Origin of the sequence: Nonomuraea bangladeshensis (genome assembly GCF_039529455.1) — a bacterium.
GTDB classification, from domain to species: Bacteria; Actinomycetota; Actinomycetes; order Streptosporangiales; family Streptosporangiaceae; genus Nonomuraea; species Nonomuraea bangladeshensis.
The window spans coordinates 564,141-660,799 of record NZ_BAAAMV010000008.1; the positions used below are offsets into that span (position 1 = coordinate 564,141).

Sequence of the window (96,659 nt, forward strand, 5' to 3'; positions counted from 1 at the left end):
CCAGGCACCGGCGTCCGCTTACGACAACCCAGAGCGCGACAACATCTTCAGGCACGACAAGCCGATCACCGGGCACGAGATCGTCCGTGCCGAGATCACTCTGCGCCCTAACAGTCTGGTCAGCGGAGAAGTCAGATGCCCTGCAGGGAAGAAGGTTCTCGGCGGAGGCTACCACCTGCCTGGGATCCTCCCGAATCCTGAGGTGGTAGACGATCACGCCACAGATGACGGGAGGGGGTGGCTGGTCTCGATCTTCAGCCCTCTCGGGTCCTCCGGGGGCACCGCCATCATTTCCGCCCAGTGCGCCTTCGCGCGATAGACCTGTTCGACTCCGAACGACGAAGGCCGTCCCGGTCACCGAATCGGGACGGCCTCGCTGAGATCCGACGTCAGGAACAGCACCCGGTACGCCAGTGACGGTGTGTCTGCCCTTGGGCATTCCGGTGCCGTCACCCGGACCCACCGCACCGCCGCTCGAAGCCCCGCTGGCTCCTTCGACAGGCGCCCGTCCTCCTTCGTGGACGGCGGGCGCTTCCTCGCGTCATGACGTCCCCATCGAGGACACTCTTTCTGCTGGTGGGCGGTACTGGGTTCGAACCAGTGACCCCTCGCTTGTAAGGCGAGTGCTCTACCGCTGAGCTAACCGCCCCTGATCGGCACTACACCTTACGACACCAAGGGGCCCGACCGCACATCCACGTCCCACCCGGGCCCCAGCTCCGGCCGACCCGCGGCGCGCCAGCCCAGGAGGGCGGCGCCGAGCATGCCGGCGTCGACGCCCAGCGCGGCCGGGATCAGGGGCGGGGCGTCGCGGAAGGCGAGGCGCTTGAGCAGGCGCGTGCGTACGGGGTCGAACAGGGCCGGGCCGGCCTCGGCGAGGCCGCCCCCGAGGACGATGGCCGAGGGGTCCAGCAGCAGCGTGTACGTGGCCAGGGCGAGCGACAGCGCCTCCACGGCCTCGTCCCAGATCTCGATGGCGATCGGGTCGTCGGAGGTGACGACCTGTTCGGCCCTGACGCCTTCGAGGCCGGCCCGCTGGCTGTAGCGGCGGCCCACGGAAGCGGCCGACGCGTACGTCTCCAGGCAGCCGAACTGGCCGCAGGCGCACTGTTCGCCGTCAGGGAAGACCGGGGTGTGGCCGATCTCGCCGGCCCAGCCGGAGGAGCCGCCGTACGGCTCGCCGCGGATGACGGTGGCGCCCGCGATGCCGGTGCCGATGGGGAGGAAGAGGAAGTCGGCCACGTCGCGGCCGGCGCCGAGCACGCTCTCGGCGAGGCCGCCCGTACGGACGTCGTGACCCAGCATGACCGGGATGTCCAGCGTGGTGAACGCCGAGGCGGGGACGTCCCGCCAGCCGAGGTTGGTCGCGTAGACGGCGGCGTGCTCGGTGACCAGGCCGGGCACGGCGAGGCCCACGCCGGCCGGCTCCCCGTCGCCCGCGGCGGCGAGGTGGCCGATGAAGTCGGAGATGGCGGCCACGACCGCGTCCCCGCCCTCGGTGCGCGGGGTGGGGCGCCGCTCGCTCAGCAGCACCTTGCCTGAGTCGCTGACCAGGCCGCCCTTCATGGACGTGCCACCCACGTCGAGCGCGACGACGAACGACGAGCTACTCGACGTACTACTCAATGCGGACACGGTAGGAGACGATAGCGCAGCTCATCCGACGGCGGTGAAGCCCCCCGGCGGGAGGTCAGGCGCGGCCGAGCACGCGGTTGAGCGCGGCCTCCACCTCCGCCGACAGCCCCGGCGGCGTCTCCATCGCGGGCGGCCGGCCCGGCGTGCCGCCGGAGCGGGCCATCCAGACGGCTCCGCAGGACCGGCACTCCACCTCGCCGAGCCGGCAGATGAGCGCCGTGGACCGGCAGGTGCCGCAGTGGTCCAGGTCGAGGTCGTGCAGGCGTTGACAGTCCGGGCAGATCAGCACCTGGGACTCCGCGCGCACCCCGCGCTGCCACGGGCTGGAGCCGCGGACCGGGTCCGTCTGCCGGGCCCCGCAGCGGTAGCAGGGCATCGTTGCCTCCGAAGTGAGTGCCGGGGTCGGGATCAGTGTCGGTGTCAGTGTCGATGTCAGGGTCAGTGGATGTCGGCGAGCGCCTTGACGTAGTCGGCGACGTCGCGCGCGGCGGAGATCGGGTTGATCACCGACCAGCGGATCACGCCCTCGCCGTCGATGATGAAGGTGCCCCTGCGTGCGAGCCCCTTCGCATCGTCGAACACACCGTACGCCTGCGCGACCTGTCCGTGTGGCCAGAAATCGGAGAGCAGCGAGAAGGGATAACCCTCGCGATCCGCCCAGGCGCGGAGGGTGAAGACGGAGTCGACCGAGACCGTCAGCACCCGTACGTCGTCGCCGAACGCCGTGTCGCGCAGCGCGTCCAGCTCGCTGCCGCAGATGCCGCTGAAGGCAAGCGGATAGAAGACCAGCACGACCTTGCGGCCCCTGAGCCGGGACAGGCGCACCGGAGCGCCGTGCTGGTCCTGCAGCTCGAAGTCCGGAGCCGGGGCGCCGACCTCGACAGGATGTGCGTTCACGCCCATATCCTGCCGCATGGCGGACGCCGTGACTCCCTGGGTGGTCGAAGCTCTCTGCGGGTCCTTACCTCCGGCCCTTGGGCGTCACGAGCCGGGTGCCGGACCAGTCGGGTGCTGCCGAGATGCTGCTGGTCTGCGACAGGCCCGCGGTGGCGGCGTCCTCTCCGATGTCGCTCGGCTCCACATGGCCCTCGCGTCCGGACTTAGGGGTGAGCAGCCAGATCTGGCCGCCCTCGGCGAGTGCACGCATGGCGTTGGTCAGCGTGTCGAACAGATCGCCGTCGCCGTCGCGCCACCACAGCAGCACCACGTCCACGACCTCGTCGCTTTCCTCGTCCAGCAGCTCGGTGCCGGTCAGGTTCTCGATGGAGTCGCGAAGATCGTCGTCGACGTCCTCGTCCCAGCCGATCTCCTGCACCACCTGACCCGGCTTGAGGCCGAGTCGTTCGGCCAGGCCGCGCTCGCCCTGCGCCTGACCCGCGGTCGCGCTCACGTTTATCCCTCCTGCTTGAGTGGCCCCGCTTATGCGGTTTATCGCTTCGGGACAGTCCACACGCTGTGACCCTCAGTCGTCAACGGTCGCCACGGGTACGGCCGTACTCGGCCAGATTCAATGCGACAAAAACGACAGGCGAACCTGGCGTTGCGCGTTGTCGACGTTCAGGTCCACGACGGCGATGGACTGCCATGTGCCGAGCGCCAACTGCCCGCCGAGCACCGGTACGGTCGCGTACGGCGGGATCAGCGCGGGCATGACGTGCGACCTGCCGTGACCGCGTGAGCCGTGCCGATGACGCCATCGGTCGTCGGCCGGCAGCAGCTCCCGCAGCGCCGCGAGCAGGTCGTCGTCGCTGCCGGAGCCCAGCTCCAGCAGGGCGACCCCCGCGGTGGCGTGCGGCACGAATATGTGCAACAGGCCGTCTTCGCCCTGACCGCGTACGAATTCGGCGCACTGGCCGGTGATGTCGTGCACGGTCTCTCGCGAACCTGTGGCCACAGAGATGATTTCTGATCTCACGAGCTGATCTTACGTAGGCACATCGACGGCATCAGGGCCGGCGAACACCGGCCCGCCGTGCCCGTCGCCGGAGCGCGCCACGCGGTGCGGCTCTCCGTACGAGCCCTGAACCTCCCTGATGACGCGACTCCTGTCCTTTTCCTCCACGCCGTCGGCGTGGGCCAGGAGACGGTCTCCTGCCGTTGCCTTCATACCTCCCACACTGGGCCCCGGAAAGCCGGACGAAAAGACCATTTCCCTAGAACGAACGATTTTTACCTCCCTCTCCTGGGGGAGGACCCGGGCCTGACCCGGGCGTTACGCTGCGAAAGGTGTGGGGTTCCGGGCTGCGCGGGCGGATGGCGGCCTCGTACGTGCTGGTCACGACCACCGCCGTGTTCCTGGTCGAGGCCGTGATCGCGGCGACGTTCCTGATCCCGCAGGCCAACGCCTCCGACCTCGCGGAGGTGCTGCGGGAGCAGGCGTCGAGCGACGCGCAGGCGATCGGCCTGGAGGTGACGCGGCTGAGCGGCCCCGCCCCCGTCCGCGGGGAGATCGCCATTCCCGATCTTCCCGATATTCCGGATGTCCCGGGCGAGGCCGTGAGAAGAGCCGGCGCGGACGGCCGCGAGCTGCTGCGGGCGGCCGTGGCGGCGGCCGGGGGACGTACGGTCGCGGGCGGCGCCCGGCCGCACACCGAGCCGGGCCTCGCCATGCTGGAGACCGTCGTGGACGTGAACGGCGTGATCCTGGCGGCCAGCGCCCCCGGCATCCACCGCCTCGGCGCCACGCTGGACGTGCCGCTGCCGCCGCTCGGCCGGGAGAACGCGGGCGACGGCCGCACCGTGACGGGGCGGACGGTCTGGCACGTCAGCCCCGTCCTGCGCAAGGAGCCGGTGGGGCCGCACGGGTTCGAGGTGATCGGGTACGTGCACGTCCAGGCCCCCGCCGACGCCGAGGTCGCGTCCGTGCCGAGCCTCACGCCCATGATCGTCCCGACGCTGCTGGTGCTGGGCCTGGTGCTTCCGGTGGGGCTGGTGTTCGGGCTGCTGAGCACCCGGCGGCTGATCGGCCGCCTGCGCCGGCTGGCCGCGGTCACGACGGCGGTGGCGGCGGGCGACTTCCGGCCCCGGGTCGAGGTCTCGGGCTCGGACGAGGTGAGCACGCTGGAGCAGTCGTTCAACGTCATGACCGACCGGCTCGGCGCGGCGGTCGAGTCGGCCAGCATCACCGCGCGCACCGAGGCCAGGCAGGCCGAGCGCGGCAGGATCGCGCGGGAGCTGCACGACTCCATCTCCCAGGACCTGTTCTCGCTGAGCCTGCTGGCCGCGGGCATGCGCAGGGCGGCTCCCGAGGGGCTGCGCGGTCAGGCGGAGGCGATGGAGCGGACCTCCGCCCGCGCGATGCGCGAGATGCAGGCGCTGCTGCTGGAGCTGCGGCCGGTGGCGCTGGAGGACGCCGGGCTGGTGCCCGCACTGGAGGAGCTGTGCCGGGCGTACGAGACCAGGCTCGGCGTACGGGTCGAGGCGGTCCTGGAGGAGGTCGCGCTGGAGGCGGCGGCCGAGCACGCGGTGCTGCGGCTGGTCCAGGAGGCGCTCGGCAACGCGGTCAAGCACGCGGCCCCCTCTCGGGTGGAGGTGCGGCTGGGCCGGGGCGCGGACGGCGCGGTCACCGTCTCGGTGTCGGACGACGGCTCGGGCTTCGACCCGGCGGACGTGGCCGGGCGGCACGGGATGGGGCTGACGCTGATGCGTGAGCGGGTGACGGAGCTCGGCGGCCGTCTCGACGTCCGCAGCGACGGCGACGGGACGACGGTGACGGCGACGATTGCCGGGGCGGTGAGCCACGCGTGAGCGTCCGGGTGCTGATCGTGGACGACCACGAGGTGGTCAGGCAGGGCCTGCGCTTCGTCCTGGAGCAGGAGGACGGGATCGAGGTCGTGGGCGAGGCGGGCGACGGCGAGGCCGCCCTGCGGGCCGTACGCGCCCTGCGGCCGGACGTGATGCTCCTCGACCTCGTCATGCCCGGCATGGACGGCCTGCGGGCGCTGGAGGCCCTCAGGGAGGCCGGCGACGGACCGGCGCCCGCGGTCATCGTGCTGACGTCCTTCCAGGAGGAGGACCGGGTGGTGGAGGCGGTGCGGCTCGGTGCGCTGTCGTACCTGTCGAAGACGAGCGCGGTGGACCGGGTCGTCGAGGCGGTCCGGGCGGCGGCGCGCGGCGGCAGCGTGCTGGAGCCGGGCATCGCGGCGCTGCTGGTCCGCCAGGTGCGGCGCGCCGAGCGTCCCCGCCCGCTCGACACGCTCACGCCGAGGGAGCGGGACGTGCTGGCCGCGCTGGCCCGCGGCCGCTCGAACGCCGAGATCGCCCGCGACCTGCGCATGGGAAGGGAGACGGTCAAGTCGCATGTCAGCAGCATCCTCGCCAAGCTCGGCGTGTCGGACCGCACCCAGGCCGCCATTTACGCCCTCCAGCAGGGGCTCGTGCCGCTCGACGAGGCTCTTTGACGGCCCGGCGAGGAGCCCGGCGGCGGCCTGCGGGAGGCGTGACCGCTAGACTCGGCCGGCCGCCCGGTGACGGCCCTGTCCTCTGAGGGAAGGGCGGGCGCGGCGGGCAGGGCCCCGTGGAGCAGGACCGGGACACGCGAGCGAAATTTCGTTCATTTTGCTGTCTTGTTAAAATGCTCCTGGGATGTAACCTTTGACTGCGAATCGTCCTACCATCGGTGGTCTAGGCCATCGGAGAGGTCCCTGCCAGCAGGGACACGCTGGTTACCGGCCAGTAGAGATGCGTTTTCTACGGCTAGAGACCAGGATGGAAGACGACCAGACCAGACATCAGTCATTCTCGGAAGGCGAGACCCAGTGGCTTCCGGACGCCAGCGATTCTCGATCATCAGCGACGGCCTACCCAGCCAGCTGCCTGATGTCGACCCCAGTGAGACCAACGAGTGGCTCGAGTCTCTCGACAACGTCGTCAAGACCGAAGGCCGCACCAGAGCCCGCTACCTGATGCTGCGCATGCTGGAGCGGGCCCGCGAGCACCAGGTCGGCGTGCCGGGCCTGCGGAGCACCGACTACATCAACACCATCCCGCCGGAGCGCGAGCCCTGGTTCCCGGGTGACGAGCACGTCGAGCGCCGCATCCGCGCCTACATCCGCTGGAACGCGGCGGTCATGGTGTCCCGGGCCAACGCCCGCACCAACGTCGGCGGTCACATCGCGACCTACGCCTCCGCCGCGTCGCTCTACGAGGTGGGCTTCAACCACTTCTTCCGCGGCAAGGACCACGGCGAGTCGGGCGACCAGGTCTTCTTCCAGGGCCACGCCGCGCCGGGCATCTACGCCCGCGCCTACCTGGAGGGCCGGCTCAACGAGGCGCAGCTCGACGCGTTCCGTCAGGAGCTCTCGCACGGTTTCCACGGGCTGCCCTCCTACCCGCACCCGCGGCTCATGCCCGACTTCTGGGAGTTCCCGACCGTCTCCATGGGGCTCGGCCCGATCGGCGCGATCTACCAGGCGCGGTTCAACCGCTACCTGCTCAACCGCCAGATCAAGGACACCAGCCGCAGCCACGTGTGGGCCTTCCTCGGCGACGGCGAGATGGACGAGCCCGAGTCGCTCGGCGCCATCGGCGTGGCCGCCCGCGAGGAGCTGGACAACCTCACGTTCGTCATCAACTGCAACCTGCAGCGGCTCGACGGCCCCGTACGCGGCAACGGCAAGATCATCCAGGAGCTGGAGTCCTACTTCCGCGGCGCCGGCTGGAACGTCATCAAGGTCGTCTGGGGCCGCGACTGGGACCCGCTGCTCGCCGCCGACGTCGACGGCGTGCTGGTCAACCAGATGAACACCACGCCCGACGGACAGTTCCAGACCTACTCGGTCGAGTCGGGCGCCTACATCCGCGACAACTTCTTCGGCTCCGACCCGCGCCTGCGCAAGATGGTCGAGCACCTGTCCGACGACGACATCCGCAAGCTGTCGCGCGGCGGCCACGACTACCGCAAGGTCTACGCGGCCTTCAAGGCGGCCCGCGAGCACGTCGGCCAGCCGACCGTGATCCTCGCCCAGACCATCAAGGGCTGGACCCTCGGCAAGGACTTCGAGGCGCGCAACGCCACGCACCAGATGAAGAAGCTCACCAAGGCCGAGCTCAAGGAGTTCAGGGACCGGCTCTACCTGCCGATCCCCGACTCGGCGCTGGAAGGCGACCTGCCGCCCTACTTCCACCCGGGCGAGAACGACGAAGAGATCCAGTACATGAAGGAGCGCCGGGCGGCGCTCGGCGGCGTGCTGCCCAAGCGGGTCCAGCGGGCCAAGCCGATCAAGCTGCCGGGCGACGAGGTCTACAAGAGCTTCGGCAAGGGCTCGGGCAAGCAGCAGGTGGCCACCACCATGGCCTTCGTCCGGCTGCTCAAGGACCTCATGCGCGACAAGGAGATCGGCCACCGGTTCGTGCCGATCATCCCCGACGAGGCGCGCACGTTCGGCATGGACGCCATGTTCCCGTCGGCGAAGATCTACTCGCCGCACGGCCAGACGTACGAGGCCGTCGACAGGGAGCTGCTGCTGTCGTACAAGGAGGCCGTGCAGGGCCAGATCCTGCACGAGGGCATCAGCGAGTCGGGCTCGATGGCCTCGGCGATCGCCGCCGGCACCTCCTACGCCACGCACGGCGAGCACATGATCCCGATCTACATCTTCTACTCGATGTTCGGCTGGCAGCGGACCGGCGACCAGATGTGGCAGATGGCCGACCAGATGACGCGCGGCTTCCTGCTGGGCGCCACGGCCGGCCGCACCACGCTCAACGGTGAGGGCCTGCAGCACGAGGACGGCCACACGCCGCTCATCGCCTCCACCAACCCGGCCGCGATCTCCTACGACCCGTCCTGGGCGTTCGAGGTGGCCCACATCGTCAAGGATGGCCTGCGCCGCATGTACGGCGACCAGCCGGAGGACGTCTTCTACTACCTGACCGTCTACAACGAGCCCTACCTGCAGCCCGCCGAGCCGGCCAACCTCGACGTGCAGGGCCTGCTCAAGGGCCTCTACAAGTTCGCCGACGGGCCGCAGACGCAGGGCCCGAAGGCCAACATCCTGTGCTCGGGCGTGGCGGGCCCGTGGGCGATGGAGGCGCAGCGCCTGCTCGCCGAGGACTGGGGCGTCTCCGCCGACGTGTGGTCGGCCACGTCCTGGTCGGAGCTGCGCCGCGAGGCGCTGGCCTGCGAGGAGCACAACCTGCTCAACCCGGAGGCCGAGCAGCGCGTCCCCTACGTCACCCAGGCGCTGTCCGGCGCCCAGGGGCCGTTCGTGGGCGTCAGCGACTACATGAAGGCCGTCCAGGACCAGATCGCGCAGTGGGTGCCGGGTGACTGGTCCTCGCTGGGCACCGACGGGTTCGGCCTGTCCGACACGCGCTCGGCGCTGCGCCGCCACTTCCACGTGGACGCGGCCTCGATCACGCTGGCGGTGCTGACCCAGCTCGTACGCCGCAAGGAGCTCGACGGCGAGGTGCTGCGCGAGGCCATCGCCCGCTACCACCTCAAGAACGGCGTCACCGAGGCCGGCGGCGCGGAGAGCAACGACACCCAGTCGATGGGCGTCTGACACATCCATCAGGGACGCTCCCGCGAATGTCCTCGCGGGGGCGTCCCCGTGTTCGGGGGACGGACGGGTGAGGCGGCACGTTAGGAGGGGTACGGGCCGCCTCACCCACGTTTGGTGCGAGGTCGCGTATTGTGGGCACTCTTCCCCCGAGTAGACGAGGGGAAGTTTGTGCCATGCGAGGTGTCCTAGCCGTCGCCCTGCTCGTCGGGGCAGTCGGTTGCTCCGCCGTTCCGGCCGAGCCCGCCGCACAGTCCGTCCCAGGGCTCCAGAGCAGCGCCGACCAGGTCGAATGGGGCCCGTGCACCGACATCAAGCGCCCTGACGGCGCGCCGCCGGCCCGTCAGGACAGCTCGGTGCGGTGCGGCAAGCTCGCGGTGCCGCTCGACTACGACAAGCCGGACGGCGAGAAGATCCAGCTGGCGCTGATCAAGATGCCGGCCACCGGGCAGCGGCTCGGCTCGATGGTGTTCAACTTCGGCGGCCCGGGAGCCTCCGGGGTGGACACGCTGGACCAGGCGGGCAAGGCGCTCGCCCCGCTGCGCACCCGCTACGACCTGGTCAGCTTCGACCCGCGCGGGGTCGAGCGCAGCTCCGGCGTGCGGTGCGGCAACGGCGCCGAGATGGACCGGTTCACCGCCCTCGACACGCTGCCACCCAACGACCAGACGCACCGCGAGGGCGAGCAGATGAACAAGCAGTTCGCCGCGCTGTGCCAGAAGAACTCCGGCAAGATCCTGCCCTACGTCGGCACCGTGAACGCCGCCCGCGACATGGACCGCATCCGCGCCGCCGTCGGCGACCCGAAGCTCAACTACGTCGGCATGTCGTACGGCACCCAGCTCGGCGCCGTCTACGCCACCCTGTTCCCCAAGAACGTCGGCCGCATGGTGCTGGACGCGCCGCTCGACCCGACGATCACCTTCGAGCAGCGCACGGTCGCCCAGACGCGCGGCTTCCAGCACGCCTACGACAGCTTCCTGAAGGCGTGCGTGAAGGACGGCTCGTGCGCGGTCGGCAAGGACGTCGCGACGGCCAACACCAACGTCGAGAACCTCATGAACGAGCTGACCGCCAAGCCCATCAAGGTCAGGGACCGCGAGCTCACCCAGGGGCTCGCCTCGACGGGCGTGGCGGCCGCGCTGTACTCCGAGCTGACCTGGCCGTTCCTGGAGCAGGCGCTCGGCGAGGCGCTCCAGGGCCACGGCGAGGCGCTGCTCTACCTGGCCGACACCTACACCGGGCGGTCCACGGACGGCAGCTACTCGACGCAGATGACCAGCTTCCCCGCCATCACCTGCGTGGACACCGCCGAACGGCCGAGCGAGGCCGACCTGCGGCGCACCGAGCAGCAGGCGCTGCAGATCTCGCCGCTGTTCGGGAGCGAGGGCTCCGGCGGGCTGTGCCGGGTGTGGCCGGTCAAGGGCAGCGACCAGGCGCGGCACGTGGACGCGACCGGCTCGGCGCCGATCGTGGTGGTCGGCGGCAAGGGCGACCCTGCCACGCCGTACGAGTGGGCGCCCAAGCTGACGGCCCAGCTCAAGACCGCGACGCTGGTGACGTACGAGGGCGAGGGGCACGGCGCCTACCTGTCGGGCAGCAAGTGCATCCGGGCGCTCGTCGACAGTTACCTCATCAACGGAAAAGTGCCACAGAAGGGCGCCACCTGCCCGGCGGCCTAGTCTGGTGCGGGTGAACTACGAGCCGCTGATCGAGCAGGAGACCGAACGCCTGGCGGAGCTCACGGAGCTCGCCGGTGACCTGTCCGCGCCCGTGCCCTCCTGCCCGGGGTGGACGATGGCCGAGCTGGTCACGCACGTCGGCCAGACGCACCGCTGGGCGGCGCACGTGCTGCGCGACCGGGTGCAGGAGCGCATCTGGTCGCGCCAGGTGCCGAGCGGGCTGCCCGAGGGGCGTAACGGGGACGCCGGATGGCTGCGGGCCGGTGCGACCGAGCTGGTGCGCACGCTGCGCGAGACGGACCCGGACACGCCGGTCTGGACCTGGGGCCCGGACCGGCGGGCGGCCTGGTGGCCGCGGCGGATGGCCTACGAGCTGGTCGTGCACCGGGTCGACGCCGAGCTCGCGCTCGGCGTCGACCCGGTGGTCCCGCCGGCGACCGCCGCGGACGGCATCGAGGAGTTCCTGCACAACCTGCCGGCCGCGGTGTGGGTCACCCGGCGGCTGGCTGAGCTCGGCGTGGAGGGGGCCACGATCCACCTCCACGCCACCGACACCTCTGACGCCGCACCCGTCCCCGGGGGCGTCCGGGGCGAGTGGACGATCACACAGGGCCCCGGCGGGCGCATCGAGTGGACGCGCGGCCACGCCAAGGGCGACGTCGGCGTCCGGGGCCCGGCCGCGGACCTGTTCCTGCTGCTCTACGGCCGCCGCTCACCGGACGCGCTCACGGTCCACGGTGACCACGCCCTCCTGACCCGCTGGCTCGCCACCGCAGCCTTCTGACCCGCCGGCTGGCCGCCGCGGCCTCCTGGCCCCCGCCCAGCCGCCCGGGGCCGTCACGGCCGGGTCGGGGCCGTCACGGCGGACTCAGGGCCGTCACGGCCGGGTCAGGGCCCTGGACGCGCCGCCGCTCGGCGATCGGCGGCGTGTCCAGGGCGCGGGGTGACTCCGCGCCGCCCGCGAACCCCTCGTCGTGAGCCCTGAGGGGTAGGGCGGGCGCGCGCGGCCCCGTGGCGGCCGGGATCGGCGGGGAAGGTGCTTCCCCCGGCCCGCGCACGGGTCGTCACCTGCGGTGAAAGATCCCGAAGAGGCTGCCCGAGGTGTCCTGGAGATAGGCGAAGTCGGTGCCCGCGCCCTCGCCGACGACCTTGGTGATCACCTTGCCGCCGAGCGCCTCGGTCCGCGCGCAGGTCTCCTCGACGTCGGCCACCTGGACGTGGAAGACCGCGTGGTCGGGGAACTCTCCCTTGGTGTTGAAGAGCCCGCCCGCCGGCTCCCCGCCGCCCGCATAGCCGATCATGCGGTAGTCCATCGGCCCGCCGCCGTCGCCGGCGGCGAACGTCCAGCCGAACAGACCGCCGTAGAACCGCTGGGCGCCTTCGGGGTCGCCGGTCGCGACCTCGAACCAGGTCACCGTGTTGTCCATCGCCATCTCCCTCTTTCTCGAACAAGACAACGATGCATCCGTTGAGCGACAACCCTATGTCGGTGTTTCCTCTTGACTTTTCGAACATCTGAATCACCTAGTCGAGGAGCGTGCCGTGCACGATCAGCTCCGGGACGTCGGTGGCGAAGCCCTCCAGCGGCCGCTCGGGGCAGCGCTCGGCGGTGACGGTGGCGGCCGCGATGCGGTCGAGCCTGAAGACGCGCACGTCGTCGCGGAGCCGGCACCAGGCCACGAGATACCAGAACCCGCCGCGCCCGCCGAGGAAGACGCCCGGCTCGACGTCGCGCGAGGTGAGCGCGCCCTTGGCGTCGGCGTAGTCGAGGCGCAGCACCCGCCGCCGCAGCAGCGCCTCCTCTATGGCGCGCGAGACGTGCTCGGGGCCGAGCGGCCGGGACTCCTCGCCGTCCTCGCCGGGACGGCGGACGAGCTGCACCCGGCGGGCCAGCTCGCGGGCCAGCTCACCCTCCTGACCCGGCATGGCGGCGACGACCTTGCGTAAGGCGCTGTGGGCGTGCCGGCCGAAGGGCTGGTCGCCCGCCTGGCTGAGCGCCACCGCGATGGCCACGGCCTCGGCCGGGCTGAAGTTGAGCGGGGGCAGGGACATCTTCTTGTCGATGGCGTAGCCGCCCTTGCGGCCGGGCTCGGCGTAGATGGGGACGCCCGACTCCTGGAGCGCGGTGATGTCGCGCTCGATCGTGCGTACGCTGACCTCGAACCGCTCGGCGAGCGCGCGGGCGGAGCGGCAGCGGGGCGCGATGGCGCGCAGGTCCTCGACGAGCGCGTAGAGCCGGTCGGTACGATTCACAGCCGTGACGCTACGTGCCGCCACCGACAATCGCGGCCCGCGACGCTCCCCCGCCACAGCCTCCTGTCCGCCCGGCCACGCTATTGTCACCCCGCCGGCCACCGTTTCCCGCCTTCGGAGCTGCTTCCCGAGGCGCCTGGCTTTCCGATCGAGCAAAATCGCGCGAACCTGACCATCCTTCCCTCCCTACCGAAGGGTGACATCTCGATAACGCGGAGTTATCACCCGGCCGCGAGAAGGAGTAGCGTCCAGCCATGCGCCTGAGAACGATTTTCATCACTGTCCTGGCCGGCTGCGCCACGCTCGTCCCCGCGGTTCCCTCCGCCGCCGCGGCGGCCCGCGGCACCGCTCCCTCCTGCGTCGCCCGCATCGCCGACGAGCAGCCGCACGGCCTGATCGTGTGGGTGCGCAACGGCTGCGACAGCACCATGCGGGTCAAGGTCATCATGGACTGGGCCCGCGACACGCCCTGCGTCACGCTGGCCGTCGGGCGCTCGCGGGAGTGGACGTACAAGGTCGGGTCCTACAACCGCACGGTCACCTGCTGAGGCGTCCGGGGCGGACGCGGGTCCAGTCGAGCAGCCGCTCCAGCGGCCAGGTGTTCACGATCCGGTCGGCCTCGATCCCGCATCTGGCCGCCCGCTCGCAGCCGTACCGCTGCCAGTCGAGCTGGCCGGGCGCGTGCGCGTCGGAGTCGATCGCGAACAGGCAGCCCATCTCGTACGCCAGCCGCATCAGCCGCTTGGGCGGGTCGAGCCGGTCGGGCCGGGAGTTGATCTCGACCGCCACCCCGAACCTGCGGCACGCCTCGAAGACCAGCTCCGCCTCGAACTCCGACTCCGGCCGCTTCACGCCCCGCTCGCCGCCGCCCCGCACCACCCGCCCGGTGCAGTGCCCGAGCACGTCCACCCGCGGGTCGGCGACGGCGGTCACCATGCGGCGGGTCATCTCCTCGCCGTTCATGCGCAGCTTGGAGTGCACGCTGGCGACCACCACGTCGAGCCGGTCCAGCAGCTCGGGCTCCTGGTCGAGCGAGCCGTCGAGGTTGACGTCCACCTCGATGCCGGTGAGGATCCTGAACGGCGCGAGCCGTTCGTTGAGCGCGGCCACCACGTCGAGCTGGCGCTCCAGCCGCTCGGCCGACAATCCCTTGGCGACGGTGAGGCGCGGCGAGTGGTCGGTCAGCGCCCAGTACTCGTGCCCGAGTGAGCGCGCCGCCTCGGCCATCTCCTCGATCGGCGACCCGCCGTCGGACCAGTCGGAGTGGCTGTGCAGGTCGCCCTTGAGCGCGGCCCGCAGCGCGGCGGTCTCGGCGTCCAGCTCCTCGCCCTCGGTGGCCCGCATCCGCCGCAAATATGTCGGAACCTGGCCGTCGAGGCTTTCGTTGATCACCAGTGCGGCGACCTTCCCGATGCCGGGCAGGTCGCCGAGCCCGCCGTCGCGGGCCAGCCGCAGCAGCTCCTCCTCGGGCAGCTCGGCGACGACCGCGGCGGCACGACGGAAGGCCCGCACGCGGTACGTCGGCTCACCGGCGCGTTCGAGCAGGAAGGCGATCTCGCGCAACGCCTCGACGGGGTTCATGTGTCCCTTCTACCCCACGGTTTCGGACGGGCCGTGTTCGCCGATTGAACGCGGCCGAGAGCCACCGGTAGGCTGATCGGCCACTGAAAGCAGGAGCTACATGGCAAAACCGCCGCAAAACAGATCGAAGCCGCCGCAGGACCGGAAATCCTCAAAAGTCGTCCAGCTCACCATCCTGGGCGTCATCTCCGTGGTCCTCGTCGGCTACTGCGCCGCCACCGCGGACGACGACGAGGTCACCGCCGACTGCGTGGTGCAGCTCGCCGACGGCACGTACGAGGTCGTGGACGACGACTACTGCGACGACGACGACGGCCACGCGCACTACTACGGCGGATCGCGCGGGGCGTACATGTGGTACTACGGCGGCACCCGCACCGGCAACAAGATCCGGGGCGGCACCACCTACCGGCCCACCGACGTGGACATCTCCTCCCGCAGCGGCAAGTCCATCCAGCGTGGCGGCTTCGGCAAGAGCTGGAGCGGCGGGAGCTGAGGCATGCGTCGCGAGCACAGCACTCCCAGGGACGGCTGGGAGAAGACGATCGAGGGGCAGGGCCTGGCCTACCACCGCGCCGCCCACCCCACGGGCCTCACCCGGCCCTACTGGGACGAGTCGGTGCACTACGTCTTCTCGATGGAGGAGATCGAGGCGCTGGAGGAGCAGGTCGAGGAGCTGCACGGCATGTGCCTGCGCGCCGTCGAGCACGTGGTGAGCACCGGCCGCTTCGCCGACTTCGCCGTGCCCGAGTGGGCCTGGGAGGAGGTCGCCCGCTCCTGGGAGCGGCGTGACCCGCACCTGTACGGCCGCTTCGACCTGCGCTACGACGGCACCGGCCCGGCCAAGCTGCTGGAGTACAACGCCGACACGCCCACCTCGCTGGTGGAGGCGTCGGTCGTGCAGTGGTTCTGGCTGCAGGACGTGCACCCCGACGACGACCAGTGGAACTCCCTGCACGAGCGGCTCATCGACCGCTGGCGCGCGCTGCGGCTGCCGCCCGGCCCGGTGCACTTCGCCTTCACCAACGCCGACGAGACCGGCGAGGAGGCCATGACGGTCGCCTACCTGCAGGAGACCGCCGAGCAGGCGGGGCACGCGACGATCTCGGTCGCGATGGAGGACATCGGCTGGGACGACCGCGAACGCCGCTTCGTGGACGCCGGCGACCAGGTGCTCCGCTCGGCGTTCAAGCTCTATCCGTGGGAGTGGATGCTCTCGGACGACTTCGGCCGCCACGCCGTGCGCCACGCCACCTGGATCGAGCCGCTGTGGAAGGCGCTGCTGTCCAACAAGGCGCTGCTCGCCGTGCTGTGGGAGCTCTATCCCGGGCACCCCTCGCTGCTGCCCGCCTATCTCGACGGGCCGCGCGAGCTCACCTCGTACATCTCCAAGCCGCTGCTCGGCAGGGAGGGCGCCTCCATGAGGATCGTCACCCCCGGGGGCACGCAGGAGACGCCCGGCCGCTACGGCCGCGAGGGCTACGTCCATCAGGGCTTCGAGGCGCTGCCGGAGTTCGGCGGCCAGCGCCCGGTGCTCGGCGCCTGGGTGGTCGCCGACGAGGCCGCCGGGCTCGGCATCAGGGAGAGCACGGGCCTGATCACCGACGACACCTCCTCCTTCGTCCCGCACCGCATCGCCGACTGACATCCCCCCTTAGAACGAACCAAGGAACAGACGTGACCCTTCTGGAAACCCTCGCCCGCGGCTCCGGTGCCGTCGCCTCGTACGCCGCCGTGGGCGTGCTGCTCATGATCGTGGGCTTCTACGTGATCGACTGGGCCACGCCGGGCAAGCTGAGCGAGATCATCCGCAGCGGGCGCAACCCCAACGCCACCCTGCTGGCCTCCTCCGCCATGGCGGCGGTCGGCCTGATCGTGGCCGCCTCCATCTGGGCCTCCGGCGGACGGCTCGCCGAGGGACTGGCGGGCACGGCGGTGTTCGGCCTGGTCGGCATCGTGGTGCAGACCGTGGCGATGCTGGTCTTCGACCGGATCGTCGGCATCTCCGTACGCGACCTGGTCCAGGAGCCCGAGCTGCAGCCGGGCGCGCGGCTGCTGGCGGTGACGCACGTGGCGATCGGCCTGATCACCGCGGTCGCGGTGATCTGAGCACGGGTTCGGTCAGTCGCGCAGGCCGAGTGGCGTCGCGTTCATCGCGAGCCACCTGGCACTCTAGAGTGCGTGACAGACCGGACCCGGGAGGACACCACACGCAGGCTCGAGCGGGCCATGGGCTCGCTCGGCACCGCGGCGCTGGCCCGCATGGACGAGCAGCTTCCCTGGTTCCGCGCGCTCAGCGCCGAGGACCGCTCCTGGGTGGGGCTCGTCGCGCAGGCCGGCATCGCGGCGTTCGTCGAGTGGTTCTCCAGCGCCGGCGAGGACCGGCCGACGCCCAGCATCGAGTTCTTCGGCACCGCTCCGCGCGAGCTCAAGCGCTCGATCTCGCTGCAGCAGACCGTCGACATCGTGCGCGTCGTGGTCGAGGTCGTCGAGGCGCAGACCCACGAGCTGGCCGCGCCCGGCGGCGAGGACCAGCTCCAGCAGGCCATGCTGCGCTACACCCGCGACGTGGCCTTCGCGGCCGCGCACGTCTACGCCCGCGAGGCCGAGGCGCGCGGCTCCTGGGACGCCCGGCTGGAGGCGCTGATCGTGGACGCCCTGGTCCGGGGCGAGGTCGACGACGGGCTCCACTCCTGGGCCGCGGCGCTCGGCTGGACCTCCTCCCCCGTGGTCGTCATCGCCGGCCACGCGCCCGAGGGCGACCCCCGCGCGGTCATCGACGGGCTGCGCGAACGCGGCCGCCGCATCGGCATGGACCTGCTGGCCGGCGTACAGGCCGACCGGCTCGTCGTGATCGTCGGCGGGGCCGACGACGTCGACGTCGCGGCCAAGCAGGTCGTGTCCCGCTTCGGCATGGGGCCCATCGTCATCGGCCCCGAGGTGCCCGACCTGCACGCCGCCCCCCGCTCCGCGCGGGCGGCGCTGGCCGGGCTGAAGGCCTCCGCGGGCTGGCCCGACGCGCCCCGTCCCGCCCACGCCGAGGACCTGCTGGCCGAGCGGGCGCTCGACGGCGACGAGGACGCCAGGGAGCAGCTCATCGAGAACGTCTACCTGCCGCTGGCCGGCACGCCGCTGCTCGACACGCTGGCGACCTATCTGGAGCAGGGCACGTCGCTGGAGGCGACCGCGCGGCTGCTGTTCGTCCATCCCAACACCGTGCGCTACCGGCTGAAGAAGATCACCGAGCTGACCGGCTACCAGCCCACGGAGGGCCGCTCGGCCTTCACGCTCCAGGTCGGCCTGATCCTCGGCAGGCTCGCGGAAGCCGCCGTTACATGGCGACCCCTAACGTAATCGGGCCGAAATCATCACTGTGGGGTTCCTACAAATAAGCCTGGACAAGGTTCGTATGGATCTCCAGCCGCGTGTCGAACCTCTACAGGGCATGGTGGAATGCGTGCTTGTACTCGTCGCTCCGGGCCAAGGTGCCCAAACTCCAGGCTTCCTCACTCCCTGGCTCGAGCTGCCCGGTCTCGCCGACCGGCTCGGCGCCTGGTCCGAGGTCGCCGGGATCGACCTGATCGCCTATGGCACGACCGCCGGCGCCGACGAGATCCGTGACACGGCCGTCGCCCAGCCGCTGCTCGTGGCCGCCGCGCTCGCCTCGGCCGAGGCCCTGGGCGTGCAGCCCGACGTGCTCGCCGGACACAGCGTGGGCGAGTTCGCCGCGGCCGCGCTGGCCGGGGTGCTCACGGCCGAGCAGGCGCTCTCCCTCGTCCGCGAGCGGGCCCAGGCCATGGCCAAGGCCGCGGCGATCACCGAGACCGGCATGACCGCCGTGCTCGGCGGCGCCGAGGACGAGGTGCTGGCCGCCATCGACAGGCACGGGCTCACTCCCGCCAACATCAACGGCGCCGGCCAGATCGTCGCCGGGGGCACGCTGGAGCAGCTCGCGGCCTTCGCCGACGACGCCCCGGCCCGCGCCCGGCTGCGCCCCCTGTCCGTGGCGGGCGCCTTCCACACCCGGCACATGGCGACGGCCGTGGAGAGCCTGCGCGCCGCCGCCGAGGCCCTCACGCCCGCCGACCCGCGGGTGACACTGCTCTCCAACGCCGACGGCCGATCGGTCGCCGGCGGCGCCGAGTTCGTCGAACGCCTGGTCAAGCAGGTCAGCAGCCCCGTCCGGTGGGACGCCTGCATGGAGACCATGGCCGGGCTCGGCGTCACCCGGATGATCGAGTTGCTGCCCGGCGGCACGCTGACCGGCCTCGCCAAGCGCGGGCTGCGCGGCGTCGAGACCGTGGCGCTGAAGACACCAGACGACCTCGAAGCGGCCAGGGAGCTGATCAAGTGAGGATTCCCGACATCGCCCCCGGCGCCCGGGTGCTGGCGCTCGGCCATTACCAGCCGGCCAACGTCGTCACCAACGACGACCTCGCCAAGACCATGGACACCAACGACGAGTGGATCCAGTCGCGCGTCGGCATCAAGGAGCGCAGGGTCGCCGCCGCGGGCGAGTCGGTCGAGGACATGGCCGCCATCGCGGGCGGCAAGGCGCTCGCCGCGAGCGGGCTGTCGCCCGACGACGTCGACCTGGTGATCGTCGCCACCTGCACGCTGGAGACGCAGATCCCCAACGCCGCGGCCATCGTGGCGCACCGCCTCGGCATCAAGTCGCCTGGCGCGTTCGACGTCAACGCCGCCTGCGCGGGCTTCTGCTACGCGCTCGCCACCGCCAGCGCCGCCGTACGCGGTGGTTCGGCCAGGAACGTCCTGGTCATCGGGAGCGAGAAGCTGTCGCAGTGGGTCGACTGGACCGACCGCTCCACCGCCGTGATCTTCGCGGACGGCGCGGGCGCCGCGGTCGTCGGCCCCGCCGAGACCCCCGGCATCGGCCCCGTGGTCTGGGGCAGCGCCGGCGACAAGTCCGACGCGATCGCGATCCAGGACCGCACGACCTTCCTCCACCAGGAGGGGCAGACGGTCTTCCGCTGGGCCACCACCGCGCTGCACCCGGTGGCCCTGGAGGCCTGCGAGCGGGCGGGCGTCGACCCGTCCGAGCTGTCGGCCTTCGTCCCCCATCAGGCCAACCTGCGCATCATCGAGGCGATCGCCCGTAAGCTGGGCGCCGACAAGGCCGCGGTGGCGCGCGACATCGTCACCGCGGGAAACACCTCCGCCGCCTCCATCCCGCTCGCGCTCTCGCGCATGCTGGAGCGCGGCGAGGTGCAATCCGGCGGGCTGGCGCTCGTGCTGGGCTTCGGCGCGGGGCTCACGTACGCGGGCCAAGTGATCGAGATCCCGTAGGATCCCGCCCGCACCACTCGCTTGCGCGGTCCTCGGGCCGCGCGGATCCAAGAAAAACTAAAGGAGAACAACGACATGGCTGCCACCGAGCAGGACATCCTTGCGGGCCTCGGCAAGATCATCAACGAGATCACCGGCATTCCGGCCTCCGAGGTGACCCCCGAGAAGAGCTTCGTGGACGACCTCGACATCGACTCCCTGTCCATGGTCGAGATCGCCGTGGCCGCCCAGGACGAGTTCGGCGTCGAGATCCCCGACGACCAGCTCAAGAACCTGAAGACGGTCAAGGACGTCCTCAACTTCATCCAGGGCTGAAAACCACCGCAGCACACAACTGATCACCAGCAAGGAGCGCGAAACGTGAGTGCGAACCGGGTACGTGTCGTCGTCACCGGGCTTGGCGCGACGACGCCCGTCGGTGGAGACGTCACCTCGACCTGGGCGGCGCTCCTCGCCGGTCAGTCGGGTGTCGAGACCCTCGCCGCGGACTGGATCGACACCGTCCCCGTGAAGTTCGCGGGGACGGCCGCCGTCGATCCGGCCGAGGTGCTGCCCCGGCCCGAGGCCCGCAGGCTCGACCGCAGCGAGCAGTTCGCGCTGGTGGCCGCACGGGAGGCCTGGCAGGACGCCGGCGCCCCCGAAGTGGCTCCCGAGCGGCTGGGCGTGGTGGTCTCCAGCGGCATCGGCGGCATCACCACCACGCTGAACGCCTACGACACCTACCGTGAGCGGGGCTGGAACCGCCTGTCGCCGTTCACCGTGCCCATGCTCATGCCCAACGGCCCGGCCGCCTGGATCGGCCTCGACCTGGGCGCTCAGGCGGGCGTGCACGCCACCGTGTCGGCGTGCGCCTCCGGCGCCGAGGCCATCGGCAGCGCCATGGACATGATCAGGGCCGGCCGCGCCGACGTCGTGGTGGCCGGCGGCACCGAGGCCGCCATCCACGGGCTCAACATCGCCGCCTTCGCCGCCGCGCGGGCCATGTCCACCCGCAACGACGACCCGGCCGGCGCGTCCCGCCCGTGGGACCGCGACCGCGACGGGTTCGTGCTCGGCGAGGGCGCCGGCATCATCGTGCTGGAGTCCGAGGAGCACGCCAAGGCGCGCGGCGCGCGCATCTACGCCTACTGCGCGGGCGTCGGCTACTCCGCCGACGCGCACCACATCACCCAGCCCGAGCCCGAGGGCCGGGGCATCATCATGGCCATGACCCAGGCGCTCAACAACGCCGGCGTCTCCGGCCAGGACATCAAGCACGTCAACGCGCACGCCACCTCGACCCCCGCGGGCGACGTCGGCGAGGTCCGGGCGATCGCCAAGGCCATCGGCACGCACCCGCTGGTCACCTCGACCAAGTCCATGACCGGGCACCTGCTCGGCGGCGCGGGCGGCATCGAGTCCGTCTTCACCATCAAGGCGCTGCAGGACCGGATCGTCCCCGCCACCATCAACCTGCACGACCTCGACGACGGCATCGAGGTGGATCTCGTCCACGGCGAGAATCGCAAGCTGCCCGAAGGCGACATCGCCGCAGTGAACAACTCGTTCGGCTTCGGCGGGCACAACGTGTCCGTCGTGTTCAAGGGGGCTTAAATGACCGTGCTCGACAACGGGGTGGTGAGGCCCGGCTCCGATCAGGAGCCCGCCGATCCCCGTGACCCACTCGTCCGCCTGTCGGCCCTGCTCGACGAGGGCTCGCTGCGGCTGATCACCCCGGAGGACAAGAGCGGCGTCCTCGCCGCCATGGGCCGCGTCGAAGGCGTGCCCGTCGTCTCCTTCTGCAGTGACGCCCGCTTCCAGGGCGGTGCGATGGGCAGCGAAGGCTGCGAGCACATCGTCCACGCCTACGACGTCGCCGTACGCGAGCGGGTGCCGGTCATCGGCATCTGGCACTCCGGCGGCGCCCGCCTCACCGAGGGCGTCGAGTCGCTGCACGCGGTCGGCAGGGTCTTCGCCGCCATGACCAAGGCGTCCGGTGTCGTCCCGCAGATCTCCGTGGTCGTCGGCCCTGCCGCGGGCGGCGCCGCCTACGGGCCGGCGCTCACCGACCTGGTCATCCTGGCCGACACCGGCCGCATCTTCGTCACCGGCCCCGACGTCGTCCGCAGCGTCACCGGCGAGAGCGTCGACGCCGCCGCGCTCGGCGGCCCCGAGCCGCACAGCAAGCGCAGCGGCGTCGTGCACGTCGTCACCAAGACCGAGACCGACGCCTACGTCAGGGCGCGCCAGCTCGCCACGCTCCTCGGCCACCAGGGGCGGGTGCGCGCGGGAGAAATCGAGGAAGTGGACTTCTCCACGCTGCTGCCGGAGTCCGCGCGGCGGGCCTACGACGTCAAGCCGCTCGTCAACGGCCTGCTCGACGAGCCCGGCATCGAGCTGCACCCCAAGTGGGCGCCGAACATCGTCACCTCGCTCGGCCGCCTCGGGGGCCGGACCGTCGGCGTCATCGCCAACAACCCGATGCGGCTCGGCGGCTGCCTCGACGCCACGTCCGCCGAGAAGGCCGCCCGGTTCGTACGCATGTGTGACGCGTTCGGCGTGCCGTTGGTTGTCCTGGTGGACGTTCCCGGTTACCTGCCGGGCGTCGGGCAGGAGCACGACGGCGTCGTACGGCGCGGCGCCAAGCTCCTGCACGCCTTCGCCGAGGCCTCGGTGCCGCGCGTCACGCTCGTCACGCGCAAGGCGTACGGCGGGGCGTACATCGCCATGAACTCCCGCGCCCTCGGCGCCACCAAGGTCTTCGCCTGGCCCACGACCGAGGTCGCGGTCATGGGTCCCGTGGCGGCGGTGCGCATCCTCAAGCGGCGCGAGCTGGCCGCCGCGGCCGAGGAGGATCGGGCGGCGCTGGAGGAGCGGCTGGCCGAGGAGCACCAGAAGCTGGCCGGCGGGCTCGAACGCGCTCAGGAGCTCGGGGTCATCGACGAGGTGATCAGCCCCGGGGAGACGCGCGGCGCCATCGCCAAGGTCCTCACCCAGGCCACCCCCGCCCGGGGCGCCCACGGCAACATCCCCCTGTAACACCGGCTTTCTCCGAAAGGCCCCGCACTCGCCCTCTTCCGGCGGCGAGCGCGGGGCTTTTCTGCTGCGTCAGGAACGGCGGGCGCCGCACACAGCCCAAAAGGCCCCGCACCGGCGATCGGTGGGGGCCTTTTCAGGGGGAGGTCGGGTGGGCGCCGGTCAGACGGCGGCGTGCAGCCAGCGGACGGGAGCGCCGTCCCCGGCGTACCGGAAGGGCTCGAGCTCCTCGTCCCACGGCCGGCCGAGCAGCTTGTCGAGCTCTTCCTCAAGCACACAGCGCCCCTGGGCGGCCAGCATCATCGCGGCCCGGAGCCGGTCCTCGGGGACCATGATGTCGCCGTTGACCCCGATGACCGCCGTGAAGGCGCCCAGGGTCGGCGTATAGCAGTGCCGGGAGCCGTCAACGCCCGGCGAGGCGTCCTCGGTGATCTCGAACCTGAGCCGCTGCCAGCCCATGAGCGAGGAGGCGATGGCGGCCGCGATGCCGGGCCTGCCCTCCCACTCGGCCTGCGCCCGTACGACGTTGGGCGCGGCGGGCTGCGGCGTCCACGTCAGGTCTACGGGCACGCCAAGGACACCCGCGACCGCCCATTCGATATGAGGGCACAGCGCGGGCTGAGCCGAGTGGACGTAAAGGACGCCACGTGCAGACACCGGACCTCCCGTTCGGTACGAGGTGCGCCTTCCCCAACGGCCTCGTACATAGGGATGATCACAAGTGACTAGGGAGAGACTACCGTCGGTCGCCACCCGGCACCAGTGGGGGGCCATACCAAGTTGGTGCGGGAGTGTCGCGTGACACCTGGTGCGGGCGGGAAACATACGTCGCCATGAACTTCCAATCTGTCGGCGAGGCGCTCATCCGTCCAGGTCAGCTGCTGGGCGACCGGAGCACCTTGTCCGCCGTCGCCCGGTGGACCCAGGCCGTCTCCGAGGCGGACGGGGTCTGCGTCGCGCACCTGTCGCCCGGGGTGGACCCCTGCGAGCTCGCCTCCGAGCTGCACGCCAGGGGCCTGCGGGCCTCACCCAACCACGTGTTCCGCGGCCAGCCGCTGTTCTTCGGCGGCCCGGCGTCGCGGCCGTTCCCGGTGGAGCCGATCCCGTACCGGCCGGTCAGGAACCGTTCCGCGGCGACGGTGGCGGTGCTCGACACGGGCGTGGCCAAGCATCCGTGGTGGTCGGGCACGGAGTGGTTCGCCCGCGTGGGCCCGGAGGACGCCGACGCGGCCGAGGGACAGCAGGCGGGGCACGGGACGTTCATCGCGGGCCTGCTGGCGCGCCTGGCGCCCGGCGTGTCGCTGCGGGTGCGGCGGGTGCTGGACGGCGACGGCGTCGGCGACGAGGCGAGCGTGATCCGCGCGCTGCACCGCCTGCGCGAGGACCCGCCCGACGTGATCAACCTGTCCTTCGGCGGCCACACCTTCGACGACCGGCCGCCGCCCCTGCTGAACGACGCGATCGCGGCGCTGAGCGACACCGTGACCGTGGCCTGCGCCGGCAACACCGCCTCCGACCGCCCGTTCTGGCCGGCGGCGCTGCCCGCCGTGGTCGGCGTGGCGGCGCTGGAGGCGACGGGGCGGCGGCGCGCCGCCTACTCCGGCTACGGCACTTGGGTGGACGCCTGCGCACGCGGCGACTGGCTGGAGAGCAGCTATCCGGACCTCGGCGAGTTCGGCGGGTTCGCGACGTGGAGCGGCACGTCGTTCGCCGCGGCGCTGGTGTCGGGGACGATCGCGGCCGCGGCCGTCGCCGAGCCGGCCAAGGAGGTGGTGCGGCGGATGCTCGACGGGGATGGCGCCCGGCAAATTCCCGATCTGGGAGTTGTCGTTCCGGCGAGTCTGTAGAGTTTACGCTCAGTCCACGTTCGATCACGGGGAGGAATGATCGCCTCCCCGTCCCTGACGTGAAGGAGTCCTCGTGCACCCCCAGCGCGCCCCAGCGGAGCTGCTGCGAGCCGCCGCCGACGGCGATCGGTCGGCGTGGGACGCGCTCGAGGCCGAGTTCGGCCCGCTCATGTGGGCGGTGGCCCGCGCGAGCGGGCTCGGCGCCGCCGACGCGGCCGACGTGGTGCAGGGCGGCTGGCTGCGGCTGCTGCAGCGCCTGGAGGACATCAGGGAGCCCGAGCGGCTGGGCGCGTGGCTGGCCACGGTCGTGCGCCGCGAGGCGCTGCAGATCCTGCGCGAGGGCCGCCGTTCCGGCGTCCACGTCCTGGCGGCGGTCGAGGAGCCCGAGCCGGGCGCGGCCGTCCTCCGCGACGACGACCGGCAGTTGCTCTGGAAGGCGGTCTCCACCATGCACGAGCCCTGCCGCACGCTGCTGCAGCTGGTCGCGATCGACCTCGGGAGCCGGCAGACCGCTGCCCGGCTCGGGATGCCCATCGGCAGCGTCGGCCCCACCCGGGCCCGCTGCCTGGAAAAACTGCGCACTCTGATCTCATCTCAGGAGATGGCGCAATGATGGACGACGAGTATTTCCTGGCGGCGCTCCGGCTGGCCGCGGGGACCGACCCGCCCCCGGCCCACGTGACCACCGCCGCGCGCGAGGTCTACGGCCTGCGCGTCGCGGGCTCGCTCACCGCCGCCCCGGTCGCCGAGGCCATGCTCGCCGGCGCGGGGGCGCGGGGCGAGGACGGCTCGCACCTGGTGCGGTTCGTCGCCGACGGGCTGACGTTCGACCTGGAGGTGACGGTCGGCGACGGGCTCATCGACGTGGCCGGGCAGGTGCTCCCCTATCCCGGGGAGGACACGCTGGTCGACGTACGCACCCCGCATCTGACGTTGTCCCGGCGGATCAGCCGCAACGGCTGTTTCGCGGCCACCGGGCTGCCTCCGGGCTGGCTCAGCGTGGTCTGCCATCGGCCGGGGCACGCGCCCGTACAGACCCGCTGGGTGCGCATCCGACCGTGATCCGCCCGGCCACCTGGACCCGCGGCCCCGACGGGAGGGGCATGTCCTCAGCCGACCGTTCCCCTCGGGGCCGGCCATGAGCGACGCCCCCTGTCTGCTCGTCGAGGCGGCCGAGGCGGCCATGCTGCGTTCGCTGGTCGATCCCGAGCACGCCCTGCGCGCCGCCGGCACGGTGCTCGCCGCCGCCCGCCGGTCCGGCGCCCACGAGGCCGAGGCCGTGGCGCTGCGGGCCATGGCACTCGCCGACCGCGAGCTGGGCGACCTCGACAGCGCCGAGCGCCACCTGCGGGCCGCGATCGCCGTGCCGGGCGCGCCGCGCGAGCGGGTGGCGCAGGCGCGGCTGTCGCTGGTCACCGTACGCACCGAGCTCGGCCACCCCCTCCAGGCCCTCCGCGTGGCCGCCCTGGCCTGGGCCTACCTGCGCCCGCTCGACCGGGCCAAGCTCGACACCCAGCGCGCGGTCGCGCTCGCCCACCTGGGCCGCCACCAGGAGGCCATCGCCTCCTGCGACCGGGCGCTGCGCGCCCTCGTGCATGCCCCCGGCACCGTGGACGACCGCAGGTTCCTCGCCGGCGGGCTGCTCAACCGGGGCCTGGTCCGCTGCTGGCGGGGCGAGTGGGAGGCCGCCATGCGCGACCTCACCGCGTGCCTGGAGATCTCCCAGCACGCGGGCCTGCGCCACCTCGCCCGGCTCTCGGCCGCCAACCTGCCCTTCCTCTCCGTACGCAGGGGCGACATCGCCGGCGCCTTCCACTACTACCGGGAGGCCGAGGACACGCTGTTCGGCTATCCGGAGCGGCTCGCGACCATGCGGGCCGACTTCGCCGGCGCCCTGCTGGCCGCTCACCTGCCCGGCGAGGCCAGGGCGATGCTCGAGCTGGCCGTGCCGGACCTGGAGGCGTGCGGGGCGCGGGTGACGCTCGCCGAGGCGCGGCTGAAGCTGGCCCAGGTCGAGCTGCTCACCGGCGACCCGCACCGGGCGCTTCAGGTCGGCGAGCAGGCGGCGGAGGAGCTGGCCGGGCAGGAACGCACCTCGTGGCTGCCGCTGGCCAGAGAGGTCGTGCTGCGCTCGCGCCTCGCCCTCGGGCCCGTCACGCCCGAGCTGGTGTCCGGCCTGATCGCCTGCGCCGACGAGCTGGAGGACGGCCTCGCCCAGCTCCCGGGAGCGGCGGCGCTGCGGCTCACGGCGGCCGAGGCGGCGCTCGCGGTCGACGACCATCCGGCGGCCTCGGCGCAGCTCGCCCGGCTCACCCGGCACGCGGCCGTGGACGAGCGGCCCGACGAGCCGTACTCCGGCGGGCGGCTGGCCGGCGAGTGGCAGGTGCCCGCGCCGGTGCGGCAGCACGCGCTGGCGCTGGAGGCGGCGCTGCGCGAGGACGTGCCGGGCGCCTTCCGCGCGGTACGCGAAGGGCTGACCGAGATCGGCGAGGGCGTGGAGTGCTTCGACGACCCGTCGCTGCGGGCCCACGCGGCGCGGGCCGGGGAGCGGCTGGCGGCGTTCGGGCTCTCGCTGGCGGTGCGGGAGGGCCGGCCGGACGACGTGTTCGAGTGGGCCGAGCGGTGGCGGGCCGTCACGGCGCCCGCGCACGGCTCACCGGCGACCGATCCCGAGCGGGTGCGCGCGGAGCTGGGCCCGGGCGCCCTGGTGGAGTTCGTGATCGACGGGGAGTCGCTGCTCGCGGTGCTGGTCGGCGGGGAGCGGGTGCTGCTGCGCTGGCTGGGCGGGGTGCGGGCGGTCGAGGAGGCGGTCGTACGGCTGCGCTACGCGCTGCGGCGGCACGGCGAGCGGCGCGACTGGTCCGGATCCGCGGGCCCGGACGGCGGGAACGATCTGGAGGTCGCGGCGCAGGAGGTGGACCGGCTGCTGTTCGGGCCGCTCGACGCCGAGCTGGGCGGCGGGCCGCTGGTGGTGGTGCCGGTCGGAGCCCTGCACACGCTGCCCTGGAGCGCGCTGCCCAGCCTGCGCGAACGTCCGGTCGGCGTGGCGGCCAGCGCCGCAGGCTGGCTGCGGGCACGGGCGCGGCACGACCGGCGCGGCGCGGACGCGCCCCGGGTCGCCGCGGCGGCCGGGCCCGGCCTGACGCACGCGCACGCCGAGGTGGCGCACGTCCTGGCCTGCCATCGCGTCGCCGCCGAGATCCCCGCGCGCGGCGGCCGCGTCCTCGACGCCCTTGGCGAGGTGGACGTGCTGCACCTGGCCGCGCACGGCGTCTTCCACGCCCGCAGCCCCCTGATGTCCGGCATCACCCTGGACGACGGGCTGCTGATGGCCTACGACCTGCTGACGCTGGACCGGGCGCCGGAGCTGGTGGTGCTGTCGGCGTGCAACTCCGGCATGTCGCGCGCGCCGGTCGAGGGGGCGCCGCTGGGGCTGCCGGGGACGTTCCTGGCGCAGGGGACGTCGTGCGTGATCGCCGGGATGGTGCCGGTGCAGGACGAGGCGGCGCGGGCGGTGATGAGCGCCTTCCACGAGCTCGTCGCGGTCGGGCAGCCGCCGGACGCGGCCCTCGCCGCCGCCGCGGCCAAGACCGGCGTGTACGAGTTCACCTGCTTCGGCGCGGGCGACCGGCCGCTCTACCGACTCAGCCCTTGACGGCCTCCGCGATCCGCAGGGCGACCTGGGCGGGAGTGAGGTGCGTGGTGTCGACGACCTCGGCCTCGGCGTGCAGCCACGTACGGGCCGCTTCGGCGTAGGGCTCTAGGTGGTGGAGACGGAACGGGGAGGGGACGGGGCCGAGGAGCTTGTCCCCCTCGATGCGCCCGCGGAGGGTGTCCTGGTCGGCGTGGAGGACGAAGTGGCGTACCGGGATGTCATGGCGCGCGAGGCCCGTGCTGATCTCGCGCCAGTACTCCTCGACCAGGACGGTCATGGGCATCACCAGAGTGCCGCCGGTGTAGTCGAGCACGCGGCGGGCGGTCTCGACCACGAGCGGCCGCCACGGCGGCCAGTGCTGAAAGTTGCCCATCGCGGGCAGCCCCGGCGTGATGTCCATGAGCGCCTCGCCGACCTTCTCGGCGTTGAACACCCGTGAGTCCGGGATCAGCCGCTGCACGAGTGCACTGGTCGTCGTCTTGCCCGCGCCGTGGGTGCCGTTGATCCAGATGATCATGAGGTCCGATGCCAGCACCGCGCGGCTAACGCCCGCGGTTCCCGGCGCTAACCGCCGGTCGCGACCGGGCGGGCGGGGTCGGTCACCCAGTGGGACCAGGAGCCGACGTAGAGGGCGGCGGGCAGCCCGGCCAGCTCCAACGCCAGCACCTCGTGCGCCGCCGTCACGCCGGAGCCGCAGTAGGCGCCGGTCGGCACGCCCTCCCCCGCCCCGAGCGCGGCGAAGCGGGCCCGGAGCGCCGTGGGGTCGAGGAACCTGCCGTCGGGGCCGACGTTCTCGGTGGTGGGGGCGCTCACCGCGCCAGGGATGTGCCCGGCCACCGGATCGACCGGCTCGACCTCGCCCCGGAACCGCTCCCCCGCCCTCGCGTCGAGCAGCACGCCTTCCGTGGCGATCGCGCCGGCCTCGTCAGCGGTCAGGACCGGCATGCCGCCCGGCCGGGCGGTGAAGTCGCCCTCGGCGACGCCGGGGGTCTCCTTGGTCAGCGGCAGGCCCGCGGCCGTCCAGGCGGGCAGGCCGCCGTCGAGCACGCGTACGTCCTGGTAGCCGAAGTAGCGCAGCGCCCACCAGGCGCGGGCGGCGGAGGTGGAGCCGGCGTCGTCGTAGACGACGACCGGCCGCCCGTCGCGCACCCCGAGCCGGCGCATCGCGGCCTGGAACGCCTCCGCATCGGGCAGCGGGTGGCGGCCGCCACCGCCGGGGGGCGCGGCGAGGTCGTGGTCGAGGTCGCAGAAGACCGCGCCCGGCAGGTGGCCCTCGCGGTAGAGCTCGACGCCAGGGGGGCCGCCGAGCCGCCAGCGGACGTCCAGCAGCGTCACGTCGGGGCCGAGCGCGGCGAGGTCGGCGGCGGTGATCAGCGGGCCCGTCACGGGCGTACCTCCAGGAGCGGGACGTTCTGCTCGGCGGCGGTCATCGAGCCGTGGTAGCCGGTGAACAGCGCCTCGACGGGGTGGCGGGAAGGGGCGACGATGGCCAGGCCGTCGTGCGGGACCGCCACGACGTCGCCGATGCGCCCCAGCCACTCCTCGCGTACGCGGGGCCCGAACCAGCCGGAGTCCACAGCCTCCTGGCGCGAGACCACCCACGCCTTGCCGTGGAAGGTCTCGGCCCACGCCTCCAGCACGTGGCGGGCGGCGCCCGGCTCGGCGTAGACGTGCCTGGCCCGCGCCTCGCCGCCGAGCAGCGCGACGCCCTCCATCAGCTCGGGGACCTGCTCGGCGTCGACCTTCTCGGTGGCGTTGACCATGCCGTGGTCGGCGGTGACGTAGAGGGCGGAGCCGGGCGGCAGGCCCTCGGCCAGCCGGGCGGCCATGTCGTCCACGACGGCGAGCTGACGCAGCCATTCGTCACTGCCCCAGCCCACCATGTGGCCGGCGGCGTCGAGGTCGCCGTAGTAGACGGTGACGTGGGCGTGGGGCTCGCGCAGGGCCTCGTGCACGCGGGCGATGCGCTCGTCCACGGTGTCGGCCGCGAGGTAGCGGACGCCGCGGTAGACGGCCCTGGTCAGGCCGGTGCCCTCGAACTCGGCGGGGGCCACGTAGCTCGGCCGGACGCCGGCCTCGGCGGCCCGCTGGTAGACGGTCTTGGCGGGCTGCCACTGCTCGGGGTCCATGCTCAGGCCGCCGGGAAGGCTCCAGCGCAGGCAGTTGAACAGGTGACCGGTGCCGGGGACGGCGAGGGTCAGGCCCAGCATGCCGTGCTCGCCTGGGGTCATGCCGGTGCCGAGCGAGCACAGGCTCGTGACGGTGGTGGCGGGGAACCCGGCCGTGAGCGTGCGGGCGGTCAGGGAGGACAGGAACGGGGCGGCCTCGGGGTGAGCGCGCAGCAGGTCGGCGCCCAGGCCGTCGACGAGGAACAGGCAGACGCTGTCGGCGGGCGCCAGAGTCAGGCCGGCGTTCTCATGACGGGCGGGCTCGGGCACTCCCAAGGCGGCCAGCAGAGCGCCGGGCAGGTCGGCCAGCGACCCCCCGCCGTAGCCTGGCAGCAGCATGTCCACATCCTAGCCGTACGGGGGGAGACGGCCGGAGCCCACGCCACGGGCAGGCCGGGACCACGTGCGGCGGCTTTCCGCGGCGCACGGCGTAGCGGGACATCGGACGCGGCGGCGTTCCACTACGCAAGACGTAGCGGGACATCGGACGCGGCGGCGTTCCACAGCGCATGGCATAGCAGGCCACCGAGCGCGGCGGTGTGTCGCGACGGGCAGCGGAGCGCCCTTGGTCGCGGCGCTTTCGCGACGCGCGGCGGAGCCGGCCCTCGGCCGCGACCGGCCGGCGTGTCGCGACGGACGGCGGAGCGGGCCTCGGTCGCCGGGTGGGTGGGTCAGGCGCCGGCGGCGCGGGCGGTGGCCTCGGACAGGGCCTTGGCGAAGGCCAGGACGTGCGTGACCGCCTCCGGCCCGTCGGCCGCCTCGCTGACCCGGAGGGACAGGTCGTCGGCGGTGATGGCGCCGGTGTAGCCGTGGTCGGCCTCGCAGTTCTCGTCGCCGCAGGTGGCGGGTTCGAGATCGACGTGGGAGATGGCCCCCCAGCCGATGGTGAGCGTGACCTCGGTGGGCGGGACGCCCGGGACGTAGGAGGCGGGGTCGGGGACCACGCGGGTGACGGCGACCGACTGGACGCGGCTCAGCCGGACGGCCTCCGTGGTGGTGGAGGCGTGCGAGGTCGAGACGCCCTCGACCGCCGGGTGCTCGTCGGTGTGGCAGACCAGCAGCCGCGTGCCCGTCAGCACCAGGACCGTGACGTGCCTGCGCACCTCCATCGCAGGATCGAACGTGGCCTCGTGGTGCACCACGAACGCGGTCACTGCCTCCTTGCCCAGCGCGGATTCGACCGCATCGGTGACGAGGTCGGGATAGTAGCCGCTGCGCTCGATCGCTTCACGCAGGCCCGCGGCTGAGACTCGGGTTTCCCTCATGGCTCCATCCTGCCAGGGGTCGGCCGTGCACTCACCCGCCGGATATAACGCTCTATAACGTCTTTCGGACAGGCAGCAAGGGGCACACCGGCCACCTGTTTCGCGGCAAGCCGAAGACGCCCGCGTCCATAGCGGCCCTGGACGGCCCTGGTCACGACAACCTGCGCGGGCCCCCGTCGAGCCGTGGCCCCGCCGGCGTGCGCAGGGTCGCGCGGGCGCCGAGGATCATCACGCTCGACTCGCCGACGAGCACCTGGTCGAGGTCCAGACGGGCCACCTCGGGCAGGTCGTTGGCCAGGCGGCCGACCCGTACGAGCAGCTCCTCCAGGGCGTCGACGGCGACGGGCGGGTAGCCGTACTGGCCGAAGAGCAGCGGGGCGGCGCGTACCGACCGGACCAGGGCGGCGGCGTCCTCCGCCGTGAGCGGCGCCAGGCGGTAGCCCTGGTCCTGCAGGAGCCGCGCGGTCACCTCCCCCAGCCCGAACGACACCACCGGCCCGAACGCCGGGTCCTCGACCACCCCCACCACCGTGGGGACCGCGGGCTGCGGCGCCATCCGCTGGACGGCCAGCACCTTCTCGCCGAGCTGGTCGGCGAACTCGGCGTAGGCGTGGCGGACCATCTCGGGGCCGGTCAGGCCGAGGCGTACGGTGCCGGCCCGGCGCGAGGCTCCGGGGTCGGCCACCTTGAGCACCACCGGCCAGCCGAGGCGTTCGGCGGCGGCCACGGCTTCCTCGGGCGAGCGGACCATCTCGGCGGGCCACACGGTCAGGCCGTAGCAGGAGAGCAACTCGGCCGCGTCGATCTCGACCGGCGGCCCGGGCTCGGCGAACGCCGCCGAACGCACCCCGCGCCGCGTCCCGGCGGTCTCCGCAGCAGGCCCGGGCGTGGGCTCGGGGGCGGACAGGAGGTTGTGGACCAGGGTGCGGGCGCGGGCCGGGTCGAGGTCGTCGAGGGCGGGTGGCGGGGTGGCGGGCTGGGCGCGCCAGGCCGCGTACCTGGCCGCCTGGGCGAGGGCGCGGACCGCCTCCTCCGGAGCCGCGTACGAGGGAATGGACCCCCGCGCCGGCGCCGGCCGCTCCCGCGAGGCCCCCGGCTCGGTCACCTGGAGCGCGGGATGCATCCCCAGATGCCCCTCGAACGTCGTCAGCACCGGCTTCCCCGAGCCCTGGGACACCCGCAGCAGCTCGGCGGCCACGGCCTCGGCGTCGCCCGGCAGCGGCGGCATGTAGATCACGACGGCGGCGTCCACGCCGGCGGAGGCGAGCTCCCCCTCCAGCGCCGCGCCGAACTCGGCGGCTCCCGCCGCGGGCCCCAGGTTGACCGGGGGACGCGGTTCGAGGCCGGCCGCGAGGCAGGCGTCGGCGGCGAGCAGGCCGAGCGCGTCGGAGTTGGTGACCAGCGCGACCTTGGGCCCGGCGGGCAGCGGCTGGTAGGCCAGGAGCTGCCCCACGTCGAAGAGCTGGATGAGGTCGTCCACCCGGATCAGGCCCGCCTGGGCGAACAGCGAGCTGATCGCCGAGTCGGGCAGCCCCAGCTCCTCGGCCGAGTGCCCCGAGGGCGTGCCGCCGCTCTTGACCACCACGACCGGCTTGCGCCGGCTGATGCGCCGGGCCAGGCGGGTGAACTTGCGCGGGTTGCCCAGCGACTCCAGGTAGAGCAGGATCACCTCGGTCGCGTCGTCCTCCTCCCAGTACTGCAGGAGGTCGTTGCCGGACACGTCGGCCCGGTTGCCGGCCGAGACGAACGACGAGATGCCCATGCCGCGCTGCGCCACGCGCTGCAGCAGCGCGGTGCCGAGGGCGCCCGACTGGCTGAAGAAGCCGACCTTCCCCCGGCCGGGGACCGTGGCGGCGAGCGTGGCGTTGAGCCGTACGGAACGGTCGGTGTTGGCGATGCCGAGGCAGTTGGGGCCGACCACGCGCAGCCCGTACGAGCGGGCGGTGCGCGCCAGCTCGTCCTGCCGCTCGCGGCCCTCCGCGCCCGTCTCGCCGAACCCCGACGACACCACGACCAGCCCGTGCACGCCCTTCTGGGCGCACTCCTCGACCACGTCGAGCACGCTCTCGGCGGGCACGGCCACCACGGCGAGGTCGACGTCGCCGTCGATCGCGGTGACGCTCGGATAGGCGCGTACGCCCGCCACCGCCCGCACCTCGCGGTGCACCGGATAGACGGGGCCGGTGAAGTCGGCGGCCAGCAGGTTGCGCAGCACGGTCTGGCCGACGCCGCCCGGCTCGCGGGAGGCGCCGATGACCGCCACCGAGCCGGGCGTGAGCAGCCGGGCGATGGAACGGGACTCGGCGCGGTGCTCGCGGGAGGTGGTCACCTCGGCGGAGGTCTCGGTGGGGGTCAGGTCGAGCGTCATGCGGACGACGCCGTCGGCGAACCGGCTCTGCGCGGTGTAGCCCGCCTGGCGCAGCACGCCCATCATGCGCATGTTGGCGGGCAGCACGTCGGCGACGAAGGTCTCGATGCCCTGCTCGCGGGCGGTCGCGGCCAGGTGCTCGAGGAGCACGGACGCGACGCCGCGGCCCTGGTGGGCGTCCTCGACGAGGAAGGCCACCTCGGCCTCGCCTGGACCGGTCTTGTCGTAGCGGATGACCGCCACCATCTCGGTGCCGATCGTGGCGATCAGCGCGACGCGGTCGACGTAGTCGACGTTGGTGAAGCGCTCCACGTCGCGGTCCGACAGGCGCGGCCGCGGTCCGAAGAACCGGAAGTAGATCGACTCGTCGGACAGGCGTGAGTAGAAGGAGCGAAGGCGGTCCGCGTCGGCGGGCCTGATGGGGCGTACGTGAGCGGTGCCGCCGTCCGCCAGGACGACGTCGGCCTCCCAGTGGGCCGGATACTGTGCCTCCACAGCAACGAGCGTAGACCCGCATCCCAAATGCCAAGACCAGAGGCCGTTTTGGGCAACGCTTGTGCATCGACTCCCACCTCGTGTCGCCGGTCAGCCCCACGGTCGGCCCGGAAGCTGTTAGTTTTGCCGTGGCCAGGGTCGTTCTGAAGGCAGCAAGGTGGTGGCATCATGACGCGGGTCGTCGTGGTGGGCGATCTCATGACCGACGCGGTGGCGCGCGCCCGTTATGCGCTCGCCCGAGCGAGCGACACCCCGGCGGTCGTCACCATGCACGGCGGCGGGTCCGGGGCCAACATCTCCTCCTGGCTGGCCGTCGAGGGCGCCGAGGTCGCCTTCATCGGCCGCAGGGGCGCCGACATCACCGGTCGCAACCGCGACATGGAGCTGATGGGCTACGGCGTCGACGCGCGCCTGGTCATGGATCCGGAGCGGCCCACCGGCACCTGCGTGGTGCTCGTGACGCACAAGGGCGAGCGCACCATGCTCTCCGATCCCGGCGCCAACGCCGCGCTGTCCCCCGAGGACCTGCCGCGCGACCTGTTCACCTCGGGCGCCCACCTGCACCTGTCCGGCTACACGCTGATGAACGAGGGCTCGCGCGAGGCGGGCTTCGCCGCGCTCGACATGGCCAGGCGCTCCGGGATGTCGATCTCCGTCGACTGCGCCTCGTCGGCGCCGCTGGAGCGCACCGGGGCCGAGCCGTTCCTGGAGTGGACCAACGGCGCCAAGCTGCTGTTCGCCAACATCGACCAGGCCAAGGTGCTGACCGGCCGCGACGACGCCGAGGCGGCGGCCAAGGTGCTGACCGCGTGGTTCCCGCAGGTCGTGATCAAGATGAACAAGGAGGGCGCGCTGTGGTACAGCAACGGCCGCCCCGACCCCGTACGCGCCGCCGCCGAGCCGGTCGAGAAGATCGTGGACGGCACGGGCGCGGGTGACGCGTTCTGCGCCGGGTTCCTGCCGCCGTGGCTGGAGGGCAAGCCACCGGCCGAGTCACTGGCCTCGGGCTGCCGCCTGGCCGCCAAGGCCATCATGCACCTGGGCGCCCGCCCGCCCTTCTAGCCCGAGCCGTACGGGCCCACCCGCCCTTCCGGCCCCCGCCCGGGGGCCGGTGGGCGTCAGCTGACCGTGGCGAGGGCCAGCGGCAGCACCGCGGGCGCCCCCGCGTGCCGGACCAGGGCCGTGGCGAGCGTCATCGTCCAGCCGGTGTCGACCCGGTCGTCCACGAGCAGCACCGGCCCGCCGCACTCCGCGACGCGCCCCGCGAGGTCCTTGGGCATGGCGAGCGTGGCCCGGATCGCCTGCACCCGCTTGGCGCTGTTGAACTGCTGCCCCGGCGAGCCCGCCCGGTAGCCCAGCTCGCCCAGGTAGGTCAGCCGGCCGATCTGCGCCAGGCGTTCGGCGAAGGAGCGTACGAGCTGCGGCCGCGACGCCGACGGCAGATTGACCACGGCCACCGGCCGATCGCGCCAGTCCCAGGCGGCCAGCACCTGGATCACGGCCCGCAGCAGGTCGTCCGGCACCGGGCCGTCGCCGCCGTGGAACAGCTCGCGCAGCCGGTTGCCCCATCCGATGTCGGTGAGCCGGCCGAGCGCGCGGCCGGGCTCGGCGCCCAGCTCGGGCTTGATCCGGCCGGACAGGTCGGACAGGCCGGTCGGCCACTGCCGGCGGGCCTCCAGCTCGACGCCGGGGCGGCTCAGCCGTTCGCGGGCCTGCTCGACGGCCTGGGGGGCGATGTCGGGCGAGCGGTGCCTGCCGGTGCAGTTGTCGCACCGGCCGCAGGGGTGGGCCGCGTCGTCGTCGAGGTGCCGGCGGAGGTAGTGCTCGCGGCACTCGGTGGTGGTGAGGTAGCCGAGCATGGCCTCCTGCTCGGCGCGGCGCTCGGCGGCGATGCGGGTGTAGCGCTCGGTGTCGTACGACCACTCCTCGCCGGTCGCCTCCCAGCCGCCCTTGACCCGGCGGACGGCACCGTCGACGTCGAGCACCTTGAGCATCATCTCCAGCCGGCTCCTGCTGAGGTCGACGGCGGTCTCCAGGGCCGGGGTGGACATGAGGCCGCGCTCCTCCAGCGCCGCCAGGGTGGCGCGGACGACGGGTTCGGGCGGGAAGGCCAGCGAGGCGAAGTAGGCCCAGATGTCGCGGTCCTCGGCGCCGGGGAGCAGGATGACCTCGGCCCGCTCGACGCCGCGCCCGGCCCTGCCGACCTGCTGGTAGTAGGCGACCGGCGACTGCGGAGCGCCCACGTGCACGACGAAGCCCAGGTCGGGCTTGTCGAACCCCATGCCGAGCGCGCTCGTCGCCACCAGCGCCTTGATCTTGTTGGCGAGCAGCGCCTCCTCGGCGGCGAGCCGCTCGGCCGGATCGGTCTGGCCCGAGTAGGCGGCCACCTCGTGGCCCTGCTCGCGCAGGTAGCCGGCCACCTCGTGGGCGGCGGCCACCGTCAGGGTGTAGACGATGCCGGAGCCCGGCAGCTCGTGCAGCGTCTGGGCGAGCCAGGCCAGGCGCTGCTCGGCGGTGGGCAGGCGGACCACGGACAGGTGCAGGCTCTCGCGCTCCAGCGGGCCGCGCAGCACCAGCGTGTCCTCGCCCATCTGCTCGGCGACGTCGCGGGTGACGCGGGCGTTGGCCGTGGCGGTGGTCGCGAGGACGGGGATGCCGGGCGGCAGCTCCTCGAACAGCCGGGCCAGCCTGCGGTAGTCGGGCCGGAAGTCGTGCCCCCAGTCGGAGATGCAGTGGGCCTCGTCCACCACGACCAGCCCGGCGCTCTCGGCCAGCTCGGGCAGCACGTTGTCGCGGAAGTCGGGGTTGTTGAGCCGCTCGGGGCTGACCAGCAGCACGTCGACCAGGCCGTCGGCGACCTGGGAGTAGATCTCTTCCCAGTCCTCCGGGTTGGCGGAGTTGATGGTGACGGCCCTGATGCCGGCGCGCTCGGCGGCGGCGATCTGGTTGCGCATGAGCGCGAGCAGCGGCGAGACGATGACCGTCGGCCCCTCGCCCAGCTCGCGCAGCAGCGCGGTGGCCACGAAGTAGACGGCCGACTTGCCCCAGCCGGTGCGCTGCACCACGAGCACCCGCCGCCGGTCGACGACCAGCGCCTCGATGGCGGCCCACTGGTCGTCACGGAGCACGGCGTGCTCGCCGGCGAGCGCCCGCAGGCGCTCCTCGGCCTCTTCGCGCAACACCTCGGCGTCGGGGGCATCAATCATGCCCTCCTTGTTACCAGCTCCCTCCGACGTTTCGCGCCTCCACGCCGGAACGTGACCGCCGGCTACCGGTCGGCGTGCTCCGGGAAGGCGTTGATGGTGACGCGGTGCATGCGGCGGCGTTCGGTGTAGTCGGCGACCGCGTAGTGCTGGGTGGGGCGGTTGTCCCAGAAGGCGAGCGTGCCGGGACGCCACTGCAGGCGGCACTGGAACTCGGGCGAGCGGATGTGGTCGATCAGCATCGGCAGCAGCGCCTCGTTCTCGCGGTCGGTGAGCCCGACCAGGCGGGTCGTGGACGCGCGGTTGACGAACAGCGCCTTCCTGCCGGTCTCGGCGTGCACCCGCACCACCGGCCGCTCGATGGGCGGCCACTTGGCCTGGATCTCGGCCAGGTCGAACGGGTGCCCCTTGGAGATGGCCTTCTTCATCGACATCGTGATGTCGTGCACGGCGGTCAGCTCGTCGCACAGGCGCTGGAGCGGCTTGGAGAGCGAGTCGTAGGCGAGGTAGGTGTTGGCCCAGCAGGTGTCGCCGCCCACGCTGGGGAGCTGGACACAGCGCAGCAGGGAGCCCATCGGCGGGGTGGGCTCGAAGGTGTTGTCGCTGTGCCACTCGTCGCCGCCCTCGCCCTTGGGCGAGGTCTGGTCGAGCACGTGGATGGGGCTGCCGGCGTCCTTCTTGAACGCGGGGTGGTTGAGCGTGCCGAAGTTCAGGGCGAACTGCAGGTGCTGCTCGTCGTCGATGTGCTGGTCGCGGAAGAACAGCACGAGGTGCTTGAGCCAGCCCTCGCGCAGGGTCGCGACCTCTTCCTGCGACAGCGGCTTGCGCAGATCGACCCCGGTCACCTCGGCGCCGATGTGCTTGGTCACGGGACGGAACTCGATCATGACGTCTCCGGGGTCAGGGGAACCGGTGCCCCGAACGTACGACCCAAGCGCTTGCTTGGTCAAGGCCGCTCGTTCCGCGAGCCGGTCGCGGGCACCCGAATACCTTCGGCACAATGTTCGACATGGCCCGACGCACGACAGCACCCCCGCCAGAGGACTTCGAGGAGCGCATCGTCGACATCGACGTCTCCTCCGAGATGCGCACGAGCTTTCTGGAGTACGCCTACTCGGTGATCTACCAGCGGGCGTTGCCCGACGCGCGTGACGGCCTCAAACCCGTGCAGCGGCGCATCCTCTACTCGATGGCCGAGATGGGCCTGCGCCCCGACCGCGGCCACGTCAAGTCCTCGCGCGTGGTCGGCGACGTCATGGGCAAGCTGCACCCCCACGGCGACTCGGCGATCTACGACGCCCTCGTCCGCCTGGCGCAGCCCTTCTCCATGCGCCTGCCGCTCGTGGACGGCCACGGCAACTTCGGCTCCCCCGACGACCTGCCGGCCGCCATGCGTTACACCGAGGCCAGGCTGGCCCCGGCGGCGATGCTCATGGTCGAGTCCATCGACGAGGACACCGTCGACTTCAAGCCCAACTACGACGGCCAGGAGACCGAGCCGGTCGTCATGCCGTCGGCCTTCCCCAACCTCCTGGTCAACGGCACCAGCGGCATCGCGGTCGGCATGGCCACCAACATGGCGCCGCACAACCTCGTCGAGATCGTCGCCGCGGCCCGCCACCTGATCAAGAAGCCGGACGCCACGCTCGACGACCTGATGGAGTTCGTGCCCGGCCCCGACCTGCCGACCGGCGGCACGATCATCGGCCTGCAGGGCGTGCGCGACGCCTACGAGAGCGGGCGCGGCACCTTCCGCATGCGGGCCAAGTGCACGATCGAGCAGATCACGCCGCGGCGCAAGGGCATCATCGTCACCGAGCTGCCCTACAACGTGGGCCCCGAGCGCGTCGTCACCAAGATCAAGGAGCTGGTGACCAGCAAGAAGCTCCAGGGCATCGCCGACCTCAAGGACCTCACCGACCGGCACAAGGGCCTGCGCCTGGTCATCGAGATCAAGAACGGCTTCATCCCCGAGGCCGTCCTGGAGGAGCTCTACCGGCTGACGCCGATGGAGGAGTCGTTCGGCATCAACAACGTGGCGCTCGTCGACGGCGAGCCGCGCACGCTGGGCCTGCGCGAGCTGCTGCAGGTCTACGTCGACCACCGCGTCGAGGTCGTACGCCGCCGCTCGGAGTTCCGGCGCCGCAAGCGTGAGGAGCGCCTGCACCTGGTCGACGGCCTCATCGTCGCGCTGCTCAACATCGACGAGGTCATCCAGGTCATCCGCTCCTCCGACGACTCCGCGCAGGCACGCACCCGCCTCATGGAGGTCTTCGACCTCACCGAGATCCAGGCCGCCTACATCCTCGACACGCCGCTGCGCCGCCTGACCCGCTACGACAAGCTGGAGCTCGACGCCGAGAAGGAGACGCTGACCGGCGAGATCGCCAAGCTGACCGAGATCCTGTCCTCGGAGACCAAGCTGCGCCAGGTCGTCTCCGGCGAGCTGGCCGACGTCGCCAAGAAATACGGCACGCCGCGCCGCACCGTCCTGCTGGACGCCGCGGGCGTCAGCCGCACCGCGGTGGTCGAGCTGCAGGTCGCCGACGACCCGTGCCTCGCGCTGCTGTCGTCCACCGGCCTGCTGGCCCGCACCGCCGACGCCACGCCGCTGCCCGGCGAGGGCGAGCGGTCCGCGCACGACGTGCTGGTCTCGGCGGTGCGCACCTCCGTACGCGGGGAGGTCGGCGTGGTCACCTCGCTCGGCCGGCTGATCCGGGTGCAGGTCGTGGACCTGCCGACGCTGCCGGCCACGGGCGCGCCGCCGTCGCTGTCCGGCGGCCACCCGGTCTCCGAATACGTCTCCCTGCAGCCCGACGAGCGGGTCGTCGGGCTCGGCTCGCTCGACCCCGACGGGCCCGGCCTGGCCCTCGGCACGCAGCAGGGCGTGGTCAAACGGGTGGTGCCCGACTACCCGGCCAACCGCGACGACTTCGAGGTGATCACCCTCAAGGACGGCGACACCGTGGTGGGCGCGGTCGAGCTGGAGTCGGAGTCGCACGACCTCGTGTTCATCTCCTCCGACGCGCAGCTGCTGCGCTACCCGGCCTCCCTCGTACGCCCCCAGGGCCGCCCGGCCGGCGGCATGGCGGGCATCCGGCTGGACGGCGGGGCCCGGGTGATCTGGTTCGGGGCGGTCGACCCCGAACGGCCCGCCGTGGTGGTCACCGTGGCCGGCTCGTCCACGGCGCTGCCCGGCACGCAGGTCGGTGGCGGCAAGATGTCCGACTACGCGGAGTTCCCCGCCAAGGGCCGGGCCACCGGCGGCGTACGCGCGCAGCGTTTCCTCAAGGGCGAGGACGAGCTGCTGCTGGCCTGGGCCGGGCCCTCACCGGCCAAGGCGGTCTCGTCCGTGGGCAAGCCGGTGCCGCTGCCGGATGAGCTGGGGCGGCGCGACGGCTCCGGCGTCCGCCTCACCCACACCATCGGCGCCGTCGGCGGCGCCCTCGCCTCCGGCCCCGCGCTCCCGCCGTCCGACGCGAGGGCGGAGGACGAGTAGCCCCGCCGCTCCCCGGCCCGCCTCGACGTCTCGCGGGCCGGGGGCGCGGAGTTAGGCTCACTGGGGTGACGTCGTGGAAAGAGCATGCGATCTGGTGGCACGTCTACCCTCTCGGCTTCACCGCCGCCGAGGCCGTGGCCCTGCCACCCGGCGCCCCCACGCGCCACCGCCTGCGCGCCCTGGAGGGCTGGCTGGACTACGCCGTGGAGCTCGGCTGCTCGGGCCTGCAGCTCGGCCCGATCTTCGCCGCCGAGACCCACGGCTATGACACGGTCGACCACTTCCGGCTCGACCCGCGCCTCGGCGACGACGCCGACTTCGACCGCCTGGTGGCCGCCGCGGACGCCCGCGGCCTGCGGGTCGTCCTCGACGGCGTGTTCAACCACGTGGGGCGCGGCCATCCGCTGTTCGGCGATCCGGCGCACGCCCACTGGTTCGTCCCCGAGGGGGAGGGGCACCGCACGTTCGAGGGTCACCACGGCCTGGTGACGCTCAACCACGAGCATCCCGACGTGCTCGACCACGTCGTCCGCGTCCTCGACTACTGGCTGGCGCGCGGCGCGTCCGGCTGGCGGCTGGACGCCGCGTACGCGATGCCGGCCGCGTTCTGGCGGCGGGCGCTCGCGCGGGTCCGCCCGCGCCACCCCGAGGCGTGGTTCGGCGGCGAGGTGATCCACGGCGACTACGCCGCCTACGTGGCCGAGAGCGGCCTCGACTCGGTCACCCAGTACGAGCTGTGGAAGGCCCTCTGGAGCTCGCTCAACGACGGCAACTTCTTCGAGCTGGCCTGGGCGCTGAAGCGGCACGACGAGCTGCTGGACACGTTCACGCCGCTGACGTTCGCCGGCAACCACGACGTGACCAGGCTCGCCAGCCGCCTCGACGACGAGCGGCACCTTGGCCACGCGCTGGCCGTGCTGTTCACGGTGGCCGGGCTGCCGAGCGTCTATTACGGCGACGAGCAGGGCTTTCGTGGGGTGAAGGAGGACCGGCCCGGCGGCGACGACGCGGTCCGGCCCGCCTTCCCCGGGCGGCCGGAGGAGCTGGACCCGGCGGGGTGGCCGGTCTACCGGCTGCACCAGCGGCTGATCGGGCTGCGCCGCCGCCATCCGTGGCTTGCGCGGGCCCGTACGAGCCTGCCCCATCTCACCAACACCGCCGTCGCGCTGGAGGCGGCGGGCCCCGGCCGCGTCCTGACCCTGCTCAACGTGGGCGACGAGCCCTACCGCTTCCCGCTGGACGAGACGGGACTCGCCGTCGCGGAGGCGTCCGCGCCGGGCGGCGATCCGTGTCTCGTCCCCGCGCACGGGTGGAAAATCCTCACTCTGTCCTGACTCGGACTGTTATGAAACCCGGGCGGTCACCGATCACACAGGGAGAGCGCTCTCTGAATCGGGAGGTATCCCCGTGTTCCGCAGCAGACCCCCCTTATGGGCGACAGCCCTGGCCTTGCTGGTCCCGCTTCTCGCCGCACCGTCCGCACCCGCGCGGGCCGCCGCCGACCTGCCGGTCCTCGCCGACTTCGAGTCCGACGCCGTCCCCGCCGGCGTGTCCGCCTGGGGCAACGACGCCGCCTCCACCCCCACGCTCACGATCGAGCCGGGCGCCGCCCGCCCCGGCGCCCCGGCCGGGAACCGGGTGCTGAGGAGCGGCTACGCCATCAGCCAGTGGGGCGGCTGGTCCCAGGACCTGACGGCCGGCCAGGACTGGTCCCCGTACGAGGGCTTCTCCTTCTGGGTGAACGGCGAGGGCTCCGGCCGCCGCATCTTCTTCGAGATCAAGGACGGCGGCTCCGGCCCCGGCGCGGCCGAGCTGTTCGAGTCCTCCTTCACCGACGACGCGGCCGGCTGGCGGCAGGTCAAGGTGCCGTTCGCGGACTTCACCCGCCGCGCCGACTACCAGCCGGGCGGCGCGCCCGCGGACGGCGAGCTGGACCTGATCGCCATGTGGGGCTACGGGATGCGCCTGCCCACCGCCTCCGGCTCTCTGGAGTGGGATCAGGTCGAGCTGTACGGCACCGCTCCCCCGCGTCCCGCCCGCCTCAGCACCGACCGGCCGGTCTACCCGGTGGGCGAGCGGTTCGAGGCCAAGGTGAGCGTCACGGTCACCACCGCCACCGGCGCGCCGCTGGCGGACGCGCTCGCCGTCGCCTACCGGACCGGCTCCGGCACCGCCACCCCAGGCGCGGACTACACCCCCGCCGAGGGCACCCTGACCTTCCCGGCCGGCACGGCGTCCGGGTCGTCCCGTTCGTTCACCGTCAAGATCCTCAAGGACGGCGCGAACGAGGTGGCCGAGACCATCCCGGTCGAGCTGTCCGGCACGGGCGTCCGGCCGCCCGCCGAGGCCCCGGTCATCGTGATCGACGCGCACGGCCTGCCGTACCTGGACGCGCGCAGGCCCGTACACGCGCGCGTCGCCGACCTGCTCGCCCGGATGACGCCGGAGGAGAAGATCGGCCAGATGACGCAGGCCGAGCGCATGGCGCTGGCCAGGCAGAGCGACATCGCCGCCTATCACCTCGGCTCGCTGCTGTCCGGCGGCGGCTCCACGCCCACGCCCAACACGCCGCGCGCGTGGGCCGACATGGTGGACGCCTTCCAGCTCCAGACCCGGCGCACCCGGCTGCAGGTGCCGCTCGTCTACGGCGTGGACGCCGTGCACGGCCACAACAACGTGGTCGGCGCCACGATCTTCCCGCACAACGTCGGCCTGGGCGCCGCCCGCGACCCCGGCCTGGTCGAGAAGGCGGGCGAGGTCACCGCCCGCGAGGTCAGGGCGACCGGCGTCCCGTGGAACTTCGCGCCGTGCCTGTGCGTGTCGCGCGACGACCGCTGGGGCCGCGCGTACGAGTCGTTCAGCGAGGACCCCGCCCTGGTCAGCCGGATGGCCACGGTCATCGACGGCCTCCAGGACAACGGCGTGCTGGCCACCGCCAAGCACTACGCGGGCGACGGCGGCACCGTGTACGGCTCCTCCACGACCGGCGACTACACCATCGACCAGGGCGTCACCAGGGTCAGCAGGAAGGAGCTGGAGGAGATCCACCTGGCGCCGTTCGCCGAGGCGGTCCGGCGCGGGGTCGCCACCGTCATGCCGTCGTTCTCCAGCGTGGACCTCGGCGCCGGGCCGGTGAAGATGCACGCGCACCGGGAACTGCTCACCGACACGCTCAAGGGCCGGCTCGGCTTCAAGGGCTTCGTGATCACCGACTGGCAGGCCATCGACCAGATCCCCGGCGACTACGCGAGCGACGTGCGCACGTCGATCAACGCCGGCATCGACATGGTCATGGTGCCGTACGCCTACCCGGACTTCACCGCCACCCTCAAGGCCGAGGTCGAGGCCGGACGGGTGCCGATGTCGCGGGTGGACGACGCCGTCGCCCGCATCCTGACCCAGAAGTTCCGCCTGGGCCTGTTCGAGCGCCCGTACGCCGACCGCACCCACCTCGGCGACGTCGGCTCCGCGGCGCACCGCGCGGTGGCGCGCACGGCCGCCGCGAAGTCCCAGGTCCTGCTGAAGAACGACGGTCGTCTGCTGCCGCTGAGCCGCGCGTCCAAGGTGTACGTGGCCGGCTCGAACGCCGACGACATCGGCAACCAGAGCGGCGGCTGGACGATCAGCTGGCAGGGCTCGTCCGGGCCGATCACGCCCGGCACGACGATCCTGCAGGCGATCCGGGGCCGCGCCGCCTCCGTGACCTATTCGCCCGACGCCTCGGCCGGGCTGGCCGGGCACGACGTGGGCGTGGTGGTCGTGGGCGAGACCCCGTACGCGGAGGGCTTCGGCGACGTCGGCCGCCAGGGCCGCACGCTGGAGCTGTCGGCCGCCGACCGGGTGGCGGTGGACCGGGTGTGCGGGGCCATGAAGTGCGTCGTGGTCGTCGTCTCCGGCCGTCCGATGCTGCTGGGCGACCTGTCGGGCGTGGAGGCCGTGGTGGCCGCCTGGCTGCCGGGCACCGAGGGTGACGGCGTGGCCGATCCGCTGTTCGGGGCCGTGCCGTACACCGGGCGGCTGCCGTTCACCTGGTTCCGTACGGCGGCGCAGATCCCGATCAACGTGGGCGACGCCGCCTACGACCCGCTGTTCCCGTACGGGTGGGGCCTGCGCACCGACCCGGCCCGCGACCGGCTCAAGGCGGCGCGCGACCGGCTCGCCACGGGCGACGGCCCGGCCAGGGCCGCCGCGGCGGCGCTGACGCCGGCTCTCGCCGGCCGGAACTGGAACGCGGACGGCTCGGCCCGCGACGCCCGCGCGGTCCTCGCCGCCGTGGGCACGGCCGCCACGCTGCTCGAACGCTCCCGCACCGCCGCCTTCGCCCAGTCCGACGCCGTCGTCTCGGTGGCCAGGGACCTGGCGCAGAGCGGGGGCCGGCGACCCGACCTGCAGGCGTCCGCGGACCACGAGCTGGCCGCGGGCCACCTGAGAAAGGCGGTGGACCTGCTGGCGCAGGCCGCCCGCTAGCGGGGGTCAGCTCAGGCAGAGACAGAACGGGTGCCCGGCCGGATCGAGGAAGACCCGGAAGTCGTCGTCCTCCTCGTCCGGCTGGTGCTCGTGCTTGACCGCACCGATCTCCAGCACCCGCTTCTCGGCCTCGTCGAGGTCGCTCACCAGGAGGTCCAGGTGGATCTGCTGCGGCCGCTCCGGGTCGGGCCAGGTGCTGGGCCGCAGGTCGGGGGCGAGCTGGAAGGCGAGGCGCTTGGGCGCGCCGCCGTCGCTGATCACCACCCAGTCGTCCTCGGCGGACGTGATCGGCCAGCCCAGCAGCTGGGAGTAGAACTCGGCCAGGCCCTTGGGGTCGGGCGTGTCGAGCACGACGGTACGGAACTGCGCGATGCCGCTCATCAGTCACCTCTCAGGGCGTCGAAGGGGTCCCGCCGGGGGGACGGGAACCGTTACCCGATCGGTGATCCGGCACACCTCGCCGGCCGGATCCCGCTCAGACGGCGATCACGGCCGGCAGGGACAGCAGCAGCTCCCGCGGCTCGCCGCCCTCCCAGCGCCGGATCAGCCGGGTGCCGGCCTCCCCCGGATCGAACTCCTCGCCTCCCAGCGGGCCGAAACAGCCCGCCTCCTCCAGCAGGAGCAGCAGCGGGTCGTCCTCGGGCAGGCCGGCCGCGTAGGCGGCGGTGTCGAGGAGGGCCAGCGCGCACCGGGCGTTGCGGCCGCCGTCGTTGGCCTCGACCCGGTCGAGGCTCCGCCGGGCCTGGGCACGGAGATACGCGGCGAGCGATTCTGACCTACTCACGACAGACCTTCTTCGATCACGTCCATTGGGCTGAGCACGTGGGTCACGCACTTTGGGCTACGACATCATCACGCATGGTGACAAGTTTTCGTGGGAGGTTTGCGAAGTCGGGCGCGTGTCGTCCGCCCCCCGGTGACGACCACCCTTCTGACATGGGGGATCATCGGTGCCATGAGTGCGTTCGACGACCTGTTTGCCGCCAACGCTGAGTTCGCCAAGGAGTTCGGAAGCTCCGATCTCACCGGCCGCGCCGCCCGTGGGCTGGGCGTGGTGACCTGTATGGACTCCCGGATCGACCCCCTCGGGCTGCTCGGGCTCAAACCGGGCGATGCCAAGATCCTCCGCAACGCCGGCGCCCGCGTCACCGACGACGTGCTGCGCACCCTCGTGGTGGGCGTCTACGTGCTCGGCGTCGAGCGCGTGCTGGTCATGCCCCACACCGACTGCGGGATGACCAAGGTCACCGACGAGGACATCCACGACCTCACCGCCGAGCGCGGCGTCGACACCCGCAGCCTCGACTTCCACACGGTGCCCGACCAGTGGGCGGCGCTGCGGCACGACCTGACCCGCATCAGGACGAGCCCGTTCCTGCCGACCGGAATGCCGGTGACCGGCGCCATCTACGACGTCCGCACCGGCCGGCTCTCCCCCGTCGACTACTGAACGACCTCGGACGGGCGCGCCGGAGATCGCCCGACAGGGCCGTCAGGGCGTCGTGAGCGCGCGAACAGCCCCTCCCCCACACCTGGGGAGGGGCACAACTTTCCGGACGACCTGAAGGGCCTTTCAGACGTCGAACGCGTCGCGTCCTGAATGTCAGGCGTCGAACGCGACGCGATCGGCGTGTCAGGCGTCGATCGCGTCGCGGTCGACCTCGGCCGCGCTGGTGACGAGGAACTCGCGCCGCGGCGCGACGTCGCTGCCCATCAGGAGGTTGAAGATGCGCTCGGCCGCCTCGGCGTCCTCGATGCGCACCCGGCGCAGGATCCGGTGGCGCGGGTCCATCGTGGTCTCGGCGAGCTGGTCGGCGTCCATCTCACCGAGGCCCTTGTAGCGCTGCACCGGGTCCTTCCAGCGCTTGCCGCGCCGCTCCAGGTCGCGCAGCACCTTCTGCAGCTCCGCGTCGGAGTAGCAGTAGATGTATTTGTCCTTGCCGCGCCCCGGGTTGGTGAGCTCGATGCGGTGCAGCGGCGGCACCGCGGCGAAGACCCGCCCGGCCTCCACCATCGGCCGCATGTAGCGGTAGAAGAGGGTGAGCAGCAGGCAGCGGATGTGGGCGCCGTCGACGTCGGCGTCGGCCATGAGGATGACCTTGCCGTAGCGGGCGGCCTCGATGTCGAACGAGCGGCCCGAGCCCGCCCCGACGACCTGGATGATGGCGGCGCACTCGGCGTTCTTGAGCATGTCGCTCACCGACGCCTTCTGCACGTTGAGGATCTTGCCGCGGATCGGCAGCAGCGCCTGGAACTCCGAGTCGCGGGCCAGCTTGGCGGTGCCGAGCGCGGAGTCTCCCTCGACGATGAACAGCTCGCTGCGGTCGACGCCCTCGCTGCGGCAGTCGACCAGCTTGGCCGGCAGCGCCGAGCTCTCCAGCGCGCTCTTGCGGCGCTGGTTGTCGCGGTGCTCGCGGGCCGCGATGCGCGCCTTGGCGGCGGCGACGATCTTCTCAAGCACGGCCCGCAGCGGCTGCTTGTAGCCGCGCGGCGGGTTGGCGAACAGCTCCTTGAGCTCGCGCGAGACCACGTGGGAGACGATGCGGGTGGCCGCCGAGGTGCCGAGCACCTCCTTGGTCTGGCCCTCGAACTGCGGCTCGGGCACCCGGACCGTGACGACGCCGGTCAGGCCCTCCTGGATGTCGTCCTTGGTGACGGGGTCGTCGCCGTTCTTCAGCAGCCGGGTCTCGCGCAGCACCTCGTTGATCGTGCGCAGCAGGCCGCGCTCGAAACCGGTGAGGTGGGTGCCGCCCTTGGGGGTGGCGATCACGTTGACGAACGAGCGCACGGTGGACTCGTAGCCCTTGCCCCAGCGGATCGCCACGTCGACGCTCAGCTCGCGCTGGACCTCGGTGGGCGTCATGTGGCCCTGGTCGTCGAGGACCGGCACGGTCTCGTGGAAGTGACCGACGCCCTGCAGCCGCAGCACGTCGCAGACCGGCTCGTCGCGGGCCAGGAACTCGGCGAACTCGGAGATGCCGCCCTCGAAGCGGAACTCCTCCTCGATGCGCTCCTCGTGCCTGCTGTCGTAGACCACCAGGGTGAGGCCGGGCACCAGGAACGCGGTCTGCCGCAGCCGCACGTGGATCTCGTCGAGCGAGACCTCGGCGTCGGGCAGGAAGATCTGCTTGTCGGCCCAGAAGCGCACCCGGGTGCCGGTGGCGCCCGCGGGGAGCTTGTCGCCGAGGCGCAGGCCGGACTTCTTCCTGAACTTCGCCGTGGGCCCGTCGCCGTCGAAGACGCCGGTGACGCCGCGCCGGAAGCTGATCTCGTGGACCCGCCCGTCGCGGTCGACCTCGACGTCGAGCCGCGCCGACAGGGCGTTGACCACCGACGCGCCGACGCCGTGCAGGCCGCCCGAGGCGCCGTAGGAGCCGCCGCCGAACTTGCCGCCCGCGTGCAGCTTGGTGTAGACGAGCTCGACGCCGGCCAGGCCGGTCTTGGGCTCGACGTCCACGGGAATGCCGCGGCCGTTGTCGCGGACCTCGATCGAGCCGTCGGCGTAGAGCTCGACCTCGATGCGGTCGCAGTAGCCCGCCAGCGCCTCGTCGACGCCGTTGTCCACGATCTCCCAGAGGCAGTGCATCAGCCCGCGGCTGTCGGTGGACCCGATGTACATGCCCGGGCGCTTGCGGACCGCTTCGAGGCCCTCAAGCACCGACAGGTGACGAGCTGTGTAACCCGCCTCCACTAGCGTCACTCCAGCTCCCCTGGTGTTGAGCATCCGAACACGTGTGCGCAGCTTACCGTTCTTCCCTTGCGCACGCGTACAAGCTTGCCACGGCGGCATGTTTCTCGTTACCAACCGGCTGATCCTCATTACTTTCGGACACATTCCGCTCTCGGCGTACAGCGGGGGAGGTTGGGAAGGCCCACGTCCGGTTAGATGTTGTTCCAAGTGACTGACGCCAGATCCTCGCTTCGGCGGGGGTGACCCGAAAGGCGATACGTGACTGGAGCACTCGCCCCCGTTAAGCCGCTGACGGCCCTCGACCGCTGCGACCGTTGCGGCGCCCAGGCCTACATTCGCGCAACCCTGCCAGTAGGCGGGGAGCTGCTGTTCTGCGCCCACCACGGGCGTCAGCACATCGCGGCGCTGCGTGAGAAGGGCGCCGACATCCTGGACGAGTCGGCTCGACTCAGCAAGACCCCGACGAACGCCCCCGACGGCGAGCGCTGATCCACAGTGCCTGTCGTTTCGACATAACCGCATATATCCAACAGAACGGCCACCTCGGGTCTGCCCGGGGTGGCCGTTCTGCTTGCTGTGATCCTTGTCACATTCGGGTTCAGCGCACCCGGTAGTGGTAGCGCGCGGCCACCTCGAAGCCCTCGCTGCGGTACAACGCCTGGGCGGCCTCGTTGGGCGCGGTGGTGACCAGGTAGGCGGAGCCGGTCCCCGCGTGGTGCGCGAGCGCCCGCAGGATCGTGCGCGCCAGGCCGCGCCGGCGCGCCTCCGGGCGGGTCGCCATGCAGTAGACGCCGAGCGTGTCCCCCTGGGGGACGGCCCGGCCCACGGCCAGGGTCTCGCCGTTCTCCTCGTAGGCGGCATACCAGGCGGGGACGCCGGCGCAGACCCGGGCGGCGTGGGCGAGGCCGCTCTCGTACCGGCCGTCCACGGCCCACCAGGTGTCGAGCCAGTCGGCCCACGGCTGGTCCTCGATCCTGACGCGCTCCCCGCGCCACGGCGCGAGCGACCCGGCGGTCATCACGAGGGTGGGATCGACCAGCTCGTACCCCCGGCGCTCCAGCTCCTCGTCCAGGCCGGGCATGGCGCCGGGCCCCATCGAAAAGGCCGGGCGCAGGTCGCGGTCGCCGTAGAACGCCTCGGCGGCCGCAATCGCGGCGACCAGGTCGGCCGGACGGCCGAGCGGCAGCACCGAGTTGGCCCGCTTGGTCACGCCGCCCGCGTACCGCAGCACCCACCCGTCGTGCTCGTGTTGCTCGTACGCCGGCCACGCTTCATGGACAAGTCGGTCGAAATCCACCAGCGCAGCGTAGCCGACGGGTCACGACCAGGGCCGGACCAGGTCGCCCATAAGCTAGTGACCTGTGTTGACACTGCTGCCCCCGTCCGAGGGCAAGGCCCCGGAGGGAAGCGGCCCGCCCGTCGGCGAGCTGTCCTTCCCCGCCCTCGACCGGGCCCGCCGGCGGGTGCTGAACGCGCTCGTCCGCGCTTCCAAGCGCCGCGACGCCCTCGACGTGCTCGGGCTGACGCCCGGCCTGGCCGGCGAGCTGGACAAGAACACCGCGTTGAAGACCGCCCCCACGCTGCCCGCCGCCGAGCTCTACACCGGCGTCCTGTACGACAACCTGGGGCTCGGCACCCTGGAGGGCGAGGCGCGCCGGCGGGCCGAGGAGTCGGTGCTGATCTTCTCGGGGCTGTGGGGCGTGGTGCGGATCGACGACCGGATCCCGCCCTACCGGCTGTCGATGGGCGTGAGCCTGCCGCCGCTCGGCGGGCTGTCGGCCTTCTGGCGGCCCCTGCTCGCCAAGGCGCTCGACCCGGTGCCGGGGCTGGTGGTGGACATGCGCTCGGCGACGTACGCGGGCGCGTGGCAGCCGGGCGAGCGGTCGGTGGCGGTGCGCGTCTTCCGCGCCGGCAAGGTCGTCAGCCACATGGCCAAGGCCACCCGCGGCGAGATCGCCCGCGACCTGTTCCTGCACGACACCGTCCCGTCGTCGCCCGAGGAACTGGCCAAGATCCTCACCGAGCTCGGCCGCGCGGTCGAGCTCACTCCCCCACCCCGGCCAGGCCGCGCCTGGACGCTGGACGTCCATCTGTCCTGACGCCGACGCGAGGAAGGGCCTGGCCACGCCCGAGAACCAACGGACGCATTTGATCATCCGACCATGCATGAGGTCATTTCAGCGAGCGAGTGCATGGCTGGCCGCGTTCGTCATCGGGGTGCCCGCACTGGGCGTGGTCGCGGTGATCGTCGCGTTGCGTGGCCGGTCGTGGGCGCTGTTCGCGGTGGCTTACCTGGTGCTGTTCACGCTGGCCTACCTCGCGGGTCTGATCCTGCTCGCCCTGCTGCGCTTCCGGCCGGACTGGCTGCGCGCGCTGGTCGCGGCCGTGGCGGTGTACGCGCTCGCACCGGTCGCGCCGCTGGTCGGCGGGATGACCCATTACCCCTACCACGTGATCAGGTGCGGTGGCCTGCCCGTCGTCGGCAGTGACGGCGCGGCCCCGGGCTACCTGGTCCCCGGGGAGGAGGACTACGCGGTGACGCCGTTCCACAAGAGGTTCTTCTGCACGCAGAAGGAGGCCAGGGCCGCCGGCTACTACCACGACGACTTCTGACACGGATCCGGTCCCCGGCGATGTCGGGGGCCGGGAACAGCAGAAGGGGGCTCCGCCGGCCATCGGACCGGTGGAGCCCCCTTCTGGTGTGCCTGGTGCTCAGTCCAGGTAGTCGCGCAGCACCTGGGAGCGGGACGGGTGACGGAGCTTGGACATGGTCTTGGACTCGATCTGGCGGATGCGCTCACGGGTGACCCCGTAGACCTTGCCGATCTCGTCCAGCGTCTTGGGCTGCCCGTCGGTGAGCCCGAAGCGCATCGACACGACGCCCGCCTCCCGCTCCGACAACGTGTCGAGAACGGAGTGCAGCTGCTCCTGGAGCAGCGTGAAGCTGACGGCGTCGGCCGGAACGATGGCCTCGGAGTCCTCGATGAGGTCGCCGAACTCGCTGTCGCCCTCCTCGCCCAGCGGCGTGTGGAGGGAGATGGGCTCGCGCCCGTACTTCTGGACCTCGACGACCTTCTCGGGCGTCATGTCCAGCTCACGGGCGAGCTCTTCCGGCGTGGGCTCGCGGCCGAGGTCCTGCAGCATCTGCCGCTGGACGCGGGCCAGCTTGTTGATCACTTCGACCATGTGGACCGGGATGCGGATGGTCCGCGCCTGGTCGGCCATGGCTCGCGTGATCGCCTGCCGGATCCACCACGTGGCGTAGGTGGAGAACTTGTAGCCCTTGGTGTAGTCGAACTTCTCCACGGCCCGGATGAGGCCGAGGTTGCCCTCCTGGATCAGGTCGAGGAAGAGCATGCCGCGGCCGGTGTAGCGCTTGGCCAGCGAGACCACGAGCCGGAGGTTGGCCTCCAGCAGGTGGTTCTTGGCGCGGCGGCCGTCCTCGGCGATCCACTCCAGCTCGGCGCGGACGTCGACCGGCAGGCCGTCGGCCTCGCCGCTGCCCAGCTGCTCCTCGGCGAACAGGCCGGCCTCGATGCGCTTGGCGAGCTCGACCTCCTGCTCGGCGTTGAGCAGCGGGACCTTGCCGATCTGCTTGAGGTAGTCCTTCACCGGGTCGGCGGTGGCGCCCGCGGCCGCCACCTGGGCGACGGGGGCGTCATCGTCGTCGTCGGAGAGGATGAGGACCTCGTCCTCGGTCTTCTGCGTCGCGGCGATCTCGGCGGCCTTGGGCTCGTCGGTCTCCTCGTCGTCGGAGTCCTCGCTGTCGCCCTCGGCGTCGGAGTCCTCCTCGACGATGTCCTCGACGTCGAGGTCCTCGAGGTCCTCCAGCTCCACGTCGCCGTCGAGCTCGAGGTCCTCGACCTCGTCGGTCTCGCCGCGCGCGCCCTCGGGAGCCTTCGGCTTGGTGTCGGCAGGCCCAGCTGCGGTCTTCTGCTCGGCCTTCTTGGCGGCGGCGGGTGCCGCGGCCTTCTTGGCCGCCGGAGCGGCCTTCTTCGCGGGGGCCGCCTTCTTGGCGGCCGGCTCGGCTTCTGCGGCGCCGACGACCGCGGTCACGGTCTCGGGCTGCTGCTCTTTGGCGGCCGCCGCCGTCTTGGTCTTGACGGGGGCGGCGGTGCGGCGCTTTGCTGGACCACGAGACTTCTTCGGCGCAGCCGAATCCGCGGCGGTCACCACCACGGTCACGCCCTCTTTGCTGAGGTTCCGCAAGAACGCGGCGGCGTGCGACATGGGGATGTCCGCCTCCTCGAAGGCCTGACGGACATCCTCAGACTCGAGGAAACCCTGCGAGCGCCCACGCTCGAGCAGTCGCTGAATGACGGGCTCGTTCAGCTCTTGTGGCTTCGAGCGAGTCGAACTTGCAGGCGACACGAACACCTCTCGAACGAACGCGTGGCGACAATGGACCCAGATGCCCGCTGGGGGGCTGTTGCCTCTCTCGGAGATCGGTGAGGCCGTGCGGACCGCGACGGACCTGCACAGCATTGTGGCACGACCCCGCACTCCATACGGCCACCTCCCGGCGGTTGACCTCCACCCTAGGCCGACCAAGGCAGTAGTGCGTACGTAAGCGGGGCACTGATACCCGAAAGCAACCGTTATGACTGTTTCATTCAGTCACTCTTCGTGGCTGGCGGAACGTGAATTGCGAGCGCGGTAACGTCATCATCCTGTTCATATCCAGACAACATCCGGTCAACCAGGAAGTCCAGCAACATGTGAGGACTCTTCACGACCTCAGGCGGCGCTTCGGTCACAACACTGCAAAGGTCCGCGAGTCCGGCGTCCAGCCCGCGCTTGCGGTTCTCCACGAGACCGTCGGAGTAGAGCACGGCGGTGTGTCCGGGCGGCACCACGAACCGGAACTGCCGACGGCTGGTCGGCCAGCCCAGCGGCGTGCCCGGCTCGCCGTCGCACAGGATCGCGGTGCCCTGCGGCGAGACCAGCACGGGCGGCGGGTGGCCGGCCAGCGCCAGCGTGCCCTCGCCGGTGACGGGCTCGACGACCATGTAGGCCAGGGTGGTGACCTGCTCCTCTTCCTCGGTGGCCTCGAAGACGCGGTCGAGGCCGGTGAGGACGGCCGCGGGCGGCGGGTTGGTCAGCGCCAGGGCGCGCATGGCGTTGCGGATGCGGCCCATGCCGGCCGCGGCCTTGACGCCCTTGCCCATGACGTCGCCGACGACCGCCGCGACCCGCCCGTCCTGGAGGACGAACGCGTCGTACCAGTCGCCGCCGACCTGGACGTGACGGCTGCCCGAGCGGAAGCGCTGGGCCAGCTCCAGGCCCTTGACCACGGGCAGCCGGTCGGGCAGCAGGCTGCGCTGCAGCGTCTCGGCGGTGCGGTGCTCGCGCTCGAACAGGGTGGCCCGCTCGACCGCCAGCGCGCACTGGCCGGCCAGCGCCTCCAGGAAGACGCCGTCCTCCTGGGAGATCTTCTGCGGGCGGGTGAAGGAGAATCGGAGCGCTCCCAGCGCGCGGCCCGCGGCGAGCAGCGGCAGGCCCACCCAGGCCCGCTCGTCGCTGCTGGCGAGGTAGTTGCCCAGCACCTCCTCGTCGCCGCCCGCCTCCAGGAGCTGGGACCGCAGGCTGTCGGGCGACTCGGCGAAGACCGGGCGGCGGCTGTTGACCGCCATGGTCATGACGCTGGAGCTGGACAGCGGGATCTCCTCGCCGGAGGCGCCAGACGCCTCGGGGATGCCCTCGCCGTTGATGAGCTTGAGCGCGGCGCGGTCGGTGTCGAGCAGCGCCACGGCCGAGCGGTCGGCGGCCAGGGCGGTGCGGCCCACGTCGATGATGACCTGCACGACCTGCTCGACGGTCAGCGCCTCGGCGAGCATGGCGGTCGCGCCCTGCAGCCGGGCGGTGCGCAGGGCGGCGGCGCCGAGCTGGTCGGTCAGCCTGCCGCGCATCTCCTCGGCCTCGCGCTGCGGGGTGACGTCGGTGTTGGCGCCGACCCACTCCACGACCCTGCCGTGCCGGATGATCGGCACGGCGCGCACCTCGAAGTGCCGGTAGCCGCTGGCCCGGGTGCGCACGCGGTAGTTCCACTCGAACATGGTGCGCCCGCGCAGCGCCTCCCGCCAGGCCTCCTCGGTCTGCTGGCGCTCCTCGGGGTGCACGACCTCCAGCCAGCCGTTGGCGAGGTATTCCTCCAGGCCCTGGCCGGTGATGGCGCGCCACTGGGGCGCGTCCTCGACGACGGCGCCCGTGGGCGAGGTGATCCAGACGAGCTGGGACTGCGCCTCGACCAGCGAGCGGTAGCGCTCCTCGCTGCGGCGCAGCGCCTCCTCGGTCTGGCGGCTCTCGGTAACGTCCATGCCGACGAGCGCGACGGCGCGCAGCTCGCCCGAGTCGTCGTGGACCGGCGAGAACGACAGCGACCAGTGCCGGGTGTCGCCCTCGGCCGAGCGCACGCGGACGCGCCCCTCGGTGACCGGCGCGTCGGTCTCGATGACGGCCTGCACGGCGTGGGTGATGATCTGGCTGAGGTCTGCGGTCAGCACCTCGACCGGCTGCCGGCCGACCAGGCGCTCCTCGGGCACGTTGACGACGGCGCCGCAGAAGACGTCGTTGACGCGCTGGACGCGGCCGTCGCCGTCGAAGAACGCGAAGGCGAACTCGGCCTCGGACAGCATGCCCTGGAAGAGGGCGGAGTCTGAGATGTCCACATCCGACTCCCGGGGACGGGGAACGGAGGTCTCGGCGCTCATCGTCCGCACCTCCGTCGCGTGCCAGGGTCTCCCACGCGGCACATCTCCATAGTCGTGTCTGGGTGTAGCACAGCTCCGGGCGACCGGATCCTGCAGTACATCATCGGCGATGGGCATGTGCGGACGGAAGCCCCCGCCGCGGCCCGGTCGCCCCTAAGGTCAACGCATCCTGTCAAAATCGCTCCACGTCGCGCAGCAAGATCAGGTTACAGCGCAGCTACTCGGCCTTGGCCGCGCGCTTGGCCTCCTGCTTGGCGGCACGTACGCGGACCAGGCTTTCGGCGTCGACGACGTCGGCCACCGACCGGTGTGAACCCTCCTCGCCATAGGCTCCCGCCGCCTCACGCCAGCCTGAAGGTTGAACACCCAACTGCTTCCCCAGCAATGCCAAAAAAATCTGGGCCTTCTGCTTGCCGTATCCCGGAAGGGCCATGAGTCGTTTCAACAACTCCTTGCCGTCGGGTGCCCCGGCCCAGATGTTCTCGGGCCGCCCGTCGTAGTGCTCGACGAGGTGGGCCGCGAGCGCCTGGACCCTGGCCGCCATGGCCTTGGGGTAGCGGTGCACGGCCGGCTTCTCGGCGAGCAGCGCGGCGAACGCCTCAGGATCATACGAGGCGACGCGCTCGGCCGTGAGGTCGCCTCCCAGCCGCTCGGCGATGGTGTGCGGCCCCGTGAACGCCCATTCCATGGGGATCTGCTGGTCGAGGAGCATGCCGACGAGCAGGGCGAGGGGATTGCGGCCGAGGAGCTCGTCCGCCTCGCTCTTCTGGGCGAGCTGGATGCGCATGGAGACAGCTTGGCATGGATGGGCGCCGGGTGAAGTGAACACAGGCGTCGCGGAGGCTTGACACCCGTCCGAGAAAGGATGAAATGAGAGCGCAAGTCGCCCAGCACACGTTCCTGAGGGTTTGCCCCCGGGCTTCCAGAGGAATCTGACACCTATGCTCGCTCTGGCCACACGGTTCCTGCGCGAACCGGTCAGTCTCCGGCTGGCCGAAGAGTTCCTGACCGTACCCGTGGACATCATCGACCGCTGCGTGGCCGATGTCTGCGCGTGCGCCCGGCATCTGGGCGTCTCGGCGACGCCCGAGATCGTGGAGCGCATCGCGCGCGAGCACCTGCTCGCGATCGTCAACTCGGCGCCGCCGCCGCGCGACCCGCGCTGAGACTCCGGCAACACCGAGACTCCGACAACACCGAGACTCCGACAAACGCTGAGATCCCCGATAACATCGGGGTTACCAGGCCGAGTTCTCCGCACCGTTTGCGCCTGGAATACGAGAGAGTGAGGGTGTGCGCCGACACCGACGAGATCCCCGGGAGAGCACCCCGCCCGACGACGTGTTCAAGGAGATGGTGACGGCGGCCCGCGAGCTGCTGGCCGTGCGCACGCCGCTCGACGCGGAGCTGATGGTCTCCGACATGATCGGGGCCTGGTGGGGCCGACGGGTCCGGGGCGGCGACGTGGAGCAGGTGCTCGGCGAGGGGCTGGTCGACTACGCCGCCAAGGCCGGCAACCCCGCCTCGCTCACGTTGCTGATCTGCCTCGCCTACCTCGGCACCGCCCGCCAGGGCGCCAAGGCCGAGGGCGCGGCGCTGGCGATGATGGAGTCGGGCGTGGCGCGGCCCGGCTGGGCCGACAAGGTGGGCGCGGTCAAGCCGGCCGGCTGCTACGTCTCCCGCGACGCCTACGGCGACCAGGACACCGTCATCTGCACCTTCGCCTACCGGTGGAACGAGGCATCCGACCCGACCGACCGGCACGCGCTGGTCGTGGTCGTCGACTACAACATGAGCGGCATGGCCCGCGACGCCTGGGTGTCCTCCCAGGTCGACAAGCTGCTGGAGCAGGCGAGGGCCGAGGCGGCGGGCAACCCGATGCTGCTGTTCGAGGAGATCCAGCCCGAGCAGGCCAGGGCGCTGCTCGACTCGGCCATGAAGGCCACCAGGGAGCCCAAGACGCCCCCGCCGGTGAGCGACAGCTACAGCGCCTACCACGCCTTCGCCCGCGCCCGGCTGAAGGCGCTGCCCCCGGGCCGCAAGCGCCCGGCGCCGCTGCACATCGAGGCCCCCTACAGCAGGGAACGGCGGGCCATGCTGGCGGCCGAGTTCCTGGCCTCCGACGCGGCCGAGCACCTGTCCGACCCCTCCGCGGCCTCGCGCTGCGCCGACCACATCATCGACTACGGCTGCGAGCAGGACTTCAACCGGCCGCTGCGGGTCAGCCCGACCAAGTGCGAGACGTTCCTGCTCGACTGGCTGCCGCGCAAGGTCATGCTGAGCGCGGCCGAGCAGGACGCCATGCCGCACGTGCTGTCGGCGTGGGTGCGCTTCGCCGCGCGCCGCACGGGCCTGCCCGAGCAGGGGCTGCGGGCCACGCTCGACGCCGTGTGGGAGGCGACGGGCAAGTTCCCCGAGGCCTACCGCGACCCGACGACGTTCGGGCTCGACCGGCCGCTGCTGGAGCGGCTGCTGCCCGACGGCGACCTGTCGGCGCTGGCCAGGCGGGCCTTCGCGTTCCCCTATCTGCAGGGCGTGCACAACGGGATCGACCTCGACAAGCTCAACCCCTCCGACGAGGCCGACCGGCGCACGCTGCTGGAGATCGACCACGGCGGCGCGATCGACCAGGAGCACCTGGCCTGGCACGAGGAGATCGCGACCCGGCTGTGGGAGGGCGACCCGCCGCAGCTCTGGGAGGCCGCCCAGCGCCTGCTCGACCTCGGCCACGACCGGCACGACGTGCTGCACGTGCTCATCGAGATCGCCGAGCGGATCGGCGGCGACCCCGACGAGCTCGCCGCGGCCCTCGACGACATCGCCGACATTCCGGACGAGATCTGACGGGCGGGGCCGGTCCGCGCCGGTGTTCGGCCTGCCGGAACGGCGGCGACTCAGCATGATGGTGCCATGGTGATTGACCTCAACGCCGATCTCGGCGAGAGCTTCGGGATCTGGCGGCTCGGCGACGACCTCGCGCTCCTCGACATCGTCACGAGCGCCAACGTGGCCTGCGGCTTCCACGCGGGCGACCCGGTGACGATCAGGCGCACCTGCGCGGCGGCCGTCGACCGGGGCGTGGCGATCGGCGCCCAGGTGTCCTACCGCGACCTCGCGGGCTTCGGCCGGCGGGCCATGGACGTCGAGCCCGAGGAGCTGTGCGCGGAGGTCCTCTACCAGCTCGCGGCGGTCGACGGCATCGCGCGGGCGATGGGCGGGCGGGTGTCGTACGTCAAGCCGCACGGCGCGCTCTACAACCGCGTCGTGCGCGACCGGGAGCAGGCGGCGGCCGTGATCGAGGCGGTGGCCGACTACGACGTCACGCTGCCGGTGCTCACGCTGCCCGGCTCGGTCGTGCACGAGGTGGCCGCCGCGGCGGGCGTGCCGACGGTGAGCGAGGCGTTCGCCGACCGGGCGTACACGCCGGAGGGGACGCTGGTGCCGCGCAGGGAGGAGGGCGCGGTGATCCACGACCCCGCGGAGGTGTCCGCGCGGGCACTGGAGATGGCGGTCAAGGGCGCGGTGAAGGCCGTCGACGGCAGCTCCGTGCCGATCGGGGCGCGCTCGATCTGCGTCCACGGCGACACGCCCGGGGCCGTCCGGCTGGCGCAGGAGGTGCGGGACGTGCTGCTGGCGGCCGGTGTGGTCCTGCAGGCGTTCACGTGATCCGCCTTGCGGGCGAGCACGGGCTGCTGGTCGAGACGGGCTCGCTGGAGCTGTCGCACCGCGTGGACGCCGCCCTGCGGGGCGAACGGCCCGACCGGGTCGTGGAGATCGTCCCCGGGCCCGGCACCGTGCTGGTGGTGGCTCCCGGCGGCGACCGCGAACGGCTGCGCGAACGGCTGGCGGACGTGCTGGCCAGGGAACGCGACAGGACGCCCGACGCCGGACCGGCCGCCGAGGCGCCGGTGGTGACCGTCCCGGTGGTCTACGACGGGGCCGACCTGGAGCAGGTGGCGGAGCTGGCGGGCGTCGGCGTGGACGAGGTGGTCGCCCGGCACGCGGGGCGCGAGCTGGTGGTGGGGTGGCTGGGGTTCGCGCCGGGGTTCGCGTACCTCACGGGGCTGGACCCGGTGCTGCACGTGCCCCGGCTGGGCACGCCGCGCACCTCGGTGCCCGCCGGGTCCGTGGCGGTCGCCGGGCCCTACTCGGCGGTCTACCCGAGCGCGTCGCCGGGCGGGTGGCGGCTGCTCGGGCACACCACGCTGCGGGTGTGGGACGTGGCGGCCGATCCGCCGACGCCGTTCCGTCCCGGCACGCGGGTGAGGTTCGAGGCCGCGTGATCGAGGTCATCTCGCCCGGTCCGTACGCGAGCGTCCAGGATCTCGGCCGGCCCGGCTTCGCCCACCTCGGTGTGCCGGGGTCCGGGGCGGCCGACGTGGCGAGTCTGAAGCTGGCGAACCGGCTGGTGGGCAACCCCGAGGGGCTGGCGGGCATCGAGCTGACCTTCGGCTCGGCGCGGCTGCGCTTCCTCGCGGGCGCCTGGGCGGCGCTGGCGGGCGCGCCGGTGCCGGCGGGGCCGGTGCGCGGGGCGGGCATGGGGGCGCCGTTCTGGGTGCCGGCAGGGGCGGAGCTGCGGCTGGGAGTGCCCGCGCGGGGGCTGCGGACGTACCTGGCGGTTCGGGGCGGGATCGCGGTGCCGCCGGTGCTGGGCAGCCGGTCCACCGACTCACTGTCGGGGCTCGGCCCCGAACCGCTGCGGGCGGGCACGCGGCTGCCCGTGGGGCCCGCCGTGGGCGGGCTCGTGGCGGACTACGCGCCGCTGCCGGAGCTCGGGCCGGCCGTGCTGCGGGTGCTGCCGGGGCCACGCGACGACTGGTTCGTGCCGGAGGCGCTCGCGGAGCTGTGCGCGGCTCCCTACGTCGTGACGCAGGACAGCAACCGGGTCGGCGTGCGGCTGCGCGGCCCGGAGCTGGTGCGGGCGCGGGCGGGCGAGCTGCCGAGCGAGGGCATGGTGACGGGCGCGGTCCAGGTGCCGCCGAGCGGGCAGCCGATCGTCTTCCTCGCCGACCATCCGCCGACCGGCGGCTATCCGGTGATCGCCGTGCTGCGCGCGGCCGACCTGGCGGTGGCCGCGCAGCTCCGCCCGGGCGACGAGGTGCGCTTCACCCTCGGGCCCCCGGCCTTCAGCCAGGCGTGACAGGTGCCGAGCGTGGGGTGCCCGGCGAAGGGCAGCTCCTGGGCCGGGGTGAGGATCCGTACCCGGTAGTCGGCCTCGGGGCCGGTGGGCGGCAGGACGAAGGCGGTCTCGGACAGGTTGGTCCATGCGGCGAAGCGCCGCATCTCCTCGGTGCCGAGCCCGTCGGCCTCCAGCACGACCGCGAGCGAGTCTGGCAGACGGGGCTTTCCGCGCGGTGCAGCCGGACCGCACACTGTACGTTGTGGCGGACTTTGACGTAGTTGTCCTGGGCTCCGGGCCGGGCGGACAGAAGGCCGCGATCGCCGCGGCGAAGCTCGGCCGGCGCGTCGCCGTGATCGAGAAACGGCACATGATCGGCGGCGTGTGCATCAACACGGGCACGATCCCCTCCAAGACGCTGCGCGAGGCGGTGCTCTACCTCACCGGGCTCAACCAGCGCGAGCTGTACGGCGCCAGCTACCGCGTCAAGGACGAGATCACGGTCACCGACCTCGGCATGCGCACCCAGCACGTGATCGGCCGCGAGATCCAGGTGATCCGCAGCCAGCTCGCCCGCAACCACGTGACGGTGCTGCACGGCACCGGCCGCTTCCTCGACCCGCACACGATCGGTGTGAGCGGCGACGACGACGGCGCCGAGATGAAGATCACCGCCGACCGGATCGTGATCGCCACCGGCACCTCGCCGGCCCGGCCGGACAGCGTGGAGTTCGACGACCGTACGGTGATCGACTCCGACGCGATCCTGCGGCTGGAGCGGGTGCCGGAGACGCTGGTGGTCGTCGGGGCAGGCGTGATCGGCATCGAGTACGCCTCCATGTTCGCCGCGCTCGGCACGAAGGTGACGGTGGTGGAGCGGCGCGAGCGCATGCTGGAGTTCTGCGATCTGGAGATCGTCGAGGCGCTGAAGTACCACCTGCGCGACCTGGCGGTCACCTTCAGGTTCGGCGAGAACGTGGCGGCCGTCGAGCGGCGCGGCAGCGGCGCGCTGACCGTGCTGGAGAGCGGGAAGAGGATCCCCGCCGACTGCGTGATGTACTCGGCCGGCCGCCAGGGCAAGACCGCCGAGCTGTGCCTGGAGGCCGCGGGCCTGGCGGCCGACCGGCGCGGCCGGATCCAGGTGGACGACAACTACGCCACCGCCGTCCCGCACATCTACGCCGTGGGCGACGTGATCGGCTTCCCCGCGCTCGCGGCGACCTCGATGGAGCAGGGCCGGGTGGCCGCCCAGCACGCCTGCGGCGAGCCGGTCGAGGAGCTGGCCGAGCTGACGCCCATCGGCATCTACACGATCCCGGAGATCAGCTTCGTCGGGAAGTCGGAGGACGAGCTGACGCGGGAGAAGGTGCCGTTCGAGGTGGGGATCTCGCGCTACCGGGAGCTGGCCAGGGGGCAGATCATCGGCGACTCGTACGGCATGCTCAAGCTGCTGGTGTCCTCGGAGGACCGGCGGCTGCTCGGCGTGCACGTGTTCGGCACGGGCGCGACGGAGCTGGTGCACATCGGGCAGACCGTCATGGGGTGCGGCGGCACCGTGGACTACCTGGTGAACGCCGTTTTCAACTATCCGACGTTGGCGGAGTCGTACAAGGTGGCGGCCTTGGACGCGATGAACAAGATGCGGGTGGTGGCCCGGCTCACCGCGGAGATGTGACCCCGGGCCTCACTCGTCGGACGTGCGCCTGCTCCGGGCGGCGGGCTTCTTGCGCCCGGCGACCAGCGTGTCGCCAGGGGCGGGGGCCCGCTCCTCGGTGCGCTTGGGAGCGGCGGCGCGCGGGCGCGGGTGGGGCGCGGTGTCCTCGGTGGCGGAGCGCTCGGCGGGCGGGTCCGCGGGCGGCGCCTCCTGCTGTGCTTCGGCGGGGGCGGGGGGCTCCCCGGCCTCCCCGGCCGCGCCTGCCTCCCCGGCCGCGCCTGCCTCGCCGGCGGGTCGCGCCGGGGCGTCCGGGTCGCGAAAGGACGCGATGACCCGCTCGGCGTCGTGGTCGGCGGCGAACTCGTCGGCCGCCGCCGCCTCCCGCCGCCGGATCACCACCATGTGGTCGACCGACACCCGCCCGGCCCCCACCACGGCCAGCAGCAGCGACGCCGCGCCGAGCAGGACGATCTCGTTCACGGTGATCGGGTTGAGCGGCGGCGCGACGAGGAAGACCGCCAGCGCCTCGGCGAAGAGGAACAGTCCCGTGACGGAGACCGCCAGCCCGGCGATCAGCAGCGCCCCGCCGATGAGCTCGGCGAGCATCGTGACCGTGGCCCATGCCTGCGGCGCGGGCGCGCCCTGCTCCAGGAACTTGGAGCCGGTGAGCTTCAGGCCGTCCTCCAGCTTGGCCCATCCGTTGGCGAAGAAGATCCCGCCCACGCAAAGGCGGGCGACTAAGGCCGCGACATCACGGGAGACCTGTTTCACGCTAGTTGACTGCCCGGTACGGGACATGGCACACCTCAAGGACGGCGGAGCAGCACGGCCACCGCGACGGCCGTCAGGCTCAGCAGGACGACGCTCACGACGACGGTCGTGTGCAGGGCGTTGACGAAGGCCCACCGGGCGGTGTCGAGCAGCGCCTGGCCCGCGCTGCCGCCCACCTGGTGCGCGACGTGCGCGGCCGAGGCTAGGGACTGGCGGGCCTCGTCCATGCGGGTCGCGGAAACCCCGGGCACGGCGGCCAGCGCGGGGGCGTAGGCGATGGCGGTGACGGTGCCGAGCACGGCGACGCCGAGGCCGGCGCCCAGCTCGTACGCGGTCTCCTCGATGGCCGCCGCCCCTCCCGCCCTGGACTCCGGTACCGCGGACATGATGGTGTCGGAGGCGGCCAGCAGCGCCACCTGCACCCCGAACCCGATGCCGACGAAACAGACGGCCAGCATCACGGGGTGCCCTTCGACGCCCCAGCTCAGCGTGGGGGTGAGGGCCAGCGCGACCAGCCCGAGCCCGCCGCTCATCGTGGCCCGCAGGCCGAGGCGCGGCAGGATGTGGGCCGCCGCGAGCCCGCCGCAGATCGCCGACAGCACCAGCGGCAGCATGCGCACCGCCGCGCGCACCGGGCTGTCGCCGAGCACGAGCTGCAGGTACTGGGCGAGCATGAGCTGGAGCCCGACCAGCGCGAAGACGCCGAGCAGCACCCCGGTGACGCCGGTGGTGAACTCCCGCCGCCGGAACAGCCCGAGCTCCAGCAGCGGCACGGCCAGCCGCCGCTGCCGCCTCACGAAGGCGACGAGCAGCCCGGCGCCCGCCAGGAACACCAGCAGCGACGCCCACATCGGCATGAGGGTGCCCGAACCGGCCTCCTTGAGCCCGAAGGCCAGCGCGAGGAGGCCGACGACCGACAGCGCCGCGCCGGCGGCGTCCCAGGGGCGGTCCCTGCGTACGGGCGAGTCGGGCAGCAGGCGGACGGCGGCGGGCAGCAGCACGAGCAGGATCGGCACGTTGATCAGGAAGACCGCGCCCCACCAGAAGCCGACCAGCACCCCGCCGACGAGCGGCCCGACGGCGGCGCCTGCCGCGGCCACCGCGCTCCAGATGCCGAGCGCGATCGCCCGCTCGCGCCGGTCGGTGAAGACCTGGCGGATGAGCGAGAGCGTGGCGGGCATGATCATCGCGCCGCCGACGCCGAGCAGCGCCCTGGCGAGGATCAGCGTCAGCGGCGTCGGGGCGAACGCGGCCCCGGCCGAGGCCAGACCGAACAGCACGAAACCGCACAGGACCAGGCGTTTGCGTCCGTATTTGTCGCCGAGCGTGCCGAACATGATGAGCAGCGGCGCGACGACGAGCGAGTAGACGTCGATGATCCACAGGAGCTGCACCGCGCTCGGTTCGAGCGCGGCGGTGAGCGCGGGCACCGCGATGTGCAGAACCGTCGCGTCCACCGTGATGAGCAGCAGCGCCAGGCAGAGCAGCGCCAGGACGGACCAGCGGCGCTCGCCCGGCCGGCTCGCGGACGTCTTGACGAGCGGTGCGGCCTGTGTGACGGTCATGGGCCTCCTTGCAGGCCGATCCGCTGACAGGGCCCGCACGCGCAGGTGGTCGGCCGCTCGCGCGCCACGGTCTCGCGCCCGCCCCTTCAGGACGGCGGCGCCCCGGCTCTTGCGCTCCGGCTTGCGTGGCAGCTTAGGCCATGGCACGCGCTTGTCATAGCGGTATCGCCTGATCCACGGTCTGGCGCACCTCTCTAGAGAGATACAGCCATATGTCGGTATCTATCCAACGTCGGCCCCCCAACCGATCATGGAGGGGTGGGGACCGATCCAAGTGGTAAGAACGATGACATTCAGGATAGGTCCTCACGCGAATGGTGCGACGAGGCGCTGACCAGGCTCAACACCGGCCGCCCCGAATCCGCGCTGGAGGCCGCCCGCCGCGCCGCCGATCTCGATCCCGGGGCCGAGTGGGCGTACCGGCTCATCAGCCTCGCCCACGAGCGGCTGGGCCGCGACGCCGACGCGCTGCCCGCCGCCGAGCGGGCCGTGACGCTGGCGCCCGGCTCCTGGCTCGCCCGCCTGCGCCTGGCCGCCGTCCTGCGCCGCCGCCCCGGCCGCTGGCCGGACGCGGTCGGGCACGCCGAGCAGGCCAGGAGGTTCGCGCCCGAGGAGGCCGACCCCGAGGTCCTGCTGGGCGACCTCGCGCTGCTGCGCGGCGACCACGCCGGCGCGACGCGACGCTACCGCGCGGCGCTCGCCGTCGCCCCCGCCCATCCGCAGGCCAGGGTGAACCTGGCGCTGGCGCTGCTGCGCTGGGAACGGCCCCGCCCGCACCACGATCCGGCCTGGCCTGTGGACCCGCGCGACACCGGCAGGGCCAGGCGGGCGCTGGAGGTCTGGTCGCGGCAGGCCAGGCTGCTGGTCGCCGTGGCCACCGTCGCCATCGCGGCGGCGGCGCTCGCCTTCGACTGGGGGACGCGGGCGCGACTCGCCGGGTTCGCGGTGCTCGCGCTGCTGGTGCCGCTCACGGTGCGGCAGGCGCGGCGGGTCCGGGTCTGGTCGTACGTGCCCGCCATGTTCGGACGGGACCCGTGGCTCGGCGCGGGCGTGGTGGCCGCCGTGGTGTCGGTGCCGGCCTTCGCCGCCTGGCTGGTGCTCGGGACGGCGCCCGCCGTGCCCCGCGCGCTCGACCCGGTCTGGGCCGGGCTCGCGGGCGTCGTCGTGCTCGGCTGGCCGGCGCTCGCCGCCGTGCGGGCGATGGCGGAGTCCTGGCGCGGCCGGCCGCTGCGGGCGCTGGAGCAGGCGCTGCTCGCCGGTCCCGACCGTACGGCGCGGCGCGACGTCGGGGTCACGCTCTGGATCGTCCTGGTCAGGACGTGGTCGGTGCTGGTGCCGGTGGTGGGCGGGGCGCTCGTGGTGGAGCCGCGGGCGGCCGTGGCGGCGCTGGCGGTGCCGTACCCGGTGGTGCGCGGCTGCCTGCGCGCCCGCCGCGCGGACGACCGGTGGCTCCTGGCCGCGACGCTGCTGGTCGTGCTGGCCGCCGCCGCCTGCGCGACCGGCGGGCTGCTGGGCTCGGCGTGGGCCTGGCGGATCGGGCTGGGGGCGCTCGCGGCGGCGGTGGCGGTGTTCGCGGCGCGGGCCGCGCGGGCCTGGTGGCGGGGAGGTCCAGGGCCGTGGCGGGCCGCGCTGGTCATGTGCGACCTGCCGATGGGATCAGGGCCGTCGGCCGCGCTGACCGCCGAGGCGCGCCGGACCATCTCCTACGCCCGCGACGTCGTCCTGTCCTACGGCGACGGCCGCGGCCCCCGGGTCGCCGGCGCGGCCGCCTCCGTCACCTCCACCGGCGAGCTGCGCCTGATCGCCGGGACCGAGGCGTGGGAGGCGATCGAGGCCGATCCGCGCGTGGCGGTGTTCGCCGCCGACCCGCTCCAGCGGCGGTTCTGGGTGGAGGTGCGCGGCGTCGCGCTCGCCGACGCCGACGTGCTGCGGGTGACGCCCAAGCAGGTGTCGGTGGGCGAGTTCCCTGGGCGGCACCAGCGCCGGTGACTAGAGTTTTGTTCTATGCGGATCCTGCGTACTCCCGACGAGCGCTTCGCCGGACTGCCCGACTTCCCCTACGAGCCCCGTTACGCCGAGGTGGGCGACGGCCTGCGGATGGCGTACGTGGAGGCCGGACCGGCCGGCGGCGAGCCGGTCGTGCTGCTGCACGGCGAGCCGAGCTGGTCCTTCCTCTACCGCCACGTCATGACCGAGCTGGCCGCGGCCGGGCTGCGCGCGATCGCGCCCGACCTGATCGGCTTCGGCCGCTCCGACAAGCCCGCCGACCTCGCCGACCACACCTACGCCAGGCACGTCGAGTGGACCAGGGCCCTGCTGCTCGACGCGCTCGGCCTGCGCGGCATGACCGTGGTCGGCCAGGACTGGGGCGGCCTCATCGGGCTGCGGATCGCCGCCGAGCACCCGGAGCGGGTGGCCCGGATCGTGGCCGCCAACACGGGGTTGCCGACGGGTGACATTCCCATGCCCGAGGTCTGGCACCGGTTCCGCGCGTCCGTGCTCAACGCCCCGGCGCTCGACATCGCCCGGTTCGTCCAGGCCGGGTGCAGGACGCCGCTGCCGCCCGAGGTGCGGGCCGCCTACGACGCGCCGTTCCCCGACGAGACGTACAAGGCGGGCCCGCGGGCCATGCCCGGCCTCGTGCCCACCTCCCCCGAAGACCCCGCCGCGCCCGCCAACCGCGCAGCCTGGCGGGTTCTCACCACGCTGGAGCGGCCGTTCCTGGTGGCCTTCTCCGACGGGGACCCGATCACCGGAGGCATGCGGCCGATCCTGCTCAAGTCGATGGCAGGGGCCTCCGGCCTGGAGCATCCCGTGATCAAGGGCGCCGGGCACTTCCTCCAGGAGGACGCCGGCGCCGAGCTCGGCCGTCAGATCGCCGCTTTCGTGACCTCGGCACAGCGTGTCAGAAACGCCTAATCGTCCGTCCAGTGCGGTATAACCGGGGGCGGACCGGGGAGGCGTGATGCGTGAGTCCGGCAGGGCCCAGGCCGCGGGGCGGGCCGCAGCGCGGGATCTGTTCGAACAGGTGCGGGAGCGCTACTTCCGGATCCCCCCTGGGGTGCGGCGGGTGCTCTACGTGGTCGTGCTCGTCGCGACGATGGGAGTGGGCGCGGCGCTCGGCTGGGACCTGCTGAGCACCTTCCCCCTCGTCCTGCTGGCGCTCGCCTTCATCGCGCTCACCATGCGCTTCCCCCGCGCCGCCGCCACCACGCTGGTGGTGGTGTGCTGGATGGCGCTCGCGCTGCAGGCGTTCGCGCGGCTCTACCCCGCGGGCTCGTTCGCGGTGCACCTGATGGTCGCACTGGCCCTGCCGGTCGCCGGCGCCGCGCACCTCATCCGCTGGGTGACACCGTGGGTGACCACCCTGACGGCGCTGCTGCCCGCCGGCCTGCTCGCCGCGGCCCTGTCCCCCGTCTCCGCCACCGTCTCGGTCTGGGTCGGCTACGCCGCCGCGCTCGCCGTCCTCGTCCAGCGCCTCCTGCTGGCCCGCCGGACCAGGGCCGAGAACGCCGTCGAGGAGCAGGTCAGGGTCAGGGCCCGCGAGGGCCGCCCCGAGACCGCCCAGGACAAAGCCGGCGGGCCGCCCCAGATCTCCGTCGAGGACGCGCTCGCCGAGCTGGAGAGCATGATCGGGCTCGCCCCGGTCAAGGAGCAGGTGCGCTCGATCGCCGCCTCCATCGAGGCGTCCCGGCTGCGGGCCGAGGCGGGCTACGCCAGCGAGCGGCCCACCCGCCACTTCGTCTTCGTCGGCCCGCCCGGCACCGGCAAGACCTCGGTGGCCCGCGCGCTCGCCAAGATCTTCTACGCGTTCGGCCTGCTGGAGACCCCCTACGTGGTCGAGGCGCAGCGCGCCGACCTGGTGGGCGAGTTCCTGGGCGCGACCGCGATCAAGACCAACGAGCTGGTCGACCGGGCGCTCGGCGGGGTGCTGTTCATCGACGAGGCGTACGGGCTGGTCAACTCCTCCGACGGCCAGCCCGACCGGTTCGGCGCCGAGGCCGTGCAGACCCTGCTCAAGCGGGCCGAGGACGACCGCGACCGGGTGATCATCATCCTGGCCGGCTACGAGCAGGAGATGAGCGGCTTCCTGTCCAGCAACCCCGGCCTGGCCAGCCGCTTCGCCACCCGCGTGCGCTTCCCCGGCTACTCCCCGCAGGAGCTCGTCGAGGTCACCGAGCTGCTCCAGCGGCGACGGGGCGACCAGATGAGCCCCGACACCCGGCGCGTCCTGCTCGGCCTGTACGACGACGTGCACCGCCGCGGCCTGGTCGACGAGCTGGGCAATGCCCGCTTCGCCCGCAGCCTGGTCGAGGCCGCCGCGCAGGCCCGCGACGTACGCGTGGTGGGCGCGGGCGGCACGCCGACCACCGCCGACCTCGTGACGACCACCACGGCCGACGTCACCAAGGCGTTCGACGACCTCACCGCCCGCTTCCGCGGCTACGCCGCCACGCCCACGCTGGAGGAGGCGCTCGCCGACCTCGACCGCATGGCGGGCCTGGCCCCGGTCAAACGGCAGGTGCACGCCATCGCCGCGCAGCTCCAGGTGGCCCGCATGCGGCAGGAGCGCGGGCTGCCGACGCCGCAGCAGATGCGCCACTTCGTCTTCGTCGGGCCGCCCGGCACCGGCAAGACCACGGTCGCCCGGGTGCTCGGCCGCGTCTTCGCCGCGCTCGGCCTGCTGGCCAGGCCCGACGTGGTCGAGGCGCACCGCGCCGACCTGGTCGGCCAGCACCTCGGCGCCACGGCGATCAAGACCAACGAGCTGATCGACAGGGCGCTCGGCGGCGTGCTGTTCATCGACGAGGCCTACAGCCTGGTCAACCCCGGCTACCAGGGCGGCGACGCCTTCGGCGCCGAGGCCGTGCAGACGCTGCTCAAGCGGGCCGAGGACGACCGCGACCGGCTCGTGGTCGTGCTGGCCGGCTACGAGCGCGAGATGGACGGCTTCCTCGCCACCAACCCCGGCCTGGCCAGCCGGTTCAACCAGCGCGTGGCCTTCCCCAGCTACTCCCCCGCCGAGCTGAGCGAGATCGCGGTCCTGCTCGCGTCCAAGGCGGGCGACACCTTCGACGAGGGCGCGCTGCGCAACCTCGACGAGGTCTTCACCTGGGTCTGCGCGGAGCGGCTGATCGACGGCCTCGGCAACGGCCGCTTCGCCCGCTCGCTGTTCGAGCGCGCCGCGATGCGTCGGGACGTACGCCTGGCCGCGCAGGCCGGGGCCGGCTCGGCGGCCAGCGCGGCCGAGCTGACCACGATCACGAGCGAGGACGTCGCCGCCGCCGTGGACGAACTTTCCGGCCGCTGACTTCTTCCTGCTGCGTGCACCCACCCGTCGCATGGTGTAGCTATATGACTGCGTAGCGTGCTCGGCGGAGGGAGGGCGATGGCCGGGTTCCTGGTCCGCAGGCTGCTCGGCTACACCGTGCTCGTCGTGGTGGCCGCCAGCCTCTCCTATCTGCTGGCCGCCGTCGCCCTCGACCCGCGCTCCAACTACGCCGACCGCACGCCCAAGCCGCCGCCCGCCGTGGTCGACGCGCAGCTCGCCGCGCTCAACCTCAACGACAAGGTCCCGCTGCTGCAGCGCTACGCCACCTGGGCGGGCGGGGTGGTCCGGGGCGACTTCGGCAGGACGATCACCGGTTCGCCGGTCGGCGACGACCTCAGGCGGCGCATGGGCGTGACGTTCCGGCTGGTGATCCTGGGGGTGTTCTTCGGCAGCCTGATCGGGGTGCTGGCCGGGGCGCTCGCCGCGGTCCGGCAGTACGGCTGGTTCGACCGGCTCTCCACCGGCCTGTCGTTCGTGGTGCTCGCGGTGCCGGTGGTCGTGGTGGCCAACATGCTGATCCTGCTGGCGTCCTGGGCCAACGAGCGGGTCTTCGGCCACCAGGTGCTGCTGGTCAGCGGCGAGTACACCGACGGGCTGACCGCCGGGTTCTGGGGCCAGGCCGTGGACCGGGTGCAGCACCTCGTCCTGCCGACGATCTCGCTGTCCGTCGGGCTCGCCGCCGTCTTCAGCCGCTACCAGCGCAACATGATGCTCGACGTGCTCGGCGCCGACTACGTGCGCACCGCCGTGGCCAAGGGGCTGAGCCGGCGCAAGGCGCTGCTCCGGCACGCGCTGCGCACGGCGCTGATCCCGGTGGCGACCTACTTCGCGTTCACGTTCGGGGCGCTGCTGACCGGGGCCACGTTCACCGAGAAGATCTTCGGCTGGCACGGGCTGGGCGAGCAGCTCATCAACTCGATCTTCAGCAACGACGTCAACACCGTCGCCGCCATCTCGCTGCTCGCGGGCGTCGCGGTGCTGTGCGCCTCGCTCGCCGCCGACCTGCTGCACGCGGCGCTCGACCCGAGGGTGCGGTCCGCATGACGCTGTCGCAGGAGGAGCTGGCCGAGGAGCTGAGCGACGGCGCGACCACGCGCGTCCCTTCCCGGACGCGGGTGGTGGCCGGGCGGTTCTTCCGCTCCCCACAGGGGATCGCGGGCTTCGCGGTGCTGGCGGCCATGTTCCTGCTGGCCTTCGCCGGGCCGCTGGTCAGCCGGTGGAGCTACACCGACAAGGACTTCACCGCGTTCCTGCAGCCGCCCTCCCCCGACCACTGGTTCGGAACGCTCCAGACGGGCGCCGACGTCTTCGCCCTCACCCTGCGCGGCATGCAGAAGTCGCTGGTCGTGGGCCTGCTGGCGGCGCTGGTCTCCACGGCGCTCGCGGCCCTCGTCGGCGCGTTCGCCGGCTACTTCCTGGGCTGGACCGACCGCGTGCTGAGCTGGACCACCGACCTGCTGCTCGTGCTGCCCGCCTTCCTCGTGCTGGCGATCATGTCGCCGCTGTTCGGGGCCGGGCAGTGGGTGTTGTTCGTGGTCATGCTGGCGCTGTTCCTGTGGATGGTGACCTCCAAGGTCGTCAGGGGGATGACGATCTCGCTCAAGGAGCGGGAGTTCATCCAGGCCGCCCGCTACATGGGCGTGCCGCCGGTGCGCATCGTCTTCCGGCACGTGATCCCCAACCTGTCGTCGCTGCTCGTCGTGGACGCCACGCTCAACGTCAGCGCGGCCATCCTGACCGAGACGTCGCTGTCCTACTTCGGGTTCGGCATCCAGCCGCCCGACGTGTCGTTCGGCACGCTGATCGCCGACGGGTCGAGGACGGCCATGTACGCGCCGTGGACATTCTGGTTCGTGGCCGGGCTGCTGGTGGTGACGGTGCTCGCGGTCAACCTCGTCGGCGACGCGCTGCGCGACGCGTTCGACCCTGCGGCGAAGAGGGCGCGATGAGACCACCGGTCCTGGAGGTCACCGACCTCGGCGTCACCTTCGGCGGGGTGCCGGCCGTGCGCGGCGTCGGCTTCGCGGTGCTGCCCGGCGAGGTGCTGGCCATCGTCGGCGAGTCGGGGTCGGGCAAGTCCGTCACCTCGGCGGCCGTCATGGGCCTGCTGCCGCCGGGGGCGCGCGTCACCGGGTCGGTGCGACTGCACGGCAAGGAGCTGATCGGCGCGCCCGCACGCGAGCTCGACGCGCTGCGCGGCCGGACGATCTCGATGGTGTTCCAGGACCCGCTGTCGGCGCTCACGCCGGTCTACCGGGTGGGCGACCAGATCGCCGAGGCCGTGCGCGTACACCAGCGCGTGAGCAGGGAGAACGCCCTGGTCAAGGCGGTGGAGCTGCTGGAGCTGGTCGGCATCCCGCGCCCGGCCGAGCGGGCGCTCGCCTTCCCGCACGAGTTCTCCGGCGGCATGCGGCAGCGCGTGATGATCGCGATGGCCATCGCCAACGACCCCGACGTGATCATCTGCGACGAGCCGACCACCGCGCTCGACGTCACCGTGCAGGCGCAGGTGCTGGAGGTGCTGAAGACGGCGCAGCGCAAGACCGGCGCGGCGATCATCATGATCACGCACGATCTGGGGGTGGTGGCCGGCTTCGCCGACCGGGTGCTCGTCATGTACGCCGGCCGCCCCGTCGAGGTCGGCGGCGTCGACGACGTCTACTACCGGCCGCGCATGCCCTACACCGTGGGGCTGCTGGGCTCGGTGCCGCGCATCGACCGCCACGGCGGGCGGCTGACGCCGATCGAGGGCAGCCCGCCCTCCCCCGGCGCGCTGCCGCCCGGCTGCCCGTTCGCGCCGCGCTGCCCGCTGCACGTGGCCGCCTGCGACGAGCGCGAGCCTCCGCTGTACGAGGTGGGCGAGGGGCACTGGGCGGCGTGCATCCGCTGGGAGGAAGTCCGCCCCGCCGGCCTCGCCGACCCGACCGGCCCCGCCGACGCCGCAGTTCCCGCGGGCCTCGCCGACACCAGCCCCGCTGTCCTCGCTGACACCGCCGGCTCCACTGTCCTCGCCGGCCCCGGCGACGCCGTCGGTTCCGGTGCAGCCGGTGCGGGCGCCGTAGCCAGTGCGGTCGGCGTCGAGCGAGCGGAAGGGGCGCGGGCACGGCATCGGCGGACGGTGCTGGAGGTCAGTGGCCTTGTCAAGGACTATCCGCTGGTCAAGGGGGCGGTGTTCCGGCGGCGGGTGGGCACCGTGCACGCGGTGGCCGGGGTCGGCTTCGACATCCGCGAGGGCGAGACGCTGGCCCTGGTCGGCGAGTCGGGCAGCGGCAAGACCACGACGCTCACCCAGATCCTGGAGCTGGCCGCCCCGCAGGCCGGCCGCATCGTCGTGCTCGGCCGCGACACCTCCCGGCTCGGCCGGGCCGAGCGCACCGCGATCCGGCGCGACCTGCAGGTGGTCTTCCAGGACCCGCTGGCCTCGCTCGACCCGCGCATGACCGTCCACGACATCGTCGCCGAGCCGCTGCGCACGCACGGGCACCGGCGGCCGGGGCGGCGGGTGGCCGAGCTGCTGGCGCTGGTCGGCCTGGATCCCGAGCACGCCGCCCGCTACCCGCAGGACTTCTCCGGCGGTCAGCGGCAGCGCGTCGGCATCGCGCGGGCGCTGGCGCTGGAGCCCCGGCTGCTGGTGCTGGACGAGCCGGTCTCGGCGCTGGACGTGTCGATCCAGGCCGGCGTGATCAACCTGCTCGGCGCGCTGCGGGCCAGGCTCGGGCTGTCCTACCTGTTCGTGGCGCACGACCTGGCCGTGGTGCGGCATCTCGCCGACCGCGTGGCGGTCATGTACCTCGGCAGGATCGCCGAGATCGGCCGGGTCGACGCCGTCTACGACACCCCGATGCATCCGTACACCCAGGCCCTGCTGTCAGCGATCCCGCTGCCCGACCCGGCGCGCGAGCGTTCCCGGCGGCGGATCCTGCTGGAGGGCGACCTGCCGAGCCCGGCCGACCCTCCGACGGGCTGCCGCTTCCGCACCAGGTGCCCCAAGTTCCGCGGCGAGCTCACCGACGAAGAGCGCGGGCTCTGCGTCCAGGTGGAGCCCGACGTGCGGACGCTGGGCGAGGACCACGGCGCGGCCTGCCATTACGCCGAGAGGCGTGTCGTCGTATAGACCAGGAGGAACCGCTCGATGAAAGCAGCACGTCTCGTCCTCGCCCTGGCCGTGGCCGCGCCGCTGGCCCTGACGGGCTGCGGGGGCCGCTCCGGCGGCGGCGCGGGAGGCGCCGGGGGCCGGGGCGACGACCGTACGATCAGGGCGTTCGACATCAATCCGCGCCCGCGTGACCAGGTCAAGGACGGCGGCACGCTCCGGTGGGGCATCAACGAGCTGCCCGCGCAATGGAACCGCAACCACGTCGACGGCAACCTGGCGGTGGCGGCGTCGGTCAGCAACGCGCTGCTGCCCGCGCCGTTCTACTCCGACGAGAAGGCGGAGATCACGCCCGACCGCGACTACGTGCTGGAAGCCGAGGTCACGGCGCGGCGGCCGCGGCAGGTCGTCACCTACACGCTCAACCCGAAGGCCCATTGGTCCGACGGCAAGCCGATCACCTGGGCCGACTACCAGGCCCAGTGGCGGGCGCTCAACGGCAAGGACCCCGCCTATCGCATCGCCTCCGCGACCGGCTACCAGGACATCGAGAAGGTGGCGCGGGGCAAGGACGACCACGAGGTGGTGGTGACGTTCGCGCGGCCGTTCGGCGACTGGCAGTCGTTGTTCGGGCCGCTGCTGCCGGCCGCCACCAACTCCTCGGCGGAGGCGTTCAACACCGGGTGGCTCAACAGGATCCCGGTGACGGCGGGGCCGTTCAAGTTCGGCGGGTTCGACCAGACGGCCAAGACAGTCACGCTGGTGCGGGACGACGCGTGGTGGGGCGACCGGGCCAAGCTCGACAGGATCATCTACCGGGCGGCCGAGCAGGACTCGCTGATCGGCGCGTTCAGCAACGGCGAGCTCGACATCATCGACGTGGGCCCGTCCGCGCCCGACTTCGCGCGGGCCAGGGCCACCTCGGGCGCCCAGGTGCGGCAGGCGGCCGGCCCCGACTTCCGGCACTTCACCTTCAACGGCTCCAGCGAGCTGCTGCGTGACCGCAACGTGCGCCTGGCCGTTCAGCTCGGCATCAACCGGCAGGCCATCGCGCAGTCCGACCTCCAGGGCCTGGACTGGCCGATCGCGCTGCTCGACAACCACTTCTTCATGAACACCCAGGAGGGCTACCAGGACAACGCCGGCGAACACGGGGCCTACAACCCAACGCGGGCGCGGCAGCTCCTGGACGCAGCCGGCTGGCGGCTCGACGGCGCGGTGCGGAAGAAGAACGGCAAGCCGCTGGAGCTGCGCTTCGTGGTGCCGTCCGGGGTGCAGATCAGCAAGCAGGAGGGGGAGCTGGCGCAGAGCATGCTGGCCCAGATCGGGGTGAAGCTCACCATCCGGTCGGTGCCCAGCGGCGACTTCTTCACCAGCTACGTCATCCCCGGCAACTTCGACATCACGCCGTTCTCCTACATCGGCACGCCGTACCCCGTCTCCAGCAGCTTCGGCATCTACGCGAACGCGCCCGACGGCAAGACGTGGAACGCCAACTTCGGCCGCACCGGGTCGGCGGCCATCGACGAGGCCATGAGCCGGGCCGCGCAGAGCCTGGACCCGGCCGAGGGGCGCTCGCTCGCCAACGTCGCCGACCGGCTGCTGTGGCAGGAGGTCAACGTCCTGCCCCTCTACCAGCGACCTCAGAACGTGGCCGTGAAGGAGACGCTGGCCAACGTGGGCGCGCGCGGCTTCTACGACCTGCACTACGAGAACATCGGCTTCACCGCCTGAGCCCGTGATCCCGGCCGGCGGGAATGTCGGCCGGGTCCGGTAGAAAGGGCGGATGACGATTCGGGTGAGCTGGGGGCAGATCCTCGCCTGGCGGCTGCGCAGGCAGTTCGTGAGCGGCGCCGACGGCGGCGACGCCGTGAGCGTCGCCAGGCGGCTCTGCGGCGTGCAGGCGCAGGTGGCCTCGTCCGCGGAGCTGGCGGTGGCGGTCCGCCAGGCCGAGCCGGAGCGCGGGGAGGTGGCCCGCGCCCTGTGGTCCGAGCGCACCCTGGTCAAGACCTGGCTCATGCGGGGCGGCACGCTGCACCTGGTGCCCGCCGACGAGCTGGCCTCCTACTGCGCGGCGCTCGCGACGCTGCGGTTCTGGGAGAAGGGCTCGTGGCAGCGCGGCCACGGGGTGACGGCCGACGAGATCGCGTTGATCATGGAGGCGGTTCCCGAGGCGCTGAAGGGCGACCCGCTGACTCGGGAGGAGCTGGTCGACGCCGTGGTGACGGTGACCGGCCGGACCCGGCTGCGCGAGGCGCTGGCGTCCGGCTGGGGGGCGCTGCTCAAGCCGCTCAGCCGCCTGGGCGAGCTGTGCTACGGCCCGCCGCGCGAGGGCCGGGTGACCTTCACCACCCCCGCGGGCTGGGTGCCGGGGTGGCCGGGCGAGCTGCCGCCGTACGAGGAGGCGGGCGTGCGGGTGGCGCGCGCCTTCCTGGGCGCGCACGGCCCGGCGACGCCGGAGATGTTCGACGGGTGGCTGTTCGGCGGGACGGCGCGCAAGGCGGTGCTGAAGGGCTGGTTCCACGCGCTCGCGCCCGAGCTGACCGAGGTCGAGACCGACGACGGGCTCACGCTGCTCGCGCTGTCGGAGCACGTGGACGAGCTGGCCGCCGGCCGCCCGTCCACGGCCGTGCACCTGCTGCCGGGCTTCGACCAGTACATCCTGGGCGCGCCGCGCACGCTCGCCCCGCTCATCCCGCCGGAGCTCAAGGCCAGGGTGAGCCGCCAGGCGGGCTGGATCTCCCCCGTCGTCGTGCACGAGGGGCGGGTCGTGGGCGTATGGGAGCACCGGGACGGCGACGTGGCCCTCGACCTGGCCGTTCCGGTGCCGGCGGAGCCGCTGGCGGAGGCCGTCGCGCGGCTGCGTCCCCTGCTGGCCTAGCCGGGGCTCAGGTGGTGGCGCTGCCCGCCATCACCCGGTCGACGATGCCGTCGCTGCCCTCCTGGCGGGCGCAGTGCGCGCAGCAGTACCAATGCTCGCCCGACTGGACGCCGTGCCCGATGACCTTGGTGCCGCAGTGCTCGCAGATCGGCGCCATCGCCTCGATCGCGCACTGGAAGCAGTCGAAGGTGTGCACCGCGCCCTGCGCGTGCACCTCGAACGCCATGTCGTAGTCGTTGCCGCAGGTCTCGCAGATGGCCATGGTGATCCCCTCGGTAGTCGATCCGCCGGGGGGATACCCGGTTCCTGGGCGTACCTTTCCCAAGAAAGCGCCATATTCCGGCTCCGTTTGCCATCACGGTCAAGAGCCAGTAAAGATCGTCGCCGACCCTGTTTCCCCTCGAAGGGATGACCGTGCTCGCACGTACCGTTCTCGCGGCCGCCCTGGCCACCGCCGGGCTCGCCGCGCTTCCTTCCTCCGCCTACGCCGCCACGGCGGCGCACACGCCGGAGCGCATCTGCGGCTCCGGCTTCCACCGTGTCGACGACGGCCACCGCGCGATGAAGACGCGCGGCGGAGCCGTTTTCGGGCACGTCTACCTGATGTACAACAAGCGCAGCGGCCAGAACTGCGTCGCCGCGATCAAGACCGCGTACCGGGGCGTCCGCACCGTCACCGGGGCCTACCTGGAGGTGCGCGGCGGCGGCAAATCGGAGGACGCCCAGAAATACCGCTACTACGCAGAGACCGGGCACCTGGCCGGGAGCTGGAAGTGCGTACGCTACGCCGGCTGGACCCGCGACCCGGACAACCGCGTCGAGGCGTGGGGCGGCCGCCAGAGCTGGGGCAACTGCAAGGGCTGAGATTTCCCGGTCCGAGGTTGTCACATCGCGGCGGCCTGCCCCGTCCAGTACCCGTAAGCGCGAAACACCTACGGGAGGCTGCCATGAGCCAGCGGATCAACATCGTCAAGCACGTGCCCGAGATCTACCACCACCTCATCGAGGTGGAGAAGATCCTGCACGGGAGCGAGCTGCCCACCGCCACCCTGGAGCTGGTGAAGCTGCGGGTCAGCCAGATCAACGGCTGCGCCTACTGCGTGGACATGCACAGCCGTGACATGAAGAAGGCCGGCGAGAGCGACGAGCGCATGTGGATGGTGGCCGCCTGGCGCGAGGCCACGGTGTTCACCCCGGCCGAGCGGGCCGCGCTGGCGCTCGCGGAGGAGGCCACCCGGCTGCCCGACCGGGAGGCCGTGCCGGACGCGGTGTGGGAGCAGGCCCGCGAGCACTACGACGACAAGCAGCTCGCGCTGCTGATCGCGGCCATCGCGATGATCAACGCCTGGAACCGGGTCGGCGTGACCTCCCGGCTCACGCCCGGCGCCTGACCGGAACGGGGCTGGAGCCGCGCTGGAACCGGGCCGCCGAACCGGCGGCCCGGCTCCGGCTCCGCGAGCCAAGGCCGGCTGCCGCCGCGCTGACCGGGTCCTTTTGCCTGCTTCTTACACCGAACTTACGGGGGTATCGATAGATAACATCAGTAACGAAAACATCACGGGGGGCTTACGATGAAGAGGCTTGTGGTGGTGCCGCCACACATCGCCAGGCACAAGGTCCGCGACATCCGTTCGGCAGACCGCCGCAAGCCCCCCGCAGATCCCAAGGTCGTCGACCTGCGCGCCTACACCGGCCGCAACGTCCTCCGCTTCCCCGGCGGCCCGGCGCCCGCCGCCTGACGCTAGGAGGCGTACAGCTTCTTGGCGTAGGTCGCGCCGTAGTACGCCTCCAGCTCCTCCAGCGACTCCTCCACCTTCTGCACGTCCTTGGTGATCCGCGCGTGCGAGGGCAGGTCGTCGCCCCAGGTCTCTGGCTTCCAGAGCGACGAGCGCAGGAACGCCTTCGCGCAGTGGAAGAAGATCTGCTCGATCTCGACGACGATCGCCAGGTGCGGGCGGTGGCCCTTCACGACCAGCTCGTCGAAGAACGGGGCCTCGCGGACGAGCCGGGCTCGGCCGTTGATGCGCAAGGTCTCGTTGCGGCCGGGGATCAGGAAGATCAGTCCGACGTGCGGGTTGCGCAGGATGTTGATGAAGCCGTCGGCGCGGCGGTTGCCGGGCCGGTCGGGGATGGCGATCGTGGCGTCGTCGAGCACGTGGACGAATCCGGCCGGGTCGCCCTTGGGCGAGACGTCGCACGCGCCGTGCTCGTCGGAGGTGGCGATCAGACAGAACGGCGAGGCGGCCAGCCACTGGCGGTCGCGCTCGTGCAGCCGCGCCCGCTCCTTGGTCGCCGCCCTCGGCATGACCTCACCGAGCAGCTCGCGCAGCTCGGCCTCGGACCCGATTTCCGCCCAGCTCATGTGATCTCCCTTCAGGGGTTTCCCCCATCTTGTCAGGGATCGGGGCGAGCATCCTGTGCGGCGACCGAAGGGCGAGACTGACCAGGTCAGTACGCTTGTCGTCGCGCAGCCCCGGCCCCGGCCGCACCTCGACCTCCTCAAGCGGCACGCTCCGGCCGCACGTCCCGCAGACCGAGTAGGGATCCAGGAGTGAGCCGCAGGTGACGTGGGCGTACAGCCGCCGGGGACCGTTCGCGGTCAGGTGACGGTCGCCCCACTGGGCGAGGGCCAGCACCGGCACCCACAGCTCGCGGCCCATGGGGGTCAGGACGTACTCGTCGCGGGGCGGCGCGTCCTGGTAGCGGCGCCGTTCGAGCACGCCGGCCTCGACGAGCGCGCTCAGCCGCTGGGACAGCACCGCCTTGGGGATGTCGAGGTGGGCTTGGAAGTCGGCGAAACGGCGCACGCCGCACATCGCGTCACGGACCACGAGCAGCGTCCAGCGTTCGCCGAGCACCTCCAGGGTCTTGGCGAAGGAGCAGTCCTGACCGTCGTAGTTCTTGCCGAGCGCCATGCACCCCATGTTAGTTCATTCACCGAACCGTGATACCGTCCGGCGCTATGAGTTCATTGACCGAACCGACTCAGGTCGTGCGGCGCGGAACCCTGGCCGTGGCCTCCGTCGCGCCGCTGCTGGTGCTGTCCAACTTCACGCTGCCGATGGTGACGCTGCCGGAGATGGCGCGGGACCTCCACGCCGGGCCCACCGGGCCGGTGTGGATGCTCGGCTCGATCGCGCTCGGGCTGGCGTCGCTGCTGCTGGTCTCCGGCGGGCTGGCCGACGACCACGGCCGCAGGCGGGTCCTCGTGGCGGGCTCGCTCGTGCTGGCCGCCGCGAGCGCCGTGGCCGCGGCGGCCCCGTCGGTGGCCGTGTTCGTGGCCGCCCGGCTCGTCCAGGGCGGGGCGAGCGCCGCGATGCTGGCCGCGAGCCTCGGCATCGTCGGGCACGCCTACCCGCCGGGGCCCGGGCGGGTCCGCGCCACCGGCAGGTACGGCGCCATGATGGGCCTCGGCACCCTGCTCGGCCCGCTGCTGTCCGGCGCGCTCGCCGCGCTGACCGGCTGGCGTACGGTCTACGCGCTGATGGCGGTCTCGGCCACCGCGCTGGCGATCGCCGCGGCCCGCCGGCTGGAGGAGTCGCGCTCGCCGGCGCGGCGCCGCTTCGACGTGCCCGGCGTGGTGCTGCTCACCCTGGGCGTGGCGGCGCTGGTCGCGGGGGTGACCGAGGGCCGGGCCGGCTGGACGCGGCCCGTGGTGCCGGGCGCCTTCGTGCTGGCGGCGGTGCTGCTGGCGGCGTTCGTGGCGGTGGAGCGGCGGCGGGAGGAGCCGCTGCTGGACCTGGCGCTGTTCCGGCGGCCCGCGTTCCTGCTGAGCACGGGGTCGGCGATGGTCGTGGGGGCCGCGATCGTGGGGCTGCTCAACTACCTGCCCACCGTGCTGCAGGTCGCGCACGGGCTGACGGCGCTGGACACGGCGCTGCTGTTCGCGGTCTGGTCGGGGCTGTCGTTCGCGGGCTCGCTGCTGACCCGGCACGTCCGGCTGAGCTCGGCCGCGCGGCTGGCGCTGGGGCTCGCGCTGACGGCGGCCGGGTTCGCCGCGCTGCTCGGCGTGGGCGCGGCGCTGTCGCTGCCGCTGGTCGTGGCGGGGCTGACGGTGAGCGGCGCCGGGTCCGGCCTGATCAACTCCGCGATCACCCACCTGGCCGTCGAGAGCGTGCCGGCGCACCAGGTGAGCATGGGGTCGGGGGCCAACAACACCGCCCGGTATGTCGGCTCGTCCCTCGGGGCGGCGGGCGTGGCGGCGGTCGTCGGGGCGCTGGGGCCGGCGCGCGGCGCGGACGTGGCGATCGGCGCGTGCGTCGTGCTCACCGCCGTGACGGCCCTCGCCGTCTGGTCAGCCGCCCGGTCGTCGAGCCGGTCGTCGGGTCGATTGTTCAGCCGGTCGTCAGGCCAGTCGTCCAGCCGGGCAGCGGCACAGGCGGCTGCACAGGCGGCTGCGCGGTCGGCTGCTGGGCCGGCCGCCTGATCGCTCCGGCACCGCGCCGGTCCGATCACCAGCGCCGCCCGATCAACGGCGCTGTCCGATCACCAGCGCCGCGCCTGGGCCATGACCCCCAGATAGGCGTCCCGCTCCACCGCGAACCTGACCGGGTCCAGCTCCCTCCGCTCGGCCCGCAGATGGAGGATCGTCAGCTCGGTCGCGGCCTGCTGGTAGTCGCTCATGGCCCGGCCGAGGCCCGCCCGCCTGGCCCACTTGCGGGCCGCCTTGCGCGCGGGGAGCGTGGTGAGCATGCGGACGTCGGCGTCGGAGATCAGCCCGGTGTGCTGGTAGATCGGCAGGTAGAGAGCCATCTTGCCGACGAGGTGACGGCGCTCGTTCACGGTCACGACGACCAGCGTGACGAGCGTCGCCATGATCACCAGGTAGGCGCCGCCCAGCCAGGTGAGCGAGCCCGTGCTGGCGGCGCCGTTCCACAGCGCGTGCAGGAAGACCGCGCCGAGGTAGCCCAGCGGGATCATGGCGTACCTGAAGGTCGTGCGGCGGGTGATCGCGTAGGCGACGCCGAGCCCGATCAGCGAGGTGTAGATCGGATGGCCGAGCGGGTCGATCAGCCCCCGCACCACGAAGAGCTGGATCGCCGCCCCCGGCCCGTCCGCGCCGAACGCGAGCAGGTAGTAGCCGACGTTCTCCACGGCGGCGAAGCCGAGGCCGGCCATGGAGGCGTACACGATGCCGTCGGTCAGGTTGTCGATCTCCTGGCGGCGGCGCAGGAGCAGCAGCAGGGCCGCGCCCTTGAGCGCCTCCTCGATCACGGGGGCGAGGTAGACGGTGCCGATGCTCTCGGCGACCGCGGAGCCGTAGCCGGTCTTCACCCACTCCTGGCCCACGAAGGTCAGGGCGATGCCGAGGACGATCGCCACCCCCGCGCCCCACGCGAACGCGAAGGCGAGGTGCAGCTTCGGCTCCGGCTCCAGCCGGTCGAGGGAGAGGACCGCGGCGAGCAGCACCGGCAGGGGCGCGAACGCGAGCAGCATGGACAGCCCGAACCCGACGGGACCGCCCGCGACCAGCATGACCGCCAGCGTGATGAGCGCGAGGAGCCCGGAGACGACCAGACCGAGCAGCAAAGCCTTGCTGGGGCGCTGCGCGAGCGTCGGTGCAGTCATGGTGGTGCCTCTCTTCCCTTCGGTCCGCCCACTATGCGCCCCCCGCATCGACAAGCGCTTAACGGCTGCTTGATTCCCGGTAGTACGGGTCCGCCACCGAAGCCTCACCGTCCGTGTACGAATACACCTCCTTGCCGGAGATGAACACCCGCAGCGCCCGGCTCATCACGTCCAGGGGGTCGCCGGACCAGATCACCACGTCGCCGTCGAGCCCCGGGCGCAGCGCGCCGACCCGGTCGGCGAGCCCCATGATGCGGGCCGGGTTGACGGTGATCGAGCGCAGCGCCTCCGCGGCGTCGAGCCCTTCCTTCACCGCGAGCGTGGCCTGGTGGACGAGGAAGTGGATCGGCACCACGGGATGGTCGGTGGTGATCGCCAGCTCGACGCCGGCCCGCGCGAGCACGCCGGGGTTGCGCAGCGAGCGCTGACGCAGCTCGACCTTCGACCGGCTGGTGAACAGCGGCCCGATGATCACCGGCACGTTCCGCTCGGCCAGGACGTCGGCCAGCAGGTGCCCCTCGGTGCCGTGGTTGATGATCAGCCGGTAGCCGAACTCGTCGGCCAGGCGCAGCGCGGTGGCGATGTCGTCGGCCCGGTGCGTGTGCTGGCACCAGGGCAGCTCGCCGTCGAGCACGCGGACGAGGACCTCCATCGTGCCGTCGCGGTCGAACGGCTTGTCCTCGCGGGCCGCCGCGTCCTTCCTGGCCCGGTAGTCCTGGGCCTTCATGAACGCGTCGCGGATCACCGCGGCGACGCCCTGGCGGGTGGAGGGCAGCTTCTTCTGGTCGCCGTAGACGCGCTTGGGGTTCTCGCCGAGCGCGCTCTTGACGCTCGCCGGCTCCTTGATCAGCATCTCGTCGACGGACCTGCCCCAGCACTTGACGGCGACGGTCTGGCCGCCGATCGGGTTGCCGGAGCCCGGCTTGATCACCGCGGTGGTGACGCCGCCGGACAGGGCGTCGGCGAAGGCCAGGTCCGCGGGGTTGATCGCGTCGAGCGCGCGCAGCCGGGCGCCGTTGGGGTCGGTCATCTCGTTGGTGTCGCTGCCGGCCCACCCTTCGGCCTCCTCGTGCACGCCGAGGTGGCCGTGGGCCTCGACGAACCCGGGCAGCACCCACGCGCCCGCGGCGTCCACGATCGTGGCGTCCTCGGGGATCCGGACGTCCGCGCCGACCTCGGCGATCTTCCCGTTCGTGATGAGCACGGTGCCGCCGTCGATGGGGTCGCCGTCGACAGGCACGACATATCCGCTGGTAATAGCAAGGTTCACGACTCGTAACCTATCGGTATGGGGGTAGGGGCCCCGCATGATCGCCGAACTGTACCGACGATGGCTGCTCGACATGTGGAACGGCGACTTCGGGCTCGCCCACGACCTGGTCACCCCCGGATTCGTCGGGCACTGGCCCGGCATGGACGTCCACGGCCCCGACGGGCTGGCCGAGGCGCTGCGGCAGGGGCACGCGCCGTTCGAGGACGTCACGCTCACGCTCGACGTGGGGCCGGTCGTGGACGGGGACCAGGTCGCCGCGCGGTGGACGTTCGCCGGGACGTACCGGGGCGGCCTGCCCGGCGCGACCGCCGAGCCGGGCACCAGGATCGCCTTCAGCGGACACGACCTCCTGCGGGCCGAGGACGGCAGGTTCGCCGAATACTGGGTGATCTCCGATGCCCAGACGTTCAACCGCCGGCTAGGGATAGGGTGATACCTCCGCAATCCGGACGGGGGTGGCAGGTGTCGGAGCAGTACGCGCCGGGCGCGGACCCGGCGTTCCGCCCGCTCGCCGACGACGAGCTGTCGGCGCTGCTCGCCCGGCAGCGCTTCGGCGCGCTGGCCACCGGCGACGCTGGCGGCCGCCCCCAGCTGTCCACCGTGCTGTACCGCTGGGACGCCGAGCAGCGCGTCGTCCGCATCTCGTCCCTCGCCGACCGCGCCAAGGTGCGCCGGCTCCACCGGGACCCGCGCTGCGCGCTGTACGTCGCCAGCGACGGCTTCGACGCGTACGCGGTGGCCGAGGGCTCGGCGGAGCTGTCACCGGTCACCAGCGAGCCGGGGGACGAGGTGGGCAGGGAACTGCTCGCCATGCAGGCGGGGCTGGCCGACCCGGCGGACGAGGGGGCTTTCCTGCGCCGGATGGTCGCCGACCGGCGGCTGGTGATCCGGATCAGGGCGGCGCGCCTGTACGGGACGGCACTCGGCTCCGCATCCGCGACCCTCTGAACGAACGGTGACGACACCTTCTGCCGGTGTGAGCTTTGTGGCGTGTCGGATGCTCATCACCTGGGCATCTGTGGTCTACTCTGCACTCAACCCGTAGTCACCCTCACTTGTCACCGTCGGTTCATCGGCCTCTCCCCGACGGAGGAGACCCATGTTCCGACACCTCGTCCTCACCCTCGCCCTGACGTTCGCCGCCACCCCCGCCTGGGCCCAGACCTCGACCACGAGCCCTATCGACGTCGCGCACCGGGGCGCGTCCGCGTACGCCCCCGAGAACACCATCGCCGCCTTCCACCTGGCCGACGACCTGGGCGCGGACCTGTTCGAGCTCGACGTCCAGGAGACCAAGGACCACGAGCTGGTCCTGATGCACGACACCACCCTGTCCCGCACCACCGACGTGGAGGACGTCTATCCCGACCTGTCGCCGTGGCGGGTCGGCGACCTGACGCTCGCCCAGATCCGCCGCCTCGACGCCGGCTCCTGGGCCGGATCCCGGTACGCGGGCGAGCCGGTGCCCACGCTCGGCGACGCGCTGGACGCCATGGCCGGCTCCGGCATGGGCCTCCTCCTGGAGGTCAAGTCCCCGGCGCTCTACCCGGGCATCGAGCGACGCATCGCCGACGAGCTCCGCAGGCACCCCGCCTGGCAGGCACCGGGCCTGCTGGTGGTGCAGTCGTTCGACTGGCAATCCATGCGGACCCTCCACGGTCATCTGCCGCAGGTGCCGATCGGGCTCCTCGGCACGCCGCCGGCCGCCGAGCTGCCGCGGCTGGCCAAGTTCGCCGACCTCATCAACCCGCCGCACACCGCGCTCACGGCCGCGTACGTCCAGCGCGTCCACGCCCTCGGCATGCGTACGCTGGCCTGGACCGTGGACAGCCCGAGCGCCATGCGCCGCCTGCTTGACCAGGGCGTGGACGGCATCATCACCAACCGCCCCGACGTGCTGCGCGAGCTCCTGGACTCCTGACCCGGTCAGAGGCGGCGGGCGAGCGCCTGCCCCGCGGGCAGGTCACCGACGAAGGCCCGCAGGAAGCCGAGGACCGGCCCCAGGTCGCGGCCCTCGGCGGCGGCGTCGATGGACCGGTAGAACTCCTCCTCGACCTCCGCGATCCGCCGCCCCAGCCGGACCCCCTCCTCGGTCAGGGACAGCTCGACGGCGCGGCGGTCGTACGGCGGGACGTCCCGCCTGACCAGGCCGACCGTGACCAGCCGATCGGCGAGCCGGCTCGGGCTGTTGCCGCTCTCGCAGACCAGCAGCTCCCCGAGGCCGTTGAGGCTGAGCGGGCCGTGTTCGCCCAGGACGCGGATGACCTCGGCCTGGGAGGGCGTCACCCCGAGCGGCCGCAGGGCCTGGGCGAGCAGCCGGTTGCCCTCCCGCTGCGCGGCCAGGATCAGGTAGCGCAGCTCCTCAGCGGCCCGCATGCGCCACCTCGCCGACCCTGGCCAGGAACTCCTCGACCGCCCGCGCGTACGTCACCGGATGCGTGAACCGGAACATGTGCCCGGTGCGCTCCAGCACCACCTCGCGAGCGCCGGGGATGCCGGTCCGCATGATCCCGGCCGCCTCCGGGCCGATCAGCTCGTCGTGGGACGGCGTGATGATCAGCGTGGGCGCCTCCACCCGGCCGAGCCGGGCGGTGTAGTCGGCGGCGAGCGCCGCCGTCACCCGGGCCCCGAACGACGCCGCCGGCGTGTTGTCCAGGAAGAGCCGCCGGCTGTCGGCCGCACTCCAGGGCACCTGCCCCTCCCCGTCGTGCGGCGAGGACAGCCGCCGGGCGTGCGCCCGCAGCACGACCTGCCGGTACAGCCCGCCCCGCAGCCTGCCCATGACCCGCATCGCCCCCTTCCAGAGCGGCGACGACACCGGGTCGGCGGCGAACCCGCCCGACATCACCAGGCCCCGCAGCCCGGCCGGCCGGCGTACGGCGAGGGCGAGCGCGACGTTCGCCCCGAACGAGTCGCCGACCAGCACGTAGTCGTCCAGGTCCGCGACCTGCGCCGCGAGGTGGTCGGCGTAGACCTCCATGTCGTCCACCCCTTCGGGCAGCCGGTACGTGCGCAGCGGCCGGTGCGCCAGCGGAGCGAGCCGCCCGAGCTCCCACGGAGCACCCGAGAAGCAGGGGACGAAGACCAGTGTGGGTTCATGTGCCATACCTAATCAATGACACAACATATATGTCATGTCAACTATTGGAGGGAACGAAGGCCGACGCCCCTGATGACGGGACGTCGGCCTGGCGCTCCTGCCCTCGACCAGCCTCGCGGCCGGTCTCCTCCGGGCCGCGGCGGGCCCGGAGGAGACGATCGCCTCAGCTGCAGCCGCTCGTGGAGCCGCAGCCCTCGCAGACGTAGCAGCTGCCCGCCGGCCGCATCTTGGTGCCGCAGGTCATGCAGAGCGGAGCGTCGGCGACGAAGCGCTGGTGGCTCTCCAGCGTCAGCTCCTGACCCGCCGCCACCGACTCCGGCTCGGCGGCCTGCTTGGGCTTCTGCTTCTCCTCGATCGGCGCCGACTGGGCCAGCGCCTCACGGTCCACCGCCTCCTGCAGCGCCGCCGGGTCCTCCCCGCGCTGCTGCGCGGCCCGCTCCGCCGCCGAGAACAGGCCGAGGGCGGCCCGCTCGTCGTACGGCAGGTAGTCGAGCGCCAGGCGGCGGAAGATGTAGTCCATGACGGACGCGGCCATCCGGATGTCCGGGTCGTCCGTCATGCCGGCGGGCTCGAAGCGCATGTTGACGAACTTCGAGACGTACGTCTCCAGCGGCACGCCGTACTGGAGCCCTATCGAGATCGCGACCGAGAAGGCGTCCATGACGCCCGCCAGCGTCGACCCCTGCTTGGACATCTTGAGGAACACCTCGCCGAGCCCGTCGTCGGGGTAGGACGAGGCGGTCATGTAGCCCTTGGCGCCGCCCACCGTGAAGCGGGTGGTGGTGCTCGGCCGCTGGTTGGGCATGCGCCGGCGGGTCGGCCGGTTGACCTCGATGACCTTGATCTCCGGCTCGGCGACCTCGGCGGCCGGCTCCTCCTTCTTGGCGCCGTTGCCGACCGAGAGCGGCTGGCCGACCTTGCAGTTGTCGCGGTAGACGGCCAGGGCCTTCAGGCCGAGCTTCCAGCCCTCCATGTAGACCTGCGCGATGTCGTCGATCGTCGCCGACTCGGGCAGGTTGACCGTCTTGGAGATCGCGCCGGACAGGAACGGCTGCGTGGCCGCCATCATCCGCACGTGCCCCATGGGAGCGATCGCCCGCTCGCCCATCGCGCAGTCGAACACCTCGTAGTGCTCCTGGCGCAGGCCCGGCGCGTCGACGACGTGGCCGTGCTCGGCGATGTACTCGACGATGGCCTCGATCTGCTCCTGCTGGTAGCCGAGCAGCTTGAGCGCCCGCGGGATCGTCTGGTTGACGATCTGCATGGACCCGCCGCCGACGAGCTTCTTGAACTTGACCAGCGCCAGGTCGGGCTCGATGCCGGTCGTGTCGCAGTCCATCATGAGGCCGATCGTGCCCGTGGGGGCGAGCAGGCTGGCCTGGGCGTTGCGGTAGCCGTTCCTCTCGCCCAGCTTGAGGCACTCCGACCACTCGCGGGACGCCTGGGCGTGGATCGTGGCGTCCATGGTGCCGACCGTGCGCAGGTCGTCGTTCGCCGCGGCGTGCTTGCGCATGACGCGCTTGTGCGGCTCGGCGTTCCTGGCGTAGCCCTCGTACGCGCCCACGACCCCGGCCAGCTCGGCGCTGCGCCGGTAGGACACACCGGTCATCAGGGACGTGATCGCCGCGGCCACGGCCCGGCCGCCGTCGGAGTCGTAGGCGTGGCCGGTCGCCATGAGCAGCGCGCCCAGGTTGGCGTAGCCGATGCCGAGCTGCCGGTAGGCCCGCGTCGTCTCGCCGATCTTCTCGGTCGGGAAGTCGGCGAACGAGATCGAGATGTCCATCGCGGTGATGATCAGCTCGGTCAGCTTGACGAAGTCGGCGACGTTGAAGGTGTTGTCGTCCTTCAGGAACTTCAGCAGGTTGATGCTGGCCAGGTTGCAGGAGGAGTTGTCCAGGTGGACGTACTCGCTGCACGGGTTGCTGGCGGTGATGCGGCCGGTCTCGGGGGTGGTGTGCCAGTCGTTGATCGTGTCGTCGTACTGGACGCCGGGGTCGGCGCACTCCCAGGCGGCCTTGGCCATCTTCTGGAACAGGTCCCTGGCGTCGATCTCCTCGATGACCTCGCCGGTGAGACGGGCGCGCAGGCCGAACTTGTCGCCCTTCTCCACCGCGCGCATGAACTCGTCGGAGACGCGCACGGAGTTGTTGGCGTTCTGGTACTGGACGGAGACGATGTCCTTGCCGCCCAGGTCCATGTCGAAGCCGGCATCGCGCAGCGCGCGGACCTTGTCCTCCTCGCGCGCCTTGGTCTCGATGAACTCCTCGATGTCGGGGTGGTCGACGTCGAGGACGACCATCTTGGCCGCCCGGCGGGTCGCGCCGCCCGACTTGATGGTGCCCGCGGAGGCGTCCGCGCCGCGCATGAAGCTCACCGGCCCGCTGGCGGTGCCACCGCTGCTGAGCAGCTCCTTGGACGAGCGGATCCGGGACAGGTTGACCCCCGACCCCGAGCCGCCCTTGAAGATCACGCCTTCTTCCTTGTACCACTCCAGGATCGACTCCATCGTGTCGTCCACGGAGAGGATGAAGCACGCGCTCACCTGCTGCGGCGACTGCGTCCCCACGTTGAACCACACGGGCGAGTTGAACGCGAACACCTGGTGCGCCAGGGCGTGCTTCAGCTCGTGGTCGAAGATCTCGGCGTCCTCGTCGCTGGCGAAGTAGCCGTGCTCGATGCCCGTACGGGTGTAGACGCCCACGACCCGGTCGATCAGCTGCTTCAGGCTCCACTCGCGCTGCGGCGTGCCCACCGCGCCGCGGAAGTACTTGGTGGTCACGATGTTGGCCGCGTTGACCGACCAGAACTCGGGGAACTCGACGCCCCGCTGCTCGAAGTTCACCGAGCCGTCGCGCCAGTTGGTCATGACGACGTCGCGGCGCTCCCACTGGATCTCGTCATACGGGTGCACGCCGGGCTTGGTGAAGATCCGCTTCATCTTCAGTCCCTTGCGCGGACGCTTGCCCCCGCGTGCCACTGAACCGCTGGCCGTCTCCGTCACGACTCCCCCTTCTCCGCCTTCAACTGCCTGATCTCGGCCTCGAAGTCCGCCAGGCTCTCGAAACCGCGGTACACCGATGCGAACCGCAGGTAGGCCACCTCGTCGAGCTCCCGCAGCGGGCCCAGGATGGCCAGGCCCACCTCGTTGGACGGGATCTCGGCCGCGCCCTTGGCCCTGATGGCCTCCTCCACCCGCTGCCCGAGCTGGGCCAGTGAATCCTCACTGACCGGCCTGCCCTGGCACGCCCGCCGCACGCCCGCGACGACCTTGTCCCGCGAGAACGGCTCCGTCACCCCGCTGCGTTTGCTCACCATGAGCAGTACGGTCTCCTGGGTGGTGAAGCGACGCCCGCATTCCGGACACGTGCGGCGCCTCCTGATGGCCGCGCCGTCGTCCGTGGAGCGGCTGTCGATGACCCTGGTGTCAGGGTGGCGACAGAACGGACAGTGCACGCGCTCGCCTCCTAGACCCGGCCACCACAACGCACCGCCGGACCGCCATGACGGGACGCTCGCGCACACCCCATGGAGAACCATGGAGCGGTCACGAAAACACAAGGTGTGGTGAACTACATCGGTGTAACTACTAGATGTTGTGGTCCAACCGTAGAAGCGCGCGACCATGAACGCAAGTTGAGCGGCGCCGCCCGATCGAAGTGGCTGATCAGCACACGCGCGCCCGGAGGGGCCCGGCGTGTCGCGTCGGAGGGCGTCACACCCCTTGCTGACCGCCACGGTGGTGAACAAACCTCACAACGGTACCGGACACCTCAGCCTGCCCGGTCACCTCGCCGCTTCCCCTGGCCAAAGGCCCTTTTATGGCGTTAGACGCATCCGAAAAAGGTCGAAGGGCACGGACGCCCGGCTGCACGGACCCCACCGGCACCGCCACGTTCGTCGCCTACTTCATCGGGACCAGCGACGCTCATCAACCGGATCGCCGGACGCCCCCGTCCCGCCCCGGCCATGATGATGAATCGTCCGCTGCGAAACGGCTCGCCTACACGTCACGCCGCGCCACAGGACCAGGCCGTTCCACGGCGGCGGGTCCTCGTCGGGGTAGAGGTGGGCGCGGACGACCGAGTTGATCCCATCGGCGCCGGCGAGCAAATCCTCCTCGACCCCACCGGCTGCCACCAGCAGCGCGGCAACGCACCCCACCGGCTCGGCCCCAGCCGCTCGATCCCGCCAGCGGCGCGGCGGCGCACCCCGCCAGCCTGACCCCGCCGGATCGACCCCGCCAGCGGCACGACAGCGTACCCCCACCAGCTCGGCCTCACCGGCCCGGCCCCACCAGCGGCATGGATGCGCACCCCACCAACTCGGCCCCACCAACTCGGCCGCGCCGACTCGGCCCCACCGACTCGGCCGCGTCAGCGGCGCGGCGGCGGCCGCCGACTCCAGGGATGACCCGACACTCGCCACCCGACGCCGTCGCGAGAGCGCTTAGGGGACCGCGACCGGCACCCATCACCCCGAGACGCCACTCGGCGGATCGCCGCCGAGTGCCGTACCCCGGGGCACCGCCGTACTCCTACAAACTCCTCGGCGCCTCGCCTTCATGGACCACCACCGAGAAGAGCGCGGCGTGCCCAGACGCAGGGGCCTGCGCCGCCGCATGACTGGCCGTCCGGGTGCCGAGCCAGTAGCCGGCGAGCGACAGCAACACCATCGCCACGACCACCACGGCCCGCCCGCGTCTCGTCAACCGCACCGGTGGCGCCGCCTCCGCTCGCCGGCGAACCCCGCCCAGCCGGCCGCGCCGCGCCCTCGGACGCCCGGCTCCCCCAGCCGGACGTCCGCACCGCGCCCCCGAGGACTCAGTGACACCGCTCCCAGCCAAGGAGAGCCGGCGCCCACCGGACGCACCGCCCGCCGAGCGCGGAAGATCGCCTACCGGAGCCGGGAGGACGGCGCCCTGTCCAGCCGCCTCCCGGCCAACGGGCGCCGCTCTCCCCCTGCGGGACTTGATCGCAGCCTGCGGCGACGCGGGCGTGTCCCTCCCGAGGCGGCGGGGGCGTCTCAGGCCGAGGCGGAAGCGTCTGCCGGTTCCAGGCCCTCCCCGACCCGTACCGGCCTTTGACCCTCGCCGTCCCTCGCTCCGAGCATCCCGCTCCTCCCGCTCCTCCCGCTGTGGGACTGTGGGCCCCTCGACAGCGTCCGCCCCCCAGGCGGGAGCGCCGTCCGGTCGCCTCGGGGCGGGTATGCGGCGGCCCGTCGGCGGCCCCCGCCGCACCGCCTTCAGCGAGCCGCGGGTCTCGGACGAGCCCTCGGCTCCTGGACGACGACGTTCGGACGCGCGCCGGCGGTCGTCACGCCCCGGGGGCGGCTCCTCGCAGGTGCCGTCCTCGTCCGGGCGGGGCGGGGGGACCAGGCGCAGCCGGGGCCTCCCCTGCCCCGAGCCGCCGACACCCCGAACGGCACCCCGAACGGCGTCAAAACCGGCGTCTCGGGCAGCACCGTCACCTGCGCCGGGTGAAGAGCCCCCGCGCCTTCCCGAACCGCCCGGAGGGAACCCCAACCTCTTGCCGGAATTTCCGCGGCCCCCGGCCTCCGCCCGCGTATTGTCTGGACGTCGGTCCTTGCTCTGCGTGGCGTCGGCGATGAGCGTGAGGCGTTTGGCGTCTTCGCTGGTCGTGTCCGTGTTTGTGGTCGTTCGCATGGTTGACCTCCCGCCGTGTGGCCCGAGGAAAAGGCCAAATAAGATCAGCAAATCGAACACGGTGTCGATCGAACTCCCGTACGATGTTGTACACCACACTCGCGCCGATTTCGAGGAAGACTCGAACAATTGTTTGAAGATGATCTTCATTCGGGATACGGTCGCGGTGTGCGACATGAAGACCACAGAACGGGAGCTTCGCCGGTGAGGCAGGCATCCGGGCGAGGAGGAGCAGCATGACCGAGCGGGATGACGCGAACGGGGTCAGCGACCTCGCGGTGCGCCGACGCGACTCCCTGGGCCTCACGCCCAGGCAGCGCAAGATCCTGGAAGTGATCCGCGACTCGGTGCAGCAGCGCGGATATCCGCCCTCCATGCGGGAGATCGGCGAGGCCGTGCAGTTGACGAGCACCTCCAGCGTGTCTCATCAGCTGACCGCTTTGCAGCGCAAGGGCTACCTCAGGCGCGACCCGCACCGCCCCCGCGCTCTGGAGGTGCGCCTGCCGGGCGAGCCCGTGATGTGGGTCGACCCCGACGCCACCGACGAGGAGCTGACGGTCAGCCGCCCAACCGCCGCGTACGTCCCGCTCGTCGGCCGCATCGCCGCTGGTGGGCCCATCCTGGCCGAGGAGAGCGTCGAGGACGTCTTCGCGCTGCCGAAGCAGCTCGTCGGCGAGGGCACCCTGTTCCTCCTGCAGGTCGCCGGTGACTCGATGATCGACGCCGCCATCGCCGACGGCGACTGGGTCGTCGTACGCCAGCAGCCGGTCGCCGAGAGCGGCGACATCGTGGCCGCCATGATCGAGGGCGAGGCCACGGTCAAGACGTTCAAGCGCAAGGACGGCCACATCTGGCTGGTCCCCCACAACCCGAACTACGAGCCGATCCCCGGCGACGAGGCCAGCGTCCTGGGCAAGGTCGTGGCGGTCCTGCGCCGGCTCTGACGACCGGCGGACACCGCGGCGGGCGACGAACGAAGGGCCGGGGCCGAGGCACCTCGCCCGCCGCGGCACCGAGATCCTTCCTGTTCTGGCGCACACTCGAAGATGGCTGAGGCTCCCGAGGCCCGCCGGGGACCGGGGTACGGCACCGCACCGCCAACCCCGGCCCGCCCACGCCCCCGCCGACCCATGCCCTGGCCAGCTCGGGCCCCAGCCCGCTCATGCCCCATGCCCCGCCCATGTCCCGGCCCGCTCGGGTCCCCTGCCAGCTCATGCCTCGGCCCGCCCACGCCCGCCCATGCCCCACACCAGCTCGGGACCCCCGGCCATCTCAGGCCCCCTGGCCAGCTCGGGCCCCGGCCCGCCCACGCCCCACGCCCGCCCATGTCCCGTCCCGCTCGGGCCCTGGCCTGCCCAGGTCCGGCCTCCGCTCGGCGCTCCCGGGCGCCGCCGGGGAGATCGTCATCAGCGCCTGTTCGCCCGATCAGCTACGAGCCGGACATGATGCTGGGATTCCGCTCAGTCGTCCGGTGTCGTGTCGAGGTGGCGTTCAAGCGCGTCAAGTCGATCGCTCCACAACCGCCGGTACGGCGCCAGCCAGGCGTCGATGTCCGCCAGAGGCTCGGGCCGCAGCCGATACCAGCGGCGCTGCGCCTCCTTGCGGACCTCGACCAGGCCGGCCTCGCGCAGCACCTTCAAGTGCTTGGACACCGCCGGCTGTGTAAGGTCCAGCCGGCCGACGAGGTCCCCGGCCAGGCGTTCACCGTCGCGCAGCAGGTCGAGGATCTCCCGCCGCCGGGGCTCCGCCAGGACCTCGAAGGCGGTTTTCATGCCAAGGCCCGCTGATATGCGGCCTGCAGCTCGTGACTGACGGAGGCATCGGTCGGGCGGCCGTGCAGCAGTGCCTCCAGCGCGTCCAGCCCGGCATGCCAGCCGGCGCCCAGCGCGGGTGCGGCGTCAGGATCGTCGACGATGTTCGTGAACACCAGCCGGCATGCGTCGTCGCCGTCAGGCTCCAGCTCCCAGCGCAGGATTTCCGAGCCCCACGTGTACTCCAGCAGTTTCGGCGGATCGACCCGGACGACCTCGCCCTCGCCGGCCATCGTCCCCTGCCGGTCGACGAAGGCGATCCTGGCGCCGGGAACGAGGTCGAACCGGAACCGGTCGTAGTCCAGGAGCTGCACGAACCAGGCACGTAGCTGATCGGTCTCGCTGATCGCGCGCCAGACCTTGGCCTGCGGGTGCCGGAGTCTGCGTTCGAATCGCAGGGCGACGCGGCCGTCTTCGGTCCTGTGCACCGTTCCGAGCGTGCTCATGGCTCTCCCCGGGTCGTAATTGCCTGGCTAGCTATATAGCCATCGTGGCATATAAGGTGTCAAGGACGCGACCGCGGAGCCGGTGCGGGAGGAACGACACAGGCGAGGGCGTCGCGCACGACGTCGGCGAAGGAGGCGGCGCTGCCGGGGGCGAGCCAGTGCCGCCCCGCCACGCGGATGGCCCCGGCGACCGCGGCGGCGGTGACGGCAGGGAAGAGGTCACGTTCCGGGTCCATCCCCGCGCGGGCCGCGATCGCCTCGGCGAGCGGCCCCTCGGCCATGGTGAACGCCTTGAGCGCCTCGCCCTCCAGCTCCGGCGTCGACATGATCATCCGCAGTCCGGCCCTGTCGGGCTCGGGGTCGGTGTACAGCTCCAGCATGGCCGCGATGATGGCGCGATCCAGCGGCTCGTCGGCCGGCCGGGCGGCCAGCGCCTGTCCCGCGCGTCTGGACTGATCCGCTTGGAAGGAGCAGATCGCCTCTTCCCGGCTGGAGAAGTAGTTGTTGTAGGTGCGCGGTGAAACCCCCGCCGCCGAGGCGATGTCCTGGACGCGGACCAGCGCCAGCCCGTGGGGCCCCTGGTCGATGGCCAGCCGGAGCGCGGCATGGCTGATCGCCTCGCGCGTGGACTGCTTGTGGCGCGCCCGCAGGTTCATGGCGTCGTCGTTCATGACAGAACTCTACATTCATTGCGTGGCACGCACATAATGCGTGGCACGCAAGATGTGGTTATAGTGTCGGCAGGCGGCCGGCAGTCAAGCCCGCCCATCGCCCATCATCCGACGCAGGCCGGGACGGCGAGGTCCCGAGGGCAGGCCGGCCGCCCTCGACGGACCGTCCGTCGCGGGCGCCGTCCCGGGCCTCCCCCATCGAAGAGCACAGGAGCAGGAATGACGTCCAAGATGATCGCATTCGACGAGGACGCCCGGCGCGGTCTCGAGCGCGGTATGAACCAGCTCGCTGACGCCGTCAAGGTGACCTTGGGCCCCAAGGGCCGCAACGTCGTGCTGGAGAAGAAGTGGGGCGCCCCCACGATCACCA

The 96,659-nt window shown here is 72.2% G+C and carries 90 protein-coding genes and 1 tRNA gene (1 of these 91 only partly in view); 50 read left to right on the forward strand and 41 right to left on the reverse strand.

Annotated elements, in window-relative coordinates:
* Positions 1 to 319, forward strand: partial view of a hypothetical protein gene (locus ABD292_RS28710; protein ID WP_344212630.1) — the 3' portion only. Its footprint begins 71 nt before the window's first position; 319 of the gene's 390 nt are visible here — the last part of the coding sequence; the start codon falls outside the window, past its left edge; the stop codon is at positions 317 to 319.
* A 255-nt stretch (positions 320 to 574) separates the two neighbouring features.
* Here the strand turns inward: ABD292_RS28710 and ABD292_RS28715 are convergent.
* From ABD292_RS28715 to ABD292_RS28745, 7 genes are all read right to left on the reverse strand, one after another.
* Positions 575 to 649, reverse strand: a tRNA-Val gene (locus ABD292_RS28715).
* 17 nt (positions 650 to 666) lie between these two features.
* On the reverse strand, positions 667 to 1,635 hold the full coding sequence (locus ABD292_RS28720; protein WP_371251954.1) for an ROK family protein: 969 nt from the start codon (positions 1,633 to 1,635) through the stop codon (positions 667 to 669).
* 55 nt (positions 1,636 to 1,690) lie between these two features.
* Positions 1,691 to 2,011, reverse strand: coding sequence for a hypothetical protein (locus ABD292_RS28725; protein ID WP_344212634.1), 321 nt, complete (start codon positions 2,009 to 2,011; stop codon positions 1,691 to 1,693).
* A gap of 62 nt (positions 2,012 to 2,073) precedes the next feature.
* Complete coding sequence (locus ABD292_RS28730; protein WP_344212636.1) at positions 2,074 to 2,538, reverse strand: peroxiredoxin; 465 nt, start codon at positions 2,536 to 2,538, stop codon at positions 2,074 to 2,076.
* A gap of 58 nt (positions 2,539 to 2,596) precedes the next feature.
* Positions 2,597 to 3,025, reverse strand: coding sequence for a DUF3052 domain-containing protein (locus tag ABD292_RS28735; protein ID WP_329573581.1), 429 nt, complete (start codon positions 3,023 to 3,025; stop codon positions 2,597 to 2,599).
* 117 nt (positions 3,026 to 3,142) lie between these two features.
* Entirely contained in the window at positions 3,143 to 3,550 is a 408-nt protein-coding gene (locus ABD292_RS28740; RefSeq protein WP_344212639.1) for a secondary thiamine-phosphate synthase enzyme YjbQ, read from the reverse strand.
* A 9-nt stretch (positions 3,551 to 3,559) separates the two neighbouring features.
* Positions 3,560 to 3,784, reverse strand: a complete 225-nt coding sequence (locus ABD292_RS28745; RefSeq protein WP_344212641.1) for a DUF1918 domain-containing protein — start codon at positions 3,782 to 3,784, stop codon at positions 3,560 to 3,562.
* Positions 3,785 to 3,861: 77 nt separating this feature from the next.
* Between ABD292_RS28745 and ABD292_RS28750 the strand changes: the two genes are divergently transcribed.
* From ABD292_RS28750 to ABD292_RS28770, 5 genes are all read left to right on the forward strand, one after another.
* Complete coding sequence (locus ABD292_RS28750; protein ID WP_344212643.1) at positions 3,862 to 5,382, forward strand: HAMP domain-containing sensor histidine kinase; 1,521 nt, start codon at positions 3,862 to 3,864, stop codon at positions 5,380 to 5,382.
* Positions 5,379 to 6,035: a response regulator transcription factor gene (locus ABD292_RS28755; RefSeq protein ID WP_329573573.1), complete on the forward strand. Its 657-nt coding sequence runs from the start codon at positions 5,379 to 5,381 to the stop codon at positions 6,033 to 6,035. Before ABD292_RS28750 ends, ABD292_RS28755 begins: the two co-directional genes overlap by 4 nt.
* A 357-nt stretch (positions 6,036 to 6,392) precedes the next feature.
* Complete coding sequence (gene aceE / locus ABD292_RS28760) at positions 6,393 to 9,140, forward strand: pyruvate dehydrogenase (acetyl-transferring), homodimeric type (RefSeq protein ID WP_344212646.1); 2,748 nt, start codon at positions 6,393 to 6,395, stop codon at positions 9,138 to 9,140.
* A 173-nt stretch (positions 9,141 to 9,313) separates the two neighbouring features.
* Positions 9,314 to 10,819, forward strand: a complete 1,506-nt coding sequence (locus tag ABD292_RS28765) for an alpha/beta hydrolase (protein ID WP_344212648.1) — start codon at positions 9,314 to 9,316, stop codon at positions 10,817 to 10,819.
* A gap of 10 nt (positions 10,820 to 10,829) precedes the next feature.
* The gene (locus ABD292_RS28770) at positions 10,830 to 11,603 is read left to right on the forward strand and encodes a maleylpyruvate isomerase family mycothiol-dependent enzyme (protein WP_344212650.1); all 774 of its coding nucleotides are present in this window, start codon (positions 10,830 to 10,832) and stop codon (positions 11,601 to 11,603) included.
* Positions 11,604 to 11,883: 280 nt separating this feature from the next.
* Here ABD292_RS28770 and ABD292_RS28775 read toward each other — a convergent pair whose 3' ends face one another.
* Together ABD292_RS28775 and ABD292_RS28780 are read right to left on the reverse strand one after the other, a co-directional pair.
* The gene (locus ABD292_RS28775) at positions 11,884 to 12,246 is read right to left on the reverse strand and encodes a VOC family protein (RefSeq protein WP_344212652.1); all 363 of its coding nucleotides are present in this window, start codon (positions 12,244 to 12,246) and stop codon (positions 11,884 to 11,886) included.
* Positions 12,247 to 12,343: 97 nt separating this feature from the next.
* On the reverse strand, positions 12,344 to 13,072 hold the full coding sequence (locus tag ABD292_RS28780; RefSeq protein WP_344212654.1) for a helix-turn-helix transcriptional regulator: 729 nt from the start codon (positions 13,070 to 13,072) through the stop codon (positions 12,344 to 12,346).
* A 254-nt stretch (positions 13,073 to 13,326) separates the two neighbouring features.
* Between ABD292_RS28780 and ABD292_RS28785 the strand changes: the two genes are divergently transcribed.
* Positions 13,327 to 13,620 (forward strand): hypothetical protein, encoded by a 294-nt coding sequence (locus ABD292_RS28785; RefSeq protein ID WP_344212656.1) that lies wholly within the window; start codon positions 13,327 to 13,329, stop codon positions 13,618 to 13,620.
* Here ABD292_RS28785 and ABD292_RS28790 read toward each other — a convergent pair.
* Positions 13,610 to 14,653 (reverse strand): PHP domain-containing protein, encoded by a 1,044-nt coding sequence (locus ABD292_RS28790; protein WP_344212658.1) that lies wholly within the window; start codon positions 14,651 to 14,653, stop codon positions 13,610 to 13,612. The two genes, ABD292_RS28785 and ABD292_RS28790, sit on opposite strands and share 11 nt — an antisense overlap.
* Before the next feature lie 100 nt (positions 14,654 to 14,753).
* Between ABD292_RS28790 and ABD292_RS28795 the strand changes: the two genes are divergently transcribed.
* From ABD292_RS28795 to ABD292_RS28835, 9 genes are all read left to right on the forward strand, one after another.
* Positions 14,754 to 15,149, forward strand: coding sequence for a hypothetical protein (locus ABD292_RS28795; protein WP_344212660.1), 396 nt, complete (start codon positions 14,754 to 14,756; stop codon positions 15,147 to 15,149).
* Positions 15,150 to 15,152: 3 nt separating this feature from the next.
* Positions 15,153 to 16,298 (forward strand): glutathionylspermidine synthase family protein, encoded by a 1,146-nt coding sequence (locus ABD292_RS28800; protein ID WP_344212662.1) that lies wholly within the window; start codon positions 15,153 to 15,155, stop codon positions 16,296 to 16,298.
* A gap of 32 nt (positions 16,299 to 16,330) precedes the next feature.
* A complete protein-coding gene (locus ABD292_RS28805; RefSeq protein WP_344212664.1) occupies positions 16,331 to 16,762 on the forward strand; it encodes a DUF350 domain-containing protein in 432 nt (143 codons plus the stop codon).
* A 120-nt stretch (positions 16,763 to 16,882) separates the two neighbouring features.
* Complete coding sequence (locus ABD292_RS28810; protein ID WP_344212819.1) at positions 16,883 to 18,007, forward strand: PucR family transcriptional regulator; 1,125 nt, start codon at positions 16,883 to 16,885, stop codon at positions 18,005 to 18,007.
* A gap of 103 nt (positions 18,008 to 18,110) precedes the next feature.
* Positions 18,111 to 19,007, forward strand: a complete 897-nt coding sequence (locus ABD292_RS28815; RefSeq protein ID WP_344212666.1) for an ACP S-malonyltransferase — start codon at positions 18,111 to 18,113, stop codon at positions 19,005 to 19,007.
* Positions 19,004 to 19,960 (forward strand): beta-ketoacyl-ACP synthase III, encoded by a 957-nt coding sequence (locus ABD292_RS28820; RefSeq protein ID WP_344212668.1) that lies wholly within the window; start codon positions 19,004 to 19,006, stop codon positions 19,958 to 19,960. Before ABD292_RS28815 ends, ABD292_RS28820 begins: the two co-directional genes overlap by 4 nt.
* A 75-nt stretch (positions 19,961 to 20,035) precedes the next feature.
* Positions 20,036 to 20,275: an acyl carrier protein gene (locus ABD292_RS28825; RefSeq protein ID WP_020541957.1), complete on the forward strand. Its 240-nt coding sequence runs from the start codon at positions 20,036 to 20,038 to the stop codon at positions 20,273 to 20,275.
* A gap of 45 nt (positions 20,276 to 20,320) precedes the next feature.
* Positions 20,321 to 21,553 (forward strand): beta-ketoacyl-ACP synthase II, encoded by a 1,233-nt coding sequence (fabF, locus tag ABD292_RS28830; protein WP_344212671.1) that lies wholly within the window; start codon positions 20,321 to 20,323, stop codon positions 21,551 to 21,553.
* Positions 21,554 to 22,978: an acyl-CoA carboxylase subunit beta gene (locus ABD292_RS28835; RefSeq protein WP_344212673.1), complete on the forward strand. Its 1,425-nt coding sequence runs from the start codon at positions 21,554 to 21,556 to the stop codon at positions 22,976 to 22,978.
* 159 nt (positions 22,979 to 23,137) lie between these two features.
* On the opposite strand, the gene ABD292_RS28840 is transcribed toward ABD292_RS28835, so the two are convergent.
* On the reverse strand, positions 23,138 to 23,632 hold the full coding sequence (locus ABD292_RS28840) for a DUF3145 domain-containing protein (RefSeq protein WP_091092164.1): 495 nt from the start codon (positions 23,630 to 23,632) through the stop codon (positions 23,138 to 23,140).
* 176 nt (positions 23,633 to 23,808) lie between these two features.
* Here ABD292_RS28840 and ABD292_RS28845 point away from each other — a divergent pair, with 176 nt between their 5' ends.
* The 4 genes from ABD292_RS28845 (at position 23,809) to ABD292_RS28860 (ending at position 28,477) form a co-directional block, all read left to right on the forward strand.
* The gene (locus ABD292_RS28845; protein WP_344212676.1) at positions 23,809 to 24,822 is read left to right on the forward strand and encodes a S8 family peptidase; all 1,014 of its coding nucleotides are present in this window, start codon (positions 23,809 to 23,811) and stop codon (positions 24,820 to 24,822) included.
* A gap of 73 nt (positions 24,823 to 24,895) precedes the next feature.
* Positions 24,896 to 25,435 (forward strand): RNA polymerase sigma factor, encoded by a 540-nt coding sequence (locus ABD292_RS28850; protein ID WP_344212678.1) that lies wholly within the window; start codon positions 24,896 to 24,898, stop codon positions 25,433 to 25,435.
* Complete coding sequence (locus tag ABD292_RS28855) at positions 25,432 to 25,884, forward strand: hypothetical protein (RefSeq protein ID WP_344212680.1); 453 nt, start codon at positions 25,432 to 25,434, stop codon at positions 25,882 to 25,884. The genes ABD292_RS28850 and ABD292_RS28855 overlap by 4 nt, the downstream gene beginning before the upstream one ends.
* 76 nt (positions 25,885 to 25,960) lie before the next feature.
* Positions 25,961 to 28,477, forward strand: a complete 2,517-nt coding sequence (locus ABD292_RS28860) for a CHAT domain-containing protein (RefSeq protein WP_344212682.1) — start codon at positions 25,961 to 25,963, stop codon at positions 28,475 to 28,477.
* On the opposite strand, the gene ABD292_RS28865 is transcribed toward ABD292_RS28860, so the two are convergent.
* From ABD292_RS28865 to ABD292_RS28885, 5 genes are all read right to left on the reverse strand, one after another.
* Positions 28,467 to 28,994, reverse strand: coding sequence for a P-loop nucleotide/nucleoside kinase family protein (locus tag ABD292_RS28865; protein WP_344212684.1), 528 nt, complete (start codon positions 28,992 to 28,994; stop codon positions 28,467 to 28,469). The two genes, ABD292_RS28860 and ABD292_RS28865, sit on opposite strands and share 11 nt — an antisense overlap.
* A gap of 47 nt (positions 28,995 to 29,041) precedes the next feature.
* Positions 29,042 to 29,863 carry a sulfurtransferase gene (locus ABD292_RS28870; protein ID WP_344212686.1) on the reverse strand — a complete coding sequence of 274 codons (822 nt, stop codon included), beginning with the start codon at positions 29,861 to 29,863 and terminating at the stop codon, positions 29,042 to 29,044.
* Positions 29,860 to 30,984, reverse strand: a complete 1,125-nt coding sequence (locus ABD292_RS28875) for an alkaline phosphatase family protein (protein ID WP_344212688.1) — start codon at positions 30,982 to 30,984, stop codon at positions 29,860 to 29,862. The genes ABD292_RS28870 and ABD292_RS28875 overlap by 4 nt, the downstream gene beginning before the upstream one ends.
* 332 nt (positions 30,985 to 31,316) lie before the next feature.
* The gene (locus ABD292_RS28880) at positions 31,317 to 31,910 is read right to left on the reverse strand and encodes a DUF5998 family protein (protein WP_344212690.1); all 594 of its coding nucleotides are present in this window, start codon (positions 31,908 to 31,910) and stop codon (positions 31,317 to 31,319) included.
* Positions 31,911 to 32,061: 151 nt separating this feature from the next.
* Complete coding sequence (locus ABD292_RS28885; protein WP_344212692.1) at positions 32,062 to 34,773, reverse strand: bifunctional acetate--CoA ligase family protein/GNAT family N-acetyltransferase; 2,712 nt, start codon at positions 34,771 to 34,773, stop codon at positions 32,062 to 32,064.
* Between the two features lie 168 nt (positions 34,774 to 34,941).
* On the opposite strand from ABD292_RS28885, the gene ABD292_RS28890 reads away from it, so the two are divergent.
* Entirely contained in the window at positions 34,942 to 35,835 is an 894-nt protein-coding gene (locus ABD292_RS28890) for a carbohydrate kinase family protein (RefSeq protein ID WP_020541969.1), read from the forward strand.
* Between the two features lie 56 nt (positions 35,836 to 35,891).
* On the opposite strand, the gene ABD292_RS28895 is transcribed toward ABD292_RS28890, so the two are convergent.
* Together ABD292_RS28895 and ABD292_RS28900 are read right to left on the reverse strand one after the other, a co-directional pair.
* A complete protein-coding gene (locus ABD292_RS28895) occupies positions 35,892 to 37,979 on the reverse strand; it encodes a RecQ family ATP-dependent DNA helicase (RefSeq protein WP_344212695.1) in 2,088 nt (695 codons plus the stop codon).
* Positions 37,980 to 38,041: 62 nt separating this feature from the next.
* Positions 38,042 to 38,863, reverse strand: a complete 822-nt coding sequence (locus ABD292_RS28900) for a TauD/TfdA dioxygenase family protein (RefSeq protein WP_344212697.1) — start codon at positions 38,861 to 38,863, stop codon at positions 38,042 to 38,044.
* A gap of 113 nt (positions 38,864 to 38,976) precedes the next feature.
* Here ABD292_RS28900 and ABD292_RS28905 point away from each other — a divergent pair, with 113 nt between their 5' ends.
* The 3 genes from ABD292_RS28905 to ABD292_RS28915 all read left to right on the forward strand — a co-directional run bounded on the left by ABD292_RS28905 (position 38,977) and on the right by ABD292_RS28915 (position 45,942).
* Positions 38,977 to 41,475, forward strand: coding sequence for a DNA gyrase/topoisomerase IV subunit A (locus ABD292_RS28905; protein ID WP_344212699.1), 2,499 nt, complete (start codon positions 38,977 to 38,979; stop codon positions 41,473 to 41,475).
* A gap of 65 nt (positions 41,476 to 41,540) precedes the next feature.
* Positions 41,541 to 42,809 carry an alpha-amylase family protein gene (locus ABD292_RS28910; RefSeq protein WP_344212701.1) on the forward strand — a complete coding sequence of 423 codons (1,269 nt, stop codon included), beginning with the start codon at positions 41,541 to 41,543 and terminating at the stop codon, positions 42,807 to 42,809.
* Positions 42,810 to 42,924: 115 nt separating this feature from the next.
* The gene (locus ABD292_RS28915; protein WP_344212703.1) at positions 42,925 to 45,942 is read left to right on the forward strand and encodes a glycoside hydrolase family 3 N-terminal domain-containing protein; all 3,018 of its coding nucleotides are present in this window, start codon (positions 42,925 to 42,927) and stop codon (positions 45,940 to 45,942) included.
* Between the two features lie 6 nt (positions 45,943 to 45,948).
* Here ABD292_RS28915 and ABD292_RS28920 read toward each other — a convergent pair whose 3' ends face one another.
* Together ABD292_RS28920 and ABD292_RS28925 are read right to left on the reverse strand one after the other, a co-directional pair.
* Complete coding sequence (locus ABD292_RS28920; RefSeq protein ID WP_344212705.1) at positions 45,949 to 46,323, reverse strand: VOC family protein; 375 nt, start codon at positions 46,321 to 46,323, stop codon at positions 45,949 to 45,951.
* A 94-nt stretch (positions 46,324 to 46,417) separates the two neighbouring features.
* Positions 46,418 to 46,726, reverse strand: coding sequence for a hypothetical protein (locus tag ABD292_RS28925; RefSeq protein WP_329592352.1), 309 nt, complete (start codon positions 46,724 to 46,726; stop codon positions 46,418 to 46,420).
* A 171-nt stretch (positions 46,727 to 46,897) separates the two neighbouring features.
* Here ABD292_RS28925 and ABD292_RS28930 point away from each other — a divergent pair, with 171 nt between their 5' ends.
* On the forward strand, positions 46,898 to 47,392 hold the full coding sequence (locus tag ABD292_RS28930) for a beta-class carbonic anhydrase (protein ID WP_344212709.1): 495 nt from the start codon (positions 46,898 to 46,900) through the stop codon (positions 47,390 to 47,392).
* Between the two features lie 183 nt (positions 47,393 to 47,575).
* Here the strand turns inward: ABD292_RS28930 and ABD292_RS28935 are convergent, their stop codons facing one another.
* Complete coding sequence (locus ABD292_RS28935; RefSeq protein ID WP_344212711.1) at positions 47,576 to 49,642, reverse strand: DNA gyrase/topoisomerase IV subunit B; 2,067 nt, start codon at positions 49,640 to 49,642, stop codon at positions 47,576 to 47,578.
* A 249-nt stretch (positions 49,643 to 49,891) separates the two neighbouring features.
* On the opposite strand from ABD292_RS28935, the gene ABD292_RS28940 reads away from it, so the two are divergent.
* On the forward strand, positions 49,892 to 50,122 hold the full coding sequence (locus ABD292_RS28940) for a DUF7455 domain-containing protein (protein ID WP_329592346.1): 231 nt from the start codon (positions 49,892 to 49,894) through the stop codon (positions 50,120 to 50,122).
* A gap of 109 nt (positions 50,123 to 50,231) precedes the next feature.
* Here ABD292_RS28940 and ABD292_RS28945 read toward each other — a convergent pair whose 3' ends face one another.
* Entirely contained in the window at positions 50,232 to 50,930 is a 699-nt protein-coding gene (locus tag ABD292_RS28945; protein ID WP_344212713.1) for a GNAT family N-acetyltransferase, read from the reverse strand.
* 64 nt (positions 50,931 to 50,994) lie between these two features.
* Here ABD292_RS28945 and ABD292_RS28950 point away from each other — a divergent pair, with 64 nt between their 5' ends.
* Both ABD292_RS28950 and ABD292_RS28955 read left to right on the forward strand, forming a co-directional pair.
* Positions 50,995 to 51,732, forward strand: coding sequence for a YaaA family protein (locus ABD292_RS28950; RefSeq protein WP_344212715.1), 738 nt, complete (start codon positions 50,995 to 50,997; stop codon positions 51,730 to 51,732).
* Positions 51,733 to 51,799: 67 nt separating this feature from the next.
* Entirely contained in the window at positions 51,800 to 52,246 is a 447-nt protein-coding gene (locus ABD292_RS28955) for a hypothetical protein (protein ID WP_344212717.1), read from the forward strand.
* A 99-nt stretch (positions 52,247 to 52,345) separates the two neighbouring features.
* Here the strand turns inward: ABD292_RS28955 and ABD292_RS28960 are convergent, their stop codons facing one another.
* The 3 genes from ABD292_RS28960 to ABD292_RS28970 form a co-directional block, all read right to left on the reverse strand.
* A complete protein-coding gene (locus tag ABD292_RS28960) occupies positions 52,346 to 54,004 on the reverse strand; it encodes an RNA polymerase sigma factor (protein WP_344212719.1) in 1,659 nt (552 codons plus the stop codon).
* 242 nt (positions 54,005 to 54,246) lie between these two features.
* The gene (locus ABD292_RS28965) at positions 54,247 to 56,343 is read right to left on the reverse strand and encodes a SpoIIE family protein phosphatase (RefSeq protein ID WP_344212722.1); all 2,097 of its coding nucleotides are present in this window, start codon (positions 56,341 to 56,343) and stop codon (positions 54,247 to 54,249) included.
* Positions 56,344 to 56,560: 217 nt separating this feature from the next.
* Positions 56,561 to 57,130: an HhH-GPD-type base excision DNA repair protein gene (locus ABD292_RS28970; protein ID WP_344212723.1), complete on the reverse strand. Its 570-nt coding sequence runs from the start codon at positions 57,128 to 57,130 to the stop codon at positions 56,561 to 56,563.
* 154 nt (positions 57,131 to 57,284) lie between these two features.
* Here ABD292_RS28970 and ABD292_RS28975 point away from each other — a divergent pair, with 154 nt between their 5' ends.
* The 5 genes from ABD292_RS28975 to ABD292_RS28995 all read left to right on the forward strand — a co-directional run bounded on the left by ABD292_RS28975 (position 57,285) and on the right by ABD292_RS28995 (position 61,483).
* A complete protein-coding gene (locus ABD292_RS28975) occupies positions 57,285 to 57,509 on the forward strand; it encodes a hypothetical protein (protein ID WP_329592331.1) in 225 nt (74 codons plus the stop codon).
* Positions 57,510 to 57,636: 127 nt separating this feature from the next.
* Positions 57,637 to 59,187 carry a hypothetical protein gene (locus ABD292_RS28980; RefSeq protein ID WP_371251931.1) on the forward strand — a complete coding sequence of 517 codons (1,551 nt, stop codon included), beginning with the start codon at positions 57,637 to 57,639 and terminating at the stop codon, positions 59,185 to 59,187.
* Positions 59,188 to 59,253: 66 nt separating this feature from the next.
* Positions 59,254 to 60,009: a LamB/YcsF family protein gene (locus ABD292_RS28985; protein ID WP_344212725.1), complete on the forward strand. Its 756-nt coding sequence runs from the start codon at positions 59,254 to 59,256 to the stop codon at positions 60,007 to 60,009.
* Positions 60,006 to 60,626, forward strand: coding sequence for a 5-oxoprolinase subunit B family protein (locus tag ABD292_RS28990; protein ID WP_344212727.1), 621 nt, complete (start codon positions 60,006 to 60,008; stop codon positions 60,624 to 60,626). Before ABD292_RS28985 ends, ABD292_RS28990 begins: the two co-directional genes overlap by 4 nt.
* Complete coding sequence (locus tag ABD292_RS28995) at positions 60,623 to 61,483, forward strand: 5-oxoprolinase subunit C family protein (protein WP_344212729.1); 861 nt, start codon at positions 60,623 to 60,625, stop codon at positions 61,481 to 61,483. The genes ABD292_RS28990 and ABD292_RS28995 overlap by 4 nt, the downstream gene beginning before the upstream one ends.
* On the opposite strand, the gene ABD292_RS29000 is transcribed toward ABD292_RS28995, so the two are convergent.
* Positions 61,372 to 61,659 carry a PhzF family phenazine biosynthesis isomerase gene (locus tag ABD292_RS29000; protein WP_344212731.1) on the reverse strand — a complete coding sequence of 96 codons (288 nt, stop codon included), beginning with the start codon at positions 61,657 to 61,659 and terminating at the stop codon, positions 61,372 to 61,374. The two genes, ABD292_RS28995 and ABD292_RS29000, sit on opposite strands and share 112 nt — an antisense overlap.
* A 65-nt stretch (positions 61,660 to 61,724) precedes the next feature.
* On the opposite strand from ABD292_RS29000, the gene sthA reads away from it, so the two are divergent.
* The gene (gene sthA / locus ABD292_RS29005; protein WP_344212733.1) at positions 61,725 to 63,137 is read left to right on the forward strand and encodes a Si-specific NAD(P)(+) transhydrogenase; all 1,413 of its coding nucleotides are present in this window, start codon (positions 61,725 to 61,727) and stop codon (positions 63,135 to 63,137) included.
* A 9-nt stretch (positions 63,138 to 63,146) separates the two neighbouring features.
* Here the strand turns inward: sthA and ABD292_RS29010 are convergent, their stop codons facing one another.
* Together ABD292_RS29010 and ABD292_RS29015 are read right to left on the reverse strand one after the other, a co-directional pair.
* On the reverse strand, positions 63,147 to 63,914 hold the full coding sequence (locus ABD292_RS29010) for a DoxX family protein (protein WP_344212735.1): 768 nt from the start codon (positions 63,912 to 63,914) through the stop codon (positions 63,147 to 63,149).
* Between the two features lie 8 nt (positions 63,915 to 63,922).
* On the reverse strand, positions 63,923 to 65,452 hold the full coding sequence (locus ABD292_RS29015) for an MFS transporter (protein WP_344212737.1): 1,530 nt from the start codon (positions 65,450 to 65,452) through the stop codon (positions 63,923 to 63,925).
* Positions 65,453 to 65,710: 258 nt separating this feature from the next.
* Between ABD292_RS29015 and ABD292_RS29020 the strand changes: the two genes are divergently transcribed.
* The 8 genes from ABD292_RS29020 (at position 65,711) to ABD292_RS29055 (ending at position 77,758) form a co-directional block, all read left to right on the forward strand.
* On the forward strand, positions 65,711 to 67,441 hold the full coding sequence (locus tag ABD292_RS29020; RefSeq protein ID WP_344212739.1) for a tetratricopeptide repeat protein: 1,731 nt from the start codon (positions 65,711 to 65,713) through the stop codon (positions 67,439 to 67,441).
* 15 nt (positions 67,442 to 67,456) lie between these two features.
* Entirely contained in the window at positions 67,457 to 68,371 is a 915-nt protein-coding gene (locus ABD292_RS29025; RefSeq protein ID WP_344212741.1) for a haloalkane dehalogenase, read from the forward strand.
* A gap of 46 nt (positions 68,372 to 68,417) precedes the next feature.
* Positions 68,418 to 70,763 (forward strand): AAA family ATPase, encoded by a 2,346-nt coding sequence (locus ABD292_RS29030; protein ID WP_344212743.1) that lies wholly within the window; start codon positions 68,418 to 68,420, stop codon positions 70,761 to 70,763.
* Positions 70,764 to 70,841: 78 nt separating this feature from the next.
* Complete coding sequence (locus ABD292_RS29035) at positions 70,842 to 71,828, forward strand: ABC transporter permease (RefSeq protein WP_344212745.1); 987 nt, start codon at positions 70,842 to 70,844, stop codon at positions 71,826 to 71,828.
* Positions 71,825 to 72,733, forward strand: coding sequence for an ABC transporter permease (locus tag ABD292_RS29040; protein WP_344212747.1), 909 nt, complete (start codon positions 71,825 to 71,827; stop codon positions 72,731 to 72,733). Before ABD292_RS29035 ends, ABD292_RS29040 begins: the two co-directional genes overlap by 4 nt.
* A complete protein-coding gene (locus ABD292_RS29045) occupies positions 72,730 to 74,898 on the forward strand; it encodes a dipeptide ABC transporter ATP-binding protein (protein ID WP_344212749.1) in 2,169 nt (722 codons plus the stop codon). The genes ABD292_RS29040 and ABD292_RS29045 overlap by 4 nt, the downstream gene beginning before the upstream one ends.
* Before the next feature lie 18 nt (positions 74,899 to 74,916).
* Positions 74,917 to 76,611 (forward strand): ABC transporter family substrate-binding protein, encoded by a 1,695-nt coding sequence (locus tag ABD292_RS29050; RefSeq protein ID WP_344212751.1) that lies wholly within the window; start codon positions 74,917 to 74,919, stop codon positions 76,609 to 76,611.
* A 52-nt stretch (positions 76,612 to 76,663) separates the two neighbouring features.
* Entirely contained in the window at positions 76,664 to 77,758 is a 1,095-nt protein-coding gene (locus ABD292_RS29055) for a winged helix DNA-binding domain-containing protein (RefSeq protein ID WP_344212753.1), read from the forward strand.
* A gap of 7 nt (positions 77,759 to 77,765) precedes the next feature.
* On the opposite strand, the gene ABD292_RS29060 is transcribed toward ABD292_RS29055, so the two are convergent.
* Positions 77,766 to 78,020, reverse strand: coding sequence for a hypothetical protein (locus ABD292_RS29060; RefSeq protein WP_344212755.1), 255 nt, complete (start codon positions 78,018 to 78,020; stop codon positions 77,766 to 77,768).
* Between the two features lie 146 nt (positions 78,021 to 78,166).
* On the opposite strand from ABD292_RS29060, the gene ABD292_RS29065 reads away from it, so the two are divergent.
* The 3 genes from ABD292_RS29065 to ABD292_RS29075 all read left to right on the forward strand — a co-directional run bounded on the left by ABD292_RS29065 (position 78,167) and on the right by ABD292_RS29075 (position 79,497).
* Entirely contained in the window at positions 78,167 to 78,622 is a 456-nt protein-coding gene (locus ABD292_RS29065; RefSeq protein WP_344212757.1) for a hypothetical protein, read from the forward strand.
* 83 nt (positions 78,623 to 78,705) lie between these two features.
* On the forward strand, positions 78,706 to 79,149 hold the full coding sequence (locus ABD292_RS29070) for a carboxymuconolactone decarboxylase family protein (RefSeq protein ID WP_344212759.1): 444 nt from the start codon (positions 78,706 to 78,708) through the stop codon (positions 79,147 to 79,149).
* Positions 79,150 to 79,329: 180 nt separating this feature from the next.
* Entirely contained in the window at positions 79,330 to 79,497 is a 168-nt protein-coding gene (locus tag ABD292_RS29075; RefSeq protein WP_344212761.1) for a hypothetical protein, read from the forward strand.
* A gap of 2 nt (positions 79,498 to 79,499) precedes the next feature.
* Here the strand turns inward: ABD292_RS29075 and ABD292_RS29080 are convergent, their stop codons facing one another.
* On the reverse strand, positions 79,500 to 80,120 hold the full coding sequence (locus ABD292_RS29080) for a pyridoxamine 5'-phosphate oxidase family protein (RefSeq protein WP_344212763.1): 621 nt from the start codon (positions 80,118 to 80,120) through the stop codon (positions 79,500 to 79,502).
* Positions 80,068 to 80,673, reverse strand: a complete 606-nt coding sequence (locus ABD292_RS29085) for a winged helix-turn-helix transcriptional regulator (protein ID WP_344212765.1) — start codon at positions 80,671 to 80,673, stop codon at positions 80,068 to 80,070. Before ABD292_RS29085 ends, ABD292_RS29080 begins: the two co-directional genes overlap by 53 nt.
* Before the next feature lie 47 nt (positions 80,674 to 80,720).
* Between ABD292_RS29085 and ABD292_RS29090 the strand changes: the two genes are divergently transcribed.
* Complete coding sequence (locus ABD292_RS29090) at positions 80,721 to 82,184, forward strand: MFS transporter (RefSeq protein WP_344212768.1); 1,464 nt, start codon at positions 80,721 to 80,723, stop codon at positions 82,182 to 82,184.
* A 59-nt stretch (positions 82,185 to 82,243) separates the two neighbouring features.
* Here the strand turns inward: ABD292_RS29090 and ABD292_RS29095 are convergent, their stop codons facing one another.
* Positions 82,244 to 83,326 carry a PrsW family intramembrane metalloprotease gene (locus tag ABD292_RS29095; protein ID WP_344212770.1) on the reverse strand — a complete coding sequence of 361 codons (1,083 nt, stop codon included), beginning with the start codon at positions 83,324 to 83,326 and terminating at the stop codon, positions 82,244 to 82,246.
* A gap of 58 nt (positions 83,327 to 83,384) precedes the next feature.
* Positions 83,385 to 84,596: an amidohydrolase gene (locus ABD292_RS29100; protein WP_344212772.1), complete on the reverse strand. Its 1,212-nt coding sequence runs from the start codon at positions 84,594 to 84,596 to the stop codon at positions 83,385 to 83,387.
* Between the two features lie 37 nt (positions 84,597 to 84,633).
* Between ABD292_RS29100 and ABD292_RS29105 the strand changes: the two genes are divergently transcribed.
* The 3 genes from ABD292_RS29105 (at position 84,634) to ABD292_RS29115 (ending at position 86,520) form a co-directional block, all read left to right on the forward strand.
* Positions 84,634 to 85,032, forward strand: coding sequence for an ester cyclase (locus tag ABD292_RS29105; RefSeq protein WP_344212774.1), 399 nt, complete (start codon positions 84,634 to 84,636; stop codon positions 85,030 to 85,032).
* Positions 85,033 to 85,061: 29 nt separating this feature from the next.
* Positions 85,062 to 85,547 carry a TIGR03618 family F420-dependent PPOX class oxidoreductase gene (locus ABD292_RS29110; protein WP_344212776.1) on the forward strand — a complete coding sequence of 162 codons (486 nt, stop codon included), beginning with the start codon at positions 85,062 to 85,064 and terminating at the stop codon, positions 85,545 to 85,547.
* 151 nt (positions 85,548 to 85,698) lie between these two features.
* Positions 85,699 to 86,520, forward strand: coding sequence for a glycerophosphodiester phosphodiesterase (locus ABD292_RS29115; protein WP_344212778.1), 822 nt, complete (start codon positions 85,699 to 85,701; stop codon positions 86,518 to 86,520).
* Between the two features lie 5 nt (positions 86,521 to 86,525).
* On the opposite strand, the gene ABD292_RS29120 is transcribed toward ABD292_RS29115, so the two are convergent.
* The 5 genes from ABD292_RS29120 to ABD292_RS29140 form a co-directional block, all read right to left on the reverse strand.
* The gene (locus tag ABD292_RS29120) at positions 86,526 to 86,975 is read right to left on the reverse strand and encodes a MarR family winged helix-turn-helix transcriptional regulator (protein ID WP_344212780.1); all 450 of its coding nucleotides are present in this window, start codon (positions 86,973 to 86,975) and stop codon (positions 86,526 to 86,528) included.
* The gene (locus tag ABD292_RS29125; RefSeq protein WP_344212782.1) at positions 86,962 to 87,705 is read right to left on the reverse strand and encodes an alpha/beta fold hydrolase; all 744 of its coding nucleotides are present in this window, start codon (positions 87,703 to 87,705) and stop codon (positions 86,962 to 86,964) included. Before ABD292_RS29125 ends, ABD292_RS29120 begins: the two co-directional genes overlap by 14 nt.
* Positions 87,706 to 87,862: 157 nt before the next feature.
* On the reverse strand, positions 87,863 to 90,700 hold the full coding sequence (locus tag ABD292_RS29130; protein ID WP_344212784.1) for a vitamin B12-dependent ribonucleotide reductase: 2,838 nt from the start codon (positions 90,698 to 90,700) through the stop codon (positions 87,863 to 87,865).
* Positions 90,697 to 91,152 carry a transcriptional regulator NrdR gene (gene nrdR, locus ABD292_RS29135; RefSeq protein ID WP_168016843.1) on the reverse strand — a complete coding sequence of 152 codons (456 nt, stop codon included), beginning with the start codon at positions 91,150 to 91,152 and terminating at the stop codon, positions 90,697 to 90,699. The genes ABD292_RS29130 and nrdR overlap by 4 nt, the downstream gene beginning before the upstream one ends.
* Positions 91,153 to 92,233: 1,081 nt before the next feature.
* On the reverse strand, positions 92,234 to 92,413 hold the full coding sequence (locus tag ABD292_RS29140; RefSeq protein ID WP_344212787.1) for a hypothetical protein: 180 nt from the start codon (positions 92,411 to 92,413) through the stop codon (positions 92,234 to 92,236).
* A gap of 1,184 nt (positions 92,414 to 93,597) precedes the next feature.
* Between ABD292_RS29140 and lexA the strand changes: the two genes are divergently transcribed.
* Positions 93,598 to 94,305 carry a transcriptional repressor LexA gene (gene lexA / locus ABD292_RS29145; protein ID WP_091092259.1) on the forward strand — a complete coding sequence of 236 codons (708 nt, stop codon included), beginning with the start codon at positions 93,598 to 93,600 and terminating at the stop codon, positions 94,303 to 94,305.
* Positions 94,306 to 94,821: 516 nt separating this feature from the next.
* On the opposite strand, the gene ABD292_RS29150 is transcribed toward lexA, so the two are convergent.
* The 3 genes from ABD292_RS29150 to ABD292_RS29160 form a co-directional block, all read right to left on the reverse strand.
* Entirely contained in the window at positions 94,822 to 95,133 is a 312-nt protein-coding gene (locus ABD292_RS29150; RefSeq protein ID WP_329592267.1) for an ArsR/SmtB family transcription factor, read from the reverse strand.
* Positions 95,130 to 95,600, reverse strand: a complete 471-nt coding sequence (locus ABD292_RS29155) for an SRPBCC family protein (RefSeq protein ID WP_344212791.1) — start codon at positions 95,598 to 95,600, stop codon at positions 95,130 to 95,132. Before ABD292_RS29155 ends, ABD292_RS29150 begins: the two co-directional genes overlap by 4 nt.
* A 77-nt stretch (positions 95,601 to 95,677) precedes the next feature.
* Positions 95,678 to 96,289 carry a TetR/AcrR family transcriptional regulator gene (locus ABD292_RS29160; protein WP_344212793.1) on the reverse strand — a complete coding sequence of 204 codons (612 nt, stop codon included), beginning with the start codon at positions 96,287 to 96,289 and terminating at the stop codon, positions 95,678 to 95,680.
* Positions 96,290 to 96,659 lie beyond the last annotated feature (370 nt).

What these genes read in the sequence shown, in the direction of transcription:
- ABD292_RS28970 (WP_344212723.1), bottom strand. Translation starts at nt 57,130, where the DNA reads ATGCGCATCCAGCTCGCCCAGAAGAGCGAGGCGGACGAGCTCCTCGGC.
- ABD292_RS28955 (WP_344212717.1), top strand. Translation starts at nt 51,800, where the DNA reads ATGAGGTCATTTCAGCGAGCGAGTGCATGGCTGGCCGCGTTCGTCATC.
- ABD292_RS29025 (WP_344212741.1), top strand. Translation starts at nt 67,457, where the DNA reads ATGCGGATCCTGCGTACTCCCGACGAGCGCTTCGCCGGACTGCCCGAC.
- ABD292_RS28790 (WP_344212658.1), bottom strand. Translation starts at nt 14,653, where the DNA reads ATGAACCCCGTCGAGGCGTTGCGCGAGATCGCCTTCCTGCTCGAACGC.
- ABD292_RS29055 (WP_344212753.1), top strand. Translation starts at nt 76,664, where the DNA reads ATGACGATTCGGGTGAGCTGGGGGCAGATCCTCGCCTGGCGGCTGCGC.
- ABD292_RS28965 (WP_344212722.1), bottom strand. Translation starts at nt 56,343, where the DNA reads ATGAGCGCCGAGACCTCCGTTCCCCGTCCCCGGGAGTCGGATGTGGAC.
- ABD292_RS28900 (WP_344212697.1), bottom strand. Translation starts at nt 38,863, where the DNA reads ATGATCGAGTTCCGTCCCGTGACCAAGCACATCGGCGCCGAGGTGACC.
- ABD292_RS29015 (WP_344212737.1), bottom strand. Translation starts at nt 65,452, where the DNA reads ATGACCGTCACACAGGCCGCACCGCTCGTCAAGACGTCCGCGAGCCGG.
- ABD292_RS29050 (WP_344212751.1), top strand. Translation starts at nt 74,917, where the DNA reads ATGAAAGCAGCACGTCTCGTCCTCGCCCTGGCCGTGGCCGCGCCGCTG.
- ABD292_RS28930 (WP_344212709.1), top strand. Translation starts at nt 46,898, where the DNA reads ATGAGTGCGTTCGACGACCTGTTTGCCGCCAACGCTGAGTTCGCCAAG.
- ABD292_RS28880 (WP_344212690.1), bottom strand. Translation starts at nt 31,910, where the DNA reads ATGAGGGAAACCCGAGTCTCAGCCGCGGGCCTGCGTGAAGCGATCGAG.
- ABD292_RS28725 (WP_344212634.1), bottom strand. Translation starts at nt 2,011, where the DNA reads ATGCCCTGCTACCGCTGCGGGGCCCGGCAGACGGACCCGGTCCGCGGC.
- ABD292_RS29090 (WP_344212768.1), top strand. Translation starts at nt 80,721, where the DNA reads ATGAGTTCATTGACCGAACCGACTCAGGTCGTGCGGCGCGGAACCCTG.
- ABD292_RS29010 (WP_344212735.1), bottom strand. Translation starts at nt 63,914, where the DNA reads ATGTCCCGTACCGGGCAGTCAACTAGCGTGAAACAGGTCTCCCGTGAT.
- ABD292_RS28975 (WP_329592331.1), top strand. Translation starts at nt 57,285, where the DNA reads ATGCTCGCTCTGGCCACACGGTTCCTGCGCGAACCGGTCAGTCTCCGG.
- ABD292_RS28860 (WP_344212682.1), top strand. Translation starts at nt 25,961, where the DNA reads ATGAGCGACGCCCCCTGTCTGCTCGTCGAGGCGGCCGAGGCGGCCATG.
- ABD292_RS29125 (WP_344212782.1), bottom strand. Translation starts at nt 87,705, where the DNA reads ATGGCACATGAACCCACACTGGTCTTCGTCCCCTGCTTCTCGGGTGCT.
- ABD292_RS28855 (WP_344212680.1), top strand. Translation starts at nt 25,432, where the DNA reads ATGATGGACGACGAGTATTTCCTGGCGGCGCTCCGGCTGGCCGCGGGG.
- ABD292_RS28890 (WP_020541969.1), top strand. Translation starts at nt 34,942, where the DNA reads ATGACGCGGGTCGTCGTGGTGGGCGATCTCATGACCGACGCGGTGGCG.
- ABD292_RS29060 (WP_344212755.1), bottom strand. Translation starts at nt 78,020, where the DNA reads ATGGCCATCTGCGAGACCTGCGGCAACGACTACGACATGGCGTTCGAG.
- ABD292_RS29045 (WP_344212749.1), top strand. Translation starts at nt 72,730, where the DNA reads ATGAGACCACCGGTCCTGGAGGTCACCGACCTCGGCGTCACCTTCGGC.
- ABD292_RS28795 (WP_344212660.1), top strand. Translation starts at nt 14,754, where the DNA reads ATGGCAAAACCGCCGCAAAACAGATCGAAGCCGCCGCAGGACCGGAAA.
- ABD292_RS28775 (WP_344212652.1), bottom strand. Translation starts at nt 12,246, where the DNA reads ATGGACAACACGGTGACCTGGTTCGAGGTCGCGACCGGCGACCCCGAA.
- ABD292_RS28845 (WP_344212676.1), top strand. Translation starts at nt 23,809, where the DNA reads ATGAACTTCCAATCTGTCGGCGAGGCGCTCATCCGTCCAGGTCAGCTG.
- ABD292_RS28810 (WP_344212819.1), top strand. Translation starts at nt 16,883, where the DNA reads ATGGGCTCGCTCGGCACCGCGGCGCTGGCCCGCATGGACGAGCAGCTT.
- ABD292_RS29080 (WP_344212763.1), bottom strand. Translation starts at nt 80,120, where the DNA reads ATGAGCTGGGCGGAAATCGGGTCCGAGGCCGAGCTGCGCGAGCTGCTC.
- ABD292_RS29105 (WP_344212774.1), top strand. Translation starts at nt 84,634, where the DNA reads ATGATCGCCGAACTGTACCGACGATGGCTGCTCGACATGTGGAACGGC.
- ABD292_RS29115 (WP_344212778.1), top strand. Translation starts at nt 85,699, where the DNA reads ATGTTCCGACACCTCGTCCTCACCCTCGCCCTGACGTTCGCCGCCACC.
- ABD292_RS28745 (WP_344212641.1), bottom strand. Translation starts at nt 3,784, where the DNA reads ATGGTCTTTTCGTCCGGCTTTCCGGGGCCCAGTGTGGGAGGTATGAAG.
- ABD292_RS29040 (WP_344212747.1), top strand. Translation starts at nt 71,825, where the DNA reads ATGACGCTGTCGCAGGAGGAGCTGGCCGAGGAGCTGAGCGACGGCGCG.
- ABD292_RS28895 (WP_344212695.1), bottom strand. Translation starts at nt 37,979, where the DNA reads ATGATTGATGCCCCCGACGCCGAGGTGTTGCGCGAAGAGGCCGAGGAG.
- ABD292_RS28985 (WP_344212725.1), top strand. Translation starts at nt 59,254, where the DNA reads ATGGTGATTGACCTCAACGCCGATCTCGGCGAGAGCTTCGGGATCTGG.
- ABD292_RS28765 (WP_344212648.1), top strand. Translation starts at nt 9,314, where the DNA reads ATGCGAGGTGTCCTAGCCGTCGCCCTGCTCGTCGGGGCAGTCGGTTGC.
- ABD292_RS29095 (WP_344212770.1), bottom strand. Translation starts at nt 83,326, where the DNA reads ATGACTGCACCGACGCTCGCGCAGCGCCCCAGCAAGGCTTTGCTGCTC.
- ABD292_RS29085 (WP_344212765.1), bottom strand. Translation starts at nt 80,673, where the DNA reads ATGGCGCTCGGCAAGAACTACGACGGTCAGGACTGCTCCTTCGCCAAG.
- ABD292_RS29070 (WP_344212759.1), top strand. Translation starts at nt 78,706, where the DNA reads ATGAGCCAGCGGATCAACATCGTCAAGCACGTGCCCGAGATCTACCAC.
- ABD292_RS29150 (WP_329592267.1), bottom strand. Translation starts at nt 95,133, where the DNA reads ATGAAAACCGCCTTCGAGGTCCTGGCGGAGCCCCGGCGGCGGGAGATC.
- ABD292_RS28875 (WP_344212688.1), bottom strand. Translation starts at nt 30,984, where the DNA reads ATGCTGCTGCCAGGCTACGGCGGGGGGTCGCTGGCCGACCTGCCCGGC.
- ABD292_RS28800 (WP_344212662.1), top strand. Translation starts at nt 15,153, where the DNA reads ATGCGTCGCGAGCACAGCACTCCCAGGGACGGCTGGGAGAAGACGATC.
- ABD292_RS28785 (WP_344212656.1), top strand. Translation starts at nt 13,327, where the DNA reads ATGCGCCTGAGAACGATTTTCATCACTGTCCTGGCCGGCTGCGCCACG.
- ABD292_RS29035 (WP_344212745.1), top strand. Translation starts at nt 70,842, where the DNA reads ATGGCCGGGTTCCTGGTCCGCAGGCTGCTCGGCTACACCGTGCTCGTC.
- ABD292_RS29160 (WP_344212793.1), bottom strand. Translation starts at nt 96,289, where the DNA reads ATGAACGACGACGCCATGAACCTGCGGGCGCGCCACAAGCAGTCCACG.
- ABD292_RS28730 (WP_344212636.1), bottom strand. Translation starts at nt 2,538, where the DNA reads ATGGGCGTGAACGCACATCCTGTCGAGGTCGGCGCCCCGGCTCCGGAC.
- ABD292_RS28835 (WP_344212673.1), top strand. Translation starts at nt 21,554, where the DNA reads ATGACCGTGCTCGACAACGGGGTGGTGAGGCCCGGCTCCGATCAGGAG.
- ABD292_RS29030 (WP_344212743.1), top strand. Translation starts at nt 68,418, where the DNA reads ATGCGTGAGTCCGGCAGGGCCCAGGCCGCGGGGCGGGCCGCAGCGCGG.
- ABD292_RS29065 (WP_344212757.1), top strand. Translation starts at nt 78,167, where the DNA reads ATGACCGTGCTCGCACGTACCGTTCTCGCGGCCGCCCTGGCCACCGCC.
- ABD292_RS29075 (WP_344212761.1), top strand. Translation starts at nt 79,330, where the DNA reads ATGAAGAGGCTTGTGGTGGTGCCGCCACACATCGCCAGGCACAAGGTC.
- ABD292_RS28920 (WP_344212705.1), bottom strand. Translation starts at nt 46,323, where the DNA reads ATGAGCGGCATCGCGCAGTTCCGTACCGTCGTGCTCGACACGCCCGAC.
- ABD292_RS28905 (WP_344212699.1), top strand. Translation starts at nt 38,977, where the DNA reads ATGTTCGACATGGCCCGACGCACGACAGCACCCCCGCCAGAGGACTTC.
- ABD292_RS29120 (WP_344212780.1), bottom strand. Translation starts at nt 86,975, where the DNA reads ATGCGGGCCGCTGAGGAGCTGCGCTACCTGATCCTGGCCGCGCAGCGG.
- ABD292_RS28825 (WP_020541957.1), top strand. Translation starts at nt 20,036, where the DNA reads ATGGCTGCCACCGAGCAGGACATCCTTGCGGGCCTCGGCAAGATCATC.
- lexA (WP_091092259.1), top strand. Translation starts at nt 93,598, where the DNA reads ATGACCGAGCGGGATGACGCGAACGGGGTCAGCGACCTCGCGGTGCGC.
- ABD292_RS28865 (WP_344212684.1), bottom strand. Translation starts at nt 28,994, where the DNA reads ATGATCATCTGGATCAACGGCACCCACGGCGCGGGCAAGACGACGACC.